This is a genomic window from Hydrogenophaga sp. BPS33 (assembly GCF_009859475.1).
GTDB lineage: Bacteria > Pseudomonadota > Gammaproteobacteria > Burkholderiales > Burkholderiaceae_C > Hydrogenophaga.
Genome location: NZ_CP044549.1, coordinates 5,278,792 through 5,389,775 on the forward strand (window position 1 = coordinate 5,278,792; position 110,984 = coordinate 5,389,775).

At 66.5% G+C, this 110,984-nt stretch carries 108 protein-coding genes and 1 other RNA gene (2 of these 109 only partly in view); 34 read left to right on the top strand and 75 right to left on the bottom strand.

Features of this window, described 5'->3' with window-relative positions:
* The 4 genes in view from F9K07_RS24325 to mpl are tightly spaced (at most 53 nt apart) and all read left to right on the top strand, a layout consistent with a single transcriptional unit that may run on beyond the window.
* Positions 1-534: the 3' portion of a zinc-dependent alcohol dehydrogenase gene (locus F9K07_RS24325; protein ID WP_159595861.1), read on the top strand. The gene continues 522 nt to the left of window position 1, outside the view; only the last 534 of its 1,056 coding nucleotides appear in the window; the start codon falls outside the window, past its left edge; it ends in the stop codon at positions 532-534.
* Entirely contained in the window at positions 531-1,262 is a 732-nt protein-coding gene (locus tag F9K07_RS24330) for a hypothetical protein (protein WP_159595862.1), read from the top strand. Before F9K07_RS24325 ends, F9K07_RS24330 begins: the two co-directional genes overlap by 4 nt.
* Before the next feature lie 4 nt (positions 1,263-1,266).
* Entirely contained in the window at positions 1,267-2,256 is a 990-nt protein-coding gene (locus F9K07_RS24335; protein WP_159595863.1) for a Bug family tripartite tricarboxylate transporter substrate binding protein, read from the top strand.
* A 53-nt stretch (positions 2,257-2,309) separates the two neighbouring features.
* Positions 2,310-3,695, top strand: a complete 1,386-nt coding sequence (mpl, locus tag F9K07_RS24340; protein WP_159595864.1) for a UDP-N-acetylmuramate:L-alanyl-gamma-D-glutamyl-meso-diaminopimelate ligase — start codon at positions 2,310-2,312, stop codon at positions 3,693-3,695.
* On the opposite strand, the gene F9K07_RS24345 is transcribed toward mpl, so the two are convergent.
* The 6 genes from F9K07_RS24345 to F9K07_RS24370 all read right to left on the bottom strand — a co-directional run bounded on the left by F9K07_RS24345 (position 3,689) and on the right by F9K07_RS24370 (position 11,762).
* A complete protein-coding gene (locus F9K07_RS24345; RefSeq protein ID WP_159595865.1) occupies positions 3,689-4,009 on the bottom strand; it encodes a hypothetical protein in 321 nt (106 codons plus the stop codon). The genes mpl and F9K07_RS24345 overlap by 7 nt on opposite strands.
* Positions 4,010-4,091: 82 nt before the next feature.
* Positions 4,092-5,216, bottom strand: coding sequence for a 3-deoxy-7-phosphoheptulonate synthase (locus tag F9K07_RS24350; RefSeq protein WP_159595866.1), 1,125 nt, complete (start codon positions 5,214-5,216; stop codon positions 4,092-4,094).
* Between the two features lie 216 nt (positions 5,217-5,432).
* A complete protein-coding gene (gene tldD / locus F9K07_RS24355) occupies positions 5,433-6,893 on the bottom strand; it encodes a metalloprotease TldD (protein WP_159595867.1) in 1,461 nt (486 codons plus the stop codon).
* 55 nt (positions 6,894-6,948) lie between these two features.
* Positions 6,949-7,923 carry a Bug family tripartite tricarboxylate transporter substrate binding protein gene (locus tag F9K07_RS24360; RefSeq protein ID WP_159595868.1) on the bottom strand — a complete coding sequence of 325 codons (975 nt, stop codon included), beginning with the start codon at positions 7,921-7,923 and terminating at the stop codon, positions 6,949-6,951.
* A gap of 35 nt (positions 7,924-7,958) precedes the next feature.
* Positions 7,959-9,716 carry a hydantoinase B/oxoprolinase family protein gene (locus F9K07_RS24365; protein WP_159595869.1) on the bottom strand — a complete coding sequence of 586 codons (1,758 nt, stop codon included), beginning with the start codon at positions 9,714-9,716 and terminating at the stop codon, positions 7,959-7,961.
* Positions 9,717-9,725: 9 nt separating this feature from the next.
* On the bottom strand, positions 9,726-11,762 hold the full coding sequence (locus F9K07_RS24370) for a hydantoinase/oxoprolinase family protein (protein WP_159595870.1): 2,037 nt from the start codon (positions 11,760-11,762) through the stop codon (positions 9,726-9,728).
* Between the two features lie 149 nt (positions 11,763-11,911).
* On the opposite strand from F9K07_RS24370, the gene F9K07_RS24375 reads away from it, so the two are divergent.
* Positions 11,912-12,856 (top strand): LysR substrate-binding domain-containing protein, encoded by a 945-nt coding sequence (locus tag F9K07_RS24375; protein WP_236581486.1) that lies wholly within the window; start codon positions 11,912-11,914, stop codon positions 12,854-12,856.
* 57 nt (positions 12,857-12,913) lie between these two features.
* Here the strand turns inward: F9K07_RS24375 and F9K07_RS24380 are convergent, their stop codons facing one another.
* The 6 genes from F9K07_RS24380 to F9K07_RS24405 form a co-directional block, all read right to left on the bottom strand.
* Positions 12,914-13,282 carry a RidA family protein gene (locus F9K07_RS24380; protein WP_159595871.1) on the bottom strand — a complete coding sequence of 123 codons (369 nt, stop codon included), beginning with the start codon at positions 13,280-13,282 and terminating at the stop codon, positions 12,914-12,916.
* A 32-nt stretch (positions 13,283-13,314) separates the two neighbouring features.
* Positions 13,315-14,769: an FAD/NAD(P)-dependent oxidoreductase gene (locus F9K07_RS24385; protein ID WP_159595872.1), complete on the bottom strand. Its 1,455-nt coding sequence runs from the start codon at positions 14,767-14,769 to the stop codon at positions 13,315-13,317.
* Positions 14,766-15,062, bottom strand: coding sequence for a (2Fe-2S)-binding protein (locus tag F9K07_RS24390; RefSeq protein WP_159595873.1), 297 nt, complete (start codon positions 15,060-15,062; stop codon positions 14,766-14,768). The genes F9K07_RS24385 and F9K07_RS24390 overlap by 4 nt, the downstream gene beginning before the upstream one ends.
* A 4-nt stretch (positions 15,063-15,066) precedes the next feature.
* Positions 15,067-16,053 (bottom strand): Bug family tripartite tricarboxylate transporter substrate binding protein, encoded by a 987-nt coding sequence (locus F9K07_RS24395; RefSeq protein ID WP_236581489.1) that lies wholly within the window; start codon positions 16,051-16,053, stop codon positions 15,067-15,069.
* A gap of 106 nt (positions 16,054-16,159) precedes the next feature.
* Positions 16,160-17,056, bottom strand: a complete 897-nt coding sequence (locus F9K07_RS24400) for a LysR substrate-binding domain-containing protein (RefSeq protein WP_159595874.1) — start codon at positions 17,054-17,056, stop codon at positions 16,160-16,162.
* 11 nt (positions 17,057-17,067) lie between these two features.
* On the bottom strand, positions 17,068-17,226 hold the full coding sequence (locus F9K07_RS24405; protein ID WP_159595875.1) for a hypothetical protein: 159 nt from the start codon (positions 17,224-17,226) through the stop codon (positions 17,068-17,070).
* Between F9K07_RS24405 and F9K07_RS24410 the strand changes: the two genes are divergently transcribed.
* Positions 17,225-18,379, top strand: a complete 1,155-nt coding sequence (locus F9K07_RS24410) for an NAD(P)/FAD-dependent oxidoreductase (protein ID WP_159595876.1) — start codon at positions 17,225-17,227, stop codon at positions 18,377-18,379. The two genes, F9K07_RS24405 and F9K07_RS24410, sit on opposite strands and share 2 nt — an antisense overlap.
* A gap of 8 nt (positions 18,380-18,387) precedes the next feature.
* Here F9K07_RS24410 and rodA read toward each other — a convergent pair whose 3' ends face one another.
* Positions 18,388-19,545: a rod shape-determining protein RodA gene (gene rodA / locus F9K07_RS24415; RefSeq protein WP_159595877.1), complete on the bottom strand. Its 1,158-nt coding sequence runs from the start codon at positions 19,543-19,545 to the stop codon at positions 18,388-18,390.
* 22 nt (positions 19,546-19,567) lie between these two features.
* On the opposite strand from rodA, the gene F9K07_RS24420 reads away from it, so the two are divergent.
* Positions 19,568-20,182, top strand: a complete 615-nt coding sequence (locus tag F9K07_RS24420) for a YqiA/YcfP family alpha/beta fold hydrolase (RefSeq protein WP_159595878.1) — start codon at positions 19,568-19,570, stop codon at positions 20,180-20,182.
* A 20-nt stretch (positions 20,183-20,202) separates the two neighbouring features.
* Here the strand turns inward: F9K07_RS24420 and F9K07_RS24425 are convergent, their stop codons facing one another.
* The 4 genes from F9K07_RS24425 to F9K07_RS24440 all read right to left on the bottom strand — a co-directional run bounded on the left by F9K07_RS24425 (position 20,203) and on the right by F9K07_RS24440 (position 23,880).
* Positions 20,203-21,168 (bottom strand): Bug family tripartite tricarboxylate transporter substrate binding protein, encoded by a 966-nt coding sequence (locus tag F9K07_RS24425; RefSeq protein WP_159595879.1) that lies wholly within the window; start codon positions 21,166-21,168, stop codon positions 20,203-20,205.
* A 30-nt stretch (positions 21,169-21,198) separates the two neighbouring features.
* Positions 21,199-22,035, bottom strand: coding sequence for a carboxymuconolactone decarboxylase family protein (locus F9K07_RS24430; protein WP_159595880.1), 837 nt, complete (start codon positions 22,033-22,035; stop codon positions 21,199-21,201).
* Positions 22,032-22,865: an alpha/beta fold hydrolase gene (locus F9K07_RS24435; RefSeq protein WP_159595881.1), complete on the bottom strand. Its 834-nt coding sequence runs from the start codon at positions 22,863-22,865 to the stop codon at positions 22,032-22,034. Before F9K07_RS24435 ends, F9K07_RS24430 begins: the two co-directional genes overlap by 4 nt.
* 85 nt (positions 22,866-22,950) lie before the next feature.
* Positions 22,951-23,880, bottom strand: a complete 930-nt coding sequence (locus F9K07_RS24440; RefSeq protein WP_159595882.1) for a LysR family transcriptional regulator — start codon at positions 23,878-23,880, stop codon at positions 22,951-22,953.
* Between the two features lie 113 nt (positions 23,881-23,993).
* Between F9K07_RS24440 and F9K07_RS24445 the strand changes: the two genes are divergently transcribed.
* The 6 genes from F9K07_RS24445 to F9K07_RS24470 are packed head-to-tail and all read left to right on the top strand — an operon-like array spanning position 23,994 to position 29,352.
* The gene (locus tag F9K07_RS24445; RefSeq protein ID WP_159595883.1) at positions 23,994-24,560 is read left to right on the top strand and encodes a flavin reductase family protein; all 567 of its coding nucleotides are present in this window, start codon (positions 23,994-23,996) and stop codon (positions 24,558-24,560) included.
* A 36-nt stretch (positions 24,561-24,596) separates the two neighbouring features.
* On the top strand, positions 24,597-25,724 hold the full coding sequence (locus F9K07_RS24450; RefSeq protein WP_159595884.1) for an LLM class flavin-dependent oxidoreductase: 1,128 nt from the start codon (positions 24,597-24,599) through the stop codon (positions 25,722-25,724).
* A gap of 47 nt (positions 25,725-25,771) precedes the next feature.
* A complete protein-coding gene (locus F9K07_RS24455) occupies positions 25,772-26,767 on the top strand; it encodes a Bug family tripartite tricarboxylate transporter substrate binding protein (protein ID WP_159595885.1) in 996 nt (331 codons plus the stop codon).
* Positions 26,768-26,773: 6 nt separating this feature from the next.
* The gene (locus tag F9K07_RS24460; protein ID WP_159595886.1) at positions 26,774-27,856 is read left to right on the top strand and encodes an SDR family oxidoreductase; all 1,083 of its coding nucleotides are present in this window, start codon (positions 26,774-26,776) and stop codon (positions 27,854-27,856) included.
* 42 nt (positions 27,857-27,898) lie between these two features.
* Positions 27,899-28,342 carry a carboxymuconolactone decarboxylase family protein gene (locus tag F9K07_RS24465; protein WP_159595887.1) on the top strand — a complete coding sequence of 148 codons (444 nt, stop codon included), beginning with the start codon at positions 27,899-27,901 and terminating at the stop codon, positions 28,340-28,342.
* On the top strand, positions 28,339-29,352 hold the full coding sequence (locus F9K07_RS24470) for a Bug family tripartite tricarboxylate transporter substrate binding protein (protein WP_159595888.1): 1,014 nt from the start codon (positions 28,339-28,341) through the stop codon (positions 29,350-29,352). Before F9K07_RS24465 ends, F9K07_RS24470 begins: the two co-directional genes overlap by 4 nt.
* Before the next feature lie 16 nt (positions 29,353-29,368).
* Here F9K07_RS24470 and F9K07_RS24475 read toward each other — a convergent pair whose 3' ends face one another.
* Positions 29,369-30,115, bottom strand: coding sequence for a hypothetical protein (locus F9K07_RS24475; protein ID WP_159595889.1), 747 nt, complete (start codon positions 30,113-30,115; stop codon positions 29,369-29,371).
* A gap of 152 nt (positions 30,116-30,267) precedes the next feature.
* Between F9K07_RS24475 and F9K07_RS24480 the strand changes: the two genes are divergently transcribed.
* The 8 genes from F9K07_RS24480 (at position 30,268) to F9K07_RS24515 (ending at position 38,896) form a co-directional block, all read left to right on the top strand.
* The gene (locus F9K07_RS24480) at positions 30,268-31,359 is read left to right on the top strand and encodes an SDR family oxidoreductase (protein WP_159595890.1); all 1,092 of its coding nucleotides are present in this window, start codon (positions 30,268-30,270) and stop codon (positions 31,357-31,359) included.
* Between the two features lie 66 nt (positions 31,360-31,425).
* Positions 31,426-33,495, top strand: a complete 2,070-nt coding sequence (locus F9K07_RS24485; RefSeq protein WP_159595891.1) for a ribonuclease catalytic domain-containing protein — start codon at positions 31,426-31,428, stop codon at positions 33,493-33,495.
* 37 nt (positions 33,496-33,532) lie between these two features.
* Positions 33,533-34,399, top strand: coding sequence for an energy transducer TonB (locus F9K07_RS24490; RefSeq protein WP_159595892.1), 867 nt, complete (start codon positions 33,533-33,535; stop codon positions 34,397-34,399).
* Entirely contained in the window at positions 34,400-35,146 is a 747-nt protein-coding gene (gene mtgA, locus F9K07_RS24495; protein WP_159595893.1) for a monofunctional biosynthetic peptidoglycan transglycosylase, read from the top strand.
* Positions 35,143-35,760: a lysophospholipid acyltransferase family protein gene (locus tag F9K07_RS24500; RefSeq protein ID WP_159595894.1), complete on the top strand. Its 618-nt coding sequence runs from the start codon at positions 35,143-35,145 to the stop codon at positions 35,758-35,760. The genes mtgA and F9K07_RS24500 overlap by 4 nt, the downstream gene beginning before the upstream one ends.
* Complete coding sequence (locus F9K07_RS24505; protein ID WP_159595895.1) at positions 35,760-36,764, top strand: phosphatidate cytidylyltransferase; 1,005 nt, start codon at positions 35,760-35,762, stop codon at positions 36,762-36,764. Before F9K07_RS24500 ends, F9K07_RS24505 begins: the two co-directional genes overlap by 1 nt.
* A gap of 9 nt (positions 36,765-36,773) precedes the next feature.
* Positions 36,774-37,322, top strand: a complete 549-nt coding sequence (ruvC, locus tag F9K07_RS24510) for a crossover junction endodeoxyribonuclease RuvC (RefSeq protein ID WP_159595896.1) — start codon at positions 36,774-36,776, stop codon at positions 37,320-37,322.
* 20 nt (positions 37,323-37,342) lie between these two features.
* Entirely contained in the window at positions 37,343-38,896 is a 1,554-nt protein-coding gene (locus F9K07_RS24515; RefSeq protein ID WP_159595897.1) for a PAS domain S-box protein, read from the top strand.
* A 38-nt stretch (positions 38,897-38,934) separates the two neighbouring features.
* Here the strand turns inward: F9K07_RS24515 and F9K07_RS31610 are convergent, their stop codons facing one another.
* The 26 genes from F9K07_RS31610 to dapF form a co-directional block, all read right to left on the bottom strand.
* Positions 38,935-39,111 (bottom strand): hypothetical protein, encoded by a 177-nt coding sequence (locus tag F9K07_RS31610; protein WP_201451476.1) that lies wholly within the window; start codon positions 39,109-39,111, stop codon positions 38,935-38,937.
* 8 nt (positions 39,112-39,119) lie between these two features.
* Entirely contained in the window at positions 39,120-40,043 is a 924-nt protein-coding gene (gene lpxC / locus F9K07_RS24520) for a UDP-3-O-acyl-N-acetylglucosamine deacetylase (protein WP_159595898.1), read from the bottom strand.
* Between the two features lie 402 nt (positions 40,044-40,445).
* The gene (gene ftsZ, locus F9K07_RS24525) at positions 40,446-41,657 is read right to left on the bottom strand and encodes a cell division protein FtsZ (RefSeq protein WP_159595899.1); all 1,212 of its coding nucleotides are present in this window, start codon (positions 41,655-41,657) and stop codon (positions 40,446-40,448) included.
* Between the two features lie 168 nt (positions 41,658-41,825).
* Complete coding sequence (gene ftsA / locus F9K07_RS24530) at positions 41,826-43,055, bottom strand: cell division protein FtsA (protein ID WP_159595900.1); 1,230 nt, start codon at positions 43,053-43,055, stop codon at positions 41,826-41,828.
* A gap of 14 nt (positions 43,056-43,069) precedes the next feature.
* The gene (locus F9K07_RS24535; RefSeq protein WP_159595901.1) at positions 43,070-43,876 is read right to left on the bottom strand and encodes a cell division protein FtsQ/DivIB; all 807 of its coding nucleotides are present in this window, start codon (positions 43,874-43,876) and stop codon (positions 43,070-43,072) included.
* A gap of 16 nt (positions 43,877-43,892) precedes the next feature.
* On the bottom strand, positions 43,893-44,852 hold the full coding sequence (locus tag F9K07_RS24540) for a D-alanine--D-alanine ligase (RefSeq protein WP_442907452.1): 960 nt from the start codon (positions 44,850-44,852) through the stop codon (positions 43,893-43,895).
* 5 nt (positions 44,853-44,857) lie between these two features.
* On the bottom strand, positions 44,858-46,270 hold the full coding sequence (gene murC / locus F9K07_RS24545) for a UDP-N-acetylmuramate--L-alanine ligase (RefSeq protein ID WP_159595903.1): 1,413 nt from the start codon (positions 46,268-46,270) through the stop codon (positions 44,858-44,860).
* Positions 46,267-47,343: an undecaprenyldiphospho-muramoylpentapeptide beta-N-acetylglucosaminyltransferase gene (murG, locus tag F9K07_RS24550; protein ID WP_159595904.1), complete on the bottom strand. Its 1,077-nt coding sequence runs from the start codon at positions 47,341-47,343 to the stop codon at positions 46,267-46,269. Before murG ends, murC begins: the two co-directional genes overlap by 4 nt.
* Positions 47,340-48,593 (bottom strand): putative lipid II flippase FtsW, encoded by a 1,254-nt coding sequence (ftsW, locus tag F9K07_RS24555; RefSeq protein WP_159597089.1) that lies wholly within the window; start codon positions 48,591-48,593, stop codon positions 47,340-47,342. The genes murG and ftsW overlap by 4 nt, the downstream gene beginning before the upstream one ends.
* 77 nt (positions 48,594-48,670) lie before the next feature.
* Positions 48,671-50,542 carry a UDP-N-acetylmuramoyl-L-alanine--D-glutamate ligase gene (gene murD, locus F9K07_RS24560; RefSeq protein WP_159595905.1) on the bottom strand — a complete coding sequence of 624 codons (1,872 nt, stop codon included), beginning with the start codon at positions 50,540-50,542 and terminating at the stop codon, positions 48,671-48,673.
* Complete coding sequence (gene mraY, locus F9K07_RS24565; protein WP_159595906.1) at positions 50,539-51,717, bottom strand: phospho-N-acetylmuramoyl-pentapeptide-transferase; 1,179 nt, start codon at positions 51,715-51,717, stop codon at positions 50,539-50,541. The genes murD and mraY overlap by 4 nt, the downstream gene beginning before the upstream one ends.
* Positions 51,707-53,128, bottom strand: coding sequence for a UDP-N-acetylmuramoyl-tripeptide--D-alanyl-D-alanine ligase (locus F9K07_RS24570; protein WP_159595907.1), 1,422 nt, complete (start codon positions 53,126-53,128; stop codon positions 51,707-51,709). Before F9K07_RS24570 ends, mraY begins: the two co-directional genes overlap by 11 nt.
* Positions 53,125-54,681 carry a UDP-N-acetylmuramoyl-L-alanyl-D-glutamate--2,6-diaminopimelate ligase gene (locus F9K07_RS24575; RefSeq protein ID WP_159595908.1) on the bottom strand — a complete coding sequence of 519 codons (1,557 nt, stop codon included), beginning with the start codon at positions 54,679-54,681 and terminating at the stop codon, positions 53,125-53,127. The genes F9K07_RS24570 and F9K07_RS24575 overlap by 4 nt, the downstream gene beginning before the upstream one ends.
* Positions 54,681-56,423 carry a peptidoglycan D,D-transpeptidase FtsI family protein gene (locus F9K07_RS24580; RefSeq protein ID WP_159595909.1) on the bottom strand — a complete coding sequence of 581 codons (1,743 nt, stop codon included), beginning with the start codon at positions 56,421-56,423 and terminating at the stop codon, positions 54,681-54,683. Before F9K07_RS24580 ends, F9K07_RS24575 begins: the two co-directional genes overlap by 1 nt.
* Positions 56,424-56,425: 2 nt before the next feature.
* Positions 56,426-56,722 (bottom strand): cell division protein FtsL, encoded by a 297-nt coding sequence (ftsL, locus tag F9K07_RS24585; RefSeq protein ID WP_159595910.1) that lies wholly within the window; start codon positions 56,720-56,722, stop codon positions 56,426-56,428.
* 85 nt (positions 56,723-56,807) lie between these two features.
* Complete coding sequence (gene rsmH, locus F9K07_RS24590) at positions 56,808-57,731, bottom strand: 16S rRNA (cytosine(1402)-N(4))-methyltransferase RsmH (RefSeq protein ID WP_159595911.1); 924 nt, start codon at positions 57,729-57,731, stop codon at positions 56,808-56,810.
* 8 nt (positions 57,732-57,739) lie between these two features.
* Positions 57,740-58,156 carry a division/cell wall cluster transcriptional repressor MraZ gene (gene mraZ / locus F9K07_RS24595; RefSeq protein WP_159597090.1) on the bottom strand — a complete coding sequence of 139 codons (417 nt, stop codon included), beginning with the start codon at positions 58,154-58,156 and terminating at the stop codon, positions 57,740-57,742.
* A 321-nt stretch (positions 58,157-58,477) separates the two neighbouring features.
* Positions 58,478-59,818, bottom strand: a complete 1,341-nt coding sequence (hslU, locus tag F9K07_RS24600; protein WP_159595912.1) for an ATP-dependent protease ATPase subunit HslU — start codon at positions 59,816-59,818, stop codon at positions 58,478-58,480.
* 5 nt (positions 59,819-59,823) lie between these two features.
* On the bottom strand, positions 59,824-60,369 hold the full coding sequence (gene hslV, locus F9K07_RS24605) for an ATP-dependent protease subunit HslV (RefSeq protein WP_159595913.1): 546 nt from the start codon (positions 60,367-60,369) through the stop codon (positions 59,824-59,826).
* A 68-nt stretch (positions 60,370-60,437) separates the two neighbouring features.
* Positions 60,438-62,285 carry an STAS domain-containing protein gene (locus F9K07_RS24610; protein WP_159595914.1) on the bottom strand — a complete coding sequence of 616 codons (1,848 nt, stop codon included), beginning with the start codon at positions 62,283-62,285 and terminating at the stop codon, positions 60,438-60,440.
* Between the two features lie 48 nt (positions 62,286-62,333).
* Positions 62,334-63,404, bottom strand: coding sequence for an RNA polymerase-binding protein DksA (gene dksA, locus F9K07_RS24615; protein WP_159595915.1), 1,071 nt, complete (start codon positions 63,402-63,404; stop codon positions 62,334-62,336).
* A gap of 273 nt (positions 63,405-63,677) precedes the next feature.
* Positions 63,678-64,760, bottom strand: coding sequence for a CobW family GTP-binding protein (locus F9K07_RS24620; RefSeq protein WP_159595916.1), 1,083 nt, complete (start codon positions 64,758-64,760; stop codon positions 63,678-63,680).
* A 48-nt stretch (positions 64,761-64,808) separates the two neighbouring features.
* Positions 64,809-65,255 (bottom strand): DsrE family protein, encoded by a 447-nt coding sequence (locus F9K07_RS24625; RefSeq protein WP_159595917.1) that lies wholly within the window; start codon positions 65,253-65,255, stop codon positions 64,809-64,811.
* 96 nt (positions 65,256-65,351) lie between these two features.
* The gene (locus F9K07_RS24630) at positions 65,352-66,341 is read right to left on the bottom strand and encodes a tyrosine recombinase XerC (protein ID WP_159595918.1); all 990 of its coding nucleotides are present in this window, start codon (positions 66,339-66,341) and stop codon (positions 65,352-65,354) included.
* 64 nt (positions 66,342-66,405) lie between these two features.
* Positions 66,406-67,086 (bottom strand): DUF484 family protein, encoded by a 681-nt coding sequence (locus F9K07_RS24635; protein ID WP_159595919.1) that lies wholly within the window; start codon positions 67,084-67,086, stop codon positions 66,406-66,408.
* Positions 67,087-67,243: 157 nt separating this feature from the next.
* Entirely contained in the window at positions 67,244-68,146 is a 903-nt protein-coding gene (dapF, locus tag F9K07_RS24640) for a diaminopimelate epimerase (protein ID WP_159595920.1), read from the bottom strand.
* Positions 68,147-68,250: 104 nt separating this feature from the next.
* On the opposite strand from dapF, the gene F9K07_RS24645 reads away from it, so the two are divergent.
* Positions 68,251-69,972: an MBL fold metallo-hydrolase gene (locus tag F9K07_RS24645; protein ID WP_159595921.1), complete on the top strand. Its 1,722-nt coding sequence runs from the start codon at positions 68,251-68,253 to the stop codon at positions 69,970-69,972.
* A 19-nt stretch (positions 69,973-69,991) separates the two neighbouring features.
* Complete coding sequence (locus F9K07_RS24650; protein ID WP_159595922.1) at positions 69,992-70,405, top strand: low affinity iron permease family protein; 414 nt, start codon at positions 69,992-69,994, stop codon at positions 70,403-70,405.
* A 108-nt stretch (positions 70,406-70,513) separates the two neighbouring features.
* Here F9K07_RS24650 and F9K07_RS24655 read toward each other — a convergent pair whose 3' ends face one another.
* The 4 genes from F9K07_RS24655 to F9K07_RS24670 are packed head-to-tail and all read right to left on the bottom strand — an operon-like array spanning position 70,514 to position 74,602.
* Complete coding sequence (locus F9K07_RS24655; protein WP_159595923.1) at positions 70,514-71,362, bottom strand: HpcH/HpaI aldolase/citrate lyase family protein; 849 nt, start codon at positions 71,360-71,362, stop codon at positions 70,514-70,516.
* A gap of 1 nt (position 71,363) precedes the next feature.
* The gene (locus F9K07_RS24660) at positions 71,364-72,545 is read right to left on the bottom strand and encodes a CaiB/BaiF CoA transferase family protein (RefSeq protein WP_159595924.1); all 1,182 of its coding nucleotides are present in this window, start codon (positions 72,543-72,545) and stop codon (positions 71,364-71,366) included.
* Between the two features lies 1 nt (position 72,546).
* Positions 72,547-73,716: an acyl-CoA dehydrogenase family protein gene (locus F9K07_RS24665; RefSeq protein WP_159595925.1), complete on the bottom strand. Its 1,170-nt coding sequence runs from the start codon at positions 73,714-73,716 to the stop codon at positions 72,547-72,549.
* A gap of 7 nt (positions 73,717-73,723) precedes the next feature.
* On the bottom strand, positions 73,724-74,602 hold the full coding sequence (locus tag F9K07_RS24670) for an FAS1-like dehydratase domain-containing protein (RefSeq protein ID WP_159595926.1): 879 nt from the start codon (positions 74,600-74,602) through the stop codon (positions 73,724-73,726).
* Positions 74,603-74,695: 93 nt separating this feature from the next.
* Between F9K07_RS24670 and F9K07_RS24675 the strand changes: the two genes are divergently transcribed.
* Complete coding sequence (locus F9K07_RS24675; protein ID WP_159595927.1) at positions 74,696-75,604, top strand: LysR family transcriptional regulator; 909 nt, start codon at positions 74,696-74,698, stop codon at positions 75,602-75,604.
* Here F9K07_RS24675 and rnpB read toward each other — a convergent pair.
* An RNA gene (gene rnpB / locus F9K07_RS24680) (RNase P RNA component class A) lies at positions 75,599-75,948 on the bottom strand. The two genes, F9K07_RS24675 and rnpB, sit on opposite strands and share 6 nt — an antisense overlap.
* Positions 75,949-75,994: 46 nt before the next feature.
* The gene (locus tag F9K07_RS24685; RefSeq protein ID WP_159595928.1) at positions 75,995-76,921 is read right to left on the bottom strand and encodes a LysR family transcriptional regulator; all 927 of its coding nucleotides are present in this window, start codon (positions 76,919-76,921) and stop codon (positions 75,995-75,997) included.
* A gap of 210 nt (positions 76,922-77,131) precedes the next feature.
* Here F9K07_RS24685 and F9K07_RS24690 point away from each other — a divergent pair, with 210 nt between their 5' ends.
* Genes F9K07_RS24690 through F9K07_RS24705 form a run of 4 tightly spaced genes read left to right on the top strand, consistent with a single transcriptional unit; the run spans position 77,132 to position 80,666 of the window.
* Positions 77,132-78,133 (top strand): Bug family tripartite tricarboxylate transporter substrate binding protein, encoded by a 1,002-nt coding sequence (locus F9K07_RS24690; protein WP_159595929.1) that lies wholly within the window; start codon positions 77,132-77,134, stop codon positions 78,131-78,133.
* Between the two features lie 3 nt (positions 78,134-78,136).
* Positions 78,137-78,826, top strand: coding sequence for an RraA family protein (locus tag F9K07_RS24695; RefSeq protein ID WP_159595930.1), 690 nt, complete (start codon positions 78,137-78,139; stop codon positions 78,824-78,826).
* Complete coding sequence (locus tag F9K07_RS24700; protein WP_159595931.1) at positions 78,823-80,106, top strand: 3-isopropylmalate dehydratase large subunit; 1,284 nt, start codon at positions 78,823-78,825, stop codon at positions 80,104-80,106. Before F9K07_RS24695 ends, F9K07_RS24700 begins: the two co-directional genes overlap by 4 nt.
* The gene (locus F9K07_RS24705) at positions 80,103-80,666 is read left to right on the top strand and encodes a 3-isopropylmalate dehydratase (protein ID WP_159595932.1); all 564 of its coding nucleotides are present in this window, start codon (positions 80,103-80,105) and stop codon (positions 80,664-80,666) included. The genes F9K07_RS24700 and F9K07_RS24705 overlap by 4 nt, the downstream gene beginning before the upstream one ends.
* Before the next feature lie 44 nt (positions 80,667-80,710).
* Here the strand turns inward: F9K07_RS24705 and F9K07_RS24710 are convergent, their stop codons facing one another.
* The gene (locus F9K07_RS24710) at positions 80,711-82,066 is read right to left on the bottom strand and encodes an MATE family efflux transporter (RefSeq protein WP_159595933.1); all 1,356 of its coding nucleotides are present in this window, start codon (positions 82,064-82,066) and stop codon (positions 80,711-80,713) included.
* Positions 82,067-82,099: 33 nt separating this feature from the next.
* Positions 82,100-82,693, bottom strand: a complete 594-nt coding sequence (locus tag F9K07_RS24715) for a DUF2239 family protein (protein ID WP_159595934.1) — start codon at positions 82,691-82,693, stop codon at positions 82,100-82,102.
* Positions 82,694-82,814: 121 nt separating this feature from the next.
* Here F9K07_RS24715 and F9K07_RS24720 point away from each other — a divergent pair, with 121 nt between their 5' ends.
* Complete coding sequence (locus F9K07_RS24720) at positions 82,815-84,659, top strand: NAD(P)/FAD-dependent oxidoreductase (protein WP_159595935.1); 1,845 nt, start codon at positions 82,815-82,817, stop codon at positions 84,657-84,659.
* Between the two features lie 82 nt (positions 84,660-84,741).
* Positions 84,742-85,437, top strand: coding sequence for a glycine zipper 2TM domain-containing protein (locus F9K07_RS24725; RefSeq protein WP_236581491.1), 696 nt, complete (start codon positions 84,742-84,744; stop codon positions 85,435-85,437).
* Positions 85,438-85,574: 137 nt separating this feature from the next.
* Here F9K07_RS24725 and F9K07_RS24730 read toward each other — a convergent pair whose 3' ends face one another.
* The 9 genes from F9K07_RS24730 to F9K07_RS24770 all read right to left on the bottom strand — a co-directional run bounded on the left by F9K07_RS24730 (position 85,575) and on the right by F9K07_RS24770 (position 93,697).
* Positions 85,575-86,354 (bottom strand): enoyl-CoA hydratase-related protein, encoded by a 780-nt coding sequence (locus tag F9K07_RS24730; protein WP_159595936.1) that lies wholly within the window; start codon positions 86,352-86,354, stop codon positions 85,575-85,577.
* Positions 86,355-86,362: 8 nt separating this feature from the next.
* Entirely contained in the window at positions 86,363-87,136 is a 774-nt protein-coding gene (locus tag F9K07_RS24735; protein WP_159595937.1) for an SDR family NAD(P)-dependent oxidoreductase, read from the bottom strand.
* On the bottom strand, positions 87,114-88,388 hold the full coding sequence (locus F9K07_RS24740; protein ID WP_159595938.1) for a CaiB/BaiF CoA transferase family protein: 1,275 nt from the start codon (positions 88,386-88,388) through the stop codon (positions 87,114-87,116). Before F9K07_RS24740 ends, F9K07_RS24735 begins: the two co-directional genes overlap by 23 nt.
* Positions 88,375-89,268: an HpcH/HpaI aldolase/citrate lyase family protein gene (locus tag F9K07_RS24745; protein ID WP_159595939.1), complete on the bottom strand. Its 894-nt coding sequence runs from the start codon at positions 89,266-89,268 to the stop codon at positions 88,375-88,377. The genes F9K07_RS24740 and F9K07_RS24745 overlap by 14 nt, the downstream gene beginning before the upstream one ends.
* Positions 89,265-89,717, bottom strand: a complete 453-nt coding sequence (locus F9K07_RS24750; protein ID WP_159595940.1) for a MaoC family dehydratase — start codon at positions 89,715-89,717, stop codon at positions 89,265-89,267. The genes F9K07_RS24745 and F9K07_RS24750 overlap by 4 nt, the downstream gene beginning before the upstream one ends.
* Before the next feature lie 19 nt (positions 89,718-89,736).
* Positions 89,737-90,954 (bottom strand): CaiB/BaiF CoA transferase family protein, encoded by a 1,218-nt coding sequence (locus F9K07_RS24755; protein ID WP_159595941.1) that lies wholly within the window; start codon positions 90,952-90,954, stop codon positions 89,737-89,739.
* On the bottom strand, positions 90,951-91,385 hold the full coding sequence (locus tag F9K07_RS24760; protein ID WP_159595942.1) for a Zn-ribbon domain-containing OB-fold protein: 435 nt from the start codon (positions 91,383-91,385) through the stop codon (positions 90,951-90,953). Before F9K07_RS24760 ends, F9K07_RS24755 begins: the two co-directional genes overlap by 4 nt.
* Positions 91,382-92,554, bottom strand: a complete 1,173-nt coding sequence (locus F9K07_RS24765) for a thiolase domain-containing protein (protein WP_159595943.1) — start codon at positions 92,552-92,554, stop codon at positions 91,382-91,384. The genes F9K07_RS24760 and F9K07_RS24765 overlap by 4 nt, the downstream gene beginning before the upstream one ends.
* A 123-nt stretch (positions 92,555-92,677) precedes the next feature.
* Positions 92,678-93,697, bottom strand: coding sequence for a Bug family tripartite tricarboxylate transporter substrate binding protein (locus F9K07_RS24770; RefSeq protein ID WP_159595944.1), 1,020 nt, complete (start codon positions 93,695-93,697; stop codon positions 92,678-92,680).
* Between the two features lie 174 nt (positions 93,698-93,871).
* On the opposite strand from F9K07_RS24770, the gene F9K07_RS24775 reads away from it, so the two are divergent.
* Positions 93,872-94,900, top strand: coding sequence for a glutathione S-transferase N-terminal domain-containing protein (locus tag F9K07_RS24775; protein WP_159595945.1), 1,029 nt, complete (start codon positions 93,872-93,874; stop codon positions 94,898-94,900).
* A 17-nt stretch (positions 94,901-94,917) separates the two neighbouring features.
* Here F9K07_RS24775 and F9K07_RS24780 read toward each other — a convergent pair whose 3' ends face one another.
* Complete coding sequence (locus F9K07_RS24780) at positions 94,918-95,670, bottom strand: IclR family transcriptional regulator (RefSeq protein ID WP_159595946.1); 753 nt, start codon at positions 95,668-95,670, stop codon at positions 94,918-94,920.
* A gap of 242 nt (positions 95,671-95,912) precedes the next feature.
* Between F9K07_RS24780 and F9K07_RS24785 the strand changes: the two genes are divergently transcribed.
* Entirely contained in the window at positions 95,913-96,785 is an 873-nt protein-coding gene (locus F9K07_RS24785; protein WP_159595947.1) for a MaoC family dehydratase, read from the top strand.
* A gap of 46 nt (positions 96,786-96,831) precedes the next feature.
* On the opposite strand, the gene htpX is transcribed toward F9K07_RS24785, so the two are convergent.
* The 12 genes from htpX to apbC form a co-directional block, all read right to left on the bottom strand.
* On the bottom strand, positions 96,832-97,698 hold the full coding sequence (gene htpX, locus F9K07_RS24790) for a protease HtpX (RefSeq protein WP_159595948.1): 867 nt from the start codon (positions 97,696-97,698) through the stop codon (positions 96,832-96,834).
* Between the two features lie 80 nt (positions 97,699-97,778).
* Positions 97,779-99,164 carry a glutamine synthetase family protein gene (locus F9K07_RS24795; RefSeq protein WP_201451477.1) on the bottom strand — a complete coding sequence of 462 codons (1,386 nt, stop codon included), beginning with the start codon at positions 99,162-99,164 and terminating at the stop codon, positions 97,779-97,781.
* Entirely contained in the window at positions 99,161-99,919 is a 759-nt protein-coding gene (locus F9K07_RS24800; protein WP_159597093.1) for a DUF3025 domain-containing protein, read from the bottom strand. Before F9K07_RS24800 ends, F9K07_RS24795 begins: the two co-directional genes overlap by 4 nt.
* A 5-nt stretch (positions 99,920-99,924) precedes the next feature.
* On the bottom strand, positions 99,925-100,974 hold the full coding sequence (pyrC, locus tag F9K07_RS24805; RefSeq protein ID WP_159595949.1) for a dihydroorotase: 1,050 nt from the start codon (positions 100,972-100,974) through the stop codon (positions 99,925-99,927).
* Between the two features lie 30 nt (positions 100,975-101,004).
* Complete coding sequence (locus tag F9K07_RS24810) at positions 101,005-101,841, bottom strand: amino acid ABC transporter substrate-binding protein (RefSeq protein ID WP_159595950.1); 837 nt, start codon at positions 101,839-101,841, stop codon at positions 101,005-101,007.
* A 169-nt stretch (positions 101,842-102,010) separates the two neighbouring features.
* Complete coding sequence (locus tag F9K07_RS24815) at positions 102,011-102,748, bottom strand: amino acid ABC transporter ATP-binding protein (RefSeq protein WP_159595951.1); 738 nt, start codon at positions 102,746-102,748, stop codon at positions 102,011-102,013.
* Between the two features lie 30 nt (positions 102,749-102,778).
* Entirely contained in the window at positions 102,779-103,450 is a 672-nt protein-coding gene (locus F9K07_RS24820) for an amino acid ABC transporter permease (protein ID WP_159595952.1), read from the bottom strand.
* Position 103,451: 1 nt separating this feature from the next.
* Positions 103,452-104,207 (bottom strand): amino acid ABC transporter permease, encoded by a 756-nt coding sequence (locus F9K07_RS24825; RefSeq protein ID WP_159595953.1) that lies wholly within the window; start codon positions 104,205-104,207, stop codon positions 103,452-103,454.
* A 124-nt stretch (positions 104,208-104,331) separates the two neighbouring features.
* A complete protein-coding gene (locus F9K07_RS24830; RefSeq protein ID WP_159595954.1) occupies positions 104,332-105,231 on the bottom strand; it encodes a transporter substrate-binding domain-containing protein in 900 nt (299 codons plus the stop codon).
* 11 nt (positions 105,232-105,242) lie between these two features.
* Entirely contained in the window at positions 105,243-105,434 is a 192-nt protein-coding gene (locus F9K07_RS24835; RefSeq protein ID WP_159595955.1) for a hypothetical protein, read from the bottom strand.
* A gap of 75 nt (positions 105,435-105,509) precedes the next feature.
* Entirely contained in the window at positions 105,510-106,427 is a 918-nt protein-coding gene (locus F9K07_RS24840; RefSeq protein ID WP_159595956.1) for a LysR substrate-binding domain-containing protein, read from the bottom strand.
* Between the two features lie 56 nt (positions 106,428-106,483).
* A complete protein-coding gene (apbC, locus tag F9K07_RS24845; RefSeq protein ID WP_159595957.1) occupies positions 106,484-107,575 on the bottom strand; it encodes an iron-sulfur cluster carrier protein ApbC in 1,092 nt (363 codons plus the stop codon).
* Positions 107,576-107,722: 147 nt separating this feature from the next.
* Between apbC and metG the strand changes: the two genes are divergently transcribed.
* Complete coding sequence (gene metG / locus F9K07_RS24850) at positions 107,723-109,780, top strand: methionine--tRNA ligase (RefSeq protein WP_159595958.1); 2,058 nt, start codon at positions 107,723-107,725, stop codon at positions 109,778-109,780.
* 10 nt (positions 109,781-109,790) lie between these two features.
* Positions 109,791-110,531 carry a YoaK family protein gene (locus F9K07_RS24855; RefSeq protein ID WP_159595959.1) on the top strand — a complete coding sequence of 247 codons (741 nt, stop codon included), beginning with the start codon at positions 109,791-109,793 and terminating at the stop codon, positions 110,529-110,531.
* Between the two features lie 16 nt (positions 110,532-110,547).
* Here the strand turns inward: F9K07_RS24855 and bamE are convergent, their stop codons facing one another.
* Positions 110,548-110,984 carry the 3' portion of an outer membrane protein assembly factor BamE domain-containing protein gene (gene bamE / locus F9K07_RS24860; protein ID WP_442907347.1) on the bottom strand. Its footprint extends 85 nt past the window's final position, so 437 of the gene's 522 nt are visible here — the last part of the coding sequence; its start codon lies off the right edge, out of view; its stop codon occupies positions 110,548-110,550.

The window sequence follows — 110,984 nt, forward strand, 5'->3', positions numbered from 1 at the left end:
GGCAACATCGGCCAGGGCATCGCGTTGTTCGCCCGCGCGGCCGGCGCGGCCGAAGTGGTCGTGGCCGGGCATGGCGATGCGCCCCGTCTGCAGATATTGCGCCAGCTCGGCTTCGACCAACTGCTGGATTTCGCCGAACAGCCCATGGCCGAGGCGCTGGCCAAGGTGGCCAGTTCCCGCCCCTTCGACGTGGTGATCGAGGCCACGGGCGTCGCGGCCGTCATCGGGCCAGCCATGCAGGCGCTCAAGCCGCGCGGCGTGCTGGTGATCACCGGCATCCATGCCGCGCCGGTGGCGATCGACCTGACCGCCCTGGTGCGCAAACACCAGGAGATCCGGGGCTCCTACCGGGCGCCCGAGGCGGCCTGGCCCCAGGTCGTGGCGTTCATGGAGGAGCACCAGTCCCTGTTGGCCCACATGGTCACCCACACCGTGCCGCTGTCGCGCGCCCTCGAGGGCTTCGAACTGGCGCGCAACAAGACCGCCACCAAAGTCATGGTCGTGCCGGACGTCATCGAAGAGGCCTCGGCTTGAACGGGTCCACGCAACCCGCTTTTCTGGCGCTGTGGAACGGCATCGCCCGCGAAGACGACCGCGCCGAGTACGAGCACTGGCACACCTTCGAGCACGTGCCCGAACGCACGGCCTTGCCGGGCTTCATCGAGGCCGAGCGCTACCGCGGCACCGATCCGGCCCGCGGCTACTTCACGCTCTACCAACTCGACGCGTTGAAGGCGCTCGACACGCCGCTGTACCGCGACGTCTTCACGCACCCCACGCCCTGGTCGGCGCGCATGCGCGCCACCTTGAGCAACTTCTACCGCCTGCCCTGCGTGCGAGCCGGCCAGCACGGCCTGAGCCGCGCCCCGCGGCTGGCCACCCTGCGCTGGCGTTCGAATGCCACCGATCTGGCTGCGCGCTTGAACGGCTGGCTGGCCGAGCAGGTGCTGCACGGCCGGCTCGTGCATGCCGCATGGGGCTGGGCGCCGCCCACCGAGGCCTACTGGAAGCCGAACATCGCCGAGGACGGCGTGGGCGGCGAAGGCGTGGAGCACTGCGCCCTGCTCCAGCATTTCGATGCGCGGGCACTGGAGGCCACCAGCGCCGCACTGACCGCGTTCCTCCAACCCATGGCCACCGGCCTGGGCACACCGCAGTCCTTCGAATTGCAATCCACCGTGCGCAATCCCTCGGTGCTGGAACCATCGACCGAACGTTTGGCACCCCACACCACCCTTTTCCACCACTACACCAGAGGATGACAACATGAATCCCACCACCCGCCGCCAGTTCGCCCTGGCCACCACCGCACTCGCCCTTGCGGCGACCACTTTCTGCGCGTCCGCCGTGGCCGCCGACGCCTGGCCCAACCGGCCCCTCCGCATGGTCGTGGGCTACCCCGCAGGTTCGTCGCCCGATGTGCAGGCGCGCCTGCTCGCCGAACCGCTGTCCCAGGCTCTGGGCCAGCCCGTGGTGGTCGAAAACCGCCCGGGCGCGAGCAGCAACATCGGCGCGGACATGATCGCCAAGGCCACCGATGGCCACACCATCGGGGTCATCGGCAACGGTCCGCTGACCAGCTCGAAGTTCCTCTACGCCAAACTGCCCTACGACCCGAGCACCGACTTCGCGCCCATCGCGCTCATCGGCGCCGCGCCACTGGTCTGGGTCACGGCCAAGTCGCCCACCGAGCGCACACCGGCGGCCTATATCGCACAGCTGCGTGCCGACGGCGACAAACAGACCTACGGTTCGGTCGGCCCGGGCTCCGGCGGCCACCTCGGCATGGAACTGCTCAAGCAGGCGCTGGGCATCAACCCGCTGCACGTGCCCTTCAATGGCGGGCCGGCCATCCTCAACGGCATCGTGGGGGGACACATCCAGATGACGCTGCTGCCCGCGTCCACCGTCTCGCCACTGGTGCAGGCCGGCAAGCTCGACGCGATCGCCGTGACCTCGGCCAAGCGCACCCCCTTGGCGCCCACGCTGCCGTCGATGGAAGACATCGGCGTGAAGGGACTCAACATCGAGGTGTGGAACGCGGTGGTGGCACCTGCCACCATGCCCGCCGCCCACCAGGCACGCCTGAGCGCCGAACTCGGCAAGATCCTGCTCTCGCGCGACATGCAACAGAAGCTGCTGGTGCAAGGCTGGCGCGTGGACGACCCCAGCGCGAAGAGCCTGAAGGCGCGCATCGCCAGCGACACCGCGCTGTACCGCGACATCATCGTGCGCAACAAGATCCGGATCGACTGAAGAGGTGGGCCGTCACAGCCGAATGGGCTGTGACGGCCCACTAAAATCGCCGCATGCACATTCACATCCTGGGCATTTGCGGCACCTTCATGGGCGGCCTGGCCGCCCTGGCCCGCGAAGCCGGCCACCGCGTGACCGGCTGCGACGCCGGTGTCTACCCCCCCATGAGCGACCAGCTGCGCGCGCTCGGCATCGACCTCATCGAGGGCTTTGGCGCCGACCAGTTGGCCTTGAAGCCCGACATGTTCGTGATCGGCAACGTGGTCAGCCGCGCCCGCCTGGCGGACGGCACGTCCAAGTTCCCGCTGATGGAAGCCATCATGGACAGCGGGGCCCCCTACACCAGCGGCCCGCAGTGGCTGGCCGAACACGTGCTGCAAGGCCGCCACGTGCTGGCGGTGGCCGGCACCCACGGCAAGACCACCACCACCGGCATGCTGACCTGGATCCTCGAAGCCCATGGCTTGAATCCGGGCTTCCTCATCGGCGGTGTGCCGCTGAACTTCGGTGTGTCGGCGCGCCTGGGCCAAGGCAAGCTCTTCACCATTGAAGCAGACGAGTACGACACCGCCTTCTTCGACAAGCGCAGCAAGTTCGTGCACTACCGGCCGCGCACCGCGATCCTGAACAACCTCGAGTTCGACCACGCCGACATCTTCGACGACCTGGCCGCGATCGAGCGTCAGTTCCACCACCTCGTGCGCACGGTCCCTGGTCAAGGCCGCGTGGTGGTCAACGGGCTGGAAGACAGCCTGGAGCGCGTGCTGCACAAGGGCCTGTGGAGCGAGGTGCGCAGCTTTGGCGCAGCGGTGAGCGACTTCACCGCGCACGGCGAACCGCATGCCTTCGACGTGCTGCACCAGGGCAACCCCGTGGGCCGAGTGGAATGGGAACTCACGGGTGTGCACAACCAGCTGAACGCGCTGGCGGCCATCGCCGCCGCCGAACACGTGGGCGTTTCCCCGGCGCACGCGGCCCAGGCCCTGGCCACGTTCCAGAACGTGCGCCGGCGCATGGAGGTGCGCGGAACGGTGGAACGCGCGGGCGGTGCGATCACGGTCTACGACGATTTCGCGCACCACCCCACCGCCATCCGCACCACGCTCGACGGTCTGGCGCGCAAGCTCGGCACGCCACGCGGGCGCATCCTGGCGGTGTTCGAGCCGCGCAGCAACACCATGAAACTGGGCACGATGAAGTCGCAACTGCCCTGGAGCCTGGAAGCGGCAGACCTCGCGTTCTGCCACAGCGGCGGGCTCGACTGGGACGCCGGCGAAGCCCTGGCCCCCATGGGAGCCCGTGCGCAGGTGGGTCGCAACATCGACGAAGTGGTGGCGCAGGTGACGTCCGCCGCACAAGCGGGCGACCACATCGTGTGCATGAGCAACGGCGGTTTCGGCGGTGTGCACGACCGCCTGTTGAAGACCCTGGCTCAGTAATTCAGCGCGTGGTTCGGCACGTCGACCGACACCACCGGCTTGGCCAGCGCCGCACTCGCCGCGCGCGCGAAAGCCATGGCCCAGTCGCCGTGAGCCGCATCGCGAAAATGGGCTTCGCCCGCAGCCTCGGCCACGCGCAGGATCTTGTCGGCGGTCAACACCTTTCCCGTCGGCCGAATGGGGTCGCAGCCCAGCACCGTGAACTGCTCATCGAGCCAGTGGCGGGCCTGGTCGTGCGGCATGGGCTGCACCTCCTCCAGGTCGAAGCGGTAGGTGGCGGGTTCGCCCCAACTCACGGAAACGTGGCTACGCATGTGCGTTTCTCCTGATCGGTCGTTCGCCCCATTGTGGACCGCGCGCCGCGCGCGATCCACCCCTGAAAGCCCTTGACCCTGTTCAGCCGCGAGCCGTCTTCACCGCCTGCGACAGCACCTCCAGCGCCTGCAGCGAATCGTCCCAGCCCAGGCAGGCGTCGGTGATGCTCTGGCCGTACTTGAGCGCGCCCACATCGTCCTTGCCCGGGGTGAACTTCTGCGCACCCGCCTCGATGTGGCTCTCGATCATCACGCCGAAGATGCTGCGCGAGCCCGCCTCGATCTGGCCTGCGATGTCGCGCGCCACGTCGAGCTGCTTCTCGTGCTGCTTGCTGCTGTTGGCATGGCTGCAGTCCACCATCAGGCGCGGCGCAAGCTTGGCGGCTTCGAGCTCCTTCACCGAAGCGGCCACGCTGGCGGCGTCGTAGTTGGGCGCCTTGCCACCGCGCAGGATCACGTGGCAGTCCTTGTTGCCGTTGGTCTGCACGATCGCCACCTGGCCGTTCTTGTGCACCGAGAGGAAGTGGTGGCCGCGCGAGGCGGCCTGGATCGCGTCAGTCGCGATCTTGATGTTGCCGTCGGTGCCATTCTTGAAGCCGATCGGCGCGGAAAGACCGGAAGCCAGTTCGCGGTGCACCTGGCTCTCGGTGGTGCGCGCGCCGATCGCACCCCAGGCGATGAGGTCACCGATGTATTGCGGCGAGATCACGTCGAGAAATTCGCTGCCCGCCGGCAAGCCCAGGCGGTTGATCTCGATCAGCAGCTGGCGCGCGATACGCAGGCCTTCGTCGATGCGGTAGCTCTCGTCGAGGTAGGGGTCGTTGATCAGGCCCTTCCAGCCTACGGTGGTGCGGGGTTTCTCGAAATACACGCGCATCACGATCTCCAGCGTGTCGGCGTATTTCTCGCGCAGGGGCTTGAGGCGGCGCGCGTAGTCGACTGCCGCTTCGGGATCGTGGATCGAGCAAGGGCCGATCACAACCAGCAAGCGATCGTCCTGCCCGTGCAGGATGTGGTGGATACGTCGGCGGGTCTGGCTGATCAGCGCTTCCACGGGCGTGCCGCCAATGGGGAAGAAGCGGATGAGGTGTTCAGGAGGCGGCAACACGGTGATGTCCTTGATGCGTTCGTCGTCGGTCCGGCTGGTCTTGTCGGCGGGACGGGCATGCCAGGCGTCGCTGCTGGCGGAGGCGTTTTTGGCGGTCATCACGAGGCTCCTGAGTGGGGTTGAATGAAAAGAAGAGAGAGAGAGAGGGGGAAGGGACGAAAAAAAACCGCCGGGCTTGACGCTCCGGCGGTTTGATCGAGATTCGGTGATGCGCTTACAGCTTCGCCTCTCGTCCGCCGGGGACTGAGAACCAAAAGTAAAAAGCAAAAAAGACGAAGCGCGAAGACATGGGGTTGGAATGTAGCACAGGCAACTTCAAGCGGTTCCGCCGACCGTCAAGCCGTCGATGCGCAAGGTCGGCTGACCCACGCCCACCGGCACGCTCTGGCCTTCCTTGCCGCAAGTGCCCACACCGCTGTCGAGCTTCATGTCGTTGCCGATCATGCTCACGCGGGTGAGTGCGTCCGGGCCATTGCCCACCAGCGTCGCACCCTTCACCGGGTACTGGATCTGGCCGTTCTCCACCCAGTAGGCCTGGCTGGCGGAAAACACGAACTTGCCGCTGGTGATGTCGACCTGGCCACCCCCGAAATTGGTGGCGTACAGACCCTTCTTGATGCTGGCCACGATTTCCTCGGGCGCCTTGTCGCCGCCGAGCATGTAGGTGTTGGTCATGCGCGGCATGGGCACGTGGGCATAGCTCTCGCGCCGGCCGTTGCCGGTGGGTTTGACGCCCATCAGGCGCGCGTTCATCGCGTCCTGGATGTAGCCGCGCAGGATGCCGTCTTCGATCAGCACGTTCTTCTGCGAGACATGGCCTTCGTCGTCGACGTTGAGCGAGCCGCGGCGGTCGGCGATGGTGCCGTCGTCCAGCACGGTGACGCCCTTGGCGGCCACGCGCTGACCGATCTTGCCGGAGAAGGCGCTGGAACCTTTGCGGTTGAAGTCGCCTTCCAGGCCATGTCCCACCGCTTCGTGCAGCAGGATGCCAGGCCAGCCCGACCCGAGCACCACCACCATCTCGCCGGCGGGCGCGGGGCGGGCGTCGAGATTGGTCAAGGCATAGGAAACGGCTTCGTCGACATAGGCCTGCACTTGCTCGTCGTCGAAGTAGCCGAGCCCGAAACGGCCGCCGCCACCCGATGAGCCGGCCTCGCGCCGGCCCGCCTGCTCGGCAATCACCGTGACCGACAGACGGATCAACGGGCGCACGTCCGCCGCCAGGGTGCCGTCGGCGCGCGCCACCAGCACCACGTCGTACTCGCTCGCCAGGCCGGCCATGACCTGCTTCACGCGCGGGTCCTTGGCCTTGGCCATGCGTTCCACTTTTTCCAGCAACGCGACTTTGGCGGTGCTGTCGAGCGTGCCGATGGGGTCCAGACCCGGATACAGCGAACGCGACTTGGAGACCTTGGCGGCCGGCACCTTCACCTGGCGGCCCTGGCCTTGAGCGGAGATCGAGCGCACGGTATGCGCGGCGTCGAGCAGCGAGCTCCAGGACAAATCGTCGGAGTACGCGAAAGCGGTTTTCTCGCCACTGACCGCGCGCACGCCGACGCCCTGGTCGATGCTGAAACTGCCGGTCTTGACGATGCCCTCTTCCAGGCTCCAGCCCTCGCTGCGGGTGGTCTGGAAGTAGAGGTCGGCATCGTCGACACCGTGGGACATGATCTCGCCCAGGGCACGTTGCAGGTGCGAGGGAGAAAGACCGAAGGGATCGAGCAACAAGCCTTGGGCGGTGGCCAGGCGGGCCAGGGTGGGTTCGCGTGAAATCATTGGGCCATTGTAAGAATGGTCGCCCCCTGTGCCAACGCCAGGGTCTTCGCGCCATTCACTTGTCGATCTTGATCTTGCCGTCAATGATCACCTTGCGCCATTTCTGGATGTCGTTGCTCACGCGCCTTGAGAAATCTGCAGGGTTGCTGGCGACGATCGTGAAGCCGGCCTCCTCCAGCTTCTTGCGCATGGCCGCGTCGATGAGCGCCCGTCGGCTGTCCTCGCTGACCTTGCGGACGATGGCCGCAGGCGTTCCTGCCGGGGCAAAGAGACCAAACCACACGTCCGACTCGTAGCCAGGAAAGCCCGACTCCGCGACGGTCGGAATGTCAGGGACCAAGGGGCTGCGCTGGGCGCTGGTCACGGCAAGCGCGCGCAACCGCCCTGCCTGCAAATGCGGCAACGTGGTCATGACCACATCGAAGCTGGCGGTCAGTTGACCCGCAATCAGGTCGTTCATGGCGGGACCGGAACCCTTGTAGGGGACCGGCAGCAACGAGATGTTCGCGCGCGTGGCAAGCATCGCCATGGACATGTGCGGTGTGGCACCGACGCTGCCGTTGTACGGAATCTCGCCAGGGTGGGCCTTGGCATAGGCGACAAATTCGGCCAACGAACGGACCGGCAGCGAGGGGTGCACCGACAGGATCTGTGGAATCGTCACCAGTTCGGTGACCGGCAGGAAGTCGCGCTGCACGTCGTAACGCAAATTGGGATACAAGGTCTGCGCCACCGCATGGGTGGTGACGGTGCCCAGCAACAAGGTGTGACCATCGGGCTTGGCCTTGGCTGCATACTCCGCGCCGATCACGCCACCGGCGCCCGCACGGTTCTCGACGATGACAGGCTGTTTCCAGGCTTCCCCGAGCCGCTCTGCCAAGCTGCGAGCAAGGAGGTCTGTGGACCCACCAGCGGCGAAGGGTACGACGATCTTCACGATCGCGTTGGGGTAGTTGTCCTGGCTCCAGGCGGGCGCAGGTGCAGATGCGAAGGCCGCCAGGCACAACAGCAGGGAATGAATACGCTTCATGGTTTTCCTTGGATCAGATGATGGGATCTGCGGACTCAGACTGAGCGCGCAGGCAAGCGGGCCCGTGCTGCCCGGGCACGTTCAGCGCCATAGAGTTTTTCGGCCACGGCCATGGACATGACGCCGTCCTGGAGATCGTCGGCCAGTGCCTCGATAGGTCTCTCTGCAGGATCGCCAAATCCCGCGCCGCCAGGCGTCTGGATGCGGACGGTGTCGCCGCGGGCCAGCACCACCTGCGACACCTTGGAAGCCAGCTTCTGCTCGTGTGGAAGACCCGCGTTGAGCAGCAACAGACCTCGCCCTCCCTCCCCTCCGCCTTCCGCACCCTCCGCGCCGCGGAAGTGGCTATCGGATCGGGAGGACATCACAGTGTCACCCCGAAGCACGCGAACTTCGCGCACGATGCCGAGCCCGCCACGGTGGCGTCCAGCCCCCGCAGAATCCTCGGCCAGTCCGTACAGCTCCACATGCAGCGGGAATTCGTTCTCCAGCACTTCCGAAGGCAGGTTCAGCGAGTTCGTGACGTGGACATGGATCGCATCCATACCGTCGGCGTCGTCTCTTGCGCCACCACCGCCGCCCAGCGTCTCGCCACAGAGGTAGAAGCTGTCCGTATCGACGAGCTGTCCCGAGAAGGAGATCTGCGGCAAGGTGTCGTTGCTCGACGCCATCAGTCGGTCCCGCGGCACCAGCGCGCGGAAGGCGCCGAAGATGGCTCCGGCCACACGCTGGCAGGCGATCGTCCGCGCGCCACAGGCTGCTGGCGGGCGCGGGTTGACAATGCTGCCTTGCGGTGCGCGGATCTCGATGGCCCGGGCCATGCCGCTGTTGGCCATGAGATCCCGGTCGAGCATGGCCTTCACGCAGTAGTAGACCGTCGCCCGCAATGCACTCTCTGCCACGTTGAGCGCGCCCTTCGATTCGGGACCGCTGCCGGCCAAGTCGACCACCAGCTTGCCCTCCTCCACAAAGAGCGTGGCCACCACAGGAACGGGCTCCCCCTCGCCACTACCGTCGTCGTCCAGCCAGGTCGTGAAGCTGTGGCGGCCCGGCGTCAGGTTGTCGATGCGCCGCTGCGCGCGGCGCTGGGTATAGGCCAGCACGTCGTCGATGGCCCGATGGAAAGCGCCGATACCGCCCATGCGAGCCACCAGCGCACGTACTGCGATAGCACCACCCGCGTTGGTGGAAACTTGCACGCGCAGATCGAGGGCCCGCTCTTGCGGCAGGCGTGAATTCAACGCAACGAGGGCGATCACGTCCTCGTCTACAACATGCGAACGTGCGACCCGCAGGATTGGGATGCGCAGCCCCTCTTCGTAGATGGTGCGGGCCCGAGCCGACGTGGAACCGGGTATGGGACCACCGACATCCGAATGGTGGCCAATGTTGGCCGCAAAAGCGACCAGGAGACCGCCGATGAAGATCGGCGTGATGATGGAGATGTCCGGCAGATGTGTGCCTCCTGCGGCGTAAGGATCGTTGCACATGTAGACATCACCATCGCGGATGTCTTCGGGTGCATAGCGGGAGCACACGGCCTCGACAGCCCCCAACAGCGAACCGAGGTGCACGGGAATGTGGGTTCCCTGAGCGATCAGCTGGCCGCGGTGGTCGAAGATTCCCACGGAGAAATCCCGGCGCTCCTTGATCTGAGGCGAGAACGAGGCGCGCATCATGTTGCTGGCCATCGATTCGGTGACGGCCAGCAGGCGGTTGGTAAAAACCTCGACCGCAATCGGATCAAAGTCGGGCAACGCAACAGCGGATGCCGGGGTATGGGATGCAGTCATGTTCACAACTCAGATCTCCAGGTGAATGTTTCCGGTCAGGTCGACGCGCATCCGCGTACCCGGCGGGACCACGGTCGTCGAACTCATTTCCTCGATCACCAGCGGGCCGACCCGCTCCGTATCGAGGGCCAACGCATCGCGGTGGAGCACGGGCGTTGACACCCAGCCGTGTCCATCGCCGAAATACACATCTCGCCTTCCGGTCGGACGGTTCGAAGACACTGCGGACCCGGTTCGCTGGATGTCGGGCTTGGGCACCTGGCCCACGGCTTGCATCCGGCAGGTGACGACCTCGATGGGGCGGTCGGCGTGGTCATGGCCATACTGGGCCTGATGGCAGCAGTGAAAGGCTTCCTCGAACGCTGCTCGTGCGCCCGGCTCAACCGACTGCACCGGTACCCGGATGTCGTGTGTCTGGCCTCGATAGCGCGCGTCGATGGCCAGATGAAACCGCCGAAGAGGCTCGGGCACCTTCTCGCTTTGTAGCCAGCGGTTCCCCTCATCCTGCATCTGCTGCGCCAGCGCGCCCAAGGCCTTCCAGCTCGCGTCATCCAGCGGTGCCAGTTGGGTCCGCACGAAGTCCCGGCTCACGTCCGACAGAAGAATGCCACGCGCGCACATGGTGCCTGGCTCGTTGGGAATGAGTACGCGGCTCATGCCGCACTCCTTCGCGACTTCGGCTGCATGCAACGGACCAGCACCACCGAAGGCAAACAACACGAATTCGGCGGCATCGTGACCATGCTCGTTCGATATGGCGCGGATGGCGCGGCTCATGCTGGCCGTGGCGATGCGCACGATGCCGTAGGCAGCCTCCTCCACCGACAACCCCAGCGGCCGGGCGATCTGCGACTCGATGGCTTGCACAGCGGCATGACGGTCAACGGCCATGCGGCCATCGAGCAGGCGCTGCGGGTGGAGTCGGCCCAGCACGATGTTGGCATCGGTCACCGTGATCTGGCTTCCGCCTTTGCGGAATGCGACCGGCCCCGGAACGGCGCCGGCGCTCTCCGGTCCCACTTTCAGGGCGCCTACGTCGTCCAATCGAGCAATGCTGCCTCCGCCCGCCCCGACAACATGAATATCGACCATGGGCATCTTCACCGGATATCCGGCGATCAACCGATCCGACGTGAAACTCGGCCGCTGGCCGGTGATGAGCGAGACGTCGGTACTGGTGCCCCCCACATCGAAGGTGATGATCTCCGACAGACCCGTCGCAGCGCCAATCATCGTGGATCCGACCACACCGGCCGCTGGCCCGGAAAGACAGGTCAGCACCGGCAGGCGCTTCACGGTTTCCGTCGGCATGAGGCCGCCGTTGGAATGGAAGGTCAGCGGGTCGGCCTGAACGCCCACTTCGAGCATGCGAGCGCTTAGGCGGTCCAGATACTGCTGCATCCGAGGCGCGACATAGGCATTCAGTACCGTGGTCGACGTGCGCTCGAATTCCCGGAACTCGGGCAGCACCTCCGAAGAGATGCTCACATGCAGACTCGGTGCCACCCGTTGCACAACGCGGCGCGCCTGCTCCTCGTGCCCCGGATTTCGATAGGCGTGGATGAAGACGATTGCCAATGACTGCACGCCAGCAGCCACCAGCGCACGTGCCTGTTCCTCCAGTGCAGCTTCGTCGAGCGGGCGCAGGACATTTCCTCCTGCATCCAGACGCTCTTCGTTTTCCAGCCTGTGCGCCCTGCGCACCAGTGGTGCGGGCTTTTGCACCGCGTAGTCGTACAACGCCGGGCGCGTCTGCCGTCCAATGGCCAACACATCACGAAATCCGCGGGTGGTGATCAGACCGGTTGACACACCCCGTCGCTCAATCACCATGTTGGTGGCCACCGTCGTACCGTGACCGAAGTACTCGACTTCCTGCGGCGCAACGCCGAAGCGCGCCAGCAACTCCCGTGTGCCATCGGCGATGGCCTCCGATGGATCCGCCGGCGAAGACGGCACTTTGAAAAAAGAAAGCTGCCCCGTGCGGGTGTCCGACATCACGAAATCCGTGAACGTGCCGCCAACATCAATACCTATTCGAACCATGTCTGTTCCAGTTGTCTGACGCCTTCGCAACCCCGACGCTGCGGTATCGCGACGCCGGTTTCAAAGCGCTGAAATCGGTGCAGGAATCGTGACACGACATTCGCTGCGCCACAACGCCAGACCGGGTTGGACGCACATAAACAAATGTTATGCTGATCGCCCACTCGCCCTCCTGCGAAGGCCATCACGGCATGCAACTCAACCCTCGACAACTCGAAGCCTTTCGCCAGGTCATGCGCACCGGCAGCATGACGCTGGCTGCGGAATTGCTGGAGATCAGCCAGCCTGCGGTAAGCCGTCTGATCAAGGATCTGGAGCGTGCAGTGGGCATGCGTCTGTTCAGGCGAGAGGGCAACCGGCTGATTCCCGGCATTGAAGCGGAGCGCCTGTTCCGTGAGGTCGATCGCTTCTACCAAGGCATCGAGCACGTCGAACGCGTGGCCCAAGACCTCAAGTCGGCCCGCATTGGCACATTGCGCATCGCGTCCATCAGCGCCCTGGGACTGGGGTTGCTGAGCGAGGCCATACAACGCTTCTCACAGTCCCGGCCTGGAGTCGCCACCTCGCTGGAAGTGTGCCCCTCGCTGGGCGTTCTGGAACTGACCGCCGCCCACCAGGTGGACATCGGTTACATCGGGTTCGTGGGCGGCGAATACCCGGGCGTGGACATCTTCCCGCATCCCGGCGTTGCTGCCGTGTGTGTGCTGCCGCGCGGACACGCCCTGGCCCGGCGCAAAGCGGTGCGCATCACGGATTTGCAAGGGCAGGCCCTCATTTCCCTGCACCGCGGTAGCCCCCTGCGCACGCGCGTGGAAATGGCGCTCGCGGCAGCGGGCGTCACCTGCCAACCCGCCGTCGAGACGACATTCGCGCATTCGGCCTGCAGCATGGTGGCTGCAGGCCTGGGCATCACGGTAGCCGACCCGTTCACCGCCGCCCACTTTCGCGATCCGCGAATCGTCGTCCGCCCGTTGGTGCCGACGGTGCCCTACATCTTCTCGATGGTGCTGCCCGCGCATCAGCCACGCTCCATGGTGGTCAACGACTTCGTTCAGGTCATGCAGGGCCTTCTGAAAGACAAGGGGCCGGCCTGACACGGCTGCATCCACCCGCAAGCGGGCGGGCGAATGCCAGATGGAGATTGCGCTGTCTCAGCGTGCAGCGGCCGGAGCTGCCGCGGTCACGAGGATTTCAACGAGCGTCCCAGGCTTGGCCATGCTGCATTGGGCCGTGGCCCGCGCGGGACTGGCGCCCGGCGCGGTCCACGCGTCCCAGACCTCGTTCATGCCGTGGAAGTCGCGCTCGATGTTCTTCAACCAGATCTGCGCCGACAACAGCCTGCTCTTGTCCGTCCCTGCTTCGGCCAGATAGATGTCGACCTTGCGCAGTGCCTCGCGCGTCTGACCACCGATGTCCAGATCCTTGTTGTCGGAGGTTTGGCCGCCGACGAACACCATGCCGTTGTAGATGACCACGCGGCTGCGGCGTTCGTTGCAATCGATGCGGGAGATGTCGTTCATGGATTTCATGTGCAAAGCGTCGAGGATCTTTTTCAGCCCTCGCTGGCGACGGCCAAGTGGGCAAGTTCGTCAAGGCTGATGGGCCGGATCGGAGGGCGTAGTCGCAACGGGCCGACAGCGTCCGGCGCGATGTCGCGCTCATCGGCGACCAGGGCAGCCACCGGCAGTCCGCAGACGCGACCCTGGCAGGGCCCCATGCCGCAACGCAGCTGCGACTTGACACCGTCGACGGTGCGACAACCGGAGCGTACGGCCTCGCGCACCTGGCCGGCGGTCACCGATTCGCACCTGCAGACGAGCTGCACATCGGGCGGCAGCCGCACCTCCTCGCGCGGAAGATAGAGCGCATCCAGAAATGGGCGAATCGCCATTTCCCTGACCAGCTGGCGCTCCGTGTCCGCAGACCAGTCGACCCTGGCCGTGGCACCGAGCCTGCCCAGGCGCGCGGCTGCCTCGCCGGCCGCCAAGCGGCCCTGCAGCTCGGCCGCACGGGCTCCGCCGATGCCCGCGCAGTCTCCAGCAACCAGAATGCGGTCGATCGAGGTGACCCCACCCGTACCAACGACCGGTCGGAAGCAGGCTTGGTGCTCATCCCAGACGTGGGCGCAACCGATGGCCTGCGCGAGCTGCGTGTGAGGCACGACGCCCTCGTGCAGCAGCACACCTTGCGCCGGCCGCTCCTGCCAGCCGTGGCGGCTCTTCCAGCGAATGGCCTGCACGCGCTCTTCTCCCTGGATCTCGAGTGCGGTCACGCCTCCGAAATACGGCACGGACGACAAGCGCAAGCGTGCCAGGTAGCCGACCCCCTTCGCGAGATACGCCGCGCGGCGCAACGCGCCAGCCCAGTGCCGAACGGCGACCCTGCGGTTGCTCGGGACGGCAGTGTCCAGAAACCCGGCCAGGCGCACGCCTTGGCGCGCCAGGCTAGCGGCGTAGTACAGCGCCAGGGGACCACAGCCCGCGATCCAGACGTCCTTCGCGGGCAACGCCTGGGCCGTCTTCTGCATGATCTGGGCCGCACCCACGGTCATCACCCCGGGCAGAGTCCAGCCCGGAGCAAGGGGGGGCCGCTCCATGGCACCGGTGGCCAGCAGCACGCAGGCGGCGGCCAGCCGATGGCTGCGGCCCATGCGGCTGTAGTACACAGAACCGTCGGCATCCACTTGCCAGACCATGCTCCGGGCCAGGTACTGCGCACCGCAATCCCGGAAGCGTCGGACCAGGCCGGCGCCGCGGAGGTAGTCTGCGCCCAGGCCTGCGTCGGTGCAGCGCCGAAGGTTGTCCTCGATGTTGCGGTAGATCTGTCCGCCAGGCGCCTCCTGGTCGTCCAGGAGGATCACGCTCAGACCCAGTTCCCGCGCAGCGACACCGGCCGCGAGTCCCGCAGGGCCGGCCCCCACGATCACCAAATCGACGGCGCTCACGGGTGTACCTTCGACAACGCCAGCGATGCGAGCTTGCTTGGGGCGGCCCGGCGCGGCGCTCATCGCAGCTCCTCGACGTGCGTTGCGATGTCGATGACCATGCCCGGCACCACACGGATCAGGCATGCCTGACGATCGGGCACGCCGTCGATGGTCATGAGGCATTCGAAGCAGACACCCATCATGCAGTAGGGTGCACGCGGCGTCAGATCCCCGGGTGCGATTCGCGTGGTGGTCTCTCCTGCCAGCAGCACGGCCGCTGCCGCGGAACAGGCAGGAGGCACCGACACCGAGCGACCAGCAACGCGGACCTCGACATGCTCGACAGCGCAATCCGCGGTATGGAACAGAGCCATGCCTTCAGTCCGCCTTGATGTTTCCGCGCCGGATGACTGCGCCCCAACGGGCGTTGTCGGACTTGATCAATTCCGCGAACTGCGCTGCGTTCTGCGGCGCGGATTCGTAGCCCAAATCGTTGAGCTGGCGCACCACGGCCGGGTCTTTCAGGACAGCCGTGATCTCTGCGCTGAGCCGGCTGACCACCTCCTCGGGCAGGGCGGCCGGCCCGACCACGCCACCCCAGGTCAGCATCTCGGCGGCAGGTACACCGGCCTCGGCCATGGTCGGCACATTGGGCAGCAGCGGCGAGCGTTTGGGACCCGTGGTGGCCAACGCACGAATGCGCCCCCCCTTGACGTTGGGCACCATGGTGCTGAGGTTGTCGATCATCAGCTGGACCTGCCCCGCTGCCAGGTCGGTGCCCGCCGCGACGCTGCTCTTGTAGGGCACGTGCGTGAGCTCGATGCCGGCGCTGGTGCGAAAAAGTTCGGTGACCACGTGCAATGCCGAGCCCGATCCCGACGAACCGTAGAACAGTGGGCTCGGATGTGATTTGGCGTATGTGGTCAGCTCAGCGACCGAATGGACCGGTAACGAGGTGGCCACACCCAGCAGGTTGGGCTGTGTCGTCAGCCGTGCGATCGGCGTGAAATCCTGCGCCGGGCGATAGGGCAGCTGCCGCGCTGCGATGGAAGCGACCACGAAGTTGGAGAGGTTGGCGGTACCAATGGTGTAGCCGTCGGGCGCGGCCTTCGCAATCGCGTTGAGCCCGATGGCGCCTGCCGCTCCTGGCCGGTTGTCCAGGACGAAGGGCTGGCCCATGCGCTTCGTCAAGGCGGCCGTGACGACGCGCACCGCGGCATCGGCGCCGCCACCGGCTGCGGCCGGAATGATCCAGCGGATGGGCCGCTCGGGATACGCCGCCTGCGCCGCCGGCCAACATCCGAGCAGACAGAGAACGGACGTCCATGCGGCCAGACGCCGTGTCACGCCAGATTGCATCGCCATGTGCTGACCTCGCTGGGTTAAGTTGCAGAACGGCCATCGTAGGAAAAGCCTGGTCCGCAACCCATCCCAGCAGGTTGGCGAATTCATCCGCGAGCGGTATGCGTCGTCAGTCCGAGGCGCCCAGGACGGACTGCACGTACTGGAGCAGATCGCGTGCCGGCGCGCTCATGCGGGCATCGCCCATCGCCAGCGCCTGGACGGTGTAGGGCAGCGCGGGAGCCAACGGCAGAGCACTGCCTCCTTTTTGCCGGTGCATGGCGGCCGTAAAAGGATCGACCACCGAAACGCCCATCCCGCGCAGCACCAATTCGCTGGCCGAAAGGGACTGCGAGGCCTCCGCCACCACGTCCAACTCGGCGCCAATGCCATCCAGCATGTCCTCCAGCCGTTTCTGCAGCGTTCCGCGCAGTGCCACAAATGGTCTGCCAGGAAGTTGCGCCAAGCCGACCTGGCGCCATCCAGCGGGAAACTGGCCAGCGGCGGCGATGCACACGCAATCGCTGGTGAACTCGGCCACCGCCTCCACGTCACCGAACGCCAGTCCCTGCGCGGCAAAGCCCAGGTCGGCTTGACGATTGCGCACACGGCGGGCAACTTCAATCGAGGACGCGATCTCCAGGCTCACCACGACCTTCTCTTGCCGACGGCGCAGAAACTCCATGGCCGCCGGCATGACCGAATGACCGATCGCCGGGATCGCGCAGACAGAAAGGCGGCCGATGCGCTGCTTGCGCAGTTGCTCGTAGAAGCGCGCGATGTCCTCCAACCCCAGGAAGGACTGCTGCACCTTGGCCATCAGCGCCAGCGCCTCTTCGGTCGGCCTGACCGTGCGCCCGTGCTTGGCGAATAGCTGGAAACCGACCAGCTTCTGCAAGTTGGCGATGTCGCGACTCAGGGCAGGTTGGGAAGTACCTAGCGCCTCAGCCGCCGCACTGATGCCGCCATGCAGCACAGCAGCGCGAAAGGCCTCGATCATCCGGTGGGAGGGCAGTGGGGGCGGCATGCGGCAGATTCTCACGCAATTCCATCCATACCCCATGTGGATGGTTGCGTGAGCGTCGCGGGATGGTTGCGCCGATCGTCGACTGGAAGAATGGGCGTCAAACCCGTCGGCATGCGTGCAGATGCCTGCGCGCAAGCGATCCGGCGATTCACCCGAATGGATTCTTTCATGGCTGCCAGCTCATCCCCCTCATACCGCAGCACGCAAGCGCTGATCGTGGGCGGCGGTATCCACGGCTGCAGCCTGGCGCTGAACCTTGCGCTGCGGGGCGTGGAATGCGTAGTGATCGAGAAGGACTACGTGGCGCGCCATGCCTCGGGCGTCAATGGCGGTGGTGTGCGCACGCTCGGACGGCACCTGGCCGAGATCACGCTGGCCCTGAAATCTGCGGCGCTGTGGCGCGACATGGACTCGCTGCTGGACCAGCCTTGCGGCCTTCGCGTGAGCGGCAACATCCGTCTGGCCGAAAACGAACAGGATCTCGAAAAATTGTCCCGCCGCGTGCGCGAGCTGCAAAGCCTGGGCTTCTGGCACGAGAGGATGGTGGACCCGTCGGAACTGCGGTCCATTGCGCCCGCTGTGTCCCGGCACTGCCTGGGCGGCCTGTACGTGGCCGAGGACGGATTCGCCAACCCGTTCACAGTCACCTCCGCATTCAGGGCCCGCGCGGCTGCGAAAGGAGCCACGTTCGTGGAGGGCACGCGGGTGACGGGCGTGGATGTCCAGGCCGGCGGCTGGGCGGTGCAGACCGACACCGGCGCATGGCGCAGCCGGTGGCTGTTCAATTGCGCCGGCGGCTGGTCACAGCAGCTCGCACAACGCATGGGCGATCCCCTCCCGATCCGCGCCGATGGGTCCATGCAGATCGTCACCGCACGGATGCCTGCGTTTCTGCAGCCGGTCGTGGGTTCGGCCAGCCGCTCGGTTTCCATCAAGCAATGGCCCAACGGCACGGTGACCATCGGCGGCGGACACCGAGCTGCGGTCAACCTGGCGACTGGACAGTCGTCCATCCGGCCGGAGAAGCTGTCCCTGGCCGCCGCCTCGGCAGCCGCTCTCTTCCCCTGCCTGCGTCAAGCCCAGGCTGTGCGCTTCTGGTCGGGCATCGAAGCTTTCACACCAGACGGGCTGCCGATCATCGACCGCGGGAGCCAGGAGGGCGCGTTCCATGTCACGGGCTTTTCGGCGCACGGTTTCCAGTTGGCGCCCATCGTGGGGCAACTGGTTGCCCGCTGGGCCGTGGAAGGCACGATGCCGGCGCTCTTGGCACCCTTTTCCCGAACCCGCTTTTCCCGCAGTTCACCGGCGACGTCCTCGCACTGACCCTCTCTCTAAGACTGCATCAGACGCTTCGATTTGGCGATCGACATCAAGATGCCCAGCCCCACGCCCATGGTCACCATGGCGGTGCCGCCATAGCTGATGAACGGCAAGGGCACGCCCACCACGGGCAGGATCCCACTGACCATGCCCATGTTGACGAAGGCGTAGACAAACACGTTGAGCGTGACCGCGCCCGCCAGCAGGCGCGCGAACTGGGTCGGCGCCTCCACCGCGATCAGCAGGCCACGCACGATGAGGAAGATGAAGCCGCCCATGAGGCACAACACCCCCACCAGCCCGAACTCCTCCGAGAACGCGGCGTAGATGAAGTCGGTCGTGCGCTCGGGGATGAACTCCAGGTGCGTCTGCGTGCCCTGCATGAAGCCCTTGCCCCAGACGCCGCCCGAGCCGATGGCGATCATGCCCTGGATGATGTGGAAGCCCTTGCCCAGCGGGTCCTTGGACGGGTCTAGCAGGGTGCAGATCCGCTGGCGCTGGTACTCGTGCAGGACCTTCCAGTCCACGCCGGGCGCGCACATCTGCGGCTCCAGGATGATCAGCGCCACGATCGCCACCGCACCGATCACCACCGGCGGCACGATGAGCTTCCAGCTCAGGCCGGCGAAGAAGATCACGAAGAGCCCCGACGAGAGCACCAGCAGGGACGTGCCCAGATCGGGCTGCTTGAGGATCAGCGCCACCGGAATGATGAGCAGAAACCCGGCCACCACGAAATCGAGCGGCTTGAGCTGGCCTTCGCGCCGGTGGAACCACCAGGACAGCATCAGCGGCATGGCGATCTTCATGAGCTCGCTGGGCTGGATCACGGTCGCGCCCACATCCAGCCAGCGTTGGGAGCCCTTGCGCATGATGCCGAAGAATTCCACCCCCAGCAGCAGCAGCACGCCCAGCGCGTACAGGGGCAATGCCAGCGACATCAGACGCTGCGGCGGCACCTGGGACACCAGGAACAGCAGCCCCGCGGCCAGCAGCATGTTGCGGCCGTGGGAAGAAAAGCGCGTGCCATGGTCGAAGCCCACCGAGTACATGGCGACCAGGCCGATCCCCGCCATCAAGAGGATCGCGAACAACAGCCAGCCGTCAAAACCCTGAAAGATGGGGAGGATGCGCTGCAGCGGTGAGGGTTTGTCGAAAGTCGCGGCCATGGGCCGGGATTATCCTTTGCCCATGACCGCCCCGACCACCACCCATCTGCTGTACCTCCACGGTTTTCGCTCATCGCCCCAATCGATGAAGGCGCAAAAAGTCGCCGAGCGCGTGCGCGCGCAACACCCCAATGTGGTGTGGTGGTGCCCGCAGTTGCCGCCCTCGCCGCGCGAAGCCATGGAGGCGGTGCTGCACGGCGTGCGGGACTGGCCGCGTAGCACGATGGCGGTGGTGGGTTCGTCGCTGGGTGGGTTTTACGCGCGCTGGCTGTCGCTGGCACTGGGGTGCCGCGCGGTGCTGCTCAACCCGGCACCGTTTCCCGCCCGCGACCTGGCCCACTACATCGGCGAGCAGACCGCGTGGCACGACCCGCAGGAGCGGTTCTTCTTCGAACCGCGCTTCGTGGAGGAGCTGGAGGTGCAGCAGGCCGACATCGCGCGGCTGGCGCCGCAGCACCCCGCCACACCCGAGCGCCAGTTCGCGATCGTCTCGAAAGGCGACGAGGTGCTCGACTGGCGCGAGATGCAGGCCTTCTGCGCGGGGGGCACGATCCATGTGCTCGAAGGCAGCGACCACGCCATCAGCGACTTCGATGCGCACATCGATGGGGTCTTCCAGTTCCTGGCGCTGGCATAGCCCCCTCCCCCCGCGAGCGCCTATTCGGCCTGGATGTTCGCGGTGCGGATGACGTTTTCCATCTTGGCGCGGGTGGACTGGATCAGATCCGCCAGGTCCTTCGGCGTGCCCGCCTTGGGCGTCACGCCGAGCTTGGCCAGGGTGGCGGCCACCTGAGGGTCTTGAATGGCCTTGTTCAATTCCTGGTTGAGCCGCTCGACGATGGCCGGCGGCGTGCCCTTGGGCACCAGCATGCCCGACCAGGTGGCGAACGAGAAGCCGGGCACGGCCTCGGCCACCGTGGGCAACTGCGGCAACAAGGGCGTGCGGGTGGTCGACGCCACCGCCAAGGGCACCAGCTTGCCGGTTTCAATGGCACCGAGCGCGACCGACAAGGCCGAGAACATGACCTGCACCTGCCCCCCTTGCACATCCGCCAAGGCCGCGGCAGCACCGCGGTACGGAATGTGCAGAAGGCGGGTTCCCGTGGCCGACTTGAACATCTCCATCACCACCTGGTGCGAGCTGCCCAGACCACTGGAGGCGTAGTTCAACTGCCCGGGCTGGGCCTTGGCCTTCGCCACCAATTCCCCCACCGTTTTCACGCCCACCGAGGGATGGGCCACCAGCACCCAGGTGCTGGGCGCGATGACACCGACGGGGTCCAGCGTGTCCAGGGGATCGAAGTTCGCGCGCTTCTGGATGATGGGCACGTAGGTCAGCGTGCTGTCGCTGATGCCGCCGATGGTGTAGCCATCGGGCCGGGATCGGGACAGGCGGTCCAGGCCGATCATGCCGGCGGCACCGACCACGTTTTCCACCGCGAAGGACTGGCGCATGTTCTCCGACATCTTCTGCGTGACCACGCGCAGCGTGGTGTCCCCGGCGGAGCCGGCCTGCACGGGTGAGATGACGGTGATGGGCGCGCTCGGCCATGGCGCGGTCTGGGCAAACGCCATCCATGGCGCCATGCACACAAAGGCCCATACGGTTCTGCGGGTTGTCATGGGGTTGTCTCCTGGTGGTGGTGCTGAACGTCAAACAGGGGTTTCGTCGACCTGGCGCATGGCCCGCACGCCGATCTTCAGCGTCATCGCGCCGGTCATGGGCAGCACGCATGACACAGCTTCGAGCACCTGCGTGCGCGTCATGCCGTAGGCGTAGGCGCGGCGCATGTGTTCGACGGCCAGGTCGGTCTCACCGCGCGCGCACGCCGCGGCGATGGCCACCAGCTCGCGCGCGCCGGGACCCAGCTTCGCGTTGGGCGCTGGCGCCAGGCAGTGGTTCACCCAACGCGCCGCCACACGGGCCAGCTCCGGGTCGAGTGCGGCGATGTAGGCGTACTCGTCGCGGTCGCGCTCGTTGTCGGACACGCTGCCGTTCTGCTCTCGTCCCTGCGCCATTTCCGGAAATGGGAGCAGTTCCTTGGGCTCTCCATCCGGGGGCATGGAGCCGAAGGGGTACTCGGGTTTGTTCGCCATGAGGATGGCCGAGGCGGTGTGGGCCACGGTGGTCCAGCCGGTCACCGCGGCCATGGCGGTCGCGGCCTCCAGCATCACCGCATTGGTCACGCCCAGGTTGTAGAGCCGGCGCACATGGTTGGGCGTGAAGCCATGTTCGGCCTTCGCCGCGAGCATGGCCAGCGTGATCAGTTCGCGCATCACCCCCGACAGTTGTTGGGCCGAACCGGTTTTCCCGGTGTAGTGGTGCACGTAGCCTGCGGTCTTGGAGATGAGGTCGTAGGTGGCGGCGGATTCGCGGATGAGCAGCTTGAACTGGTCGAAGATGTCGCCGCGTCGGGCCAGCGCGCGTTGCAGCACCGCGTCCGGGTGCAGGCTTTCGCCCTCGTCGTTGACGCCGTGGTCTGCGCTCATGGTGTCTCCTTTTCCTGCAGGGGCGCTTGGGCCGTGGTCGCCTCGGTCACGGCATGCACGAAGGCGGGTGGGTCGTCCAGCATGGGAAAGTGCCCGGCGTTCCCGATCACGTGAATGGCCGCGCCGGGCAGACATTCTTCGTACCGCGCGCGCCCCGCGATCACGGGACCCTGGTCGCCCATCAACACCGCGGCCGGCACGTCCGAGGCGCTCAACTGGCGCAGACGGTCCAAAACGCCGTATTGCCGGATCGCCCACATCACGTCCACCATGCGCCAGCCGCCCGCCTTGTTGCGGTCGATGTTCCAGCGGTTCAACAAGGCGGCCGAGAGCGAGCGAAAGCGCGGCGCAACTTCCTCGTGCGTCTGCGTGGCCAGGGCAAAACTGGTTTCGATGCGCAGCCACTGGCCGGCCCATTCGGAGGACGTGCGCACGGCAGTCTCAACGATCACCGCGCTGGCCACGCGCGACGGTGCCGCCAAAGCCATTTCGATCGCGATGAACCCGCCCACGGACACGCCGCAGACGTGCGCCCTCGCGATACCGAGCGCGTCCATGAACGCCAGCGCAGCGCGCGCATAGTCGGCGATCGACTGGTGGCCCTGCGGCGGGTCCGAGTCGCCATGGCCGGGCATGTCCCACGCAATGCAGCGGTGGCGTTGGGCCAGACCGTCCAGCACGGCTTCGAACTCGTGCCAGGAACAACCATTGCTGTGCAGCAACAGCAGGGGCGGGCCGTCGCCCTGCGCGATGTAGTGGACGCGGCCGCTGGAGGTGTCGCAAAAGGCTTCGGCGCGCGAAGCGTCAGGGGTATGGGGTATCTGCGTCATGCCCCCAAGCGTAGGAACATGCGCGGCTTTGGGGAAATGATCTTGCTTGATCGCCCGGATCAGCAATCGTGATGCGCCGGGGTCTTCAGGCCCCCAGCTGTTCGGCGGCCGCGCTCAAGGCCTCCGTGCCCGACTTCAGCATGGCCAGGAACGCCTTGGCCGGCGCGGTCAGCGGCTTGCGCGCGCGCTCGATGCGGAACAGGTCGAGTGAGAGCACCGGGTCGACGATCGGGTTGATCACCAGCGTGCGGCTCGCCACTTCTCGCATCATGGAAATGCCCGGGTGCACCGAGACCCAATCGGTCTGGCTGACGAAATCGATCGCGGCCAGCGAACTGTCGATCTCCATGCGCTCGGCCACCACCGCGCCGTTGGCGGCCAGGTAGCGCTCCAGATGGGTGCGGCGCACCTGCAACAGGCTGGGCAGCACGAGCTTGATCGGAGGCAGGTTCGCCACGCGCACCGGCGCACCATGCGCCAGGCCCAGCCGCGACGCAGGACCGCTCACCAGGAACTCGGGCGTGCGTGCGAACAGTTCGCTGCGCAGGCCCGGATCCGAGCTGAAACCGGGCACGATGCCGAAGTCGAGTTCGCCCGCGCGCACCTTGGCGATCACGATGTCGCTGTAGGCATCGATCACGCGCACCGACACATTGGGGTGTTCGAGCTTGAACTTCGCCAGCGACGCGGCCAGCGCGGCACGCGTCATGGTCGGCGTGAGGCCGACCAGCACCTCCCCCTCCAGGCTGGCCCCGTAGGCGCGGATGGTTTCCCGCGCCTCCTCGTGCGCGCGCAGCACGTCGATGCAACCCCGGTAGTAGGCGTCGCCGGCCGGCGTGGGCACCACGCTGCCGGTGCCCCGCAGGAACAGCTTCACCCCGTACTGGTCTTCGAGCTTGCGCACGTGTTGCGTCACGCCGGACTGGGTGGCGTTTTCCCGCTGGGCGGCGGCGGTGAACGAGCGCTCCTCGTACACGGCGGCGAACAACCGCATGCGAAGCAAGGTGTCTGACATGGTGTCCCCATCACTAATTTTGATCAAATTTATCAGATCAAATCATTTCCATTGATTCGGGGTGAACCGTATCTTTGCGGCATCGCGTCGCCCGACGCCAGGAGAACCGCAGCATGCAAGCCGCTATCGCTATCGCTATCGCCACCGCCGCCCCGCCACCGCACCGCCCGGTGGCTCCAGCACCCACCATTGCGCCGCGCGAATTGCGCCAGGTGCTGGGCGCCTTCGCCACGGGTGTCACCGTCATCACGGCGCTGGATACGCAGGGCAAGGCCCACGGCCTCACCGTCAATTCGTTCAGCTCGGTGTCGCTGGACCCACCGCTGATCCTGTGGAGCCAGTCGGTCAGCGCGCCCAGCCATCCAGTGTTTCGCGATGCACCCCGCTTTGCGGTGAACATCCTGGCCGAAGACCAGATCGAGATGTCTCGCCGTTTCTCCACGGCCGGCCACGACAAGTTCGCCGGCCTCACGGTGATCGAAGGCCTGGGCGGCGTGCCGCTGATCCCGGGTTGCGCGGCCTACCTGGAGTGCACGCAGGAGACCCGCTTTCCCGGTGGCGACCACACCGTGTTCATCGGCCGTGTGGAGCGCATCGAACACGGCATGCGCAAGTCGCTGGTGTTCGCCGGCGGCCAGTACATGACGGCCCTGCCCCACACGCAGACTGGCCGCGCCTGAGCGCCGCAGCAACCTCTCAAGATTCCGGAGACCATGATGAAACTGGGCATGTTCATGATGCCGGTGCACCCGCTGCACCGAAACCCCACCGAGACCCTGCGCGAGGACCGCGAGGCGATCATCCTCGCCGACCAGCTCGGCTTCCACGATGCCTTCGTGGGCGAGCACCTCTCCGACCAGGCCGAGAACATCACCAACAGCCTGCTCTTCCTCGCCACGCTGATCCATTCCACCCGGCAGATCAAGCTCGCCTCGGGCACCTGCAACCTGTCGCAGATCCACCCGACCATCGTCGCGGCGCAAGCCGCCATGTTCGACCACCTGGCCGAGGGCCGCTTCATTCTGGGTGTGAGCCCGGGCGCACTCGGGTCGGACGCAGAGGCCATCGGCATCCTGGGCCAGGACCGCAACAAGATGTTCGCCGAGGCCATCGACGTGATCCTGGCGATCTGGGAACGCGAAGCACCTTACGACATCGACTTCCCCGACAACCGCTACAAGGTCAGCACGCGGCAATCGCTGGCGGCCGACGTGGGTGTGGGCATCATGCCCAAGCCGTTCCAGTCGCCGCGCCCGGAGATCGTGGGCACGGTGGTGGCGCCTTTCAGCAAGGGCGTGATCGCCATGGGCGAGCGCGACTTCCACCCGCTCTCGGCCAACTTCCTGCTGCCGCAATGGGTCAAGACGCACTGGGTCAACTACGCGCAAGGCAAGCAGCAGGCGGGCGTCAGCGCCGATGTCGGCGACTGGCGCGTGGCGCGCACCATCTTCGTCGCCGACGACGACCGCGTCGCCCGTGCCTATGGCCGTGACGACGCGACCAGCCCGTACCGCTTCTACTACAAACAGATGCTGACCAAGCTGATGAAGTCCGGCCGGCACGAGGTGTTCAAGACCTACCGCGACCAACCCGACAGCGAGATCACCGTGGACTACGTGCTCGACAAGCTCTGCCTGTGCGGCACGGTGAACGAGGTGGTCGACCAGATCCTGGCGTTGCACGAGGTCACGGGCGATTTCGGCGAGCTGGTGTATGCGGGCATGGACTGGGTCGACCCGGTCCTGGGCAAGCGCTCGATGCAGCTGATGGCCGAGCAGGTGATGCCGCGGGTGAACGCCGCCCTCGCGGCGGGCCGCACCCGCAGCGCACCCGTGGCCGCCTGAACGCGTCCACGCCCCCGATCGCACCACGACAGAAAAGGAGACACCGCATGACATACCTTCCCGCTCCCCGCCGGCGCACCCTGTTGCGCGCCGGTGTCCTGGCCGCGGCCACCTTCTGCGCCGGCACCGCGCTGGCACAGGCCACCTACCCTTCGCGCCCGATCACCATGCTGCTGCCCCTGGCCGCCGGCAGCGCGGGCGACGTGGCGCTGCGCGTGGTGGCGCAGAAGATGTCGGAGAACATGAAGCAGAGCATCGTGATCGAGAACCTTCCCGGTGTCTCAGGCCTGCTCGGTACCGAGCGCGTGGTGCGCGCCGCGCCAGACGGCTACCTGATCGGCGGCATCGGCGACAGCGTGCTCAACTTCGCCGCCAACCTCGCGCCGAAGATGAATTTCGACCCCATCCACGACCTGGATCCGATCGCGCTGGTGGCCACCATCCCGTGGACGATCGCGGTGAACCCGGGCTTCGGCACCAAGACCCTGGGCGAGTTCATCGCCAAGGCCAAGGCCGCACCCCACAAAATCGACTACGCCTCCACCGGCAGTGGCAGCGCGTCGCACATCGGCATGGAGATGCTGGCCGCTCGCACCGGCATCGCGCTCACGCACATTCCCTACAAGGGCGCGACACCGGGCGTGACCGACGTGGTGGGTGGCCAAGTGCCGGCGGTGTTCTCCGCGGTGTCCGTGGTGTTGCCCCACGTGAAGAGCGGCAAGCTGCTGGCGCTGGGCATTCCCGCCGACCAACGTTCCGCGCTGCTGCCCGAAACGCCGACCTTCGCCGAAGCGGGCGTGCCCAACTTCAGCTTCGTCACCTGGGTCTCGCTGTTCGCGCCCAAGGGAACGCCCAAGGCCATCGTCGACAAGCTCAACGCCGAAACGGTGAAGGCCGTGGCCGACCCCGCCGTGCGCGAGAAGCTGCTGTCGCTGGGCCTGGAGCCGCAGACCTCGACGCCGGAGCAACTGGGGCAGATGGTCCGCAGCGGACATGCGCGCGTGGCGAAGATCGTCCAAGACGCGAACATCAAGATCGACTGAGCGGCCATGACCCGCAAGACCCTTCTCGTTGCCGGCGCCACCGGCATCGTGGGCGCGGCCGCGCTCGAGCACTTCAGCGCCCAGGGCGACTGGGACGTGGTCGCGCTCTCGCGCCGCGCGATTCCCCCTGCGCCACGCGTGCGCCACGTGGCCCTGGACCTGACCGATGCCACCGCGTGTCAGCGCAGCGCCGGCGCATTCGAAGGCGTAACCCATCTGCTCTACACCGCGCTCTACGAAAAGCCCGACCTGGTCGCCGGTTGGCGCGACGCGCAACAGATGGAAGTCAACCTCGCCATGCTGCGCCATCTGCTCGACGCGCTGGCCCTGGGCGCGCCGCAGTTGCGCCACATCGGCATCCTGCAAGGCACCAAGGCCTATGGCCTGCACCACACCCAGGTGCCGGTGCCGGCCAAGGAGCGTTGGCCCCGCGCGCCGCACGATGTCTTCTACTGGCACCAGGAAGACCTGTTGCGCGAACGCCAGGCCGGCGCCGCCTGGACCTTCACCGTGCTGCGGCCGCAGATCATCCTGGGCCATGCGGTGTCCAGCCCGATGAACGTCATCGGTGCCATCGGTGCGTACGCCAGCATCCAGCGCGAGCTGGGACGCCCGCTGTGCTTCCCGGGTGGCGGACGCTACGTGCACGCCGGCAGCGACAGCCGCCTGATCGCGCGCGCCGCGGAATTCGCCGCCACGCACGCCGTTGCCGCCAACGAGACCTACAACGTCGTCAATGGCGACATGCTGGTCTGGCAGGACGTGTGGCCCGCCATCGCCGCGCACTTCGGCATGGCGGTCGGCGAGCCCACGCCGCTGCGCCTGGCCGAGGAGATGCCCAGGCACGAAGCGACCTGGCAGCGCTTGGTGCAGCACCACGACCTGCAACCGCTCACGCTGGCGCAGTTGCTGGGCAGCTCCTGGCAATTCACCGACCGCACTTTCGGCCACGGGCTGGAAACACCGCTGGACCGGATCGTGAGCCCGATCAAGCTGTACCAGGCGGGGTTCAACGGCTGCGAAGACACCGAGGACGCCCTGATCCACTGGCTCGCGCGCATGCAGCAATCGCGCCTGCTGCCTGCCTGAGCCGCGGCACGTTCACACCCACCCATTGGAAGGAGACATGGCATGACACACCCCTCGAAAGACATCAGCGACATGACCGGGGCGCACGCCGCCGGCGTGGACGTGCTGCACCAACTCGGCTGGCCCATCGACAGCGGCTTCGCCGACATGGACCCGGAGTTCTGGCGCTTCACCACCGGCCACCTGTTCGGGCAGGTATGGGCACGCCCAGGCCTGAGCCTGCGCGACCGGGCCCTGGTCACGCTCGCCGTGCTGCTCGCGGTGGACGCGGACCGCGGCTCGATGAACCACATCCGCCATGCGCACAACCTGGGCATCACCGAAGAGGAAATGCGAGAGCTGATCATTCAGGTCGGTTTCTACGCCGGCTGGCCCAAAGGCGCCCATGCCATGGCGCGCTTCAGCGCCATCCTCAACGAACCGGGCAGTGGGTGGGCTGCCAAGGCCGCAGCGGCCAAGGCCAGCCACACCGCAGAGCAGGCATGAACCCCATGACCCCCATGAACCCCATGAACACCCTCACGCGCCGCTCGCTCCAGTGCATCGGCCTGGCCAGTCTGCTCGCGGCAGTCCTGCCCGGCCATGCGCAAACCACCGCCTGGCCCAGCCGCCCCATCAACGTCACCGTGGGATTGCAAGCCGGCACGGGCTCGGACGTGGCCGTGCGCAACGTGGCCGAGAAAGTCGCCGCCGCGCTGGGCCAGCCGCTGGTGATCGGCAACCTGCCCGGTGCCGCCGGCCTGCTCGCGGCGCAGCAGGGCATCAAGGCCACGCCCGACGGCTACAACCTCGTCGCGCTGAGCGGCGCGGCCGTGACCACGCTGCCCCATATGCAGAAAGGCACCAGCTTCAACCCGGTGCGCGACCTGGTTCCCATCGCCATGATCGTGTCCTTCCCCAGCGTGATCAGCGTCAACCGCAGCGTGCCCGCCCAGACCTTCCAGGAATTCGTGGCGCTGGCCCGGAAGAACCCGGGCAAATACACCTATGCCTCCGGCGGCAATGGCAGCGTGCAGCACACCGCCATGGAACAGCTCATGGCCATGACCGGCATGAAGCTGCTGCACGTGCCCTACAAAGGCATGGCCCAGGCCACCAGCGACCTGGTCGCCGGACAAGTGGACACTGCGATCCAGGGCGTGGTGGCGGTCATTCCGTTCACCAAGACCGGTCAGGTGCGGCCATTGGCCTGGACCGGCGCGAACCGAAACCCGCTGTACCCCGATCTGCCCACGCTGCACGAAGCCGGCGTGACGGGCTACAACTTCCAGTCGTGGACCGCCTTGTTCGGTCCTCCCGGCACGCCCAGGGAGGTGGTCGCGCGCCTGAATGCCGAGATCCGCAAGGCGGTCGCTGCGCCCGATCTGCGCGAACGCTGGCTGCCCAATGGCATGGAGTCGATGGACCTCGACCCGGCGCAGATGGCCAAGCTGATCCGCGAAGAAAACGAACAGATGGCCAAGCTCGTGCGCGAGGTGGGCATTCAGGCCGACTGAGCGCGCTGCGACCGCCTCACGCCGAAGACCAGATGCGCGCGCCGATGAAGGGCGACCCCGGCGCGTGCACGCTGGCGCGCGTGATCTTGTGGGTCCAGTGCGCGGGGTCGAGCGCGAGCGACTCGTGTCCTTGCTCGAAGTGCTGGAGCCGCATCGGCAAGGATTCGAACTCGTAGAGGATGCCATGCCGCGCCCAGCCCGCCACGGCCGTGAGCTTGCGGGTGCGCACACAGCCCGTCATCTTCGCCATGGAAGGCAGCCGGTACTGGGCGTACCACCGGATCAGATCGAACTCGGCGTCGACCGAGCGCGCGCGCAGCGTGCCCATCTGGATCGCGGGTGCGGGGCCGGCCCGGCCGTCGGCGCTCGGCAGCGCGGGGCCATCCACGCGCGCCTCCTCCGAGAAGGCCACGGTGCGCACACCGCGGCGCAGAGCGAGCATGTCCCGCGCGGGCACCGCCACGTCGTCGAAGAAGGGGTTGAAAAAGGTGTGCACCGTGGGTGCACCGATCAGCAGCACGTACTGCGATCCCTGGCCAACCTCGTCCTGCGCGGCATGGCTCACCACGTTCTGCTTGATGTCGTTCATCTGCGCACCGCCGCCCTCGTAACGGTAGTGCGCGACCCAGGCGTGGGCCGGCTGGCGCGCGAGATGGGGCAGGTACTCGCCGTGCGCCCAGTCCAGGTAGCGGTCGCGGTCCTTCTCGTCGAGGTCGTACCAGGTGGCCCAGATGGCGCGGTCTTGTGCGGGGATCGATGTCACGTCTTGCCCATCAAAATGTTCTCGGTCGTTGCGGCGCAGCTTAGCGGGCATGGCGCCTGCGCACCAATCATCTTGAATGATCCCCGCCATCAGCCAAGATCATTTCCGAACGGGGCGCTGCCACGTTAGCGTAGCGGCCTACCCGATACACCATGAAACCCAACACCCTCCTCATCGCGGGCGCCACCGGCATCGTCGGCCACGCCGCCATCGAACACTTCAGCGCCCTGCCCGACTGGAACGTGGTCACCCTCTCGCGCCGCGCCCCACCGGCGCGCGAAGGCGTGCGCCACCTGAGCGCCGATCTGACGGACGCCGCGGCGTGCCAGCAGGCCGTGGCCCTCGCGCCGGACATCACGCATGTGCTGTACGCGGCGCTGTACGAAAAGCCGCAGTTGCTCGCCGGCTGGACCGACCCCGAGCAGATCGAGGTCAACCGGTCCATGTTGCGCCACCTGCTCGATGCGCTGGCCCTGCACGCGCCCGGTCTGCGCCACGTCGCGCTGCTGCAAGGTACCAAGGCCTATGGCTCGCACGTGGGGCGCGTGCCCGTGCCCGCCAAGGAGCGCTGGCCGCGCCTGCCCCACCCGATCTTCTACTGGCAGCAGGAAGACCTGTTGCGCGAGCGTCAGCGCCACGCCGATTGGTCTTTCACCATCCTGCGCCCGCAGATCGTGCTGGGCTATGCGCAGGCCAGTCCCATGAACGTGATCGCCGCGATCGGCGCCTACGCGGCCATTCAGCAGGAGCGGGGACTTCCGCTGTCCTTTCCCGGGGGCGGGCGCTATGTGAACGCCTGCAGCGACAGCCGCCTCATCGCCCGCGCCGTGGAATGGGCAGGCCAGCACCCGAACGCCGCCAACGAGACCTTCAACGTCGTCAACGGCGACGTGCTGGTATGGCAAGACATCTGGCCCTCTATTGCCACACACCTGGGCATGCCCGTCGGCGAAGACGCCCCACTGGAACTGGCGCGGGACATGCCCCGGCACGAAGACGTCTGGAGCCGCATCGTGCAACGCCATGGCCTGCAGCCCACGACGCTGGCCGGCCTGGTCGGCAGTTCCTGGCAGTTCGCCGATCGCAACCTGGCCTATGGACAGGCCACGCCGGACGACCGCATCGTCAGCCCGATCAAGCTGCGTCAGGCCGGGTTCGCGGATTGCATCGACACCGAAGATGCCGTTCTGTACTGGCTCGACCGCATGCGCAAAGCCCGCCTGCTGCCGCCAGGGCCAGCCTGAAAACAAGGCCACACGGCCGGTCGGCCCGGGCAGGCGCGCCAAACATCCCATGGGACAATCGCGCCCATGCACATTCTGTTTGACGAAGCCGGCAAATTGTTGACCGGCCGCCTCCTCTCCGAGGCCGAAAGTTCTCTCCAGGTCGAGCTCGATTCGGGCAAGCGGGTCAAGGTCAAGGCCGCCAACGCCCTGCTGCGCTTCGACAAGCCCGCCCCGGGCCAGCTCATGCCCGCCGCCACCGCCCTGGCCGAGAGCATGGAACTGGAACTGGCCTACGAATTCGCCCCCGAAGACGAATTCGGCTTCGCCGACCTGGCGCACGAGTATTTCAGCGACAACGCCACCACCACCGAGCAGGTGGCTGCGCTGATCTGCCTGCAGGGCGCGCCGCACTACTTCCGCCGCGCCGGCAAGGGCCGCTACAAGAAGGCCCCGCCCGACGTCCTGGCCCAGGCACTGGCCGCTATGGAGAAGAAGAAGCAGGTGCAGGCGCAGATCGAGGCCTGGGCCGCCGAACTCGCCGCCGGCACCTGCCCCGAGCCGGTGCGCCAGCAGCTCTACAAGATTCTCTTCCGGCCGGACAAGAACGCGCCCGAATACAAGGCTGTGGTCGAGGCCGCACGCACCAGCCAGACCGCGCCGCTCGACCTGCTGCAAAACGCCGGTGCGATCCACAACGCCTACCAGTTCCACTGGCAGCGCTTCCTGTTCGACCAGTTCCCCAAGGGCACGGGCTTCCCGCCGCTGCAGGCCCCGGTGATCGCCGACGAGCTGCCCCTGGCTCCGGTGCAGGCGTTTTCCATCGACGACTCCGCCACCACCGAGATCGACGACGCGCTCTCCCTGCAGGGCCTGGGGCAAGGCAGCGTCACGCTGGGCATCCACATCGCCGCACCCGGTCTGGCGGTGTTGCCCGAAGGCGCGGTCGACCAGGTGGCGCGCCAGCGCCTGTCCACGGTCTACATGCCGGGCCACAAGGTCACCATGCTGCCCGACGACGTGGTGCAGGCCTACACGCTGATGGAAGGGCGCGACTGCCCGGCCGTGTCGCTCTACGTCACCTTCGACGAAGCCACCCTGGCCATCACCGACAGCCGCACCGCGCTGGAGCGCGTGCCGATCGCGATCAACCTGCGCCACGACCAGCTCGACGAGGTGATCACCGAAGCCTGGCTCGACGGCACACCCGCCGCCGATGTGAAACCCGAGATCGCTGCGCTGCAACCCTCGCTGGCTTTTTTGTGGCGTTTGGCGCGCCACCTGAAAACGCAACGCGAAATCGTGCGCGGCAAGCCGGAAACCTTCAACCGCCCCGACTACACCTTCCGCCTCGAAGGTGTGGCGGGCGACGAGCCCACCGGCGACGAGCGCGTGCTCATCACCACGCGCAAGCGCGGCGCGCCGCTGGACCTGATGGTCTCCGAGGCCATGATCCTGGCCAACAGCACTTGGGGTAACTGGCTCAACGAATGCGGCGTGCCCGGCGTCTACCGCAGCCAGGCCAGCCTGCAGCCGGGCGTGAAGGTGCGCATGGGCACCAAGGCGCAGCCGCATGCGGGCATCGGCGTCAAGAGCTATGCCTGGGCCACCTCGCCCTTGCGGCGCTACGTGGACCTGGTCAACCAGTGGCAGATCATCGCCTGCGCGCGCCACGGCAAGACCGCCGCGCTAGCCGCGCCGTTCAAGCCCAAGGACGCCAACCTGTTCGGCGTCATCGGCGCGTTCGACGCTGCCTACAGCGCCTACAACGGCTTCCAGAACGGCATGGAGCGCTACTGGACGCTGCGCTACCTGCGCCAGGAAGGCATCACCGAACTCACCGCCACGCTGATCAAGGACAACCTGGTGCGCGCCGACACCCTGCCGCTGGTGCTGCCGGTACTGGGCGCCGAAGGCCTGCCGCGCGGCGCGCACCTGCGCGTGAAGCTGGGCGAGATCGACGACATCACGCTCGACCTCCATGGCACGGTCACCGAGCGGCTGGACCTGGCCCTCGAAAACGCCGATGCCACCGAGGAAGGGGACACCGAAGACGAGGACCTGGGCGCGCCCTTGGCCCTGGCCATCGACGTCGACGAGCCGCAGGGCGAAGCCACCGCCCAGGCGGCCCAGACGCCCGATCCGGCAGGGGTCTGAAGCGAGGCCGGCGGCCAGCACGGATAATGCCCGCCTGATGTCGTCTGCCCTGTCCTTTTTCAAGAAGCTGAGCACGCTGCAAATCGCGTTGGGCGTCTCGATCGCCGTGCACGCCGCGATCCTTACCGTGCGCTTCGTGGACCCCGAGCGCTTCAACCGCGTGTTCCAGGACACGCCGCTGGAAGTGATCCTGGTCAACGCCCGCAGCGACGAGCGCCCCGACAAGGCCACCGCGATCGCCCAAGCCTCCCTGGCCGGCGGTGGCGACCGCGAACACGGCCGCGCCACCTCCCCTCTGCCGCCGAGCATGGTGGCGCGCATGGGCGATGCCCACGAAGAAGACCAGCGCACCGTCGAAATGCTGCGCGAGCAACAGAACCGCTTGCTGGCCCAGGTGCGCAACGAACTCGCCAAGATGCCGCCGCCCGATCCGGAGGCCCTCAACCCCACGGCCGAGCAGGCCGAGCGCGAACAGAAACGCCGCGCACTGGTGAAGATCCTGGCCGAGATCGAAAAGCGCATCAACGAAGAAAACGCCCGCCCGAAAAAGCGCTACATCAGCCCGGCCACGCGCGAGGCGGTCTACGCCATCTACTACGACGAGCTGCGCCGCAAGATCGAAGACCGCGGCACCAGCAACTTCCCCGAAGTGGGCGGCCGCAAGCTCTACGGCGAACTCACCATGACCATCACCGTGAACCACACCGGCGCGGTGCTGGACACCGAGGTGGTGCAAGCCTCGGGCACCGCCTTGCTCGACCGCCGCGCCCAGGCCATCGTGCGCAGCCTGTCCTTCGGCAGATTCAGCGACGCCATGCGCCGCCAGGCCGACCAGATCGTGGTGGTGTCGCGCTTTCGCTTTACGCGAGACGAAGTGCTGCAGACCCAACTGTCCGGGCAGTAGATGAAATCCCTCGGACGCTGGTTGTTGTGGTTGATCCTCGCCGGTCTGGCGCTGCAGCTGTTCTTCGTCGCGCGCATCGCGGTCATGGTGGCGATCGACCCGGTCAGCACCACCTTCATGCGCTCCGAAGCCTGGCGCATCGCCGGCGCGAGCTTGGCGGGCGACAAGCGCTGGCGCTGGTCGCACGAATGGGTCGATGGCGCGCAGATCAGCCCGCACCTCAAGCGCGCGGTCATCGCCTCCGAGGACGCGGGCTTCAACGACCACGCGGGCGTGGAATGGGAAGCCATCGAGGGCGCGTGGCAGAAGAACGAACGCCGCCAGCAGCAGGCCGAGAAGCGCGCCGCCAGCCAACCCAATCGGCCCGTGCGCGAACCCAAGATCGTGGGCGGCTCCACCATCACCCAGCAACTCGCCAAGAACCTGCTGCTGTCGGGCGAACGCCAGTTCCTGCGCAAAGGCCAGGAGCTGATGCTCACCGTGGCACTCGAACTGCTGCTGGACAAGCGCCGCATCCTGGAGATCTACCTCAACAGCGTCGAGTGGGGCGAAGGCATCTTCGGTGCCGAGGCCGCCGCGCAGCGTTACTTCAACAAGCCGGCGAGCAAGCTCAACGCCCACGAGGCCGCGCGCCTGGCGGTGATGCTGCCGTCGCCCAAGTTCTTCGAAACACGCCAGGGTTCGGCCTATCTCGCACGCCGCACCGGCACCATCGTGGCCCGCATGGGCGGAGTACAGCTCCCATGAACCTTCGCGCCAAGGCCATGAGCCTGTTTCTCCTGGGCCTGGTGCGCCTGCTCACCGGCGCGCAGGCGCGCTGGCACGGCTGCCCGCCCAAGGCCGAGCAGCGCATCTACTTCGCCAACCACCAGAGCCATGCCGACCTGGTGCTGATGTGGGCGGCGCTGCCCCTGGAACTGCGCAGCATCACGCGTCCGATCGCGGCCAAGGACTACTGGACCGCATCGAACTTCAAGCGCTGGATCACCACCGAGGTCTTCAACGCCGTGTACGTCGAGCGCGAGCGCAAGGGCGACGAAGACCCGCTCGCGCCCTTGATCCAGGCGCTGGAAAACGGCGACTCGCTCATCCTGTTCCCCGAAGGCACGCGCGGCCACGAGGAAGACCCGCAGGCGTTCAAGTCGGGTCTGTACAACCTGGCGCTGCGTTTCCCCGACGTGGTGCTCGTCCCGGCCTGGATCCACAACGTGCAGCGCGTCATTCCCAAGGGCGAAGTGGTACCGGTGCCGGTGCTGTGTTCGGTCACGTTCGGCGAGCCCGTCCAGCTCGGCGTGGACGAACCGCGTGCCGATTTCCTGAAACGCGCGCGCGAAGCCGTGATGGCGCTGCGAGAAGTCTGATGGGATCCTTTCTTCGAAACCTCACCCCCGACCAGCAGGTCAGCCTGGTGTTCGTCGTGCTGTTCGGCCTGCTGCTGATCGCCACCGGCGTGAGCGTGCTGCTCTCGCTGCGCGAACGCCGGCTCTCCGATGGCAGCGACCCCGACGACCTCTCGGACGTGCGCGCCCTGCACCTGCAGGACAACCAGGCGCTGTTGCGCAGCTCGTGGATCATGACCGTGGTGTTCTGGGTCGGCTGGGCCGCCGGTGACCACGCGGCGCTGGTCCTGTTCGGTGTGGTCTCCTTCTTCATCCTGCGCGAATTCATCAGCCTTTCGCCCACGCGCCGCAGCGACCACCGCAGCCTGGTGCTGGCCTTCTTCGTGGTGTTGCCGGTGCAATACGCGCTGGTGTGGATGGAACTCTTCGACCTTTTCACGGTTTTCATCCCGGTCTACGTGTTCCTCGCCCTCCCCGTGGTCAGCGCTCTGGGCAACGACCCGCAGCGCTTCCTGGAGCGCAATGCGAAGCTGCAATGGGGCATCATGGTTTGTGTCTATGGCATGAGCCATGTGCCCGCCTTGCTGCTGCTGCACTTCAAGGACTTCGCCGGCAAGACCGCCTTCCTGGTGTTCTTCCTGGTGCTGGTGGTGCAGACCTGCATGCTGGTGCAGCACATCGCTGCGCGGGGCCTGCGCCGCCCGGTGGCCCCGGCCATCAGCGACGGTTTTCATTGGCGCAGTTGGGCGCTGGGCCTGGCCGCCGGGGGCGTGCTGGGCGCGCTGCTCGCGGGCTTCACGCCCTTCAAGCCGCTGCCCGCGCTGGCGATGGCGCTGGTGGCGTGCGCCGCGGGCAGCTTCGGCCATCTCGTCATGAAGGCCATCAAGCGCGACCGCGGCGTCACGCATTGGGGCCTCGCGGGCCGTTCGGTGACCGGCACCAGCGGCCTGCTCGACCGCGTGGATGCCCTGTGTTTCGCGGCGCCGGTGTTTTTCCATTCGGTGCGTTGGGCGTTCGATCTGTAAAGTGTCCGCATGAGAATTCTCGGCATCGACCCCGGTCTGCAATGCACCGGTTTTGGCGTGATCGACGCCGAAGGCGCGGCCTTGCATTACGTGGCCAGCGGCACCATCCAGACCAGCCCCAAGGACGGCGCGCTGCTGCCTGGGCGCTTGAAGGTGCTGTTCGATGGCATCAGCGAAGTGGTGGCGCGTTACCAGCCCGAGGTCTCGGCTTGCGAGATCGTGTTCGTCAACGTGAACCCGCAGGCCACCCTGCTGCTCGGTCAGGCGCGCGGCGCCTGTCTCACCGCGCTGGTGGCCAACCAGCTGGAAGTGGCCGAATACACCGCGCTGCAGTTGAAGAAGGCGGTAGCCGGCAGCGGCCGGGCGGGCAAGCCGCAGATGCAGGAGATGGTCAAGCGGCTGCTGCGCCTGCCCGGCCTGCCTGGCAAGGACGCGGCCGATGCGCTCGGCCTGGCCATCACACACGCGCAGGTCCACCGCACGCTGCAGGCCATCGGCAAGGTGGCGGCACAGAACGCCCGCACACACGCCAGCTACAAGGCAGGCCGGATCTACTGACGATGCAGGAGCCGAACCGCATGCGCCGACTCAGCCTGGGGGCCTGGCTGGCCCTGGCCTTCACCGCGCTCTCGCTGCTGCTCACCGTGAGTCTCACGCTGCTCAGCGACCGCATGGCCAGCACCCAGGTGCGCGCCGGCATTGCCGGTACCCTGGGCGTGTTGGCACAACAGACCACCAGCCGCCTGGACCGCGCAATGTTCGAGCGCTACCGCGAGGTGCGCCTGATCGCCCAGCGGTTGCAGGGCGTGACCGACCCGGTGGCGGTGCGGCAAGCCATCGACGAGGTGCAGAAGAGCTATCCGTACTACGCGTGGATCGGTGTGACCGATACCGCCGGCGTCGTGCGCACCGCCACGCGCGGCATGCTCGAAGGCGTGGACGTGTCCTCGCGCCCGTGGTTCCGCAACGCGATGGCGGACAAGGCCATGGGCGACGTGCACGACGCGGTGCTGCTCGCGCAACTGCTCGGCACACCGGGCGGCGGCGAGCCTTTGCGTTTTGTCGACATCGCTTTTGCGCTCACCGATGCCACGGGCGCGACCACGGGTGCCGTGGGGGTGCACCTGTCGTGGAACTGGGCCACCGATATCCAGCAGGCCATCTTCGCGCCTGTGAACCGGCACCGCACGGTGGACATGCTGATCGTCTCCTCCAACGGCACGGTGCTGCTCGGCCCGGCCGACGTGCAGGGCAAGACACTGCAAGTGCCCAGCCTGGAAGCCGCGGGCCGGGGCGAGACCGGGCACTCGACGGAGGTCTGGCCCGATGGCAAGACCTACGTGGTGGGATACAGCCGGGACAGCGGCTACGACGTCTACCCCGGGCTGCAGTGGCGGGTGCTGGTGCGGCAGACGCAGGAAGACGCCTACGGACCCGTCAACCAGTTGCACCGCCAGATGTTGATCGGCGGCCTGATCGCGGCCCTGCTGTTCTCCCTGATCGGCTGGTGGCTGGCGCGGTTGATCACCCGCCCCTTGCTCGACCTGACCGACGTGGCGCGCGGCATCGAGGCAGGCTATGCGGTGAAGGCGCCCACCACTGCGAGCTACCGGGAGGTGGTATTGCTGGGCAATGCTTTCAACTCCCTGGTCAAGAGCCTGCAAACGCAAGAGTCCGAGTTGCGCCACAGCTACGCCGCGCTGGAGCGGCGCGTGAGCGAGCGCACGGCGGAGTTGCGCGAGGCCCTGGACGACGTGCGCGCCAACGAGGAGCGCGTGCAGACCGTGATCGACGCGGCGCAGGAAGCCTTCATCGGCATGGACTTCGAAGGCCTCATCACCGACTGGAACGCCGAGGCCGAGAAGTTGTTGGGCTGGAAGCGGCACGAGGTGCTGGGCGAATCGCTGGCCGACATCGTATTGCCCGAGCGTTTCCAGACCCCGTTCGTGCAGGCGCTGGCCGGCTTTTTGACCACCGGCAAGGCGCCGTTCACGGGCCAACGCATGCGCCGCACGGTGGTGCACCGCGACGGCCATGAAATGGAGGTGGAAATGAAGATCGGCTTGATCCACACCGCCGAGGTGCAACTCTTCAGCGCGTTCGTGCGGCCGGTGTCGGACGGCGAGCGCTGACGAAGGCAGAGAGGGGTGGCGCTACACGCAACGCCACACTAAAGCAGCCGCTCGAGAATCAGCACGCCGAAGAAGCCGAGCGCGGCGATCACGGTCCATTTCAGGATCACGATGCCCCATTGCCGGTAGCGCTTCTGCCCGGTGCCGATGTAGAACGCGAAGCACACGCCCGCTGCGAGCAGCAGCAGCATGACGGTCCAGCGGAACAGCAGCATGGGCGCGCTTACCAGGCCGGCGCGAGTTGGGCGAAGCCGCTGGGCGCTTCGCGGTCGTGCGCGAAGCTGACCACTTCGTAACGCTCGGGGTGCTCCAGCAAGGCGCGCAACAGCTGGTTGTTCATGGCGTGGCCGCTGCGAAACGCGCTGTAGGCGGCCAGCAGGGGTTTGCCCACGATGTAGAGGTCGCCCATGGCGTCGAGGATCTTGTGTTTGACGAACTCGTCCTGGTAGCGCAGGCCATCGGCGTTGAGCACTTTCACGTCGTCCATCACGATGGCGTTGTCCAGTCCGCCGCCCATGGCCAGGCCGTTGGAGCGCATCATTTCCACGTCGCGGGTGAAGCCGAAGGTGCGGGCGCGGGCGATTTCGCGCGCGTACTGGCCGCTGCCAAAATCGAACTCCACGCGTTGTCCGGTGGAGTTCACGGCCGGGTGGTCGAACTCGATTTCGAACGCGAGCTTGTAGCCATGGAAGGGGTCGAGCCGCGCCCACTTCAAGGAGCGGCCTTCGCCTTCGCGCACTTCCACCGGCTGGGTGACGCGGATGAACTGCTTGGGCGCGTTCTGCATCACGATGCCGGCACTTTGCAGCAGGTAGACGAAGGAGGCCGACGAGCCATCGAGGATGGGGACTTCTTCGGCGGTGATGTCGACGTAGAGGTTGTCCAACCCGAGCCCGGCGCAGGCACTCATGAGGTGCTCGATGGTGTGGACCTTAACGCCACCGTTGGAGATGGTGGAGGCCAGACGCGTGTCGGACACGGCCATGGCGTTGACGGGAATCTCGACCGGCTGGGGCAGGTCCACGCGGCGGAACACGATGCCGGTGTCGGGCGCGGCGGGGCGCAGGGTCAACTCCACCCGCTGACCGCTGTGCAGGCCGACACCGACCGCCTTGGTCAGGGATTTGAGGGTGCGTTGCGCAAGCATCCCGGAATTGTAGTTTTCGCGCCGCCAGAACATGGTTAAGAAAGGTGATGGCCTTGATAGGGAGGTTTTTTTCTCTCTCCGCCTGCTTCTGATTTTTCTCCGGCTGCAACGGTCAGCGGCGACCGGGGTGCCCGGCTCCGCGGGTGTCCCCCGCCCGGGGCTACGCCCCGGGCTCCTCCTTTACCCCGCTGCGCCGGACACCCCGATCACCGCCGACCTACGTGTAGCACTCAATGTAGGACCACCAACCCGCTCTCGGATCGCGGGCGCTGGGCGTTCTGCGCAGCGGGGTAAAGGAGGAGCCGCCCTCCCGGCGGCGGGGGACACCCGCGGAGCAGAGCGCCCGGCGTCCGCGAGCCCGCGAGGTGCAGGCCAGCAAACACCAGGACCAACCCAACGAGATCAATCGGCTTGCTTGCGCAGAAAGGCAGGGATCTCGAAATCGTCCATGCCACCCGAAGCCAGCGCATCGACCTTGGCCGCGGCCTGCGTGCGGTTCGTGCGCCACACGCTGGGCACGGCCATGGAGTTGTAGTCCGGCTGCGCGGCACCCGGGCCACCCACGGCGGCGTTCATCGTCGGCACATTGAACGGCACGTTATCGGTACCGGTGCGCAGCACTTGCAGCGGGGGCGCCGTGCGGCGCTGCTGACCCTGGCGCGACAGGCCCGTGGCCACCACGGTCACGCGCATTTCGTCGCCCAGCGCATCGTCGTAGGCCGCGCCGTAGATCACGTGCGCTTCGGGCGAAGCGTAGGCGCGGATGGTGTTCATCGCCAGCTTCGATTCCGACAGCTTGAGCGAACCCTTGGCGGCCGTCACCAGCACCAGCACGCCCTTGGCGCCCGACAGGTCGATGCCTTCGAGCAACGGGCAGGCCACGGCCTGCTCGGCCGCGATGCGCGCGCGGTCCGGACCCGCGGCCACCGCGGTGCCCATCATGGCCTTGCCGGGCTCGCCCATCACGGTGCGCACGTCTTCGAAGTCAACGTTCACGTTGCCGTATTCGTTGATGATCTCGGCGATGCCGCCCACGGCGTTCTTGAGCACGTCATTGGCATGGGCGAAGGCCTCGTCCTGCGTTACGTCATCGCCCAGCACTTCGAGCAGCTTCTCGTTGAGCACCACGATCAGCGAGTCCACGTTGGCTTCGAGCTCGGCCAGGCCGTTGTCGGCGTTGGTCATGCGGCGGCCACCTTCCCAATCGAAGGGCTTGGTGACCACGCCCACGGTGAGGATGCCCATTTCCTTGGCCACGCGCGCGATCACCGGCGCAGCACCGGTGCCGGTGCCACCGCCCATGCCGGCGGTGATGAACAGCATGTGCGCGCCTGCAATGGCTTCGCGGATGTCATCCACCGCCACCTCGGCCGCGTCACGGCCCTTCTCGGGCTTGCTGCCTGCGCCCAGGCCCGTCGTGCCCAATTGGATCGTCTTGTGCGCGGCGCTGCGCGTGAGCGACTGCGCGTCGGTGTTGGCACAGATGAATTCGACGCCCTGCACGCTGCGCGAAATCATGTGCTCGACGGCATTGCCGCCGCCACCGCCCACGCCGATGACCTTGATCTGGGTGCCTTGGTTGAATTCTTCAACTTCGATCATTTCGATGCTCATGTGATGCTCCTGTTCTGTGTCTGTTGCCTGGATGCGGCGGTATGCGAGAAGTTCATTCGGGTTTCAGGTTCGGTCATCCGGGGGGTCCGGTGTGTTCGGCACACCGGCCTCGTCGTCGTCGACATCGACCCAGGGAAAAACGCAGAGCGTGGTAGCGAGCGTGTTTCATCAGAACGTCCCCAGGAACCAGTTTTTGACCCGCTCGACCGCGCCTTGCATCGAGCCCGCTTTCTGCGCCACCTTGTGTCCGCGCACGCGCGCCAGGCGCGCCTCTTCCAGCAGCCCCATCACGGTCGCCGCGCGCGTCTGCGCGACCATGTCGGACAAGGCGCTGTGGTAGTTCGGAATGCCGCGGCGCACCGGCTTGAGGAAGATGTCTTCGCCCAACTCCACCATGCCGGGCATGACCGCGCTGCCACCGGTGAGCACGATGCCCGAGGACAGCATTTCCTCGTGGCCGGAATCGCGCACCACCTGCTGCACCAGCGAGAAGATCTCCTCCACGCGCGGCTCGATCACACCCGCCAGTGCCTGGCGGCTGAGCATGCGCGGGCCACGGTCGCCCAGGCCGGGCACTTCCACCTGCGTGTCCGGGTCGGCCAGCAACTGCTTGGCGCAGCCGCTCTCCACCTTGATGTCCTCGGCGTCCTTCGTGGGCGTGCGCAGGGCCATGGCGATGTCGCTGGTGATCAGATCGCCCGCGATCGGGATCACCGCCGTGTGGCGGATCGCGCCGCCCGAGAAGATCGCCACATCGGTCGTGCCCGCGCCGATGTCGACCAGCGCCACGCCCAGTTCCTTCTCGTCGTCGGTCAGGATCGCCTGGCTCGAGGCCAGCGGGTTGAGCATGAGCTGGTCCACTTCGAGGCCGCAGCGGCGCACGCACTTGATGATGTTCTCCGCCGCGCTCTGCGCGCCGGTCACGATGTGCACCTTGGCTTCGAGGCGGATGCCGCTCATGCCGATCGGCTCCTTCACCTCGTGTCCGTCGATCACGAACTCCTGCGGCTCCACCAGCAAGAGGCGCTGGTCGGTCGAGATGTTGATCGCCTTGGCCGTTTCGATCACGCGCGCCACGTCTGCAGCCGTCACTTCGCGGTCCTTGATGGCCACCATGCCGCTGGAGTTGATGCCGCGGATGTGGCTGCCCGTGATGCCGGTGTACACGCGCGCGATGCGGCAGTCGGCCATCAGCTCGGCCTCTTTCAGCGCTTGCTGGATGCTCTGCACCGTCGCGTCGATGTTGACCACCACGCCCCGCTTCAAGCCATGGCTGGCCGACACGCCCAGGCCGGCGAGCTTGAGGTCGCCGTTGGCCTGGACCTCGGCGACCACCACCATGATCTTGGCTGTGCCGATGTCGAGTCCGACCACCAAATCCTTGTATTCCTTGGCCATGATGTGCTTCTTGCTTACCTACGGGGTTGTGTACGGGGATGCGTTGCGCCGGGCGGCGTGTCGATGACGGTGGTCACGCCGCGCAAGCGCAGGGCGTAACCATTGGGGTAGCGCAAGTCCACGGACTGCACCGCACCCGCATAGCGTTCGGTGAGCTGGGACAACGTGCCGGTGAAGCGGCGCGTGCGCGCCAGCAGTTCGTCTGGCGTGCCACGGCCGAGCTCGATGCGCGCGCCACTGTCGAGCGCGGCGCGCCAGGTGCCGTGTTCGGTGAGTTCGAGACGTTCGAGCTCCAGGTCGAGCCGCTTGAATTCGCCGGCCAACACCTGGTACAGCGACCACACCTCGGCCGATTTCTCGCCCGGGCCCGCCAGCTCCGGCAAACCATCACCGTCGTCGGGGCTGGCGTCGAACACCTCGCCGAGCTGGTTGACCAACTGGCCCGATCCCGACTGGCCCCACCAGGCCACGGCCTGGTGCTCTTCGAGCGTCACGCGCAGGCGGTTCGGGAATTCGCGCTGCACCACGGCCTTGCGCACCCAGGGCACGGACTCGAACAGCTGGCGCACCTGCTGCAGGTCCACGGTGAGGAAGCTGCCGGTCAGCCGCGTGCGCATCTGCGACGACAGCTGCGCGCGCAAGGTCACGGCGCTCTGGTGCGACACGTCGCCATGCACCGACATGGCCTTCACCGACCAGATCGGGTGGCGCACCAGCCAGGTCGTGAACAGGCCCAGGCTGAGCACGGCAAACACCACGACCAGCACGTGCGTGACCACGGTCATGAGTTTGACGTCCAGGGGCAGTTCGGTGCTGGCCATGTCGTTGTTCCGTGGCTCAGGCGGCCTTGTGGTCCAGCGCCGCGCTGGCCAACAGTTGCACGCACAGGTCTTCGTACGACAGGCCCGCCGCCTTGGCCGACATCGGCACGAGCGAATGGCCGGTCATGCCGGGCGAGGTGTTGATCTCAAGCAACCAGGGCTTGCGGGTCTTCGCGTCGATCATCACGTCGGCGCGCGACCAGCCGCGGCAGTCGAGCGTGCGGTAGGCCTGGAGCACCAGTGCCTGGATGGCGGCCTCTTCGCCCTCGGGCAGGCCGCAGGGCACGAGGTACTTCGTGTCGTCGTTGAAGTACTTGTTCTGGTAGTCGTAGTTGCCATCGGGCGCGACGATGCGGATCACCGGCAGCGCCCTCGCCTGCTCGCCCGTGCCCAGCACCGGGCAGGTCACCTCGTCGCCGGCGATGAACTGCTCGCACATCACCAGCGGGTCCTGTCCGGCGGCGAGTTCGTAGGCTGCCGCGCATTGGTCTTCGCTCACCACCTTGGTCAGGCCGATGGTGGAGCCTTCGCGCACTGGCTTCACGATCATGGGCGAGCCCAGGGCCTTGAACGCGGCCACCGTTTCCCCGGCGCTGCGCACCTGCCGCCAGGCCGGCGTGGCCAGGTCTTCGGCGAGCCAGATGCGCTTGGTCATGAGCTTGTCCATGGCCACGCTCGAGGCCATGACGCCGGGCCCGGTGTATGGGATGCCCAGGAGCTCCAGCGCACCCTGCACCGTGCCGTCTTCGCCGAACCGGCCATGCAGCGCGATGAAGCAGCGCTGGAAGCCTTCGCGCTGGAGTTCGTCCATGACCCGCTCTGCCGGGTCGAAGGCATGGGCGTCAACGCCTTTGGAGCGCAGCGCGGCCAGCACGCCGTTGCCCGACATCAGCGAGACCTCGCGTTCGGCGGAACGGCCACCCATGAGCACGGCCACTTTGCCGAGCGATTTCACATCCACCTTCTTCATCTCCATTGCATTCATGCTGCCGTCCCTTGCGCCAGCTCGATCACACGACCGGCCACCGCACCCACCGTGCCCGCGCCCATGCAGAGCACCACATCACCATCGCGCGCGTTGTCGAGCACAGCCTGCGGCATGGTGGCGATGTCGTCGATGAACACGGGTTCGAGCTTGCCGGCCACGCGCAGGGCACGCGCCAGCGAACGGCCGTCGGCTGCGACGATGGGGGCTTCACCCGCGGCATACACCTCGGCCAGCAGCACCGCGTCGGCCTGGCCGATCACCTTGACGAAGTCTTCGAAGCAATCGCGCGTGCGGGTGTAGCGGTGCGGCTGGAACGCCAGCACCAGACGCCGACCCGGGAAGGCGCCACGCGCGGCCGCCAGCGTGGCCGCCATTTCCACCGGGTGGTGGCCGTAGTCGTCGACCACGGTGATGCGGCCGCTGCCATCGGCCAGGCGGGCTTCGCCGTACGACTGGAAGCGCCGGCCCACGCCCTTGAACTCGGCCAGCGCCTGTTGCACAGCGGCATCGGGCACGTTCAACTCCACCGCGATACCGATGGCGGCCAGTGCGTTGAGCACGTTGTGCCTGCCGGGCAGGTTGAGCACCACCGGCAGGTCGGGCAGCTCCACGCCGTTGCGGCGCTGCACGGTGAAGTGCATCTGCGTGCCGACCGAGCGCACATCGATGGCGCGCACCTGCGCGTCTTCGGAGAAGCCGTAGCTGGTGATGGGGCGCGCGATCTGCGGCAGGATCTCGCGGATCGCGGCGTCGTCCACGCACACCACGGCCGCGCCGTAGAACGGCATCTTGTGCAGGAAGTCCACGAAGGCCGACTTGAGCTTGCCGAAATCGTGGCCGTAGGTGTCCATGTGGTCGGCGTCGATGTTGGTCACGACGGAGAGCACTGGCAGCAGGTTGAGGAACGAGGCGTCGGACTCGTCGGCCTCGACCACGATGTACTCGCCCGCGCCCAGCTGCGCGTTGGCGCCGGCGCTGTTGAGCCGGCCACCGATCACGAAGGTCGGGTCCATGCCGGCGGCGGCCAGCACGCTGGCCACCAGGCTGGTGGTGGTGGTCTTGCCATGCGTGCCAGCAATGGCCACGCCTTTCTTCATGCGCATCAGCTCGGCGAGCATCACGGCGCGCGGCACGACCGGAATCAGCTTGGCGTGGGCCGCCGCCACCTCGGGGTTGTCGGCCTTCACGGCGGTCGAGGTGACGATGGCGTCGGCCCCTTCGATGTAGGCGGCATCGTGGCCCACGAACACCTCGGCGCCCATGGCCACCAGGCGGCGCGTGGCGGTGCTCTCGCCCAGGTCGCTGCCAGTGATGCGGTAACCCTGGTTGAGCAGCACCTCTGCGATGCCGCTCATGCCGGCACCGCCAATGCCCACGAAGTGGATGTGTCGGATGGCGTGCTTCATGCTGTCGGAACTTTCGCAAGTTGCTCGCACGCGGCCACGACGGCCGCCACGGCTTCGGTTTTTTTCAAGGCATGGGCCTTCTCGGCCATGGCCAGCAACTGCTCGCGCTGCACGGTCTGCAGGATCTGGGCGAGCCGCTGGGGGGTGAGTTCGGCCTGAGGCATGAGCCAGGCCGCGCCGGCGTCGACGAGGAAGCGGGCGTTGGTGGTCTGGTGGTCGTCCACCGCGGCGGGGAACGGCACGAACAGCGCGGCCGCGCCCAGGGCGGCGATTTCGGTGACGGTGCTCGCGCCACTGCGGCAGACGATGAGGTCGGCCTCGGCAAAGGCTTTCGCGGTGTCGTCGATGAAGGGCGTGAGCTCGGCCTGGATGCCGGCGGCCACATAGTTGGCGCGCAGCGCGTCGATCTGTTTCTCGCCGCTCTGGTGGGTAACCTGGGGCTGCTGCACCTTGGGCAGCAGGGCCAGCGCCAGCGGCACCACGTCGTTGAGCGCCTTGGCGCCCAGGCTGCCGCCCACCACCAGCAGGCGCAACGGGCCGCTGCGGCCGGCAAAACGCTCGGCCGGCGCGGGCTGTTGCAGGAAGGCCGCGCGCAGCGGGTTGCCGACCCACTGGGCCTTCTTGAACACGTTAGGGAAGGCGGTGAACACCCGATCGGCCACACCGGCCAGCACGCGGTTGGCCATGCCTGCGATGGAGTTCTGTTCGTGCAGCACCAGCGGCTTGCCGGCGAGCACACCCATCATGCCGCCCGGGAAGGTGATGTAGCCGCCCAGACCCACCACCACGTCAGGCTTGACCCGCCGCACCACTTGCAGCGACTGCCAGAAGGCGCGCAGCAGACGCAGCGGCAGCAGGGCCAGCGTGACCAGACCCTTGCCGCGCACGCCGCCGAAATCGATGGTCTCCAGCGCGAAGCCGCGCGGCGGCACGAGCCGGCTTTCCATGCTGCCGGGCGCGCCCAGCCAATGCACGCGCCAGCCCCGCTCACGCAAGGCTTCGGCCACGGCCAGGCCAGGAAAGATGTGGCCGCCGGTGCCGCCGGCCATGATGAGAGCGCAAGGGGCGGTCACGCGCGGCCCCCTTTCATCATCTGGCGGTTCTCGTAGTCAACGCGCAGCACGATCGCCAGCGCCACCAGATTGAGCAGAATTGCCGACCCGCCGTAACTCATCAAGGGCAAGGTCAGGCCCTTGGTGGGCAACGCGCCCAGGTTCACGCCGATGTTGATGAAGGCCTGGAAGCCCATCCACAAACCGATGCCCTGCGCCACCAGACCGGCAAACACCTGGTCGAGCGCGATCGCCTGGCGGCCGATGTGCATGATGCGGCGCGTGAGCCACAGGAACAGGCCGATCAGCACCACCACGCCCAGCAGGCCGAACTCCTCACCGATCACGGCCAGCAGGAAGTCGGTGTGCGCCTCGGGCAGCCAGTGCAGCTTCTCCACGCTGCCCCCCAGGCCCACGCCGAAGATCTCGCCACGCCCGAACGCGATCAGCGAGTGCGAGAGCTGATAACCCTTGCCCAGGGCGTGCTCCACGCTCCAGGGGTCCAGATAGGCGAACACGCGCTGGCGGCGGAATTCGCTGGTCATGACCATGAGCGCGAACGCCCCCACGACCACGAGCGCCATCAGGAAGAACATGCGCGCGTTCACGCCGCCCAGGAACAGGATGCCCATGGCGATCACCACGATCACCATGAAGGCGCCCATGTCCGGCTCGGCCAGCAGCAACATGCCCACGACGCCCACGGCCACGGCCATCGGCGCCACCGCCTTGAAGAAGCGTTCCTTCACTTCCATCTTGCGCACCATGTAGCTGGCGGCGTACATCACCACGGCCAGCTTGGCCAGCTCCGAGGGCTGGAAGTTCATGATGCCCAGCGGAATCCAGCGCCGCGCGCCATTCACGGCCAGGCCAATAAAGGGCACCAGCACCAGCACCAGCAGCACCAGGGCCACGGCAAACATCCAGGGCGCAAGCCTCTCCCAGGCCTTCATGGGGAACTGGAACGCCACCATCGCGGCCACCACGCCGATCACCATGGCCATGCCATGGCGCAGCACGAAATGGCTCTGCGCGTAATTGCCAAAGCGCGGGTTGTCGGGCAAGGCGATGGAGGCCGAATACACCATCACCAGGCCCCAGGCCAGCAACGACACCACCACCCACAGAAGCGGCTGGTCAAAGCCGAGTTCGCGCACGGCGACGTTGCGCGTGCCGGCGTAGGTGCGGTTGGACAGGCGCACCGGCAGGTCGTCGCGCGAAGTGCCACCGGCGAGCGCGCCCGCCAGGTCGCGGCCCGGCCAGCGCGGCATCAGGCCTGCCAGGGCAGAGCGCACGCGCTGGCCCCAGGGTGCGCGGTTGCGCTGGGCGGCGGCGGTTGCGGTCTTCTTCACAGGCTGCCCTCCAGGCCGTTGCCCATCTCGGCGGCCAGTTCGTTCACCGCTTCGACGAAGACGCGGGCACGGTGTTCGTAGTGGTCGAACATGTCCAGGCTGGCGCAGGCGGGCGACATCAGCACCGCATCGCCGGCATGGGCCTGCTGCGACGCGAGAATCACCGCCTCGGGCAGCGTGGTGGCGTCGAATTGCGGCACGGACACCCGCTCCAGCGCGGCCGCCACGGCTTCCCGGATGCGGCCCGCATCGCGGCCGATGTACACGACGGCGCGGGCGAAACGCGCCAGCGGCTCGGACAGAGGCGCGAAGTCCTGGCCCTTGCCGTCGCCGCCGAGGATGACCACCAGCTTGCGGTCCACGCCCAGGCCATTCACCGCCGCGAGCGTGGCGCCCACGTTGGTGCCTTTGCTGTCGTCGAAATACTCGACCTCGTCGACGATGCCCACGGGTTCGACGCGGTGCGGCTCGCCGCGGTACTCGCGCAGGCCGTGCAGCATGGGCGCGAGTGCGGCGCCGGTGGACGTTGCCAGTGCCAATGCCGCCAGCGCGTTGGCGGCGTTGTGGCGGCCACGGATGCGCAAGGCTTCCACGGGCATGAGGCGCTGGAAGTACAGCTCTTCCTCTTCGTCGGCCGCGCGGCCACGCTTGCGCGTTTCGTCCAGCGCCAGCGCGCGCACCAGCCAGCTCATGCCGTTGACGGTTTCAATGCCCCAGTCACCGGGGCGCGTGGGGGCGTCCAGCCCGAACGTGACCCAGGGCCTGGCGCTTTGCTGGCGGTTGCGGTTGCCCACCTTCACCGTGACCAGGCCCGGCTTCATCGCCAAGACCTGCGGGTCGTCGCGGTTGAGCAGCATGAGCGCCTGCGCGCCGAACACCGCCGTCTTGGCTTGCGCGTAGGCGGCCATGCTGCCGTGCCAGTCGAGGTGGTCTTCGGTGAGGTTGAGCACGGTGGCGGCGGTGGGCACGGTGGCCCAGTCGCCACCGGCGGTGCGGTCGAGCTGGAAGCTGGAGAGTTCGAGCACCCATGCCTGGGGCAGGTGCGCGGGTTGCGGCGGCTCCACGGGCGGTGGCACGAGCTGGGTCGGCGCGTCGTCGTCTTCGGCGGGCGTGGGCGCCACCTCCAACGCGTCGCCTTCTTCGGCATCGCTTTCTTCGGTGTCGCTTAACGTGCCCTCATCGAGCAGGCTGGCCTGCGCATCGGGTTCGGGGATGTCTTCTTGCGCCGGGGCCTCGGCCTGGTGCGCTGCGGCCGCGGCAGCCTGTGCCGCCGCTGCAGCCGCTTCGGCCTGCTCGGCTTGTGCTTTTTCCTGCGCTTCGGCGGCGGCCCGCTCGTCGTCGGCCTTCTGCGCCACCGCTTCGTGGTCCAGCGCGGCGGACAGCACGTCCAGCAGGTTGGGGCCGATGTTGCCGGCCACGGCCACGTTCAAGCCGGCGCGTTGCAGCAGCAGGCCCGTGAGGGAAGTGACCGTGGTCTTGCCGTTGGTGCCGGTGATGGCCAGCACCTTCGGGCGGTACGGCAGGCGCTCGCGCTGCGCCAGCCCGCGCAAGGCACGCGCGAACAGATCCAGCTCGCCGACCAGCGCCACGCCGTGTTCCTGCGCCCAGGCAAACGCCAGCTGCAGCAGCTCGGGTGCCAGGCCTGGGCTGCGCGCGATCAGGCTCCATTCGGCGCGCGCCAGCAAGGCGTCGTCGAACGGCCCCGCCACGAACTGGGCGTCGGGGCATTCGGTGCGCAGCACGGCAAGCTGCGGCGGCGCCTCGCGCGTGTCGGCCACGGTTACGCGCGCACCCTGGCGCGCGCACCAGCGCGCCATGGCCAGGCCGGAGGCGCCCAGACCGAGGATGAGGACGGACTGCTCGTTCATCTCAGTTTCAAAGTCGACAGGCCGACCAGGCACAACAACATGGTGATGATCCAGAAGCGCACGACGACCTGCGTCTCCTTCCAGCCCTTCTTCTCGTAGTGGTGGTGCAGCGGCGCCATCTGGAACAGGCGCCGGCCCGTGCCGTAGCGGCGCTTGGTGTATTTGAACCAGGTCACCTGCAACATGACCGAGAGCGCCTCGACCACGAAGATGCCACCCATGATGGCCAGCACGATTTCCTGGCGCACGATCACGGCGATCGTGCCCAGCGCGCCACCGAGCGCGAGCGCGCCCACGTCGCCCATGAAGACCTGCGCCGGGTGGGTGTTGAACCACAGAAAGGCCAGGCCCGCGCCGGCCATCGCGGCGCAGAAGATCAAGAGCTCGCCCGCGCCGGGAATGTGCGGCAGCAGCAGGTATTTCGCAAACACCGAGTTGCCGGTGACGTAGCAGAACACGCCCAGCGCCGAACCGACCATGACCACCGGCATGATCGCCAGGCCGTCCAGGCCGTCGGTGAGGTTCACCGCGTTGCTCGAGCCGACGATGACCAGGTAGGTCATGATCACGAAGCCGGCCACGCCCAGCGGGTAGCTGATTTCCTTGAAGAAGGGCACCAGCAGACCGGCCTGCGGCGGCATGTCGAGCGAGAAGCCCGAGCTGATCCAGGCCACGAACAGCTCGAACACGCGTTCGTTGCTGGTGCCGGAGACGGCGAACACGAGGTAGAACGCGGCCACCAGGCCGATCACCGACTGCCAGAAATACTTCTCGCGCGAGCGCATGCCCTCGGGGTCTTTCTTGACGACCTTGCGCCAGTCGTCCACCCAGCCGATCGCACCGAAACCCAGGGTGACCAGCAGCACGATCCAGACGAAGCGGTTGGACAAGTCGAACCACAGCAGCGTGGACAGCGCGATCGCGAACAGGATCAACACGCCGCCCATGGTGGGCGTTCCCCCTTTGCTCAGGTGGGTCTGCATGGCGTATTCGCGGATCGGCTGGCCGATCTTGAGGGCGGCGAGCCGGCGGATGAAGTACGGGCCCGCCACGAGACCCACCAGCAGCGCGGTCATGGCCGCCATCACCGCACGGAAGGTGAGGTACTGGAACACCCGCAGGAAACCGAAATCGGGTGAGAGGCTTTGCAGCCACATGGCCAGGCTAAGCAGCATGGAGAGGGTCCTTTTTGTTCGAGCCGGCGTGCGCGGGGTCCAGCGCCTGCAGGGCCTGCACCACACGCTCCATGCGCATGAAACGCGAGCCCTTGACGAGCACGCTCTTGAAGATGGGGCGGTCGTCGCGCACCAGCGCGCAAACGGCGCCGGCAAGCGCCGGCACTTCAGCCCAGTGCACGACTTGGGGCAGCGCCGCGCTGGCCTGGCGCATCCAGTCGCCACTCACGTGCACGGCCTCGATGCCACGCGCCAGCGCGTGGCGCAGCACTTCCTCGTGGAAGGCCATTCCCTGTTCACCGACTTCGCCCATGTCGCCCAGCACCAGCAGGCGCGGCGCGGGCAGCTCGGCGAGCACGTCGATGGCGGCGCGCACGGAGTCGGGGTTGGCGTTGTAGGTGTCGTCGATCAGCGTGAGCTTGCGCTCCTCCACGCGCACAGCCAGGGCACGCGAGCGTCCACCGACCGGCTCGAAGCCGTCGAGGCCGCGCACCACAGCGTCCAGCGCCACGCCGGCGGCGAGCGCACAGGCGGTGGCGGCCAGCGCATTGCGCACGTTGTGGCGGCCGGCGATGCGAAGCCGCACCGTGGCCTCACCGGGGGGGGACGCGAGGTCCAGCACCCAGGCGCCCTCGGCCCACTCGGTCCGCAGGGCCTTCACGTCGGCGTCGGGGTCGCTGTCGCTGAAAGTCAGCACGCGGCGCGCGCCGGCGAACCCGTGCCACAACGGCGTGTAGGTATCGTCGGACGGGAACACCGCCGTGCCCTGCTCGTCCAGGGCCTGGATCACCGAGCCGTTCTCGCGCGCCACGGCTTCTACCGTGGCCATGAATTCGAGATGCTCGCGCTGCGCGTTGTTCACCAAGGCCACGGTGGGCCGGGCCAGTGCGGCGAGCTCGGCGATTTCGCCCGGGTGGTTCATGCCCAGCTCGACCACCGAGAGTCGGTGCGCCGCCTGCAGGCGCAGCAGCGTGAGCGGCACGCCGATGTCGTTGTTGAAATTGCCTTGTGTGGCATGCGCGGCCTCGCCCGCGGCAGCGCGCAGGATGGACGCGATCATCTGCGTGACGGTGGTCTTGCCGTTGCTGCCGGTGACGGCGATCAACGGCAGCTCGAACTGGCTGCGCCACAGGCGCGAGAGCTCGCCCAGCGCGCGGCGCGTGTCGGGCACTTCCACGCCGGGCAGGCCGGCCTGCGCCAGGCCCTGGTGGGCGATGGCGGCCAGCGCGCCTTGCGCTTGCGCCTGCGGCAGGAAGTCGTGCGCGTCGAAGCGCTCCCCCTGGAGCGCGACGAACAGGTCACCCGGCTGCAGGCTGCGGGTGTCGGTGTGCACGCGGGAGAAAGACAGGTCGGGCTGGCCCACCACGCGGGCGCCCGTGAGTTGCGGCAGCAGCTGGCCCAGGGTCTTCATGCGTGCACCCCGTTGCCGGCGCGGCGCGCGAGCGCCTGGCGGGCCTGTTCCAGATCGGAGAAAGGTTTCTTCACACCCTGCGCGTCCTGGTAGTCCTCGTGGCCCTTGCCGGCGATCAGCACCACGTCGCGCGCGCCAGCGCGGGCCACGGCCAGGGCGATGGCGCGTGCGCGATCGGGCTCGACCATGGCCGCATCGGGCGCGCTCAGGCCGGCCACCATCTGGCGCAGGATCTGCTGCGGGTCCTCGCTGCGCGGGTTGTCGCTGGTGAACACGGTGCGCGTGGCTTCGCGCTCGGCGGCTGCGGCCATCATCGGGCGCTTGCGCGCATCGCGGTCGCCGCCACAGCCCACCACCACCCAGAGCGCGCCGCCGCGTTTGCGGGCCAGCGGTTGCAGCGCCTGCAAGGCCTTCTCCAGCGCGTCGGACGTGTGCGCATAGTCGACCAGCACCAGCGGCTGGCCAGGCCCCGCGCCGGCCAGCTCCATGCGGCCAGGCACCGGCGTGAGCGCGGCGCAGGCGCTGACGGCATCGGCCATCGGCACGCCCAAGGCGCGCGCCGAGGCCAGCACGCACAGCAGGTTCGATACGTTGTAGCGCCCTACCAACGGCAGGCTCAAGGCGTGCGTGGCCATCACGCGGCCCTGGGCATCGCGCTCGCCCACCTGGAAGGCCATGCCGCTGTCGGTGAAGACCAGGTCCTGTGCGAACAGGCGCGCCTTGGCGATGCGCTGGTGCGCAGCCGGGTCGGCGGATTCGATCGCCACGGTCCACAGGCCCAGCCCCCGCGCGGCCAGCTTGGCGGCCAGGCCGACACCGCGCACGTCGTCGAGGTTGACCACGGCGCAGGCCAGGCCGGGCCAGTCGAACAGCGCGGCCTTGGCATTCCAGTAGGCTTCCATGCTGCCGTGGAAATCGAGATGGTCCTGCGTGAAATTGGTGAACACCGCCACGCGCAATTGCGTGGCGTTGAGCCGGCCTTCCACCAGACCGATCGACGAGGCTTCGATGGCGCAGGCCTTGAGGCCTTCGCGCACGAAGCGGCGCAGCTCCGTCTGCAGCATCACCGGGTCGGGCGTGGTCAGGCCGGTGGGCACCAGCGACGGGGCATCGGCACCGGGCGCCGGCGCACGGCCCATGCCCAGCGTGCCCACCACCGCGCAAGGCTTCTGGCAGGCCGAGAGCAGTTGCGCCATCCACCAGGCGGTGGAAGTCTTGCCGTTGGTGCCGGTGATGGCGACCATGTCGAGTTCGGCGCTCGGCGTGCCGTGGAATTCGCTGGCGATCGCACCCGCCAGGTTCTTCAGGCCCGGCACCGCCACCACGCGTTCGTCGTCGAACCCATAAGGCTCGACCCGGTCGTGCTCTACCAGCGCCGCCACGGCGCCCGCACCCAGCGCGGCCGCCACGAAGCGGCGCCCATCGGTGGCCGCTCCGGGCCAGGCCACGAAGCCGTCGCCCGCCTGCACACGGCGGCTGTCGCAATGCAACGCGCCGACGGCGCGTTCATGCAACCAGTCGGCCACGGCGGTGGGCTTGGTGATGACCTGCATCAGAAGGATTCCTCCACCACTTCGGTGACGATCTGAGGCTTCACGTTGATGTCGGGCTGCACGCCGAGAATGCGCAGCGTCTGCTGCACCGTCTCGCTGAAGACGGGCGCGGCGACCAGGCCGCCGAAGTACTGGCCGTTGCTGGGCTCGTCGAGCATCACCGCGACCACGATGCGCGGCGACTCCAGCGGCGCCAGGCCGACGAACCAGCTGCGGTACTTGTTGCTGGCGTAGCCCTTGCCCTCTTGCTTGTGTGCGGTGCCGCTCTTGCCGCCCACGGAGTAGCCCATGGTCTGCGCGCGCGAGCCGGTGCCGCCGGGGCCGGCCGCCAGGCCCAGCATCTGGCGCACGGCGATGGTGTTCTTTGCGCTGAACACGCGCACGCCTTGCGCCGGCTCTTCGGTCTTCTGCAAGGTCAGGGGAATCAGCTCGCCATCGTGCGCGAAGATGGTGTACGCCTGCGAGATCTGGAACAGCGAAGCCGACAGGCCATAGCCATAGCTCATGGTGGCCTGCTCGATCGGACGCCAGGTCTTGTAGGGACGCAAACGACCCGTGACCGCACCGGGGAACGGCACCTGCGGCTTCTGGCCGAAGCCGGCCTGCGCGTAGGTTTCCCACATCTCGCGCGGGCTCATCTGCATGGCCATCTTGACCGTGCCCACGTTGCTCGACTTCTGGATCACCTGCGAGACCGTCAGCACGTCGTAGGCGTGCGAATCGCTGATGGTGGAGCCGCCGATGGTGATGCGACCGGGCGCGGTGTGGATGGGCGTGTTGGGCGTGACCAGGCCTTTGTCCAGCGCCAGGGTGACGATGAAGGGCTTCATGGTCGAGCCAGGCTCGAAACTGTCGGTGAGCACGCGGTTGCGCAGTTGCTCGCCCGTGAGGTTCACGCGCCGGTTCGGGTTGTAGCTCGGGTAGTTGGCCAGCGCGAGCACTTCGCCCGTGACCGTGTCGACCACGATCACGCTGCCCGCGCGCGCCTTGTGCTGCATCACCGCGTCCTTGAGCTTCTGGTACGCGAAGTACTGCACCTTGCTGTCGATCGACAGCTGCAGATCCGGGCCGTCCACCGGTGGCACCACGTCGCGCACGTCTTCCACCACGCGGCCCAGGCGGTCCTTGATCACGCGGCGCGAGCCCGGCTTGCCTGCGAGCTTCTGGTTGAACGCGAGTTCCACGCCTTCCTGGCCGATGTCTTCCACGTTGGTGAAGCCCACCACATGGGCCGCGGCTTCGCCTTCCGGGTATTGGCGCTTGTACTCCCGGCGCTGGTAGATGCCCTTGATGCCGAGCGCCGCAATTTCCTTGGCCACCGGCGCGTCCACCTGGCGCTTGATCCACACGAAGGTCTTGTCGTCGTCGCCCAGGCGCTTGCGCAGGTCGGCCAGCGGCATCTCCAGCAGCTTGGCGAGCTGGCGCAGCTTCGGGTCGGAACGGTCCACGTCTTCGGGAATGGCCCAGATGCTCTGCGCCACCACGCTGGAGGCGAGGATGAGGCCATTGCGGTCGAGCACGCGACCGCGGTTGGCCGGCAACTCCAGCGTGCGCGCGAAACGCACCTCGCCCTGGCGCTGGAAGAAGTCGTTGCCGAACACCTGCACGTAGGCGGCACGGCCCGCCAGGCCCGCGAAGGCCACGGCCAACCCGGCCACGATGAACTTGCTGCGCCACACCGGGGTGCGGCTGGCCAGCAAGGGACTGGCGGAGTAGTTGATGCTGCGGCTGTTGCGTGCCATGCTCAACGCTCCCCTTCGGTGGTGGCGGCCTGCGGCTCGAACACCGTGACGTACTGTGTGATGCCCGGCGTCACGGGCCGCATCTGCAACTGGCGCGATGCCAGGCCTTGCACGCGCGCGGGCGTGGCCTGTGCGCGCTTTTGCACCTGCAACTGCTCGTGCTCCGACTCCAGCTTGTGCGCCTGCGCCTTGGAGCGGTCCAGCGCGGTGTAGAGACGGCGCGATTCGTACTGCGTGTGCACCAGGTAGAAGGCACTGGCGATCACCGCCGCCAGCAAGGCCAGATTCAGACGGATCATGGAGTCCCCCCCACGCTTGTCACTTCGTGAGCTGCGCGGCCCCCCAAGGGGGCGCGAGCTTGCTTGAGGCGGCCCGGCGCGGCGCTCATACCGGCGCCTCCGTGCGTTCGGCCACGCGCATCACGGCGCTGCGCGAGCGCGGATTGGCCTGCACCTCGGCATCCGAAGGCATCACGCGCTTGAGGCTGCACAGCGCCATGGGCGCGGGTTCGGCAAAGGGTACGCGGCGGTCCACCACGGCGCGCGAATGGCGTGCCATGAACTGCTTGACCATGCGGTCTTCGAGCGAATGGAAGCTGATCACCACCAGTTTTCCTCCCGGACGCAATACGCTCAGACTGGCCTCTAGGGCTTGTTGCAGCTCTTCAAGCTCGGCGTTGATGAAAATCCGAAAAGCCTGAAATGTGCGCGTTGCAGGGTCCTTGCCCGGCTCGCGGGTTTTGACCGCGCCAGCCACGACTTCGGCCAGCTCGCCGGTGGTTCGAAAAGGGCCCCGTTCCTGTCGGCGACGATCAATCGCCTTTGCAATCGGTTGAGCAAACCGTTCTTCGCCATAGTCACGAATGACCTCCGCCAGGGTTGAGACTTCTGCCGTTTCCAGCCACTGCGCCACGCTCTGGCCGCGCGTGGTGTCCATGCGCATGTCCAGCGGGCCGTCGTGGCGAAAAGAAAAACCCCGTTCGGGGTCGTCGATCTGCGGGGAGCTCACGCCCAGATCCATCAGAAGCCCATCCGCGCTCGCGCCCCCCAGTTCCCCCAGGTGGCTGAAGCCTTCGTGCCGAATGGACAAGCGGCCATCGAGGGCCGCCAGTTCCTGCGCAGACTGCACCGCCAGTGGATCTTTGTCGAAGACGGTCAACCGACCCTTGCGGGAGAGCTGCTCGAGGATCCGGCGCGAATGCCCGCCGCGGCCGAAGGTGGCGTCGACGTAGTGCCCGTCCGGGTTGATGTCCAAGGCCTGCACAGCCTCGTTCAACAGGACGGTTTGATGGGTCCATGCGCTTTGCACCGCCGGCCTTAGAAAGAAAAGTCCTTGAAGACATCGGGCATCTCGGCCTTCATGGCTTCGGCTTCCTGCGCGGCATACACCTGCGCATCCCACAGTTCGAAGTGCGCGCCCATGCCGAGCAGCACCACGTCCTTGCTGATGCCCGCGCCCGCGCGCAGTTCCGGCGAAACCAACAAGCGGCCCGAACCATCCATTTCCACGTCCATCGCGTTGCCCAGAAAAATGCGCTTCCACCACTGGGCCGACATGGGCAAGTTGGCAATGCGTTCGCGGAATTGCTCCCAGGCGGTGCGCGGAAATACCATCAGGCAGCCGTGGGGGTGTTTGGTGATGGTCAGTGCCGCGCCCAGGGCGTCACGGTGCCGGGTCGGCATGGAAAGCCGACCCTTGGCATCGAGACTGAGAGAGGACGCGCCTTGGAACACTGCGATCAAGCCTTAAAAGACACTTTTCACCACTTAATTGCACTTTTTTCCACTGTAGCAGGAAAAAGTAGTCCGGCAAGTCACCGAATACAGATTTTTGCAATGAAATCAACCACTTAGGAAACATTTAGAAGCCAAATGCCGCACGAAAATGCAGCAAAAGCAAGCACTTACAACATGCACTGCATGTGATGCTTGAAAACCCTGTTGCAGCAAGGGCTGTACAAATGATCAGGTGGAAGGCGACGGGTGGCGCGGCGCCCGCAGCGGGTGCGGGCGGGCCTGTGCAAACCACCGGCGGGGCGCCGGTGGCGGAAAACCTCAAAGAATGTAGCGCGAGAGGTCTTCGTTGCGGCTGAGTTCGGCCAGCCTGCCGTTGACATAGGCCGCGTCGATGGTGATGGTCTGGCCCTGCAGGCGAGAGGCGTCGAAGCTCACTTCGTCGAGCAGACGCTCCATCACCGTGGCCAGGCGGCGCGCGCCGATGTTCTCGGTGCGCTCGTTCACGTCGCAGGCAATCTGCGCCAGCTGGCGAATGCCTTCGGGTGCGAACGACAACGTGACGCCTTCGGTTTCCAGCAGCGCCTGGTACTGGCGCACCAGCGAGGCGTGGGTCTGCGTGAGGATGGCTTCGAAGTCGTCCACCGACAGCGACTGCAGCTCCACGCGGATCGGAAAGCGCCCCTGCAGCTCGGGGATCAGGTCGCTCGGCTTGGCCAGATGGAAGGCGCCGCTGGCGATGAACAGGATGTGGTCGGTCTTGACGATGCCGTACTTGGTGGTCACCGAGGTGCCTTCCACCAGCGGCAGCAGATCGCGCTGCACGCCCTGGCGCGACACCTCGCCGCTGCCACCGCCATCGCTGCGCGAGGTCACCTTGTCGATCTCGTCGATGAACACGATGCCGTTCTGCTCGGCGTTGTGCAGGGCGCGCGTCTTGATCTCTTCTTCGTTGACCAGCTTGCCCGCTTCCTCGTCGATCAGCAGCTTCATGGCCTCGCCAATCTTGAGCTTGCGCGTCTGGCGCCGGCCAGCGCCCATCTGGCTGAACATGCCACGCAATTGTTCGGCCATGTCTTCCATGCCGGCCGGCCCCATGATTTCCATGGTCGGGCGCGGCTCGGCCAGGTCGACCTCGATCTCGCGGTCGTCCAGTTGGCCCTCGCGCAGCTTCTTGCGGAAGGTTTGGCGCGCGGTGCTCTCGGGCGCGGCCACGGCACTGGCCGGTTCTGCAGCGGTGGCCCGCGCAGGTGGAATGAGGATGTCGAGGACGCGGTCTTCGGCCGCATCCTCGGCCCGCACGCGCTGCTTGCGCATCTCGACCTCGCGGGTCTGCTTGATGGCGATCTCCGCCAGGTCGCGGATGATGCTGTCGACATCCTTGCCCACGTAGCCGACTTCGGTGAATTTCGTGGCCTCGACCTTGATGAAGGGTGCGTCCGCCAGTCGCGCCAGGCGCCGCGCGATTTCGGTCTTGCCCACACCGGTGGGGCCGATCATGAGGATGTTCTTGGGCGTGATCTCGGGCCGCAGCTTCTCATCGACATGCTGGCGCCGCCAGCGGTTGCGCAGCGCAATGGCCACGGCGCGCTTGGCGCCCTTCTGGCCGATGATGAAACGGTCCAGCTCGGAGACGATTTCTTGCGGGGTCATGGACGACATGGGGATCAGAGCACTTCCACGGTGTGGTTCATGTTGGTGTAGATGCACAGCTCACCGGCGATGGCGAGCGACTTGCGCACCACGTCTTCGGCGCTCAGCTCGGTGTGGTCGATCAGGGCCTTGGCCGCGGCCTGCGCATAGGCACCGCCGGAGCCGATGGCCACGATGCCGTGCTCGGGTTCGAGCACGTCGCCATTGCCGGTGATGATCAGCGCCGCCGTGCGGTCGCCCACGGCGAGCATGGCTTCCAGGCGGCGCAGCACGCGGTCGGTGCGCCACTCCTTGGTGAGTTCGATCGCCGCACGCACCAGGTGGCCCTGGTGTTTTTCGAGCTTGGCTTCGAAGCGCTCGAACAAGGTGAAGGCGTCGGCGGTGGCACCGGCAAACCCGGCCAGCACCTGGTCGTTGTAGAGCTTGCGCACCTTGCGGGCTGTGCCCTTGACGACGATGTTGCCCAGGGTGACCTGGCCGTCACCGCCAATGGCGACTTGCACACCTTGCGGCGTCTCGCGGCGCACGCAAACGATGGTGGTTCCGTGAAAAGATTCCATGGCAAAAAATGTGGGGACGAAAAGGCCGATTGCAACCGCTGCTCAGGGGCCGGCGCAGGCGTCGGGCTTCAGTCGACGCGCACGACGACCTTGGCGTATTCGGTGATGCCGATGACGTTGAAGAATGCCGACACCAGGCGGTGCACGTCCACGAACTGCACGGTGCGCCCATTGGCGTGGTGGTCGGACACCCAGTTGAGCAGGGTACCCGCGGCAGAGAAGTCCACGCGGATGAGGTTGCGACAGGAAATGATGAGCACGTCCGCGCCCTGGATGCGGCGCTCGAGCTCTTCCAGTGTGGACTGTGGATCACCACGGATCTCGCCCGACAGCTCCACCAGGCCCAGCTGGTTGAACCCGCTCGGCTGGCTGTCCTGCTGCGAGTCCAGGCCGGTGAACACAGAGGGGACCTGTTCCAGCACCGACTCGCCCAACACCGATTGGCCGGCTTCGCCAGGCTTCTCGCTGGAGAGCGATACGTATTGCGCGCGCGGCTTCTCCCACCCGGGAGGCGAGACCTCGTAGGTCACGCAGAAGTCCAGCGCGGTCAACTCGAATTCGTCGGGCCGATTCATCACGCGCAGCACCGCCATGCGCAACTCCCACCAGAGTTGCTCCACATCGCGCCGGCCCGAGGGCGTTTGGCGCTTGAGCAGTTCGCGGAAGTTGCTCGCACCCATGAAGCGCAACTCGGTCTGCTGATCGCCCCAGAGCGTGAAGATGCCCAGCAAAGCGCGCGCGGCCTTGAGGTCCATGCTCTCCAGGGGCGTCCAATCCAGCACCCAGGGTTGTGGCGCGCGCAGCAGCACGTTCTGCAGCGTGCCCACGGCATGCGCATCCAGCTCGGGCTCGCTGGCCCAGACGGCACGGTTGGGGCCGCTCGACGGTGTGTAGGTCTTGCCTGTCATGCTGGAGACCGCGCCGGGCATGTCATACCACTGGGGCGCGGAACGGCTGAAGCGGTTGACGAAGTCCACCGCACGGCTCTCGAAAGGCGCGAGCTGTCCGGTAGCGCGGTACAGATCGAACAGGGCCAGCCAATCCTCGGTGTGGCCGGCCTTCGCCCCACCCTCGCCCAGCACCTCCAGCAAACCTTGCTCGGCCCCGGCGTCATCGCCGTTGGCAAAACGGATCGCGGCCTCCTCGACCTCCGGATCGTGGGCGATTTCCTGAACGTCGAGGGCGTAGAAACGCGACGCGGAAAAACCCGTGGTGCCCGCATCGCTGGAGGCGGTGGGCGCCATCAAGCCGGTGCGCACCAGGGACGGCGGCGCGGCGGGCACGGTGTCGAGCGCGTCTTGCGTGTGGTGCGCGGCCGCGGCGGCAGCAGTAGGAATCTTCAGCGCCGGCTCATTGAGCGACAGCGGCGCCGGCGCAGTGGACGCGGCATGGTGCAAGGGGCCCGGCTCGGTTTCGTCGTACTGCGCCTTGCGCTGCCGGGCATTGAGATCGGGTTGCGCGACGGCCTCGGGCGCCGCGCGGGATTTGGGCTGCGCGCTCCCAGGCAGTTGCGCCTGGGTGTTGAGCCCGGAACCGGTGCTGACCAGGGAGTCTGGGCCCTTGGTCTTCCACCATTGCATCGACATCTGGGCTTCGATCTCGTCGATCTTCTTCAAGGTCTCGGCCCGGTCGTCCGGCTTGGAAGGCAGGCTGCTCTGGAAGAACGACGGGCGCATGCCCGGACCTTCGGCACCCGTGCCTTCGCGGCTGCGGATCTTGCGCAGCATGTCGAATTCGCGCTTGCGCACGAAGTCGTTGCGGCGCTTGCGCTCGATCATTTCCTTGAGCGCGGCCTTGCTGTACTCGCTCTCGCGGTCGGCCGCCCGGGTGTCGAGGTCCGACCAACTCGTGGTGGGGTGGCGCACGAACCTCACCACCTTGGACAAGAAGCCGCCGTTGGAATCGTCCTTGGACATGAGCGATCGGTACCGAAAAGGAAATCAAAAAGAAACGGCGGCGGGCGTTCAGTCCCCGAACATCTTCTGTTTGAGTTCGCGGCGCTGCTGGGCTTCCAGCGAGAGGCTGGCCGTGGGGCGGGCCATCAGCCGGCCCACGCCAATGGGCTCGCCGGTTTCTTCGCAGTAACCGTAATCACCCGCGTCGATGCGGGCAATCGCCTGCTCGATCTTCTTGAGCAATTTGCGTTCACGATCGCGCGTGCGCAACTCCAGCGCATGCTCTTCTTCGATGGTGGCGCGGTCGGCGGGATCGGGCACCACCACCGTGTCTTCGCGCAGGTGCTCGGTGGTTTCGCCCGCGTTGGCCAGCATGTCGGATTTGAGCTGGGAGAGCTTGCGGCGGAAATACGCCAACTGCAGATCGCTCATGTACTCGCCGTCGGGCATCGCCTGGATGTCGGGATCGGTGAGTTGCTCAACCGGAAGGGTTTTCCAGTTGTTGGCGCGCTTGGGATCCTTCTGGATCGAGGAGGGCACGGGTGGGGTCATCACGGCACGTTCATTCATATGAGAAAAGGTCGCCTTGGCGGCGTCCGGGGCATGGGTGGGAACCACCTCCGCCTGCGCCATCTGCTCCATCATGACCTTTTTGGCCGCGCGCTTGCCCAAAGGGCGTGGCGCGGGCTCGATCACGGCCTGCGCCGGAGCGGCCGATGGACGCTTGGCGGCGGCGGCGTGGGTGGTGGTAGCAGGAGCGGCAGAGAGGGGCACAGAAGGTCCAGGGGCTTTGGTAGTGGCTTTTGCGGCGGACTTCTTGGCCGGAGCTTGGACACTCTTGGTGGGAACAGCGGGTTTGCTCGTCGTGTGAGTGGGTTTGGCTGCGGGTTTGACCGTTGCCTTGGGCACCGCCTTGGCGGCCACCTTGGCCACCACCTTGGTTTTGGCGGGGGCCTTGGGAGCTGCCTTCGGGAGCGTGCGCGCAGTCTTGGCTGCGGTCTTGGACGCCGGCTTGGCGACGGCCTTCACGGCTGGCTTTTTGGCCGCCGGCTTCTTGGTTGGGGAAACCACCGTGCTCTTCTTGGCCGCCGACGCCGCAGGTTTGCCTGATTTCGCAGTCTTGGTAGCCGGGGCTTTCACAAGGGGTCTCCTGTCAGTGACAAACACAACCGAATCTCGGACCGAGCGCGATCTCGGGCAGATGCCGAGAAAACCCACGCTGGCCCGCCGAATGCGACGTTATACCCCCATTGCGGCACGGCTTTCGGCACCGAGCCCGCCATGCCCGCCATGGGAACCTCCCAGTCAACTTGGGCCGCGATTGTAACGAGGCCCAGGGATGGCATCCGCATTCCCGCGCCCAGTCCTCGGCGGGTCGTTGGGGAAGCGCGACAAATGCCACGACAGGGTCTCTCAGACCAGGCTCTGGTCCAGGCCTTGCACCAGGATGTCCTTGGGCAGATCGATGCCGATGAACACCATCTTGCTGATGCGCGGCTCGCCTTCGGCCCACACCGGCCCCAGATCGCTGCCCATGAGCTGGTGCACACCCTGGAAGATCACCTTGCGATCGGTGCCTTGCATGTTCAGCACGCCCTTGTAGCGCAGCATGCGCGGGCCGTACACCTGCACGATGGCGCCCAGGAAGTCTTCCAGCTTTTCGGGGCTGAACGCCCGGTCGGCGCGGTAGACGAAGCTCTTCACATCGTCGTCGTGGTGATGGTGGTGGCCATGGCCGTGCTGGTGCGAGGGGTGGTCGCAGTGCTCGCCGTGCGCATGGTCGTGGCCGTGGTGGTCATGGTCATGACCGTGATCGTGTCCGTGGTGGTCGTGGTCATCGGCCTTGAGGAAGTCCGGGTCGATGTCGAGCTTGGCATTGAGGTTGAAGCCGCGCAGGTCGAACACTTCCTGGAGCTTCACGTCGCCGAAGTGCACCGGGCGCATGGGCGCGCGCGGGTTCATGTGCTTCAGGCGGTGCGTGAGGGCGCCCAGGTCGTCTTCGCTCACCAGGTCGGCCTTGCTGATGAAGATCTGGTCGGCAAAGCCGACTTGGCGGCGCGCCTCCTGGCGCTCATTGAGCTGCTCGGCGGCGTGCTTGGCGTCGACCAGGGTAAGGATGGAGTCCAGCAGGTACTGCTCGGCGATCTCGTCGTCCATGAAGAAGGTCTGCGCCACCGGGCCAGGATCGGCCAGGCCGGTGGTTTCGATCACCACACGCTCGAAATCGAGTTCGCCCTTGCGCTTTTTCTGCGCCAGATCCTGCAGAGTGGTGCGCAGGTCGTCGCGGATGGTGCAGCAGATGCAGCCGTTGCTCATCTGGATGATGTTTTCCTGGGTGTCGGCCACCAGGATCTCGTTGTCGATGTTCTCTTCACCGAACTCGTTCTCCACCACCGCGATCTTCTGGCCGTGGGCCTCGCTGAGCACGCGTTTGAGCAAGGTGGTTTTCCCCGAGCCGAGGAAGCCGGTGAGGATGGTCGCGGGAATCAGGGACATGGTGGGCACGGGCAAAAAGAAATGGGGGAAGAAGGACGGCCTGCGATTTCAAGGACGCAGGTACACGTAGCCTTCGCGCGCCTGCAGGCGGGCCACTTCGGCCACGCCCGAGGGCACGATCTTGGCTTCCATGGCGACCTTGGCCGCGTCGATGTTGCGGGCCACCAGGGTGTTGTTGCAGACGAAGAAGTCCACGCCCTTGGCCGAGAGATCGCCGATGGAGCCGGCAAACGACTGCTGCTGCGCATTGGTAGCACCGTCGAGCAGGAAGTCGATGCCCGCGCCGTGGGTGACCACGACGATCTTGGCCGTGGGATCGGCGGCGAGGTGGTTGCGGATGTTCTGGATCGCACGCGTGGCCTGGGGAATGCCATCGCTCAGGTGGTACACGACCTTGATCGCCGGCTGCGCCGTGGCCTGGGCCTGCGCCTGGGCGCCGGCGGCCACCACGCTGCTGATCAACAGGGCTTTGAGGATGGCAAGAAACTTGGACATGGGGGTTGGTCTCCGGTCGGAATAAAGGCGGGGCCCGTGTTGGGCGGGGAGCATCCTACAGGCAATGCATGACAGCGTGGCGCCAGGGGGTATGTCTCAGCGCGAGCGCGTGGTGCGCGGCTTGGTCGTTTCGGCCACGGCGGGCGAGGGGTCCGGCGCCTGCCCGGCACGCGTGCCGGCACGCGGGTGCGCCGCGTCGTACACCTGCGCGAGGTGCTGGAAATCGAGCCGGGTGTAGACCTGGGTGGTGCTGATGCTGGCGTGGCCCAGCAGTTCCTGCACCGCGCGCAGATCGCCACTGGACTGCAGCACATGGCTGGCGAAAGAGTGGCGCAGCATGTGCGGATGCACCGGCGTGGCCAGGCCGGCCAGGCGCGAGCGCCGCTTCAGGCGCACCCGGATGTGCTGGGGCGTCAGGCGCTGGCCGCGCGAGCCGATGAACAGCGCCGGATCGTCGCCAGCCCAGGCGGCGCGCTGGGCCAGCCACGCCGCCAGGGCTGCCAGCGCCTGGCGGCCGACGGGCACGCTGCGCCGCTTGGCACCTTTGCCCAGCACGTGCGCCTCGCCCTCCTGCGCATCGATCCAGCCACGCGCCTGGCCGCTGGCGGCCACGTCCAGCCCCACCAGTTCGCCGATGCGCAGACCGCAGCCGTACAGCAGCTCGGTGATGCAGGCGTCACGCGCTTCCAGTGCCGGGTCGTCGGCCTCTTCGTGGTGCGTGGCCAGTTGCACGGCGTCGTCCACGCCCAAGGCCTTGGGCAGGGGCTTGCCGGCCTTGGGCGCGCGCACGTCTTGCACCGGGTTGTGGTCGATCAGGCCCTGACGGCCGAGCCAGACATAGAAACCGCGCCAGCCCGAGAGGATGAGCGCAATGCCGCGCGCGCTGCGGCCCGCGCCATGCATCTGCGCCACCCAGCGGCGGATGTGCGCGTTCTGCACGGCCGTCAAGAGCACGCCGGCTTCGCGCGCCTGCGTGCTGAGCTTCTCCAGATCGAGCGTGTACAACGCCACCGTGCGATCGGCCAGGCGCTTTTCCACGCGCACGTGGTCCAGATAGGCCTGTACCCGTGCGCGGTCGTCGCTCATGAGGGCCTGTTCACATGGCCTTTTTGATCCGCAACGCATCTTGGGAAAACAGTGTGAACAGGCCCTAAGGCCTCAACCGGGAGAGGGCCGCGCCGGTCAGTTCGCCGATGCCCTCCAGGAAATCGGTGCCCATGTCGGGGGCGAAGCGGCTGGAGTCGGCAGAGGCCAGCACGATCAGACCAAAGGCTTGCGGCGCCAGGCCGGCGCGCAGGGGAATGAGCGCCAGGGACACCGCGCCGGCCGGGTCCTCCAGCCACTGCGCGGCTTCCAGGCCGGGATTGCCACCGCAATAGGGACGCATGAGCGAATCGGCGAAGGCCTTCACGTCTTCGCTGGCGCCTTGGGCAAAGGGCTCGTCGGCGAACTCGGGCGCCACGCCCCACGCGCGGATGGCCACCTGGGGCACGAGGAAATGCTCGGTGATCGCGCGCACCGCCACGGCGGGCAGATCGCGCGCCTCGCGCGTCAGCAGCAACTCGCGCGTCCAGCGTTGCAGCTTGTCGGCAATGGCGGTGTTCTCGTGGCCATGGCGGATCATCTCCGCGCCCCGCAATTCGAGGTTGCGGATCTTCTCGCGCAGCATTTCGGCCTGGCGTTCCTGCAGGCTCACCGCCCGGTTGCCGTGGGGACTCGTCAGTTGCACCGCGGCCAGCAGGCTGGCGTGGCGCTCGAAAAAGTCGGGCGTGTTGATCAGGTAGTTGGCAATGTCGTCTTCGGTGATCGGAGGGATGTTGTTGGCGTTCATGGCAGCAAGGGTAAAGGAAGATCAGGTTGGCGTGCAGTCCCACCAATGGCTGCACATGAAATCGCGCCTTCGCACCCAGAGCAGCGTTGCAAATCCTCGCGATACCGTCGCCTTTCGCTCCGGTTTGCGCCTCGCCCTGGGCACGAATGCTTCGATTTCATTTTGTGCAGCCATTGGCGGGGCTGCACGCCAGGTCGGGAACGTCGATGTCCCCGTCGAACACGGTGGTGGCCGGGCCGGTCATGAAAACAGCTTGATCGTGCAGAGGCGTTTCGCGCCATTCGATCGTGAGCACGCCGCCTCGGGTGTGCACGTCCACCCGCGCGTCCAGCAGACCCAGGCGGATGCCGGCGACCACGGCGGCGCAGGCGCCCGTGCCACAGGCCAGCGTTTCACCGGCACCGCGCTCGTACACGCGCAGGCGCACTTCGTGGCGGCTTACCACCTGCAGGAAGCCGGCGTTCACGCGGCGTGGAAAACGTTCGTGCGATTCGATCCACGGTCCCCAGGAGGCCACCGGCGCGGTATCGACGTCGTCCACCAGCAGCACGGCATGCGGGTTGCCCATGGAGAGCACGGCCACGGGCACGTCGCCCGCATAGGGCAGCGCCAGCGGCCAGCGCTCGAAGCGTCCCATGGTCTCGGGCCGCAGGCCCTCGCCATTGAAAGGCACGCGGTCGAGCGCGAACACGGGCGCGCCCATGTCCACCGTCACGCGGCCGTCTTCGTGCATGTGAAGTTCGAGTTCGCCGTTCTGGACCTTCACGCGCACCGGGTTGCGCGTGGTCAGCTTCTTGTCGTGCACGTAGCGCACGAAACAGCGCGCGCCGTTGCCGCACTGCTCGACCTCGCCACCGTCGGCGTTGTGGATCCGGTATTCGAAGTCCAGCCCTTCGCGCGGCGAGGCGCGCACGCTCAGGATCTGATCGGCGCCCACGCCGAAGTGGCGGTCGGCCAGGAAGCGGTATTGCGCGGCGCTCAGGCCGAGCAGGCCCTGCGTTTCGTCGAGCACGACAAAGTCGTTGCCTGCGCCTTGCATCTTGGTGAATCGGATGTGCATGAAAACCATTATCCGCCGAGTGCGCCGCGCGACCGGTTTGTCGAGCGTTGCAGCCGATGCCCCTTCTGCCGCGCAGGCTCCCAGGTGTTGACGCAAAATGCCGCATGGTTCGCCCCACCCAACTCCTACACCCGCTCCGCCCGCTCGCTGCTGTGCGGCCCGCCGCCACCGTGCTGCTGTTGCGCGACAGCGCCGACCCCGCCAAGCCCGGCATCGAAGTGCTGATGACGCGCCGCTCAATGACGGCCAGCTTCGCGCCCGGCGCCTACGTGTTTCCCGGCGGCGGCATCGATGCCGCCGATGCGCAGTCCCACGGCATGTCCAGCCGTCGCGCCACGCAAAGCGACCTGCACCTCACGCAGGCCATTGCTGCCATCCGCGAAAGCTTCGAAGAACTCGGCGTGTTACTGGCGCACCGCGCCGACGGATCGCCGGTGGACGACAGCGACATCGCGATGCTCGAGCGCAACGCCCCGTTCACCGCGCAGTGCCAGGCCCAGGGCCTGACGCTCGATGGCGCGGGCGTGTTCGTGCTGGCGCACTGGATCACCGACCGCGACCTGCCGCGCCGCTTCGACGTGCCCTTCCTGGTCGCGCGCATGCCCGAAGGACAGCAACCGGTGGCCGACGAGGCCGAGCAGTTCGAACCGTGCTGGGTGCGCCCGGCCGACGCGCTGGAACGCCACAAGGCCGGTGGCTTCTTCATCATCTTCCCGACCATTCGCACGCTCGAGCGGCTGCAGGCCTACGCCAACGTGCAGGCGGTGCTGGACGCCTGTGCGGCCAACGACGAACCTCTGTGGACCAGTTGCCCGCGCGGAGGCCTTGTGCATGGCACCGAAAAGCGCTACATGGAGCACGAGCCCGCCTTCGGCGAACTCGCCATGGTCTGCCCCGACGGCCAACTCGTGCACAGCCTGGACTGGCAGCACGAACAAGCGGTTCAGCTGCTCAAGAACGTGCAACGCCTGACCGCGCCCAACCCGGGCTACATGACCGGCCCGGGCACCAACAGCTACGTGGTGGGCGACCCGGCCACCGGCCACATCGTGATCGACCCCGGGCCGGACGAGCCCGCGCACATCGAGCGGCTGTGGCGCGCGGCGGGTGGGCGCATCCAGGCCATCGTCTGCACGCACTCGCACCCCGACCACTCGCCCGGCGCGCCGCGCCTGCAAGCGCTGTGCGTGGCCGCCGGGTTGGAGAAACCGCCCATCCTGGGCCTGCCCAGCGCGGATACGTCGCGCGAGAACAGCCGCTTCACACCCGAGCGCGCGCTGGCCGATGGCGAGCAGATCGTCCTGCTGGGCCAGTCGGGCGAGGCCACGGTGTCGCACACGCTGGAGGTGGTGCACACGCCGGGTCACGCGGCCAACCACCTGTGCCTGGCGCTGGTGGAAGACGGCCTGTTGTTCACCGGCGACCACATCCTCAACGGCAGCACCACCGTGATCGACCCGCCCGACGGCAACATGGGCGCCTACCTCGATTCGCTGGACAAGCTCGACGCGGTGTGCGAACGCCACGGCATCGAATTCCTGCTGCCCGCGCACGGTTACGTGCTGGGCGATCTGCGCCGCGCGGCGGACAACCCCAGCGCGCCCGTGAACGGCGGCGCTCGTGCGGCCATTGCCCACCTCAAGGCACACCGCCTCGCACGCGAGGCCAAGGTGGCGCGCGCGCTGCAGGCCCTGCCCGAAGGCACGCCCGACGACTGGGTGAAGATCGCCTACGACGACGTGCCCGACCGCCTGTGGCCCGTGGCCAAGCGCTCTCTGATGGCCCACGTGGAACACATCCAGAGCCTGGGCGGCTTCAACCTTTGATCCACGGGGAGCGAACGCGATGGCCAAATCCACCAACGGGTATTCGCGCTTCGCCAAAGCGGCCTCCCATTTCTGCGGCCGCCCGCGCGTGTTCACGCTGGCCACCGCGCTCATCGTGGTGTGGCTGGTGTCCGGCCCGATCTTCGGCTTCAGCGACACCTGGCAACTGGTGATCAACACCGGCACGACCATCATCACCTTCCTGATGGTCTTCCTGATCCAGAACACGCAGAACCGCGACACGGAAGCAATGCACGTGAAGCTCGACGAACTGATCCGCGCCACCCAGGGCGCGCACACCGCGCTGCTGGACCTGGAAGAACTCGAAGAGGAAGAACTCGACGCGTTTCGCGCGAAGTACGAAGCCCTGGCGGCGCAGGCACGCGCACGGCTCCAGCGCGGCGAGCAGGACACGGACAGCCCGGAGACTTGAGCGCGCTACCGGGTTCGGCCTTGCCCTTGCCACAACCCCGACCACCACCGCGTTGCGACAGAACTCACCCAGGCATGCGGTGTTGGCATGGGCTCGCAGTGGTCCAGCTCACGCGCTGCGGTGCGGGGCCTGTCCCAAGGTCTGCTGCGCCAGGCGGATGACCGGCAGGTCGATCATCTTGCCGTCCACCTGGATCGCCGCACCACCGCTGGCTTGCGCGGCCACCAGCACGCGCTGCGCCCAGGCGACCTCTTCTTCGGTGGGCGCAAACACCGCGTTCACAGTGTCCACCTGCGAAGGGTGGATGCACAGCTTGGCGCCAAAGCCAGCGGCGCGCGCGCGCACGGCGTCGCGCTTCGTCGCCTCTCCATCGGACAGCGCCACCGTGACGCCATCGATCGGCGCGGCCAGCGTGGCGCGCCGCGATGCCGCGACGATCTGGAAGCGGACCGCCGCCAGCTCGGGCTCGTCCGGCGTGCACCGCAGGCCGAGGTCGAGCTGGAAATCGATATGCCCGAACGCCAGGCGGCGCACCTGGCGTGCGCCAGCGATCTGCGGCAACGCGTCCAGGCCCGCGAGCGACTCCACCAGCGGCACGAGCGCGGCCGCGGGCCCGAGCGCACTGGCCACGGCGTGCAGGTCTTGCGCCGACTCGGCCTTGGGCACCATGGCACCGCACAGCCCTTGCGCGCACCACGGTGCGATGGCGCTGAGGTCTGGCACATGCCATTCGGTGCCGGGGGCGTTGATGCGAACCAGCACACGGCCTCGCTGCGTTGCGTCCAGCGCCGCCAGCGCCTCGACCAACTGGGCACGCGCGCCCGGTTTTTCGGCCGGCGACACCGCGTCCTCCAGATCCACGATCACACCACCGGCCGCCGACGCAAGCGCCTTGGCGAGGCGTTCCGGGCGCGAGGCCGGTACAAAAAGAAAGCTGCGGGCAGAAGACAGGTTCATTTCAAACGGCTCCATTGGTGCGCATTCTGGCGATGTCGTCGTCCGTGCGGCCCAGGCAACGCAGAATCGCTTCGCTGTGTTCGCCAATGCCGGGCACCGCGTCCATGCGGTAGTCGAAGCAGTCGTTCGCGCCGGGCGGTAGCAAGGCTTTCAACGCGCCCACGGGCGAGCCGATGGTGCGCAGGCGTTCGCGCGCGGCCAGCTGCGGGTGCGTCCAGAGATCGCCCACGCGGTTCACGTAGGCGTTGGCAATCTGTGCGCTGTCCAGCCGCGCGACCACCTCCTGCGCGCTCAGGCCCGCAAACACCGCTTCGATGATGCCGCGCAACTCGGCGCGCCGCTCGCTGCGCTTGGGGTTCAGGTCGAAGCGCGGGTCGCTCGCCAGCGCCGGCTGCATCAGCACCTGATCGCAGAACGCGCGCCATTCGCGCTCGTTCTGCAGGCCCAGCATCACGTCCTGGCCATCGCCGGCGCGGAAGGGACCGTAGGGGAAGATGGTGGCGTGCGACGCGCCCTGGCGCGTGGGTGCGGGCTGGTCGTCGTAGGCGTAGTACATGGGAAAGCCCATCCACTCGGCCAGTGCTTCGAGCATCGACACGTCGATGTGCGAGCCCACGCCCGTGCGCCCGCGCAGCAGGAGCGCCGAAAGGATGTTGCTGTAGGCGTACATGCCGGCCGCGATGTCCGCCACGGAGTTGCCGGCCTTGCAGCGCTCCTCGGGTGTGCCGGTGACGTCCAGAAAACCCGCTTCGCTCTGGATCAGCAGGTCGTATGCCTTGCGGTCGCGGTAGGGGCCGTCTTCGCCGTAACCGGAAATGTCGCAGCACACCAGGCGCGGGTTGAGCGCCTGCAGCGCGGCGTGCCCCAGGCCCATGCGCGCGGCCGCACCGGGGGCGAGGTTCTGCACGAACACGTCCGAATCTTTCAGCAATTCCATGAGCACCGCGAAGGCCTCGGGCTGCTTGAGGTCGAGCGTGAGGCTTTCCTTGGAGCGGTTCGCCCACACGAAGTGCGAAGACAGGCCCTGGACGCGGTGGTCGTAGTCGCGCGCGAAATCACCGCTGCCCGGGCGCTCCACCTTGATCACGCGCGCGCCGAGATCGGCCAGTTGCCGCGTGCAGAAGGGCGCGGCGATGGCGTGTTCCAGCGATACGACGGTGATGCCATCCAGCGGTCGCAGCATGTCAGAAGCTCCTGGGCAAGCCCAGCAGGTGCTCGGCCACGTACGAATAGATGAGGTTGGTGGAGATCGGCGCGACCTGGTACAGCCGCGTCTCGCGGAACTTGCGCTCCACATCGTACTCGTGCGCGAAGCCGAAGCCACCGTGGGTTTGCAGGCACACGTTGGCCGCTTCCCACGAGGCCTTGGCAGCGAGGTACTTGGCCATGTTGGCTTCGCCGCCGCAGGGCTTTCCTGCGTCGAACAGCGAGCAGGCTTTCCAGCGCATCAGGTTCGCCGCTTCGGCCTCGATGAACGCGTCGGCGATCGGAAACTGCACACCCTGGTTCTGGCCGATGGGCCGGTTGAAGACGACGCGTTCGTTGGCGTAGGCTCGCGCCTTGTTCACGAACCAGTAGGCATCGCCGATGCACTCGGCCGCGATCAGGGTGCGCTCGGCGTTGAGCCCGTCGAGGATGTACTTGAAGCCCTGCCCTTCGATGCCGATCAGGTTCTCTGCCGGAATTTCCAGGTTGTCGAAGAACACCTCGTTGGTCTCGTGGTTCACCATGTTCATGATCGGACGCATCGTCATGCCATGGCCGATGGCCTGGTGCAGGTCGACGATGAAGATGCTCATGCCCTCGCTCTTCTTCTTCACCTCGGCCAAGGGCGTGGTGCGAGCAAGGAGGATCATCAGGTCGGAGTGCTGGATACGAGAGATCCATACCTTCTGCCCATTGACCACGTAGCGGTCGCCCTTGCGCACCGCCGTGGTCTTGAGTTGCGTGGTGTCGGTGCCGGTGGTGGGCTCGGTCACGGCCATGGTCTGCAGGCGCAGTTTGCCGTTGGCGATGCCGGGCAGGTACTGGCGCTTCTGCTCAGGCGAACCGTGGCGCAGCAGCGTGCCCATGTTGTACATCTGGCCGTGCACCGAGCCGGCGTTGCCGCCCGAGAGATTCACCTCTTCCATCACCACCGACGCTTCGGCCAGGCCCAGACCCGAGCCGCCGTATTCCTGCGGGATCATGGCGGCCAGCCAACCCGCGCCGGTGAGCGCGTCGACGAAGGCCTCGGGATAGCCGCGCGCGCCATCGACGCCCTGCCAATAGGCCGCGTCATAGCGGCTGCAGAGGTCGCGCACGGCGTCGCGGATGTCCTGGTACTGATCGGGTGCGGGGATTTGCTGTTTCATGGGAGTCTTATGCAAACTGGACGTCGGCCTGCATCGTGAGCGCGCCTTCGTGGTCCTGCGCCCAGAGCTGGGCGCTCTGGCCATCGGCCGATGGTTTGCCGCAGACGCGCAACGGGGAGGTGTCAAAGGTCGGACGCACTGCTTTGAACGCAAAGCGGCGCAAGCGCGCGTCGGGGCGCTGCTGGACGGCGAGCTCGCACAGCAGCGTGGCGATCAGGGGGCCGTGCACCACCAGACCCGGATAGCCTTCCACGCCGGTGGCGTAGTCGCGGTCGTAGTGGATGCGGTGGCCGTTGAAGGTGAGCGCGGAGTAGCGAAACAGCAGCACCGGGTCGGGCCGGATGTCGCACGACCACACGGCATCCGTGGGCGCGGGCTGCGCCACGGGCACCGGGTCGCCCGGCTGCGCGGCCGCGCGGTAGACGATGTCCTGCTCCTCGGTCAGCGCCACTTCGCCATCGCGCGAGACCTCGTGGCGCACGGTGACGAACACGAGATCGCCCGAGCGCCCCGCCTTGTGGGCCACCGAGGCAATGCGCGAGCTGCGCCGCACCACGTCGCCCACGTGCAGCGGCGCGAGCCATTCCAGGCGGCCACCGGCCCACATGCGGCGCGGCAGGGGCACCGGTGGCAGAAAGCCACCAAGCCGCGGGTGCCCGTCATCACCCAATTCGGCTTGCGGTGCGCGCGGCAGAAAGTAGAGCCAATGCCAGAGCGGCCGCAGCGCTTCGCCACGAGCGCCCGGCACCTTGGCGAGATCCAGCATCGCGGCCATACCCCGCACCGGGGCGGCGCTCAGGTCGTCGTCGACGGTCTCTTCGCGGCCAACCCAGTCGCGCAGGTGTTCCAGTGCCGCAGGCGTGATGCGGTGATTTGAGGTGTCCATGCCGGGATCGTGCCCGTGCGCCTGACTTCGCACAATGCGCCATTTCCCGACCGAGGCTTCGGAAAACCCGAAGCCTCAGGGACAATGGCGCGCATGAACTTCAATGCCATCGACCTGCGCCTGTTCATTGCGATCGCACAAAAATCCAGCATCACGCATGGTGCCGACACGCGGCATCTGTCCCTCGCGGCGGCCAGTGCGCGCGTGAAAGCGCTGGAAGACGCGGCCGGCGTGCCATTGCTGATTCGAAAGGCTCGGGGCGTGGCGCTCACCCCGGCGGGCGAGGCCTTTTTGCACCATGCGCGCGCCATCCTGCGCCAAACCGAGGCCCTGCGCGCGGAGCTCAACGAGTACTCGCGCGGCCTGCGCGGCCACGTGCGGGTGCACGCCAACACCACCGCCTTCACCGACATCCTGCCCCAGGTGCTGCCGGGCTTTCTCAAGGCGCACCCGCGCGTCAACGTGGAATTGCAGGAGCGCCAGAATGCCGAGATCCTGACCGACGTGCTCGACTGCAGCGCCGATCTGGGCATCGTCTCGGCCAGGGTGAATGCTCCCGGCATCAAGGCCATGCACTTCAGCACCGACCGGTTGGTGCTGGTGGTGCCGCGCAGCCACCGGTTCGCTCGCCGCAAGCAGATGGCCTTTGCCGACACGCTGGACGAAGACTTCGTCGGCATGCACCCGAGCAGCACGCTCACCGAGTTTCTGGCGTCGATGACGGCAGGCACCGGCAAGCCCATGCGCATCCGGGTGCAGCTCTCCAACTTCGACGCGGTCTGCCGCATGATCGGCACCGGCGTGGGCATCGGCATCGTGCCGGCCAGCAGCGCGCGGCGCAGCCTGGTCGACATGCCGCTCGTGCAGGTGGAGCTCAAGGACGCGTGGCGGGTGCGCGAGCGCTTCGTCATCTCGCGCGAAGGCGAGCCGTTGCCGGCGTTCGCGCAGGCGCTGGTGGATGCGTTGGTGGCGTTCCACGCGCCCGATGCAGGAAAAGTGTGAAGCGCACCGATAAGCCGGATTCTGTGCATCCGGGTTGCCCCGGATGTGACCGCCATTCATCTGGGCCGGGGGTCACCCCCCGGCTCGGTGCTACCTACCCGCCGACTCCGCGGAACCACGTCAACGTCGGCCTATTTGGTATTGCTGCGCGTAGAGATTGCCCGTTTCACCCGCACTGAAGCGGCTCGTCTCTGTTGCTCTGATCCTCACCTTAGGGCCCATCGAGCGAACTCTCAAGGCTTGTCGGCGGAGAGGTGTTACCTCCTACGCTGTCCTGTGCAGTCCGGACGTTCCTCCAGCACACCCTTTCGGGATGTCGTGCCAGCGGCGGTCTGGTGCGCTTCACGGCAGGAATTATCGCCCCTGTTCGCCACCTCTCTTGCCGACCCATCAGGATGGCGTGGCACGGGCCCCCAACAACTCTTTCAACAGCGCTGCCATTCTGGCCGCTGCCGGCGACAACGACCGCCCTGCCAGCGTGACGGTGGCAATCGTGCGCACCATGCGTGGGCGAACGATCTTGACCTTGTGGATCGACGGCGGCAGCCATTCCGGCACCGCGATCGCGGGGATCACGGCGGCTCCCAGGCCCGCTGCGGCCATAGAGATCAAGGTTTGCGACTGCATGAACTGGTAACGCGTGGCGAGTTCCAACCGCTGTGAAGCCAGCGCCTTTTCCACAATGTCCCGCAACGCCGTGCCCTGCTCCAGCACCAACAAGGGCATGCGGGACAGGGCTTTCAGCGTGATCGACGGCGCAGGTCCGTCATGCCATGCACGCGGCACCAGCGCTACCATTTCGTCCAGCAGCAGACGCTCAAACACGAGATCGGCCGCATCGAACTCTACGCTCACACCAAGATCGACCTCGCCCCTGCGCACGCTTTCGTACAGCGCTGCGGCGGTGATTTCGCGCACATACACACGAATACCCGGGTAGCGCTGCCCGAACGCCACCAGCACCTGGGCCAGGCAACTGCTCGCGATCGTGGGCGCACAAGCCAGGTACACGACACCGCGCTGCAAACTGGCCGTCTCTCTCGACTCGATCAGGCCAGCCTCCACCTCTGCCATTGCCCGACGCACGTGTTGCAGCAAGCGTTCGCCATCCTGGGTCAGCCGAACCTGGCGCGTGGTGCGGTGGAACAGCGACAACCCCAACTGCTCTTCGAGCTGCCGGATCTGACTGCTCACGGCCGATCCAGACCGGTGCGAACGGTCCGCTGCCACCCGAAAACTTTGGGCATTGCCCACCAACATGAAGGTGTGCAACAGCTTGAGGTTGATGGCACTGGGCAGCGATGGGAAGTCGGTCATCTCAATCTCAATGGGGCGCGCTGGCGACAAAGACGGATTGTCCCGAAAAACATCTCAATCAACAAGAATATCGCGTTTGTCAAAAGCATCTACCTAAACCTAGACTGCGCCTCGCAGACAAACGACACCCCGGACGCATCTCGACACCCGCGCGTTCGACATCGGTGATCGACCACCATCCAGCGCATCTGCGCCGACAGGAGACACACCATGCCACCCATGACCACACGCTCGTTCCTGCGCGCCGCCAGCGCGCTGGTGTTGAGCGCCACAATCCTCGCGCCCCAGGTGCACGCCGAACCCGGCTATCCCAGCAAGCCCATCCTGATCGTCGCCCCCTTCCCGCCCGGCAATTCGTCGGATGTGGCCGCTCGCATCCTGGGGGAATACCTGTCCGGCAAACTCGGCAAACCCGTCATCGTCGAGAACAAGACTGGTGCGTCCGGTCAGATCGGCACCGGTTTTGTCGCCCGGTCGCAGCCGGACGGCCACACTTTGCTGATGACATCGACCTCGTCGACCATCAGCCCGGCGATCTACCGCTCCATCCCCTACAACATCCTGACCGACTTCACACCGATCCTGCGCGTGGCGGTGGCGCCCATGGTGTTGCTGGTCCCGAAGAACGCGCCATACGACCGCCTGGAAGACTTTGTCGGCGCCGTGCGCCAACAGCCAGGGCAATTTGCCTACGCCACCGCCGGTTCGGGCACGATCCAGCACCTGACCTCGGCGGCATTCCTTGCGCGCCTGAACCTGAACGTGCAAAACGTGCCGTACCGGGGAAGCCCCCAAGCTCTCACCGACCTGATCGGCGGCCAGGTGCAGTTCATGTTCGACGCGGTTCTCTCGGCCCGTCCCCACATCGAATCCGGCAAGCTCAAGCCATTGGCGGTGGCCAGCCTGCAACCGGTGGCCATGTTGCCCAATGCACGTACGGCAGCGTCTTCGACGCTGACGGATCTGCGCGACTTCGAAATTGAGGGTTGGGTCGGTCTGATGGGGCCCAAAGGCATTCCTGCGTCGATCAGCCAACGGCTCAATGCCGTGCTGCAGGAAGGCATGCGGGACCCCGCCTTGCGCGAGCGGCTGGGCAACGCGGGAATCACGCTGGCGCCGCCCAACACGCCGGCGCAATTCGCGGCCTTCCTTCGCACCGACGAACGCCGCTGGGGCGACATCGCCACGGCCGCTCAAATCCCCAAGGAGTGAGGGATGCCGTCCGAAGCAGCAGCCGTGGCCGCGCTGGTCGCTCTGTTGACGCAGGCGTCGGCGGGTGCGGCCTACGAAGCCGCTGGCCAGAGCGGCGCGCTGGCGCCCGAGATCCGGTCACTGGTGCCCGACACCTTGTGTGTGGGCACGGCTTTCACGGTTCAGACACCGTCCGGCGCGTGCAACGCAATCGTGGAGGCGGTCGACCAGGCGCCTCCCGGTTCGGTCATCGTGATCGATGCGGGCGAGACGGGCACGGCCTGCACATGGGGCGGCACAGCCGCGTCCATCGCCCAAAGGCGCGGCATTGCCGGCATCGTCAGCAGTGCCTACGTCCGCGACGTGGTCGCGTTGCGCGCCGATCGTTTCCCGGTCTTCGCGCGCGGCACCGTGGCACATGGCTGGAAACGCGGCTGTGGCGGCACAAGCGGGGTTCCCGTGTGCATCGGCGGCCAATGGATCCACCCGGGCGACGCCCTGTGCGCCGACGACGACGGTGTGGTGGTCATTCCACGCGCGACAGCGGCCAATGCCTTGCTCGCGCTGCGGGCACGGCTGGCCTTCGAACACGAAACCGAACGCATGCTGGCCAATGGCGGAAGCTATGCCCAAGTGATGCAGGCCAAAGCACACCTGGCGTCGCGCCTCCCACCTGTCACCCAGACCCCACGCCACCGAGGAGATTCCATTTGAGCACCCGCATCGCGCAAACCGCGACCGAGAAAATTCTGGCGCGTGCCAGTGGATTGCGCCACGTGCGGGCCGGCGAGGTGGTGTCACCGCAACCGGACCTGGTGATCCTGCACGACGGGTACATCGAAACGGCCCACCGGGAACTGTCGGCATTGGGCTATGCCTCGATCGTCCGCCCGGAGCGGGTGATGTTCGTGACGGATCACGAGGTTGCCTACGCCAGCCCCAAGGCCGCTTTGCGAGGCAAGAAGATCCGCGACATCGCGCGCGCCTGGGGCGTCGGGCAATTTTTCGATGTGGGGCGCGGCGGCCATGGCCACCTGTTCCCGCTCGAAAGAGGCTTCGTGCAACCGGGCATGTATTTGTCCTGCTACGACATGCACTGCACCACCTTTGGTGCCGTGGGCGCATTGGCCACGGCACCAGGGCCTGAAATCACGACGGTGCTGGCCTGTGGCACCTTGTGGGAGCAGGTGCCCGCCACCGTGCGTGTGGAACTGCGCGGCACACCCGGGCCTGCGGTCAGCGCACGGGACATCGGGTTTCACATCACGACCTTGTTTGCGCGGGGCGAGCTGCCCGCACAGCACGACAACCGCGTGATCGAATTCTGCGGCGACTTCGCCGATCGTCTGCCCCGCTCAGAACGGGTCGCCCTGTGCAACTCGCTAACCGAGATCGGTGTGGCGAATGTGCTGTTCCACCCCATCGATGGTGGAGCCCCTGTCGGTGCTGCAGACTGGCGCAGCGACGCCGACGCCGCATTCGAGTCGGTCATATCGCTCGACATCTCGGCGCTAGGCCCTCAGGTGGCTCTGCCGGGCGGACCGCACCACGGGGTCGACATTGACAGCGTGACCGGCCAACACGTGGACCACACCTACATCGGCTCCTGCGGCTCCGGCATGTACGAGGACTTCGTGGCTGCGGCCAGCGTGCTCCATGGCCGGCGCATCGCGGAGCACGTGCGCTTGTTCATCGTGCCAGGAACGGTGGACACCGCTCAACGCCTCGTCACCGAGGGTCTGCAATCGACCTTCCTCGCCGCGGGTGCCGTGGTGCTGCCGCCCGGTTGCGGCCCCTGTGCCGGCGGGATCATGGGCCCGATGGCCGATGGCGAAGTGTCCATTTCGACCGCCGCCACCAACCACTCAGGTCGGTTCGGATCGCGCACCTCGCAGGCCTATCTCGCCAGTCCCTGGACAGTGGCCGCGTCGGCGGTGCAAGGCCGCATCACAGACCCCAGAACGCTCCTGCCCAACACCACGCAACACCCATGAACCACTTCCAAAAAACCGGGTTCTGCCACGTGTTTGGCGACGACCTTCCACTGGACGAGGGCCTGATCCCGTTCCAGATGGCCATCGAACGCATCGATGACCCGGCCCTGCTCGTGCCGGAGCTGCTGCGCGCGGTGTCCCCGTCCTTCGCCGCTCGGGTGCAACAGGGCGACATCCTGGTGGCCGGGCGGCGGTTCGCGTGCGGCAAACCACACTTCCAGGGGTTCATCGCCATGGCCGCATTGGGCATGTCCGCGCTGTGCGAATCCATCCCCTACAAGTCTTTGCGCGGTGCGATTTCCAAAGGCGTTCCGGTGCTAAGCCAGGTGCGCAACGACCACGGCCAGTTCCGGGACGGAGACCGCGTCACGATCGACTTCATGACCGGCGAAGTCACCAACCATTCGCAAGGCACCGCTCAGCGCGTGGCCGCTTTGCCACCCGTGTTGACCGACATCGTGATGCGCGGCGGCTCACGCGGCTTTCTGGCCGACTGGCTGCGCGAGCATCCGCAAGCTGCCACGGCGTCACCCCCGGTTCAGCGACACACCCCCGCCTAGAACCGGGCCGCACGTCCTCGACGGGGATACGGCCCGCCCCTCGTCTACACCAGCCGCTCAATCTTGCGGTGGCGCCACACAAAACGGTAGTAACCAGTCTGCAGCACCAGCATGGCGACGTAGGCCACCGGGAACGCGACCCACACACCGGCCAGGCCCATCTGGGCATTGAGCAGGTACGCCGCAGGCAGTTGCACGCCGAGGATGCAGAACACCGAAATCGCCATCGGCACCATCACGTCGCCACTTGCGCGCATGAGCCCGCCCACAATGGCCTGAAAACCGAACACCAGGATGCTCCACAACATGATGTGCAGCAGATGCTCGGCCTGCGCGCGCACGATGGGGTCGGGCAGGAACAGTCCCATCAGCTTGTGCGAGAGGACGTAGCCCAGCAACACCAGGCTGCCGGTGAGTGCCAGGTTCAGCCAGAGGCCGGTGCGCAGGATCGGGCTCAGGCGCTCGACACGGCCCGCCCCAATGGACTGCGCCGCGAGAATGGATGCGGTGATCGCGATCGACAGCGCGGGGAACTGCACGTAGTTCACCACCTGCGTAACCGCGCCGTACGCAGCCGTGGCCTGCGAGCCATGGCCGTTGACGAGTGCAAGGATGATCAACTCCGACAGCGAGATCACCACCATCTGCAAGCCCGTGGGCAAACCGATGCGCATCACCTTGCCGAGGATGGCGCGGTCCAGCTTGAGCGCGCCCAGCAGTTCGCGATCAAACGCCAGCACGTGGTGCCGCCGCCCCAGACGCCACACCAGAAAGCCCAGTGCCGCCGCGTACGACACCAATCCCGCGTAAGCCGCGCTTTGAATGCCCAGACGCGGCAGCCCCAGCCAGCCCTGGATGAGCGCAGGGGTCAGCAGCAGACCCAGCGCTGTCGACAGCAGCAACGCGATCAGGGGCGACACGGTATCGCTCACGCCGCGCAGCAACTGCGTAAACAGAATGAACACCAGCAGCAGCGGCATGATGAGCAACATCACCCGCGCATAGGCCACGGCGTCGTCGATCACGTCCAGCGGCGTGCCCAAGGCCTGCATGGCCGGACGCGCAAACGCCACGCCCAAGACGGCCGCCACCACACCGATCAACGCGCCCAACACCAGGGCCGTGCCCGCGATGGACTTGACCTTGTGCGGCTCCCGCGCCCCCCAGGCCTGTCCGATAAGGACGGACGCGCCCGCGCCGATGCCAATCACCAGCGAGATGAAGAAGAACACGATCGGGAACATACCCGACACCGCAGCCAGCGCGTGCGTGCCCAGCATCTGGCCAATGAAGATGCCATTGAGAGTGCCCGACAACCCTTGCAGGATGTTGGACAGCACCATGGGCACGAGGAAGACAAGGTAGACGCGCCAGAGCGGGCCTTGGGGAGCGTTGAACATGCAGATTCCGGGACGATTAATGCAAAAAATAGGTCATGCGGACGGTGCAGCGGCCTCGGGCGCGAAAGCGTTGCGCGCCAACCAGGCCAGGTGCGACTGCACGTCGGGCGGCCAGTCGGCGATGCTGCGGGCAAAGGCTTCGGCATCTTGCCCGAACAGCGCGCGCGACGCTTCCTCAAAGCCGGCGAATCCACCGGCGATGGCGCTCATGAAACGGTAGGCGCGCTCCTTGGCTTGTCGCCAGCCATCTCGCTCGGCGTGGGTGCGGCGCGCTTCTTCCACCAAGCGCCGCAACGCCGCGGACGCACCGCCAGGCTGCTGCGCGAGCCACTCCCAGTGGCGCGGCAACAGCGTGACCTCGCGCGCCACCACGCCCATGCGAGGCCGTCCCACTTGCGGGGCCGCCGCAGCAACGGGCTCGGCAGCAGCGGCAGAAGGGGTGGCGGGATAGCCGGGTGGCCATGGGTGATCGACTTGGGCGCCGGTGGCGTCGTCGAACACCAACAATTCACCCCCGCCCGACAAGCCCAGCGAGGAGAGGGCCTGCGCCACGGCTGCGTAAGAGCCGAAGGCGACGCGGCGCGCGCCGAGAAACGCGGTGCAACTGGGATCTGTGGATGTGGTCATGCGGCACATTTTACCCGGGTTTAATAATTTCACCCGGATTATTTAACAACACGCTCATTGGCGACAATACGCGGGCCTTTCAACGTCATCTGCTTGATCACCACAAGCCACACGACACCCCATGATCCGCCTCTCCGAACTCAAACTGCCGCTGGCCGCCGTACCAGCGGAACACCGCCGTGCGGCCGACGCGCCCACCGAAACCCAGGACGACCGCCAGCCCCCACCGCACCCGGCAGACGCGCTGACCGCGCTCGCCGCCACCGCACTGGGCATCGAAGCGGCGCAAATCGCCGCGCTGCAGGTCTTCAAGCGCAGCTTCGACGCGCGCAAGGCCGATTTGCTCGCGGTGTACATCGTCGACGTGACGCTGACCGATCCGGCACAGGAAGCCGCCTTGTTGGCCACCCACGCAGGCCACCCGCACATCCAGCCCACGCCCGACATGGCCTGGCACGCGCACGGCCACGCCGCCGCACACTGGCCCACTGACGAACGCGACCGCCCCGTGGTGGTGGGCCTGGGACCGTGCGGCCTGTTCGCCGCGTTGGCACTGGCGCAGATGGGCTTCCGGCCGATCGTGCTCGAGCGCGGCAAGCCGGTGCGCGAACGCACAAGGGACACCTGGGGCCTGTGGCGCAAGCACGTGCTCAACCCCGAGAGCAACGTGCAATACGGCGAAGGCGGCGCGGGCCTGTTCTCCGACGGCAAGCTCTACAGCCAGATCAAGGACCCGCGCTTCCTCGGCCGCAAGGTCATGCACGAGTTCGTGGAGGCGGGCGCGCCGCCTGAAATCCTGTACACCGCACACCCCCACATCGGCACCTTCCGGCTGGTGCGCGTGGTCGAAGCCATGCGCGAAAAAATCATCGCGCTGGGTGGCGAGATCCGCTTCCAGCACCAGGTCTGCGGCATCGGCCTGGCGCGCGACGGTGAAGCCCAGCGCATCGACACATTGCAAGTGCGCCGGCTCGACACGGATGAGACTTTCACCTTGCCAGTGAACCGCGTGGTGCTCGCGCTCGGCCACAGCTCGCGTGACACGTTTGCGCGGCTCTGGGACGCCGGGGTCTTCCTGGAAGCCAAGCCGTTCTCCGTCGGCTTTCGCATCGAACACCCGCAAGGCGTGATCGACCGCGCGCGCTGGGGCCGGCACGCGGGCCACCCGTTGTTGGGCGCGGCCGACTACAAGCTGGTGCACCACGCGAAGAATGGGCGCACGGTCTACAGCTTCTGCATGTGCCCGGGTGGGATGGTGGTGGCGGCCACCTCCGAGCCCGGGCGCGTCGTCACCAACGGCATGAGCCAGTACTCGCGCAACGAGCGCAACGCGAATGCCGGGATCGTGGTCGGCATCGAACCGGTCGACTTCCCGCAATCGTTTCCACAGGACGCGCCCCTGTGGAGCGCCGCTTTCGGCGAGGCCGACGGCGTGCGCTACGCCGAGCAGGCCCGTGTGCTCGTTGAGGAAGGCAAGAGCCATCCCTTGGCCGGCGTGGTGCTGCAGCGCCAGCTGGAGGCGCGCGCCTACGAGCTCGGTGGCCACAACTACAACGCACCGGCGCAGCGGGTCGGCGACTTCCTGAAGCAGCAGGCGTCCAGCGCGCTGGGCGAGGTGGAACCGTCGTACCAGCCCGGGGTGAAACTGGGCGACCTCGCCCCTGCCCTGCCCGGCTACGCCATCGAGGCCATGCGCGAGGCCTTGCCGGTGTTCGGCCGCAAGATCAAGGGCTACGACATGCCCGACGCGGTGCTCACCGGCGTGGAAACACGCACTTCGTCACCGCTGCGCATCACGCGCGGCGCGGAGAATTTCCAGAGTCTGAACACGCGCGGCCTGTACCCGGCCGGCGAAGGTGCGGGCTATGCGGGCGGCATCCTGTCGGCCGGTGTGGACGGCCTGAAAGTGGCCGAAGCGCTGGTGCGCGATCTGCTCGGCGGCGCGCAAAATCCGGGAACCCCGTAAGACCGCACGAATCTTTACAGCGTGGGCATGCGAACTTGACACTGGCAACGCATGCTTCAGGTCATTCCATCAGGAGTTCCCCATGAAAACCCCCGTTCTTGTTCCCGTGATGTCCGGCCTCATCGCCCTCGCCGGTGCTGGCGCGGTGCACGCGCAGGAAGCCCAAGGCCGTGTGATCAGCAGCACCCCCATCGTTCAGCAGGTGGCCGTGCCGCGCGAAGTCTGCAGCGATCAGCAAGTGACCTACCAAAGCCAGAATTCCGGCGCGGGCGCCTTGATGGGCGGGATCGCCGGTGGTGCGGTGGGCAATGCCATTGGGGACGGTGGCGGCCGCGCGGCGGCCACGGTCATCGGCCTCATCGGCGGCGCGATATTGGGCAACCGCATCGAAGGCCCTGGCCAGCCTTACACCGAGAACTACCGGCAGTGCGGCACCCAGACCTATTACGACAACCGCACCGTGGCCTACGACGTGGTGTACGAATACGCGGGCCAGCAATACCGCACGCAGATGGCCCAGGATCCGGGCCGCTATGTGCGGCTGAACGTCAGCCCCGCCGATGCCATGCCGCCACCGCCCCCAGTGACCTACCAGACCTACCCGCCACAGACGCAGTACGTCGAGCCCAATACGCGCATCACGATCGGCACCACCTTCTACCCGCATCCCGGCAGCGTGATGCCGATCAACGGCTACCGCTACGGTCCTGGCTACATGCCGCCACGGCACTATGCGCCGCCGCCTCCGCGCTGGAGCCGCGACCACTGGAATAGGTGACTCCCCCGCGCCGCCTGCGGCGTCACCCCCCAGGGGGCGCAGCTGGAGGCCGGCGAAGCCGGTTCCTCGGCTGCACTGGATGGGGGCACGCGCTCCGACCACAAGCGACCTTCCAGGTCGCTTTTTCTTTGCGCGATCTACGCTCCTCGGAATACGGGCTTTCGCCGTTCGATGAAAGCGGCCACGCCTTCGCGCGCGTCGGCGTTGGCGCGCATGGCCTGCTGCACCTCCAGTTCGCGGCGGAACTGGCGCTCGAAGTCCTGGTGAGCGCCTTCGTCGACCAATTGCCGGGTCCCCGCCAAGGCCCGGGTCGCGCCGGCCGCGAGTTTTGCCGCCAGCGCATGGGCCGCTGGCATCAGGTCCGCCTCATCGAAACATTCCGAGACCACGCCCCAGGCCAGGGCCTGCTCGGCGGGCAGCGGCTCGCTGGTCATCATCATGCGCAGCGCGCGGGTGCGGCCGATCGCGCGCGGCAGCAGGTAGGTGGAGCCGATGTCGGGCACCAGGCCCACGCCGCTGAAGAGCTGGATGAATTTCGCGGCACGCGACGCCAGCAGAATGTCGCCCGCCAGGGCCAGCGAAAAGCCGGCCCCGGCCGCCACGCCGTTGATGGCCATGACCACCGGCACCCGGCAGCGCCGAAGGTCCGCGATCGGCTGGTAGAACGAATCCATGTACACCTGCACGATGTCGGCGTCGAGCGGCGCGCGGCACTTCAGGTCTTGCCCGGAGCAGAAGCCCCGGCCCGCACCGGTCACGATCAACGCCCGGATGGCGTGGTCCGACTCGACAAGTTCCAGCGCCGTCTGCACCTCGCGCATCATGTCGAATGTCAAGGCGTTGAGCGCCTCGGGTCGGTTCAGCGTCAATACCGCCACGGCACCGACCTGGTCAAAAAGAATGTGGGTGAATGGCATGTACCCGCCTATGAGCCGATCGCGTAGCCACCGTTGACCGACAGGTGCTGGCCGGTGATGTAGCTCGCGGCGCCCGACAGCAGAAACGCCACCGGGCGCGACACTTCTTCCGCGCTCGCGAAACGGCCCATGGGCACCATCGCGAGCATGCGGTCACGGAACTTGTCGGCGCGCACGGTTTCGGTCATTTCGGTTTCCACGATACCGAAACACACTGAGTTCACGCGAATGCCCTTGGCTGCCCACTCGCGCGCCGCGCTCATGGTGATGCCCAGCACGCCCGCCTTGGCCGCGCCGTAGTTCACCTGGCCAATGGTGCCGCGCCGCGCCGCGTCCGATGAAATGTTCACGATGGATGCCGGCCCTGCATCGCCCGCCGCCAGGCGATCGAGCATGTGCTGGCCCACGGTCTTCAGACAGTAGAAGACGCCGGAGAGGTTGACGTCGATCACCTGCTGCCAGGTTTCGCTCGACATCTTGTGGATCATGGCCGCGCGGACGATGCCGGCGTTGTTCACCAAGCCGTGCACCGCGCCGTGGTTCGCCACCGCCTGCGCCACCATGGCCTGCACGAAATCGGCATCCGCCACCGAGCCGACGTGCGCCTGCGCGTGTGACGCGCCCAGTTCCTGCGCGAGCGCACGAACCTTGTCGCCCTGCGTGTCCACGAGGATCGCTTGCGCGCCCAGCGCAACCACCTGCCGTGCCACCGCTTCGCCAATCCCTTGGCCCGCGCCGGTGACGATGATGTTCTGGCCCTCAAGATGCATGGGATGGTTCATGTGCGGTGTCCGTGGAAGAGGTTCGGGTGGAAGATGCGGCGGCCTTGCACAGGCTCACGCGAGAACGAAACAGCTGTTCGATGTGGGGCGCCGCGTAGCCCGCCTCGGCCAGGATCTCGGCGCTTTGCTCGCCCAGCAGCGGCGGCAAGCGCCGGATCGACGAGGGCGATTCGCTGAAGCGCACGGGAGGATCGGTCATGCGCAAGCGGCCTTCGGTGGGGTGCTCCACGCTGCGCCAGAAACCCGTTGCGTTGAGTTGCGGGTCGTCCAGCAACGTCTCCTTGGTATGCACCCGCATGGCGGGCACCTGCACCGCATCGAGATCGCGCTCCCAGTCGTCGGCGCTGCGCGTGGCCACGATCTGCTCCAGCAAGGCGTACACCTCGCTTGAGTTCGCCACCCGCGTGGCAATGGATGCGAAGCAGGACCGGGCAAAGAGGTCTTCGCGGCCCGCGACGCGAAAGAAGTCGCGCCAGTTCTGGTCGGTGTAGGGCAACACGGCGAGGTAGTGTCCATCGAGCGTGCGGTAGGGCTTGCGCTCGGTGGTGAGGATGCGGGCATAGCCCATGCGGTCCAACGGTGGTTCGAAGCCCGCGCCATACAGGTGCTCGACCATCACGAAGTCCACCAGGCTCTCGAACATGGGCACTTCGATGGCCTGCCCAACGCCCGTGCGCCCGCGCCGCAGCAAGGCCGCGAGCACGGCCGAGACCACGTTGTAGGCCGTGGTCTTGTCGGCCATCACGGTCGGCACATAGCGCGGCTGGTCGGACACGGCGGCCTGCAGGTCCGCCAGTCCGCTGGCGGCCTGGATCACGTCGTCGTATGCCGGCTTGTCGGCCATGGGGCCGTCGGCGCGAAAGCCGTAGGTGGCGCAGTAGATGAGCCCGGGCTGCTCTTGCGCGAAGTGCTCGTAACCGAGTCCGAGCCGCGCGCAGACCTTGGGCCGCAGGTTGTGGATGAACACGTCGGCCGTCTTGACGATGGCCAACAGCGCCTCCCGACCTTCCGGGCGCGTCAGGTCGAGCGCGATGCTGCGCTTGTTGCGGTTGGTCGCAAGGTACAGCGCGGCCATGCCTTCGTTGCGGCGTGGGCCGAGCTGGCGCGTGATGTCGCCCTCCAGCGTTTCGACCTTGATCACGTCAGCGCCCATGTCGCCGAGCATCTGCGCGGCCCAGGGCCCGAGGATGACGGTAGTCAGTTCGACCACGCGGATGCCGTCGAGCGCGCCCTTGGATTCAACGCGTGCCATCGACAGCCTCCGCCAGCGCGATGAGGTTGCGCGCCTGTTTCAGGTGCGGCATGTCCAGCATCACACCATCGAGCCCGACGGTGCCCAGGCCCGGGTTGCTCTCGAACAGCTCGATCACGCGGCGCGCGTGCGCGATCTCCTCGGCCGATGGGGTGAAAGCACGGTTGATGACCTCGCACTGGTCCGGGTGGATCGCGACCTTGCCGATGAAGCCCGCGCGCCGGTCGCGCAGGCAGTCGGCCTCCAGTCCGGCCGCGTCGCGGAAGTTCAGGTACACCACGCCCACCGGCTGCACGTCGATGGCGCGCGCCGTGGCCAGGCACAACGAGCGGGCCAGCAGGAACGGGTGGTCGTACTCGCCGCTGCTCGGGTGGCGGTTGTCGCTCACGCCCAGCGCGGCCGCGAGGTCTTCGCCGCCCCAGGTCATGCCGACCAGGCGCGGCGGCACGTTTTCGAGGTAGGTGTGGAAGGTCAGCAGCGATGCGGCCGTTTCCGTGGCCACGCACAGAATCTTTGTCGCACCTGGCACCAGACCCTCGCGCACTTCGAGCGCGCTCAGGTACTGCGACAGGGTGTGGACCTCGGCGGCGGACTTCACCTTGGGCAACACAATGCCATCGGGCGCACCGGCCATCACCACCGCGAGGTCTTGCAGGGCGCTGTCGGTGTCCAGCGGGTTGATGCGCACGAAGAGCTTCTGGCGCGCGCGCTCCGTGTGGACCTTGAGGTAGTCGCGCACCATCTCGCGCGCGATGCCCCGGCGCGTGTGGGACACCGAGTCCTCCAGATCGAGCAGCAATACATCGGCGGGGTTCTCGCGGCCCTTCGCCAGCTTGCGCTCGCTGTCGCCCGGCACGAACAACCAGGAACGCGCGATCATGCCGGGCGCTTTCGCATCAGGCCGGTCCGCACGCAGTAGCAGATCTCCTGGCCGCGCTGGTTGAAGCCGGTGTGCTCGAAGGTCACCAGGCCCGCGGTCGGCCGCGACTGGCTTTCGCGCATCGCTTTGATGTGCGTCTCCACCCGCACCGTGTCGCCATGGAACAGCGGATGCTGGAAGCGGATGTCGGTCATGCCGAGGTTGCCCAGCGTGGTGCCGAGCGTGGTGTCGCACACGGTCACGCCGATCACCAGGCCGAGCGTGAACAGGCTGTTGACGATGCGTTGCCCATAGTCGGTTTGCTTGGCGAACTCCTCGTCGAGATGCAGCGGCTGCGGGTTGTGCGTCATCGCGCAGAACATGATGTTGTCCATCTCGGTCACAGTGCGCGTCAAGGCGTGCTGGAAGTTCATGCCGACCTGGAACTCTTCGTAGTACATACCTGCCATGGGTTCTCTCCGTGGGTGATCAATGCGGGGCGCAGCCCGCGGGTTCGAGAGTGACGCCGCTGTGCAGCAGCGCGCCGATCTGTGCGTCGCTATAGCCGGCCTCGCGCAGCACCTCCTGGCTGTGTTCGCCCAGGCGCGGCACCGGCCGCGCGCTCTCGGGCTGCGAGGCCGACCAGGTGCTGGGGTACGCCATCTGGCGGATGCGCCCTTCGCTCGGGTGCTCGGTGAAGCTGAAGAACCCGGTGGCCTGCAGGTGCGGGTCGCGCACCAGCGACTCCGGCGTGTGCAGCGGCATGGCAGGAATATCGGCCGCGTTGAACAACTCCAGCCATGCGGCGGTGTCACGGGTGCGCAGCAGCTGCGCGAGTTCGGCATAGAGCTCGACGATGTGCTCGGTGCGGCTCGTCATGCTGTGGTAGCGCGGGTCGCGCTCGTAGTCGTCCTCGCGGCCAAGCGCCTTGAGGAAAGCGCGCCAGTGCCGGTCGGTGTAGATCATCACGCACACATAACCGTCCTGCGTTTCGTAAGGGCGGCGGTCGGGGTTCATCATCCGCGCGTAGCCCATGCCACCCAGCGGCGGCTCGAAGGCGTGGCCCGCGAGATGGTCGCCGAGCACGAAGCTGGCCATCATCTCGAACATCGGGATGTCGATCTGCTGACCCTGGCCGGTGCGCGCCTGGTGGACCAGCGCGGCGTTGATCTGGCCCACGGCCCACAGTGCCACGCCCCGGTCGACGATGGCGGTGGGCGAATAACGCGGCTCGCCGCCGTCGGCCATGCGGGCCAAAGAGGGCACGGCCACCGCGCCCTGGATCAGGTCGTCGAACGCGGGCTTGGCCGCGTAAGGACCGTTCTGGCCGTAACCGAACAGGCCCGCGAACACGATGCGCGGGTTGACCTGGGACACCGCCTCGTAGCTCAGGCCCAGGCGCGCCATGGACTGCGGACGCAGGTTGTAGACCAGCACGTCGGCTTTCGCGAGCAGGTGCGACAGGGCTTGGACGCCCGCCGCCTGCTTGAGGTCAAGCACAAGGCTGCGCTTGCTGCGGTTGACGTTGAGAAACAGCGCGCCCATGCCCGGGTTGCGAAAAGGCCCGATGCCGCGCACCGGGTCGCCCACGGGCGCTTCGACCTTGATCACGTCGGCGCCCATGTCGCCCAGGATCTGCGTGGCGTACGGTGCCATCAGCATGGTGGAGAGGTCCACCACCTTCACACCGGCGAGAGGCCCGCTCATGACAGGCTCCCGACCAAAGCTTCGGCCGATAACCGAGCCTGCGGCCGGAACACCGGCACCGCCTGTCCGCCCGCGCTCTGGCGAAACGCCAGTGCGACACGTTGGCCGATGGCGATGCCGTCGAAGGCGCAATCGACGATGTGTGTCATCAGGGTCACGCCCTCGTCCAACGTGACGTAGGCGATCGCATAAGGCGGTTCGGCTCGGCGCATCACCGAAAACGCATAAACCCGGCCCAGGCCGCTCGCGGTGAACCACACGGTGTCTCCACTCAGGCAAAACGGGCAGACCGCGCGCGGGTAGAAGTGCGTCTGGCCGCAGGCATTGCAGCGCTTGAGCTGCAGCGTGCCGGCCTGGCAGGCCTGCCAATACGGCGCGGTTTCGCTGTTGACGAGAGGGTCGGGGTAAATGTGCTGTGGTTGTGATGTCATGCGTCGTTCCTTCCCAGGATCACCGTGGCGCTGCCCATGCGCGTGCCGATCGACCCACCCGTGCCGTGCGCCAGGGCCAGGGTGCAATCGCGCACCTGAACCCTGGGATGTGCTTCACCGCGCAACTGCCGCACGGCTTCGATCACCTTGGTCATGCCACCCCGGTTGCCCGGGTGGTTGTTGCAGAGACCGCCACCATCGGTGTTGAACGGCAGGCGGCCCACACCGGAGATGAGGTTGCCGTCGGACACGAAGCGACCGCCCTGCCCTTTGGCGCAGAAGCCTAGGTCCTCCAGCGTCATCAGCACGGTGATGGTGAAGCTGTCATAGATGGAGACGTAATCGATGTCGGCCGGTATGAGCCGCGCGTCGGCAAACGCGAGCGGGCCGGAGGTGACGGCACCGGTGTGCGTGAGGTCGACCCGGCCCGCGCTCAGGTGCTTGATCGCCGTGCCCTGGCCCAGCACCTTGACGCAGCGCGGACCGATCTCCCGGGCTTTCTCGGGACTGACCAGCACCAGCGCGCCACCGCCATCGCTGACCACGCAGCAGTCCAGCCGGTGCAACGGGTCGGCCACCAGCGGGGAGTTGACAACATCCTCGACCGTCACCACCTCGCGCAGCATCGCGCGCTCGTTGTGCTGCGCGTGGTGCGAGGCCGCGACCTTGATGGCCGCCAGTTGTTCGCTCGTGGTGCCGTGCTCGTGCATGTGGCGCTGGGCCGCCATGGCGTACAGGTTGGTGATGAGCGGGCTGTAGGGCTGCTCGAATGCCACGTCGGGTGCGCCACGCCCATAGTCGCGCGCGCCCACGCTGGACATGCCTTCGGCGCGCGGACGCCCCGCCAGCGTGATCAGCGCCACCGAGCAACGGCCTGCCGCAATGGCATCGACCGCATGGCCCACATGCGCGATGTACGAGGAACCACCGGTCTCGGTGGTGTCGATGTGGCGCAGGTTCAACCCCATGTACTCGGCCATCGACAGGCCACCCAGGCCCGGCGCATCGCCGGCGCAGAAGTAGCCGTCGACATCGCAGCTTTCCAGGCCGGCGTCGCGCAGCGCGCCCAGGGCCACTTCGGCATGCAGTTGGGGAACGGTCTTGTCGACGGCTTTGCGCGTCGGGTGCTCGAAGGCGCCGGCAATGTAGGCCTTGCAAGGGCGGCTCATGAACGAAACTCCAGGTGCGTACAGGTGTGGCGCTTCCTGACGTGCCCCACGCCGGAGGCACATCACGCCAATGAGGTTCGGGTTCCCGCGCGCGGTGTCAGCGCGCGGGTTCGGTGGCGGCGCTCAGGGCTTGGCGCCCTCGGGCAAACGGATGTCGAAGCGCTTGAGCGTGGCGGCCAGGCGCGTGCTCTCGGCGCGCCATTCCGCCTGGTCTTGCGCGGCCGTTCCGGTGGCTTTCAAAGCCAGGCCGGCCTGTTCGAGCTTGGTCTTGAAGGCCTCGGTCTTGGCCACCTGCAGGATCGCGGCGTTGATCTTGTTGACGATTGCATCGGGTGTCTTGCCCGGCGCGGCCACGGCGATCCAGGGCAGCCAGTTGTTGGCCTCGTTGAACTCCCGATAGCCCGACTCGATCATGGTGGGCGTGTCGGGCAGCTGCGGCAGGCGTTGTGGCGAGGCCACCGCGAGCGCGCGCAGCTTGCCGCTCTGAATCTGCTGCAGGCCACCCGAGAGGGTGTAGACACCGAAGGTCACGCGACCGGCGATCAGGTCCATCGTGCCGGGCGCCTGCCCGCCGTAGTTGATCTCTTGCGCGGTACCGTTGACCATCTTCGCGAAGATCAGGTAGGCCAGGCCCGAGGGTGTGAGCTGGGCCTGGCCGATGGAAGCGTAGGTCACGTCGTTGTTCTTCTTCTGCATCTGCGCGGCCAGGTCCTGGATGGACTTCACGTTGGAGACCGCGCCGGTCATGAAGATCACCTCGTAGTTCGTGAAGATCGAGATCATGCGGAAGTCTTCGAACGGCTTGTAGTTCACCGTCTTGTCCAGCATGGGCAGCACCACGAACTGCGGCGTGCCGCCGATGAGCAAGGTGTGGCCGTCCGGTTCGGCACGCGCCACGATTTCGGCGGCGATCTTGCCGGTTGCACCTGGCTTGTTGTCGACCACCACCGGCACGCCCAGGATGGGCGAGATGGCTTCGGCCAGGATGCGCGCGGCCATGTCACCAGGGCCGCTCGTGGTGTAAGGCACCACCAGCCGGATCGGCCGGTTCTGCAAGGTCTGCGCGTGCGCGGGCAGCGCCAGGCTGGAGAGGGTCGCCCCTCCCATCAACAGGCAGGCCAAAAAGCGTCGTGTGAGTTTCATGGTTGTTCCTTTCCGGTGGTGAAAGCTGTCTCGATGTAGTTCGAATATGCGCACAGTATACGTTTATGAGTTGATTGCGCAAGCCAAAAAAGGCTTTTTCCTCGTTTTTTCGTACGTATAATGGATTTTCGTACTTATATACGAACTTCAAAACGCATTATTGGAGATCCGTTGATGACCCGATTGCTTCTCAAGGGCGTGCCCGGCTCGCCCTACACGCGCAAGATGCTGGCCGTGCTGCGCTACCGCCACATCGCCTATCAGGTGGCGGTGCCGAACGCGCCCCATCTGGCGCACCTGCCCACGCCCAAGGTGGAGCTGCAGCCCACCTTCTACCTGCCGAACGCGGCCGGTGACATCGAAGCGGTGACCGATTCAACGCCCCTCATCCGCCGCTTCGAAATGGATTTCGCCGAGCGCGCCGCGCGCCCCCATGATCCAGTGATCGCCTTCATCGATAGCGTGCTGGAGGACTACGCGGACGAGTGGCTGACCAAGGCGATGTTCCACTACCGCTGGCATTTCGATGCCGATATCCGCAAGGCCGGCAACCTGTTGCCGCGCTGGCGCAGGCTCACCGCGTCCGACGAAGAGATCGCGGGCCTGTCGGCGGCATTCACGCGGCGGCAGATCGACCGCCTGCGCTTCGTCGGCTCCAACCCGATCACGGCGGACGTGATCGAGGCCAGCTACCGCCGCTTTCTGAGCGCCTTCGAAGCCCACCTGAAAACACAGCCCTTTCTGATGGGGCACCGCCCCGGTGCGAGCGACTTCGCGGTGTACGGCCAACTCAGCCAGCTCGCGCACTTCGACCCCACCTCGGCGGCCCTCGCGCTGGAATTCGCGCCACGCGCCTGCGCCTGGGTGGGACTGGTCGACGACCTCTCCGGCCATGAACCGCAGGACGCTCATTGGGTCTCCCGCGACGCACTGCCCCCCACGCTGATGCAACTGCTCGCTGAAGCCGGGCGCACCTATGTGCCGGTGATGCTGGCCAACGCGCGGGCGCTCAAGGCCTCGTCCCGGCAGGTGCAGACGCGGGTCGATGGCTTGCCCTGGGTGCAGGGCACATTCCCCTACCAGGGCAAGTGCCTGCGCTGGTTGCGCGAGGAATTCGCGGCCTTGTCGGCCAGCGATCAGGCCAGCGTGAACCGCATTCTTGAATCTTCGGGCACCACGGCTCTGGTGCACGAAGCGCTGTGATCACAGCGCGCGCGGTGTCACGTGGTTTGCGCCGGCGCGCCGCCGGCCATGCGCGTGCATTCCGCGGCCGCCTGGATCAACAGCCGCTCGTTCTCCTCGGCGCGGGCCTGCACGCGCGCCACTGGCCCGGCGACCATCAGCGCCGCGACGATGCCACCGTCCGGCCCCAGCACCGGGGCGGCGAGAGCCGCCGCCCCCGGAATCCGTTCTTCCACACTGCGCGAAATGCCTTCGCGCCGCACGCGCGCGATTTCGGCCTGCAAGGCCTCCACGCCAGTGATCGTGTGCGGCGTGAACTTCTTGCGCGGCGTGGCCTTCAGGTAAGCCTTGAGCCGCGCGGGCTCGAAGTACGCCATCAGCATGCGCCCCATGGCCGTGCAATACAGCTCGCGGCGCTCGCCCACGGTCACGGCATAGCGGATGGGGCTGGCGCTCTCCACCTTGTCGAGGTACACGGCCACATCCTCGTCCTCGGCCAGGCCGCAGAGCACCACGGTCTCGCCCGTGGCCTCGGACAACGCGACCAGCACCGGGCGCACCAGCTCGCTGAGTTGCCGGCCGGCCAGCGCGTGCATGGCCAGGGTGTGGATGCGGCTGCCGATGAAATAGCGCCCCGCTTCGTCGCGCACCAGGCAGCCCTCGGCGGTCAGGCCACCCAGCAAGCCGACCAGGCTGGTCTTGGGGGAGTCGGTGATGCGGGCCAGTTCGGACAAGGTGGCGCCGGCACGGGCGCCGGCCACCGAGTCCAGAATCGCGAAGATTCGGCCCACCGATTGGGGTCCGACCCGTTGGCTGTCCGGTGTGTTCGGCTGATCTGCCTTCGGTGTTCGCATGCGGGCTCTCGATGAGGCGGGAAGATGGGAAGAGGCGCCGTCGTGGGGCCCACGAGTCGAGCGCGAAGTTTACGCGATCACCTGATGGGCTTGACCGTCCATGTTCGCATGATAGTACACTGTACCAATATAAGAATTATTCACACACAGGAACCATACCCTCATCACGAAGGAACTTCATGCTCGACTACGAGAACGTCCGGAACTGGACCTCCGGCGACATTGCCTACACCTGCTCTCCTCAGAGCGCGATGCTGTACGCGCTCGGCGTGGGCATGTCGCAAGATCCGCTCGACCGCGATCAACTGCGCTACACCACGGAGAAGGACATGCGTGTGCTGCCCAGCATGGCCACGGTGCTGGCGCATCCGGGCTTCTGGATCCGCGACCGCAAGGAGATGGGTATCGACCACGTGCGCATGGTGCACGGCGAGCAGGCTTTTCAATTGCACCGCCCACTGCCGTCCAGCGGCGCGATCATCGGGCGCAGCCGGGTGACGCGGGTGGTGGACAAGGGCGCGGGAAAGGGCGCGCTCATCCACGTGGAGAAGCGTCTGTTCGACGCCACCTCGGACGCGCTGCTGGCGGTGTGCGACTCGGTCGTCTTCTGCCGGGGGGATGGCGGCTTTTCCGCCAACGGCGGCGGCGACCCCGCGGGTGAGGCGCCCAAGGCCACCCCCGATACCGCGCCCGACCTGGTGGTGGACCTGCCCACCCGCCCGGAGACCGCGCTGATCTACCGGCTCTCGGGCGACTACAACCCGCTGCATTCCGACCCCGACGTGGCCACCGCCGCCGGCTTCCCCCGCCCCATCCTGCACGGCCTGGGCACCTATGGCGTGGCCTGCCACGGCCTGGTCAAGGCCTTCTGCGGCTACGACGCCGCGCGCCTGAAATCGATGGGTGCGCGCTTCTCGGCACCGACGTTTCCGGGCGATGTGATCCGGCTGGAATGTTGGCGCACGGACGAGGGCATTGCCTTCCGCGCCCGCGTGCCCGCGCGCGACGTGACCGTGCTGAGCCACGGCCACGCGGTGTGCAGCGAAGTTTGAGCCCTCGGAAAAGTCAACAGCCCCGGCTACTTCCGCGGCGCGGGGGTTACTTTTGAAGTGCCGCGATGCGCTCTTCGATCGGCGGGTGCGTCGAGAACAGCTTGCCCAGGTTGCCGGTGATGCCCAGGGCCTGCATGGTCTTGGGCAGTTCCCCCGGGGTCAGGCCACCCAGGCGGGCCAGCGCGTTGATCATCGGTTGTTTGCGACCCATGAGGCTGGCAGCACCCGCGTCGGCGCGGAACTCGCGCTGGCGGCTGAACCAGGCCACGATGATGGCGGCGAGGAATCCGAGCACGATGTCCATCACGATCGTAGTGACCATGTAGCCGATGCCAGGGCCGGAATTGTTGTCGCTGCCGCGGCGCAGGAAGGCGTCCACCGCATAGCCGATCACGCGGCTCAGGAACACCACGAAGGTGTTCATCACGCCCTGGATCAGCGTCATGGTGACCATGTCGCCGTTGGCGACGTGCGCCACCTCATGGCCGATCACGGCCTCGACCTCTTCCTTGGTCATGTTCTGCAGCAGGCCGGTGGACACCGCAACCAGCGCGGAGTTCTTGAACGCACCGGTGGCGAACGCATTGGGCGCGCCTTCAAAGATCGCGACTTCGGGCATGCCGATGCCGGCCTTGTCGGCGAAGCGGCGCACCGTCTCCACGATCCAGGCTTCGTCGGCGGTCTGCGGCTGGTTGATCACGCGCGCACCAGTGCTCGCTTTTGCCATGAACTTGCTCATGAGCAGCGAGATGGTCGCGCCGCCAAAGCCGATCACGAGCGAAAAACCAGCCAGCGCCGTCATGTTCAGGCCGTTGGCGGTGAGGAAGCGGTCGACGCCCAGGATGCGGGTGGTGACCAGCAACACCGCCATGACGGCGAAGTTGGTCAGAACGAACAGAAAGACGCGTTTCATGGGGGCTCCGGTGGTTGTCTTTGGGATGAAAACGATGCGTATGTGGGTGCGGCGGAACGTTCTTCAAGCCGCGTCGGCGTTCACACCTGGGGCAGCAGGATGCGGCGCTCCCACGCGCTGATCTCCTGGAGGAAATGGTCGTGCTCCAACGCCTTGACCGCCAGGTACGCCCGCACGAAACGTTCGCCCAGCAGACGCGGCGCATGCACGCTCCGGGCCATTTGTTCGTGGGCGGTGGAAAAAGTTCGAGGCAGACCACGCGGCAAGTCGTAGCCGTTGTCCTGCACCGGGTCGTCGGGCAAGCGCCTCTCCTCCAGGCCTGCCAGTCCGGCGGCCAACGTGGCAGCGATGGCGAGGTAGGGGTTGGCGTCCGCGCCGGCCAGCCGGTTTTCCACCCGACGCGCGGCCGGTGGGCTCACCGGCACGCGCAGGCCGGTGGTGCGGTTGTCGTAGCCCCACGCGACGTTGATCGGCGCCTGGCTGCCGGCGACGTAGCGGCGGTAGGCATTGACGTTGGGCGCGTAAACGAGCGTGAAGTCGGGCGTGTAGGCCTGCAAGCCCCCGATGTAATGCAGGAAGGCGTCGCTGGCCGAGCCGTCGGTCTGGCTGAAGATGTTTCGCCCCTTGGTGTCCACCACACTCTGGTGCAGGTGCATCGAGCTGCCGGCCTCGCCTGCGATGGGCTTGGCCATGAAGACGGCGTTCAGGCCGTGCTGCAGCGCGATCTCGCGCGCCGCTGCCTTGAACAGAAAGGCCTGGTCGGCCACGGCCACCGGGTCGCCATGCAGCAGGTTGATCTCGTACTGACACGGGCCGACCTCGTGCAGCCAGGTGTCGGCGCGGATGCCCAACGCGTCGATGGCGGCGTGGAACGCATCCCAGAACGGTGCCCATTCGTTGAGCGTGTTCAGGCTGAAGGCCGACTGCCCTACTTCGGGGCGGCCACCGCGTCCGGTGGGCGCGGTCAGCGATTGTGTCGGATCGGTCATGGCCGCGGTCAGGTAGAACTCGATTTCGGGCGCCACCACGGGCGTGAGACCCAGGGCCTGGTAGCGCGACACCACATTCTTGAGCACGGAGCGCGGCGCGAACTCGCACAGGCTGCCGTCGAGCTCCACGCAGTCGTGCACGGCCAGGTAGCGCGGCACGCTGGCCCAGGGCGCGCGCTTGAGCGTGGCCAAATCGGGAATGAGGCGCACGTCGGGGTCGGCGTCGGGGAACACCTTGTCGTACGAATACTCGCCCGTCACGCACTGCATGGGAATCGCCTGGCAGATGCGCAGCTCGCCACCCGCAGCGAAGCTGGCGGCGGGCATGAGCTTGCCGCGCGGGTAACCGGTGACGTCGGCGAACAGGCACTCCACGTCGCGCACGCCACTGGCGCGGAAATGCGCGGCCAGCTCGGCACGGTCGGCGGCACGCGCCAGGTTCAGGTGAGACCACGAGGGCGAGGCAGTTGCGTTCATGTTGCGGTGGCGTTGTCGGTGCGCCGGGGACGGAACACCTGGGCATCGGCATAGTAAGCGGGATCGCTGTTGGCCTGCGCCCACCCTGGCACCCCCAGCACCGGCAGCGGCGTGAAGGGCTTGCGCGCCAACGACGGCGCGTTCAAGGTCTGCGCCAGCCAGGCGTCCCACGCGGCGAGATCGTCACCCAGAGATATGGGCACCGGTTCGCGAAACACGTGGGCGGTGATCGACTTGTAGGGCCTCACCAGCTTCTCCAGCAGCGCGTGGCCAAAGAGCACCAGCCGGGCCTGCGCCCAGAGTGGGCGCAGCGTGACGAACAGGGCGGTCCATTCCCGCGCCACCAGCGCGTCCCACAACGGCGGCGGCGCTTGCAGCAGAGCCGCGTTTTCGTCGAACAGGGTGAGCGCGTCGCGCACCGGCCCGCGCACCTCGCGCACACCATCGGCGGCAATCTGTGCCGCTTGCAACTGGTTCAGACGCTGCTTGGCGAGTGGGAAGCGCAGCCAGCACAGGCCATTGAAGAAATCGTGAAGGTTCTCGCGCGTGGGCACGGCGCTGGTGTCGAAGATGAACTGCTCGTACGCGGCACCGGCGGGCAGTTCGGCTTGCGACACGAAGCGCACCGGGCAGGCCCCCACGGCCTCCAGCGCCTGCGGCAGCTTGTCTCCCTGAACCAGACGCCCATGCACCGCGCGCCCCGTGGCCGCGCAAGGCGCGAACCAGGGCCCGGCCCAGTCGATCGCGTCGGTGATCGGGCTCAGGCGACCAACCTCCAGGGCAAGACCTCGCCACCACGCAAGGGCTTCAAATCGGCCTCGCCGAAGCGGAAGCTCTCGGGCGAGGTCCAATGCTCGCGCTTCAAGGTGATGGTGCCGCTGTTGCGCGGCAGTCCATAGAAGGCCGGGCCGTGCACACTGGCGAAGCCTTCCAGCTTGTCGAGCGCACCGGCATTGTCGAAGGCCTCGGCATACATCTCGATGGCTGCGTGCGCGGTGTAGCAACCGGCGCAGCCCAGGGCGTGTTCCTTCAGATGGGCCGCGTGCGGCGCGCTGTCGGTACCGAGGAAGAAGCGGTCGCTGCCGCTGGTGGCGGCGGCCACCAGGGCCTGGCGGTGAAGCTCCCGTTTCAGCACGGGCAGGCAGTAGTAGTGCGGGCGGATGCCACCGGTGAAGATGGCGTTGCGGTTGAACAGCAGGTGGTGCGCGGTGATCGTGGCCGCCGTGAACGGACCGGCCTCGGCAACGTATTGCGCGCCTTCCTTCGTGGTGATGTGTTCCATCACGATCTTCAACTCGGGGAAGTCGCGCCGCAGCGCAATGAGCTGCTCGTCAATGAACACGGCCTCGCGGTCGAACAGGTCGACCTCGGGGTGGGTCACCTCGCCGTGCACCAGCAACAGCAGGCCGGCACGCTGCATGGCTTCGAGCGTCTTATAGGTCTTGCGGATGTCGGTCACACCCGCGTCGCTGTTGGTGGTGGCGCCCGCGGGATAGAGCTTCAAGGCGACCACGCCGGCATCCCGCGCGCGCACGATTTCATCGGGCGGCAGGTTGTCGGTGAGGTAGAGCGTCATGAGCGGCTCGAACCTCATGCCGGCAGGCACGGCGGCGCGGATGCGATCGCGGTAGGCCAAGGCCTGCGCCGCGGTGGTCACCGGCGGCCTGAGGTTGGGCATGATGACCGCCCGGCCGAACTGCGCCGCACTGTGCGGCACCACGGTGTGCAGCGCCTCGCCATCGCGCACGTGCAGGTGCCAGTCGTCGGGTCGGGTGATGATGAGGGTCTGTGGGGCGGTCGAGGTGTTCATGCCTCGATTCTCGCAAACCTGCAGAAGATCTCACGGCACCTTGTCGGTGGGATATTTCCAGAAATCCCGCAGCAGGTAGCTCATAGGCAGGTTCAGAGACACGCCTTTGGGCGGGATGGGCTGGGTGAACCAGGTCGCGTAGATCGCCTGGATCTCACCGCTGTAGATGAGCCGTCGCATCTCATCGTCCACGATTTTCTTGAATGCCTCGTCGTTCCGGGGCAACATGATCGCCAGCGGCTCGGTCGTGAAGAAGCGGCCCACGACCTTGAGGGAAGCCGGGTCCGACCGTGCCGCGGCCAGACCGAACAGCAGCACGTCGTCCATGGCAAAAGCGTCGACCTCACCCTTCTCGACCATGCGCACGGCCTGTTCGTGGTCGTCAGCTTCCACGACACGCATTGGAAACCCACGCTCCCGGACCAGGCGACGCAGCGCATCCAGCGGCGTCGTGTTCCGGGTGGACACCACCACTTTGAGGCCAGGGTGATCCAGCCGGTCTACCGCGCTGTCGCGGCGGACCATGAGCCGTGCACCGGTGATGAAATGGGGAATCGTGAAAGCCACCCGCTGGCGGCGCGCAGCGTTGTTGGTGGTGGAGCCACACTCCATCTGGGCCAGGCCCTGCTCCACCGCCTCCAGTCGGTTGGAGGGTGTCACGGCAAGGTAGCGCACGTCGAGCACGCTCAATCCCAGCTTGCGTTGCACCGCCTGAGCCAGGCGGCGGCAGACGTCGAGGGCGTAACCCACCGGTTTGCCCGAGCCGTCCAGGTACGAGAACGGTACGGAGGATTCACGGTGAGCCAGCACCAACACGCCATCTTTCGCCACACGGTCCAGCACCGGACCGGCCTGGGCAACGGCCATGCTGGCCAGACAGACTCCGACGAAGACACTGCGCACGCAAGTTGCAAGGATCGAGAACACAGCGGCACCTCCCAAAGAATGCAGGGAGCATAGGGGAAGGAACCTCCGAAAGACCAATGCCCATCCCGCATCCGGCCATGTGACCGGTATATGCGGATGGGCCGGCGGCTCAATGCGCCAGGATCTTGTTCAGGAAATCCTTGGTGCGCGGCTGACGCGCTTCGGGGTTGCCGAAGAACTCGTCCTTGGAGCAGTCTTCCAGGATCTTGCCGCCCACGTCCATGAAGATCACGCGGTTGCCGACCTTGCGAGCGAAGCCCATTTCGTGCGTCACGCACATCATGGTCATGCCTTCATGGGCCAGGCCAATCATCACGTCCAGCACTTCGCCCACCATTTCCGGGTCCAGCGCCGAGGTGGGTTCGTCAAACAGCATCACGATCGGGTCCATCGACAAGGCGCGCGCAATCGCCACGCGCTGCTGCTGACCGCCCGAGAGCTGGCCCGGGAACTTGTCCTTGTGGGCGATCAGGCCCACGCGCTCCAACATCTTCAGGCCGCGCTTCTTGGCTTCGTCGGTATTGCGCCCCAGCACCTTGATCTGCGCGATCGTGAGGTTTTCCGTCACCGAGAGGTGCGGGAACAGCTCGAAGTGCTGGAACACCATGCCCACGCGGCTGCGCAGCTTGGGCAGGTTGGTCTTGGGGTCGTGCACCGCCACGCCGTCCACCGTGATCTCGCCCTTCTGGAAAGGTTCGAGCGCGTTGATGGTCTTGATGAGGGTGGACTTGCCCGAGCCTGACGGGCCGCACACCACGACCACTTCACCCTTCTGGATGTTGGTGGAGCAATCGGTCAGCACCTGCACGGGGCCGTACCACTTGGAGACATTCTTGAGTTCAATCATGGCAATTCCTGCGTTTCGTGTACGTCGGCTTCAACGGATGATGGCAATCTTCTTGTGCAGGCGCTTGACCAGCCAGGACAGCGCATAACACATGATGAAGTAGATGACCGCAGCGGCGAGATAGGCCTCGATCGGGCGGCCGAAGTTCTTGCCCGCCACCTCGAAGCCCTTGAGCATGTCGTAGGCGCCGATGGCATACACCAGCGAGGTGTCCTGAAACAGGATGATGGTCTGCGTGAGCAGCACCGGCAGCATGTTGCGAAATGCCTGCGGCAACACCACCAGCTTCATGTTCTGGCCATAGCTCATGCCCAGCGCCTGCCCGGCGAACACCTGGCCACGCGGGATCGACTGGATGCCCGCGCGCATGATCTCGCTGAAGTAGGCCGCCTCGAAGGCGATGAAGGTGATCACCGCCGACGCCTCGGCACCGATGGGCCGCCCGATCAGCAGCGGCACCAGCAGGAAGAACCACAGGATCACCATCACCAGCGGAATGCTGCGCATGCCGTTGACGTAGATGGTGGCCGGTGTTTCCAGCCAGTTCTTGCCCGACAGGCGCATCAGCGCCAGGATGGTGCCGAAGAGGATGCCGCCAATGGTGGCGACGATGGTCAACATCGCGCTGAAATACAGGCCCTTCAACACGAAGTTGGTGATGAGGTCCCAGTTATAGAAGGAAAAGTCGAGGTTCAAGTTCATCTCAATGGCCTCCCGTTCCGCCGGCCACGATGAAGCCCGGTATGCGCGCACGCTTCTCGATGAAGGCCATGATGCGGTTGATGGCGAAGGCCGAGATGATGTACAAGCCGGTCACGGCCAGGTACACCTCCACGCCGCGCGAGGTTTCTTCCTGCGCCTGCATCGCGAACATGGTGAGTTCGGACACCGACACCGCGAACGCCACCGAGGAGTTCTTGAAGATGTTCATGGTCTCGCTGGTCAGCGGCGGGATGATGATGCGAAACGCCATCGGCAGCAGCACGTAGCGGTAGTACTGGAAGGTGGTGAAGCCCATCGCCATGCCGGCATAGCGTTGCCCGCGCGGCAGCGCCTGGATACCTGAGCGCACTTGCTCGGCGATGCGCGCCGAGGTGAAGAATCCCAGGGCGAAGACCACCAGCACGAAGCCAGGCACGTCCCGCATGGCCGGGAAGATCGCAGGCACCACGTGGTACCAGAGGAAGATCTGCACCAGCAGGGGAATGTTGCGGAACAGTTCCACCCAGGCATTGCCCAGGCGCACCACCATGGGTCGGTCGGGCAGCGTGCGCAGTGTGCCGATCACGATTCCGAGCACCAGGGCCAACAGCAAGGCCAGCAGCGAGACGGACACGGTCCAGCCCCACGCGGAGAGCATCCAGTCCAGGTAGGTGATGTCTCCGCCTTTGCCAAAGCAGCTCGCCACCGGCTGCCTCTCAATGGTGTCCTCGCAGAACACCTGCCAATCCCAGGCCATAAAAGCACCTTCTCTTCTCTTGTTGTTTGTGAATGGCGCTGTTCACCGCACAGCGCGCCAACCTCTACGAAAACGCCCCTTCAAATGAATCACTTGAAGGGGCGTGCTTGAAGCTCGTGACCGATTACTTGACGGTGTACTCTTCCATCGGCTTGTCGTTCGGGTTCGCCCACGCGGCCTTGGTGGCCTCGGACATCGGCAGACCGATCTTCACGTTGGCGGGCGGGATCGGCTGCATGAACCACTTGTCGTACAGCTTGGCCAGCGAGCCATCGGCGATCTGGCGCTTGATGCTGTCGTCCACGGCCTTCTTGAAGGCAGGATCGTCCTTGCGCAGCATGCAGGCGATCGGCTCCACCGACAGCACTTCACCGACGATCTTGAAGTCGGCCGGGTTCTTGGCCTTGGAGGCATTGGCCGCCAGGATGGAGCCGTCCATCACGAAGGCATCGGCACGGCCGGATTCGAGCAGCAGGAAGCTGTCGGCGTGGTCCTTGCCCATGACTTCCTTGAAGTCGATGCCTTCGGCGCGCTTGTTGCGGCGCAGGGTCTGCACCGAGGTGGTGCCCGTGGTGGTGGCCACGGTCTTGCCCTTGAGGCTTTCAATACCGGTGATGCCGGAGTTGGCCTTGGTCAGGATACGCACTTCTTCCACATAGGTGGTCACGGCGAACGACACATCCTTCTGGCGCGTAGCGTTGTTCGTGGTGGAGCCGCATTCGATGTCCACAGTGCCGTTCTGCACCAGCGGAATGCGGTTTTGCGAGGTCACGGGCTGGTATTTGATATCCAACTTGGACAGGCCCAGCTGCTTCTGGATATCGGCCAGTACACGTTCACCCATCTCGGTGTGAAAGCCGACGTACTTGCCGTTGCCCAAGGTGTAACCCAGGCCAGACGATTCGCGCACGCCCAGGGACACACTGCCGGACGCCTTGATCTTGGCCAGCGTGTCGCCGGCTTGAGCGAAGGCGCTGCTGGCGGCCAATGTGGTGACGGCCAATGCAAGCAGGTGTTTTTTCATAAAGATCTCCTTCATTGTGAACAAAAACGAACAGAACGGATGACAACCGAACGCTCAGCGCCGATCGGGCTGCAGGCGTTTGCATGATGCCCCTTACGCAAGCTTCGTTCCACCCCGGGAATTCCCACCCCGTCGGGAAACAAAACGGGCGACTCTATCCGGCGCAAAGAACAAACGCCAATGCCGATGGCGATCGCGATCATGCAAAGCCGTCATGTCCGAACTTACCCCTATGGCAAAGACGTTCGCGCGACGCTAGTCACTCTTGGGACATAAGGTCAGCCGACCGCCTGGCGCTGGCGCAGGTCGTTCCAGAACTTCTCGACCGATCCCTTGATCTTGCGGCCCATGGGTTTCTCGCGGTAGATGCGGATGTCGAGCGCGATCTCGAGCCCGTCGCCCGCCGGCACCAGCTTGCGCGTGCGCACCTCCTTGCGCACCGCGCTGGCCGGCAGGAAGGCGATGCCGTGGCCTTCCAGGGCCATGGCCTTGAGGCCCTCGGCCATGTCGGTCTCGTAAATACGGTCCAGGTGCACCGGCGCGGCGCTCTGCTTGAGCATCTGGTCGACCGCTCGTCCCAGGTAGGCGCCGGGCGCGTAGGCGAGATACGGCAGGGGCTGCTGCTGCGTGCCAGGCAGGCTGTGCTGCGGGCGGCCGTCGGCGTCCGGGCGCACATAGGGCGCCAGCAGCTCGGTGCCCAGGGGCAGCATCTCGTAGCGCGTGGCATCGAGCTGGATCGGCTGCGCGGCGTGGTGGTAGGCGATCAGCAGGTCGCAACTGCCTTCCACCAGACGCAGCACGGCGTCGTGCACGTTCAAGGCGATCAGGCGGCTCTTGATCGGGCCGCAGGTCTCGCGCAAGCCGGAGAGCCAGGAGGGGAAGAAGGTGAACGCCAGCGTGTGCGGCAAGGCGAACTCGATCACGTCCTGCCCCGCCGCCGTGTGCGCGCGCAGCATGGCCCGGGTGCTTTGCAGCGAATGCAGCATTTCCAACGCCTGGTCGTACAGGGTCTGGCCCGCGGGCGTGAGGCGCGTGGGGTAGGACGACCGGTCCACCAGATCGGTGCCGGCCCAGGCTTCCAGCGACTGGATGCGGCGCGAGAAGGCGGGCTGCGTGACGTGCCGCAGCTGTGCCGAACGGCTGAAGCTGCGGGTTTCAGCGAGGCTGACGAAATCCTCGAGCCATTTGGTTTCCATGAACGGCGATTATGGGGTGCCGTGGCCCATCTCCGTCGGGCGCGCCCCCGCGCCCGTCAGGTGTCCTTGGAAATCTTGATCGACGGAAACTTGCTGGAAAAGTCCTTCGCCTTGGCCGCGATCGACAGGGCCACCTGGCGCGCCACGCTTTTGTACAACCCGGCGATCTCGCCGTCCGGATCGGCCACCACCGAAGGCCTCCCGCTGTCGGCCTGCACGCGGATGCTCAGGTTCAGCGGCAAGGCACCCAGGTAGTCCATGCCGAACTCGGCGGCCATGTGCTTGCCGCCGTCGGCGCCGAAGATGTGCTCCACATGGCCGCACTTCTCGCACACGTGCACCGCCATGTTCTCCACCACCCCCAGAATCGGCACCCCGACCTTCTCGAACATCTTGATGCCCTTGCGCGCGTCGAGCAGCGCGATGTCCTGCGGTGTCGTGACGATCACCGCGCCGGTCAGCGGCACGCGCTGCGACAGCGTGAGCTGGATGTCGCCCGTGCCGGGCGGCATGTCGACGATCAGGTAGTCCAGGTCTTTCCAGTTGGTTTGGCGCAGCAACTGTTCCAGCGCCTGCGTGGCCATCGGGCCGCGCCAGATCATGGCTTCGTCGCGGTCGATCAGGAAGCCGATGGAGATCACCTGCACGCCGTGGTTCTCCAGCGGCTCCATGGTCTTGCCATCGACACTTTCGGGCCGGCCTTCGATGCCCATCATCATGGGCTGGCTGGGGCCGTAGATGTCGGCGTCCAGAATGCCGACCTTCGCGCCCTCGGCCGAGAGCGCCAGCGCCAGGTTGACCGCGGTGGTGCTCTTGCCCACACCGCCCTTGCCCGAGGCCACGGCCACGATGTTCTTCACGTTAGGCAGCAGCTGCACGCCCCGCTGCACAGCGTGGGCGATGACCTTGGTGTGGAAGTCCACCGACACCGTCTGCACCCCCGGCACCGAACGGGCCGCGGCGGTGAGCGCCTCGCGCAGGGCCGCGTGCTGGCTGCGGGCGGGGTAGCCCATCTCCACCTCGAACGAGACATCCCCACCCACGACCTGCAACTGCTTGAGCGCCTTGGTCGACACGAAATCCTTGCCGGTGCCCGGGTCGGTCACGGCTTGCAGCGCGGTCAACAGCGCCTGGGAATCAACGGACATGGAAAACGGTCTCCAGAAAACAGGCCAAGAAGTTGGGGGCAGGGGGCGCCAAGTCTACCGTCGTGCTCCTGCGCGGGTCATTCACACAGATGCCATGAGGGCATAGCCTCGTAAAATCGCGCGTTCCCCGACAGAAAGCCCCCTCCCATGAGCCAGCCGCGACGCCTGTTCGTCACCACCGCCCTGCCCTATGCCAATGGCCATTTTCACATTGGCCACATCATGGAATACATCCAGGCCGACATCTGGGTTCGCTTCCAGCGCATGCAGGGCCACGAGGTGAACTTCGTCTGCGCCGACGACGCGCACGGCGCGCCCATCATGATCGCCGCCGACAAGGCCGGCAAGACGCCGCAGCAGTTCGTGGCCGACATCGCCGCCGGCCGCAAACCCTACCTGGACGGCTTTCACATCGGCTTTGACAACTGGCACAGCACCGATGGCCCGGAAAACCACGTGCTCGCGCAGCAGATCTACCGTGATCTCAAGGCCAACGGCCTGATCGAAACGCGCACCATCGAACAGTTCTTCGACCCCGAGAAGAACATGTTCCTGCCCGACCGTTTCATCAAGGGCGAATGCCCCAACTGCCACGCCAAGGACCAGTACGGCGACAACTGCGAGGTCTGCAGCAAGGTCTACAGCCCGACCGACCTGATCAACCCCTACTCCGCACTCTCGGGTGCCAAGCCGGTGCTCAAGCAATCGGAGCATTTCTTCTTCAAGCTCTCCGACCCGCGCTGCCTGGCCTTTCTGGACCAATGGACGCAAAGCGGCGCGGTGCAGCCCGAGGTGCTCAACAAGATCAGCGAGTGGATCGAGCCCGACGAGCACGGCAAGACCAAGATGGGCGACTGGGACATCAGCCGCGACGCGCCCTACTTCGGCATCGAGATTCCCGATGCCCCGGGCAAGTATTTCTATGTGTGGCTGGATGCGCCCGTGGGCTATCTCGCGTCGCTGAAGAATCTGTTCGACAAGACCGGCCGCGATTTCGACGCCTTCATGGCCGACCCAGCCACCGAGCAGTTCCACTTCATCGGCAAGGACATCATCACCTTCCACACGCTGTTCTGGCCGGCGATGCTCAAGTTCAGCGGGCGCAAGGTGCCCAACGCGGTCTTCGTGCACGGCTTCCTCACCGTGAACAACGGCGAGAAGATGAGCAAGAGCCGCGGCACCGGCCTCGACCCGCTGAAGTACCTGCAACTCGGCATGAACCCCGAGTGGCTGCGCTACTACCTGGCGGCCAAGCTGTCGGCGCGCAACGAAGACATCGACTTCAACCCCGAAGATTTCCTGCTGCGGGTCAACAGCGACCTGATCGGCAAGTACATCAACATCGCCTCGCGCGCGGCCGGCTTCATCGCCAAGCGTTTCGATGGCCAGCTGGGCGAAGTGTCCGCCGACGGCGATGCCTTGCTCGACCACCTGCAGAGCGCTTCGGCTTCCATCGCCGAGTTGTACGCCGAGCGCGAATACGGCAAGGCCCTGCGCGAGATCATGCTGCTGGCCGACCGCGTGAACGCCTACGTAGACCAGAACAAGCCCTGGGAGCTGGCGAAGAAAGAAGGCATGGATGGCCGGCTGCACGACGTGTGCACCACCTGCATCGAAGCCTTCCGCCTGCTCACGCTCTACCTCAAGCCCGTGCTGCCCGCGCTGGCCGTTCAGGTGGAAGCCTTCCTTCAAAGCGGCCCGCTGCACTTCGCCGACACGGCGCGCCTCCTTGGCAAGGGCCACGCCATCAACGTCTACCAGCACCTGATGCAGCGCGTGGATGTGAAGCAGCTCGACGCCCTGTTCGAGCCGCCGCCTGCCCCGGTAGAGGAAGCCCCCCTTCCCGGCGGTGAAGCCATCGCCGACACCATCACCATCGACGACTTCGCCAAGATCGACCTGCGCATCGCGCAGATCGTCAACTGCGAAGCGGTGGAAGGCTCCACCAAGCTGCTGCGCCTCACGCTAGACGTGGGCGAAGGCCGCACGCGCAACGTGTTCAGCGGCATCGCCAGCGCCTACAAGCCCGAAGACCTGGTGGGCAAGCTCACCGTGGTGGTGGCCAACCTGGCGCCACGCAAGATGAAGTTCGGTGTGAGCGAAGGCATGGTGCTGGCCGCGAGCCACGCCGACGAGAAGGCGCAACCCGGCATCCACGTGCTCACCCCCTGGCCGGGCGCCACGCCGGGCATGCGGGTGCATTGATCGACAGGCCGTGTTCAAACCGATCCGAGGCTTCACCAGTCTGCAGCGCACGCCGCAGACCGACCTGAAACTCGGCTCGGTACTCGCCTTCGTGGCGGGCGCCGCCAATGCCGGCGGACTCTTGGCCGTGGGCCAGTACACCTCGCACATGACGGGGATCGTCTCCTCCGTCGCCGACCACCTGGTCCTGGGCGAACTCAGCTTGGCGCTGGCGGGACTCGGCTCGGTACTCGCCTTTCTGCTCGGCGCCATGACCACGGCCTGGCTGGTGAACTGGGGCATGCGCCGCGACCTGCGCAGCGCCTATGGCCTGCCGCTGGTGCTGGAAGCCGCCGCGTTGCTGGTCTTCGGCCTCTTCGGCTCCGCCATGGGCTTCATGACACCCGTCTTCCTGCCGCTCACCGTCATCCTGCTGTGCTTCATCATGGGCCTGCAGAACGCCGTCATCACCAAGATCTCGAACGCCCGGATCCGCACCACGCACGTCACTGGGCTGGTGACCGACCTCGGCATCGAGCTGGGCAAACTGCTCTATGTGAACCGGCACACCCACGCCCGGCAGGTGCGGGCCGACCGCGACCGACTGCGTGTGCACGCACAGCTGGTGGCCTGCTTCTTCCTGGGGGGTGTGGTCGGCGCGCTCGGCTTCAAGCATCTGGGCTTCATCAGCACCGTGCCCCTGGCGCTGCTGCTCCTGCTCCTGGTGATGCGCCCGGCGCTGGACGACTGGCAACGGCTGCGCGAGGCGTGAAGCCTGCGCGGCGCTTTCAATTCCGGTCCAGCTCCGGATCGCGCGTCGACATCGTCGACACGACTTTCAGATCCGGATCGAACACGACGGTGAAGATCTTCGACGTCTCCCTGGACGCACCTTCGAGATAGCGCCAGTCGTAATGCGTCTCGCGCTTGAGCGCGTAGGTGGTGATTTTCATGGGCTTGCCCAGCATGCGGCGCACCTGCTCCATCGGCATGCCGGGCGTCACCTGCGCAAAGGTGCGCGGGTTGAGCACCTGGCGCAGCGCGGCCATCTTGCCGTCGGGCCCGATGGTGATCATGTAGTTCACGCTGCCCTCGGGCTGGCGGTTGTACTCGTAGATCTGCGCGCCGTCCTCGCCTTCCCAGATGTTCTCCGGCTTGCCAAAGCGCTCGCGCACATCGGCCTCGGTGGACACGCCCTCTTCCAGCTCGCTGATGTTCACCGGGT

What these genes read in the sequence shown, in the direction of transcription:
- F9K07_RS24335 (WP_159595863.1), top strand. Translation starts at nt 1,267, where the DNA reads ATGAATCCCACCACCCGCCGCCAGTTCGCCCTGGCCACCACCGCACTC.
- mpl (WP_159595864.1), top strand. Translation starts at nt 2,310, where the DNA reads ATGCACATTCACATCCTGGGCATTTGCGGCACCTTCATGGGCGGCCTG.
- F9K07_RS24345 (WP_159595865.1), bottom strand. Translation starts at nt 4,009, where the DNA reads ATGCGTAGCCACGTTTCCGTGAGTTGGGGCGAACCCGCCACCTACCGC.
- F9K07_RS24350 (WP_159595866.1), bottom strand. Translation starts at nt 5,216, where the DNA reads ATGACCGCCAAAAACGCCTCCGCCAGCAGCGACGCCTGGCATGCCCGT.
- tldD (WP_159595867.1), bottom strand. Translation starts at nt 6,893, where the DNA reads ATGATTTCACGCGAACCCACCCTGGCCCGCCTGGCCACCGCCCAAGGC.
- F9K07_RS24360 (WP_159595868.1), bottom strand. Translation starts at nt 7,923, where the DNA reads ATGAAGCGTATTCATTCCCTGCTGTTGTGCCTGGCGGCCTTCGCATCT.
- F9K07_RS24365 (WP_159595869.1), bottom strand. Translation starts at nt 9,716, where the DNA reads ATGACTGCATCCCATACCCCGGCATCCGCTGTTGCGTTGCCCGACTTT.
- F9K07_RS24370 (WP_159595870.1), bottom strand. Translation starts at nt 11,762, where the DNA reads ATGGTTCGAATAGGTATTGATGTTGGCGGCACGTTCACGGATTTCGTG.
- F9K07_RS24375 (WP_236581486.1), top strand. Translation starts at nt 11,912, where the DNA reads ATGCTGATCGCCCACTCGCCCTCCTGCGAAGGCCATCACGGCATGCAA.
- F9K07_RS24380 (WP_159595871.1), bottom strand. Translation starts at nt 13,282, where the DNA reads ATGAACGACATCTCCCGCATCGATTGCAACGAACGCCGCAGCCGCGTG.
- F9K07_RS24385 (WP_159595872.1), bottom strand. Translation starts at nt 14,769, where the DNA reads ATGAGCGCCGCGCCGGGCCGCCCCAAGCAAGCTCGCATCGCTGGCGTT.
- F9K07_RS24390 (WP_159595873.1), bottom strand. Translation starts at nt 15,062, where the DNA reads ATGGCTCTGTTCCATACCGCGGATTGCGCTGTCGAGCATGTCGAGGTC.
- F9K07_RS24395 (WP_236581489.1), bottom strand. Translation starts at nt 16,053, where the DNA reads ATGGCGATGCAATCTGGCGTGACACGGCGTCTGGCCGCATGGACGTCC.
- F9K07_RS24400 (WP_159595874.1), bottom strand. Translation starts at nt 17,056, where the DNA reads ATGCCGCCCCCACTGCCCTCCCACCGGATGATCGAGGCCTTTCGCGCT.
- F9K07_RS24410 (WP_159595876.1), top strand. Translation starts at nt 17,225, where the DNA reads ATGGCTGCCAGCTCATCCCCCTCATACCGCAGCACGCAAGCGCTGATC.
- F9K07_RS24405 (WP_159595875.1), bottom strand. Translation starts at nt 17,226, where the DNA reads ATGAAAGAATCCATTCGGGTGAATCGCCGGATCGCTTGCGCGCAGGCA.
- rodA (WP_159595877.1), bottom strand. Translation starts at nt 19,545, where the DNA reads ATGGCCGCGACTTTCGACAAACCCTCACCGCTGCAGCGCATCCTCCCC.
- F9K07_RS24420 (WP_159595878.1), top strand. Translation starts at nt 19,568, where the DNA reads ATGACCGCCCCGACCACCACCCATCTGCTGTACCTCCACGGTTTTCGC.
- F9K07_RS24425 (WP_159595879.1), bottom strand. Translation starts at nt 21,168, where the DNA reads ATGACAACCCGCAGAACCGTATGGGCCTTTGTGTGCATGGCGCCATGG.
- F9K07_RS24430 (WP_159595880.1), bottom strand. Translation starts at nt 22,035, where the DNA reads ATGAGCGCAGACCACGGCGTCAACGACGAGGGCGAAAGCCTGCACCCG.
- F9K07_RS24435 (WP_159595881.1), bottom strand. Translation starts at nt 22,865, where the DNA reads ATGACGCAGATACCCCATACCCCTGACGCTTCGCGCGCCGAAGCCTTT.
- F9K07_RS24440 (WP_159595882.1), bottom strand. Translation starts at nt 23,880, where the DNA reads ATGTCAGACACCTTGCTTCGCATGCGGTTGTTCGCCGCCGTGTACGAG.
- F9K07_RS24445 (WP_159595883.1), top strand. Translation starts at nt 23,994, where the DNA reads ATGCAAGCCGCTATCGCTATCGCTATCGCCACCGCCGCCCCGCCACCG.
- F9K07_RS24450 (WP_159595884.1), top strand. Translation starts at nt 24,597, where the DNA reads ATGAAACTGGGCATGTTCATGATGCCGGTGCACCCGCTGCACCGAAAC.
- F9K07_RS24455 (WP_159595885.1), top strand. Translation starts at nt 25,772, where the DNA reads ATGACATACCTTCCCGCTCCCCGCCGGCGCACCCTGTTGCGCGCCGGT.
- F9K07_RS24460 (WP_159595886.1), top strand. Translation starts at nt 26,774, where the DNA reads ATGACCCGCAAGACCCTTCTCGTTGCCGGCGCCACCGGCATCGTGGGC.
- F9K07_RS24465 (WP_159595887.1), top strand. Translation starts at nt 27,899, where the DNA reads ATGACACACCCCTCGAAAGACATCAGCGACATGACCGGGGCGCACGCC.
- F9K07_RS24470 (WP_159595888.1), top strand. Translation starts at nt 28,339, where the DNA reads ATGAACCCCATGACCCCCATGAACCCCATGAACACCCTCACGCGCCGC.
- F9K07_RS24480 (WP_159595890.1), top strand. Translation starts at nt 30,268, where the DNA reads ATGAAACCCAACACCCTCCTCATCGCGGGCGCCACCGGCATCGTCGGC.
- F9K07_RS24485 (WP_159595891.1), top strand. Translation starts at nt 31,426, where the DNA reads ATGCACATTCTGTTTGACGAAGCCGGCAAATTGTTGACCGGCCGCCTC.
- F9K07_RS24490 (WP_159595892.1), top strand. Translation starts at nt 33,533, where the DNA reads ATGTCGTCTGCCCTGTCCTTTTTCAAGAAGCTGAGCACGCTGCAAATC.
- mtgA (WP_159595893.1), top strand. Translation starts at nt 34,400, where the DNA reads ATGAAATCCCTCGGACGCTGGTTGTTGTGGTTGATCCTCGCCGGTCTG.
- F9K07_RS24500 (WP_159595894.1), top strand. Translation starts at nt 35,143, where the DNA reads ATGAACCTTCGCGCCAAGGCCATGAGCCTGTTTCTCCTGGGCCTGGTG.
- F9K07_RS24505 (WP_159595895.1), top strand. Translation starts at nt 35,760, where the DNA reads ATGGGATCCTTTCTTCGAAACCTCACCCCCGACCAGCAGGTCAGCCTG.
- ruvC (WP_159595896.1), top strand. Translation starts at nt 36,774, where the DNA reads ATGAGAATTCTCGGCATCGACCCCGGTCTGCAATGCACCGGTTTTGGC.
- F9K07_RS24515 (WP_159595897.1), top strand. Translation starts at nt 37,343, where the DNA reads ATGCGCCGACTCAGCCTGGGGGCCTGGCTGGCCCTGGCCTTCACCGCG.
- F9K07_RS31610 (WP_201451476.1), bottom strand. Translation starts at nt 39,111, where the DNA reads ATGCTGCTGTTCCGCTGGACCGTCATGCTGCTGCTGCTCGCAGCGGGC.
- lpxC (WP_159595898.1), bottom strand. Translation starts at nt 40,043, where the DNA reads ATGCTTGCGCAACGCACCCTCAAATCCCTGACCAAGGCGGTCGGTGTC.
- ftsZ (WP_159595899.1), bottom strand. Translation starts at nt 41,657, where the DNA reads ATGAGCATCGAAATGATCGAAGTTGAAGAATTCAACCAAGGCACCCAG.
- ftsA (WP_159595900.1), bottom strand. Translation starts at nt 43,055, where the DNA reads ATGGCCAAGGAATACAAGGATTTGGTGGTCGGACTCGACATCGGCACA.
- F9K07_RS24535 (WP_159595901.1), bottom strand. Translation starts at nt 43,876, where the DNA reads ATGGCCAGCACCGAACTGCCCCTGGACGTCAAACTCATGACCGTGGTC.
- F9K07_RS24540 (WP_442907452.1), bottom strand. Translation starts at nt 44,852, where the DNA reads ATGGAGATGAAGAAGGTGGATGTGAAATCGCTCGGCAAAGTGGCCGTG.
- murC (WP_159595903.1), bottom strand. Translation starts at nt 46,270, where the DNA reads ATGAAGCACGCCATCCGACACATCCACTTCGTGGGCATTGGCGGTGCC.
- ftsW (WP_159597089.1), bottom strand. Translation starts at nt 48,593, where the DNA reads ATGCCGCGCTGGCCGGGCCGCGACCTGGCGGGCGCGCTCGCCGGTGGC.
- murD (WP_159595905.1), bottom strand. Translation starts at nt 50,542, where the DNA reads ATGAACGAGCAGTCCGTCCTCATCCTCGGTCTGGGCGCCTCCGGCCTG.
- mraY (WP_159595906.1), bottom strand. Translation starts at nt 51,717, where the DNA reads ATGCTGCTTAGCCTGGCCATGTGGCTGCAAAGCCTCTCACCCGATTTC.
- F9K07_RS24570 (WP_159595907.1), bottom strand. Translation starts at nt 53,128, where the DNA reads ATGAAGACCCTGGGCCAGCTGCTGCCGCAACTCACGGGCGCCCGCGTG.
- F9K07_RS24575 (WP_159595908.1), bottom strand. Translation starts at nt 54,681, where the DNA reads ATGCAGGTCATCACCAAGCCCACCGCCGTGGCCGACTGGTTGCATGAA.
- F9K07_RS24580 (WP_159595909.1), bottom strand. Translation starts at nt 56,423, where the DNA reads ATGGCACGCAACAGCCGCAGCATCAACTACTCCGCCAGTCCCTTGCTG.
- ftsL (WP_159595910.1), bottom strand. Translation starts at nt 56,722, where the DNA reads ATGATCCGTCTGAATCTGGCCTTGCTGGCGGCGGTGATCGCCAGTGCC.
- hslU (WP_159595912.1), bottom strand. Translation starts at nt 59,818, where the DNA reads ATGTCGTCCATGACCCCGCAAGAAATCGTCTCCGAGCTGGACCGTTTC.
- hslV (WP_159595913.1), bottom strand. Translation starts at nt 60,369, where the DNA reads ATGGAATCTTTTCACGGAACCACCATCGTTTGCGTGCGCCGCGAGACG.
- F9K07_RS24610 (WP_159595914.1), bottom strand. Translation starts at nt 62,285, where the DNA reads ATGTCCAAGGACGATTCCAACGGCGGCTTCTTGTCCAAGGTGGTGAGG.
- F9K07_RS24620 (WP_159595916.1), bottom strand. Translation starts at nt 64,760, where the DNA reads ATGTCCCTGATTCCCGCGACCATCCTCACCGGCTTCCTCGGCTCGGGG.
- F9K07_RS24625 (WP_159595917.1), bottom strand. Translation starts at nt 65,255, where the DNA reads ATGTCCAAGTTTCTTGCCATCCTCAAAGCCCTGTTGATCAGCAGCGTG.
- F9K07_RS24630 (WP_159595918.1), bottom strand. Translation starts at nt 66,341, where the DNA reads ATGAGCGACGACCGCGCACGGGTACAGGCCTATCTGGACCACGTGCGC.
- F9K07_RS24635 (WP_159595919.1), bottom strand. Translation starts at nt 67,086, where the DNA reads ATGAACGCCAACAACATCCCTCCGATCACCGAAGACGACATTGCCAAC.
- dapF (WP_159595920.1), bottom strand. Translation starts at nt 68,146, where the DNA reads ATGCACATCCGATTCACCAAGATGCAAGGCGCAGGCAACGACTTTGTC.
- F9K07_RS24645 (WP_159595921.1), top strand. Translation starts at nt 68,251, where the DNA reads ATGGTTCGCCCCACCCAACTCCTACACCCGCTCCGCCCGCTCGCTGCT.
- F9K07_RS24650 (WP_159595922.1), top strand. Translation starts at nt 69,992, where the DNA reads ATGGCCAAATCCACCAACGGGTATTCGCGCTTCGCCAAAGCGGCCTCC.
- F9K07_RS24655 (WP_159595923.1), bottom strand. Translation starts at nt 71,362, where the DNA reads ATGAACCTGTCTTCTGCCCGCAGCTTTCTTTTTGTACCGGCCTCGCGC.
- F9K07_RS24660 (WP_159595924.1), bottom strand. Translation starts at nt 72,545, where the DNA reads ATGCTGCGACCGCTGGATGGCATCACCGTCGTATCGCTGGAACACGCC.
- F9K07_RS24665 (WP_159595925.1), bottom strand. Translation starts at nt 73,716, where the DNA reads ATGAAACAGCAAATCCCCGCACCCGATCAGTACCAGGACATCCGCGAC.
- F9K07_RS24670 (WP_159595926.1), bottom strand. Translation starts at nt 74,602, where the DNA reads ATGGACACCTCAAATCACCGCATCACGCCTGCGGCACTGGAACACCTG.
- F9K07_RS24675 (WP_159595927.1), top strand. Translation starts at nt 74,696, where the DNA reads ATGAACTTCAATGCCATCGACCTGCGCCTGTTCATTGCGATCGCACAA.
- F9K07_RS24685 (WP_159595928.1), bottom strand. Translation starts at nt 76,921, where the DNA reads ATGACCGACTTCCCATCGCTGCCCAGTGCCATCAACCTCAAGCTGTTG.
- F9K07_RS24690 (WP_159595929.1), top strand. Translation starts at nt 77,132, where the DNA reads ATGCCACCCATGACCACACGCTCGTTCCTGCGCGCCGCCAGCGCGCTG.
- F9K07_RS24695 (WP_159595930.1), top strand. Translation starts at nt 78,137, where the DNA reads ATGCCGTCCGAAGCAGCAGCCGTGGCCGCGCTGGTCGCTCTGTTGACG.
- F9K07_RS24705 (WP_159595932.1), top strand. Translation starts at nt 80,103, where the DNA reads ATGAACCACTTCCAAAAAACCGGGTTCTGCCACGTGTTTGGCGACGAC.
- F9K07_RS24710 (WP_159595933.1), bottom strand. Translation starts at nt 82,066, where the DNA reads ATGTTCAACGCTCCCCAAGGCCCGCTCTGGCGCGTCTACCTTGTCTTC.
- F9K07_RS24715 (WP_159595934.1), bottom strand. Translation starts at nt 82,693, where the DNA reads ATGACCACATCCACAGATCCCAGTTGCACCGCGTTTCTCGGCGCGCGC.
- F9K07_RS24720 (WP_159595935.1), top strand. Translation starts at nt 82,815, where the DNA reads ATGATCCGCCTCTCCGAACTCAAACTGCCGCTGGCCGCCGTACCAGCG.
- F9K07_RS24725 (WP_236581491.1), top strand. Translation starts at nt 84,742, where the DNA reads ATGAAAACCCCCGTTCTTGTTCCCGTGATGTCCGGCCTCATCGCCCTC.
- F9K07_RS24730 (WP_159595936.1), bottom strand. Translation starts at nt 86,354, where the DNA reads ATGCCATTCACCCACATTCTTTTTGACCAGGTCGGTGCCGTGGCGGTA.
- F9K07_RS24735 (WP_159595937.1), bottom strand. Translation starts at nt 87,136, where the DNA reads ATGAACCATCCCATGCATCTTGAGGGCCAGAACATCATCGTCACCGGC.
- F9K07_RS24740 (WP_159595938.1), bottom strand. Translation starts at nt 88,388, where the DNA reads ATGGCACGCGTTGAATCCAAGGGCGCGCTCGACGGCATCCGCGTGGTC.
- F9K07_RS24745 (WP_159595939.1), bottom strand. Translation starts at nt 89,268, where the DNA reads ATGATCGCGCGTTCCTGGTTGTTCGTGCCGGGCGACAGCGAGCGCAAG.
- F9K07_RS24750 (WP_159595940.1), bottom strand. Translation starts at nt 89,717, where the DNA reads ATGGCAGGTATGTACTACGAAGAGTTCCAGGTCGGCATGAACTTCCAG.
- F9K07_RS24755 (WP_159595941.1), bottom strand. Translation starts at nt 90,954, where the DNA reads ATGAGCGGGCCTCTCGCCGGTGTGAAGGTGGTGGACCTCTCCACCATG.
- F9K07_RS24760 (WP_159595942.1), bottom strand. Translation starts at nt 91,385, where the DNA reads ATGACATCACAACCACAGCACATTTACCCCGACCCTCTCGTCAACAGC.
- F9K07_RS24765 (WP_159595943.1), bottom strand. Translation starts at nt 92,554, where the DNA reads ATGAGCCGCCCTTGCAAGGCCTACATTGCCGGCGCCTTCGAGCACCCG.
- F9K07_RS24770 (WP_159595944.1), bottom strand. Translation starts at nt 93,697, where the DNA reads ATGAAACTCACACGACGCTTTTTGGCCTGCCTGTTGATGGGAGGGGCG.
- F9K07_RS24775 (WP_159595945.1), top strand. Translation starts at nt 93,872, where the DNA reads ATGACCCGATTGCTTCTCAAGGGCGTGCCCGGCTCGCCCTACACGCGC.
- F9K07_RS24785 (WP_159595947.1), top strand. Translation starts at nt 95,913, where the DNA reads ATGCTCGACTACGAGAACGTCCGGAACTGGACCTCCGGCGACATTGCC.
- htpX (WP_159595948.1), bottom strand. Translation starts at nt 97,698, where the DNA reads ATGAAACGCGTCTTTCTGTTCGTTCTGACCAACTTCGCCGTCATGGCG.
- F9K07_RS24795 (WP_201451477.1), bottom strand. Translation starts at nt 99,164, where the DNA reads ATGAACGCAACTGCCTCGCCCTCGTGGTCTCACCTGAACCTGGCGCGT.
- pyrC (WP_159595949.1), bottom strand. Translation starts at nt 100,974, where the DNA reads ATGAACACCTCGACCGCCCCACAGACCCTCATCATCACCCGACCCGAC.
- F9K07_RS24810 (WP_159595950.1), bottom strand. Translation starts at nt 101,841, where the DNA reads ATGGCCGTTGCCCAGGCCGGTCCGGTGCTGGACCGTGTGGCGAAAGAT.
- F9K07_RS24815 (WP_159595951.1), bottom strand. Translation starts at nt 102,748, where the DNA reads ATGATTGAACTCAAGAATGTCTCCAAGTGGTACGGCCCCGTGCAGGTG.
- F9K07_RS24820 (WP_159595952.1), bottom strand. Translation starts at nt 103,450, where the DNA reads ATGAACTTGAACCTCGACTTTTCCTTCTATAACTGGGACCTCATCACC.
- F9K07_RS24825 (WP_159595953.1), bottom strand. Translation starts at nt 104,207, where the DNA reads ATGGCCTGGGATTGGCAGGTGTTCTGCGAGGACACCATTGAGAGGCAG.
- F9K07_RS24830 (WP_159595954.1), bottom strand. Translation starts at nt 105,231, where the DNA reads ATGAAAAAACACCTGCTTGCATTGGCCGTCACCACATTGGCCGCCAGC.
- F9K07_RS24835 (WP_159595955.1), bottom strand. Translation starts at nt 105,434, where the DNA reads ATGATCGCGATCGCCATCGGCATTGGCGTTTGTTCTTTGCGCCGGATA.
- F9K07_RS24840 (WP_159595956.1), bottom strand. Translation starts at nt 106,427, where the DNA reads ATGGAAACCAAATGGCTCGAGGATTTCGTCAGCCTCGCTGAAACCCGC.
- apbC (WP_159595957.1), bottom strand. Translation starts at nt 107,575, where the DNA reads ATGTCCGTTGATTCCCAGGCGCTGTTGACCGCGCTGCAAGCCGTGACC.
- metG (WP_159595958.1), top strand. Translation starts at nt 107,723, where the DNA reads ATGAGCCAGCCGCGACGCCTGTTCGTCACCACCGCCCTGCCCTATGCC.